The sequence below is a fragment of the Streptomyces sp. AC558_RSS880 genome (assembly GCF_019049255.1).
In the GTDB taxonomy this organism is placed as follows: Bacteria; Actinomycetota; Actinomycetes; order Streptomycetales; family Streptomycetaceae; genus Streptomyces.
Genome location: NZ_JAGMUJ010000072.1, coordinates 55,608 through 168,677 on the forward strand (window position 1 = coordinate 55,608; position 113,070 = coordinate 168,677).

Annotated in this window: 96 protein-coding genes and 1 pseudogene (2 of these 97 running past the window's edge); 48 read left to right on the top strand and 49 right to left on the bottom strand. The window is 73.0% G+C overall.

Going from position 1 to position 113,070, the window contains the following annotated elements; genetic code table 11:
• Positions 1-65: the 5' end (the start) of a DUF397 domain-containing protein gene (locus KUM38_RS22840; RefSeq protein WP_217131286.1), read on the bottom strand. 178 nt of this gene lie to the left of the window's left edge; the window shows 65 of its 243 coding nt (coding positions 1-65); its start codon is at positions 63-65; the stop codon falls past the left edge of the window.
• 228 nt (positions 66-293) lie between these two features.
• Here KUM38_RS22840 and KUM38_RS22845 point away from each other — a divergent pair, with 228 nt between their 5' ends.
• Positions 294-2,087, top strand: coding sequence for a sulfatase (locus KUM38_RS22845; protein WP_217131287.1), 1,794 nt, complete (start codon positions 294-296; stop codon positions 2,085-2,087).
• A 139-nt stretch (positions 2,088-2,226) separates the two neighbouring features.
• Complete coding sequence (paaK, locus tag KUM38_RS22850; protein WP_217131288.1) at positions 2,227-3,528, top strand: phenylacetate--CoA ligase PaaK; 1,302 nt, start codon at positions 2,227-2,229, stop codon at positions 3,526-3,528.
• Between the two features lie 13 nt (positions 3,529-3,541).
• Here paaK and KUM38_RS22855 read toward each other — a convergent pair whose 3' ends face one another.
• On the bottom strand, positions 3,542-4,120 hold the full coding sequence (locus KUM38_RS22855; protein WP_217131415.1) for a TetR/AcrR family transcriptional regulator: 579 nt from the start codon (positions 4,118-4,120) through the stop codon (positions 3,542-3,544).
• Positions 4,121-4,320: 200 nt separating this feature from the next.
• Between KUM38_RS22855 and KUM38_RS22860 the strand changes: the two genes are divergently transcribed.
• A complete protein-coding gene (locus KUM38_RS22860) occupies positions 4,321-6,099 on the top strand; it encodes a serine hydrolase domain-containing protein (RefSeq protein WP_217131289.1) in 1,779 nt (592 codons plus the stop codon).
• A gap of 9 nt (positions 6,100-6,108) precedes the next feature.
• Here the strand turns inward: KUM38_RS22860 and KUM38_RS22865 are convergent, their stop codons facing one another.
• The 3 genes from KUM38_RS22865 to KUM38_RS22875 all read right to left on the bottom strand — a co-directional run bounded on the left by KUM38_RS22865 (position 6,109) and on the right by KUM38_RS22875 (position 10,485).
• Positions 6,109-7,677, bottom strand: a complete 1,569-nt coding sequence (locus KUM38_RS22865) for an NAD(P)/FAD-dependent oxidoreductase (RefSeq protein ID WP_217131290.1) — start codon at positions 7,675-7,677, stop codon at positions 6,109-6,111.
• 50 nt (positions 7,678-7,727) lie between these two features.
• Positions 7,728-9,995, bottom strand: coding sequence for a serine/threonine-protein kinase (locus tag KUM38_RS22870; protein WP_217131291.1), 2,268 nt, complete (start codon positions 9,993-9,995; stop codon positions 7,728-7,730).
• A gap of 118 nt (positions 9,996-10,113) precedes the next feature.
• Positions 10,114-10,485, bottom strand: a complete 372-nt coding sequence (locus KUM38_RS22875) for a ferredoxin (protein ID WP_217131292.1) — start codon at positions 10,483-10,485, stop codon at positions 10,114-10,116.
• 145 nt (positions 10,486-10,630) lie between these two features.
• On the opposite strand from KUM38_RS22875, the gene KUM38_RS22880 reads away from it, so the two are divergent.
• From KUM38_RS22880 to KUM38_RS22910, 7 genes are all read left to right on the top strand, one after another.
• On the top strand, positions 10,631-11,008 hold the full coding sequence (locus tag KUM38_RS22880) for a DUF6479 family protein (protein ID WP_217131416.1): 378 nt from the start codon (positions 10,631-10,633) through the stop codon (positions 11,006-11,008).
• Between the two features lie 65 nt (positions 11,009-11,073).
• Positions 11,074-11,424, top strand: coding sequence for a hypothetical protein (locus KUM38_RS22885; RefSeq protein ID WP_217131293.1), 351 nt, complete (start codon positions 11,074-11,076; stop codon positions 11,422-11,424).
• A gap of 243 nt (positions 11,425-11,667) precedes the next feature.
• Positions 11,668-12,174: a SigE family RNA polymerase sigma factor gene (locus KUM38_RS22890; protein WP_217131294.1), complete on the top strand. Its 507-nt coding sequence runs from the start codon at positions 11,668-11,670 to the stop codon at positions 12,172-12,174.
• An 11-nt stretch (positions 12,175-12,185) separates the two neighbouring features.
• Positions 12,186-12,701, top strand: a complete 516-nt coding sequence (locus KUM38_RS22895; RefSeq protein ID WP_217131295.1) for a cellulase — start codon at positions 12,186-12,188, stop codon at positions 12,699-12,701.
• Positions 12,702-12,831: 130 nt separating this feature from the next.
• Entirely contained in the window at positions 12,832-14,130 is a 1,299-nt protein-coding gene (locus KUM38_RS22900) for a bifunctional glycosyltransferase family 2/GtrA family protein (protein WP_217131296.1), read from the top strand.
• Entirely contained in the window at positions 14,127-15,401 is a 1,275-nt protein-coding gene (locus KUM38_RS22905) for a glycosyltransferase family 39 protein (protein WP_254397606.1), read from the top strand. The genes KUM38_RS22900 and KUM38_RS22905 overlap by 4 nt, the downstream gene beginning before the upstream one ends.
• Positions 15,402-15,416: 15 nt before the next feature.
• Positions 15,417-16,517, top strand: a complete 1,101-nt coding sequence (locus KUM38_RS22910) for a CapA family protein (RefSeq protein ID WP_217131297.1) — start codon at positions 15,417-15,419, stop codon at positions 16,515-16,517.
• 90 nt (positions 16,518-16,607) lie between these two features.
• Here the strand turns inward: KUM38_RS22910 and KUM38_RS22915 are convergent, their stop codons facing one another.
• On the bottom strand, positions 16,608-18,446 hold the full coding sequence (locus KUM38_RS22915) for a thiamine pyrophosphate-requiring protein (protein WP_217131298.1): 1,839 nt from the start codon (positions 18,444-18,446) through the stop codon (positions 16,608-16,610).
• Positions 18,447-18,601: 155 nt separating this feature from the next.
• Here KUM38_RS22915 and KUM38_RS22920 point away from each other — a divergent pair, with 155 nt between their 5' ends.
• Entirely contained in the window at positions 18,602-18,988 is a 387-nt protein-coding gene (locus KUM38_RS22920) for a hypothetical protein (RefSeq protein ID WP_217131299.1), read from the top strand.
• Between the two features lie 18 nt (positions 18,989-19,006).
• Here the strand turns inward: KUM38_RS22920 and KUM38_RS22925 are convergent, their stop codons facing one another.
• The gene (locus KUM38_RS22925) at positions 19,007-20,026 is read right to left on the bottom strand and encodes a hemolysin family protein (RefSeq protein ID WP_217131300.1); all 1,020 of its coding nucleotides are present in this window, start codon (positions 20,024-20,026) and stop codon (positions 19,007-19,009) included.
• The gene (locus KUM38_RS22930) at positions 20,023-21,357 is read right to left on the bottom strand and encodes a hemolysin family protein (RefSeq protein ID WP_217131301.1); all 1,335 of its coding nucleotides are present in this window, start codon (positions 21,355-21,357) and stop codon (positions 20,023-20,025) included. Before KUM38_RS22930 ends, KUM38_RS22925 begins: the two co-directional genes overlap by 4 nt.
• 494 nt (positions 21,358-21,851) lie before the next feature.
• On the opposite strand from KUM38_RS22930, the gene KUM38_RS22935 reads away from it, so the two are divergent.
• Entirely contained in the window at positions 21,852-22,811 is a 960-nt protein-coding gene (locus KUM38_RS22935) for a sporulation protein (protein WP_217131302.1), read from the top strand.
• 151 nt (positions 22,812-22,962) lie between these two features.
• Positions 22,963-23,102: pseudogene (locus tag KUM38_RS42070) on the top strand (TerB family tellurite resistance protein); the annotation flags it as partial.
• A 40-nt stretch (positions 23,103-23,142) separates the two neighbouring features.
• On the opposite strand, the gene KUM38_RS22945 reads toward KUM38_RS42070, so the two are convergent.
• Together KUM38_RS22945 and KUM38_RS22950 are read right to left on the bottom strand one after the other, a co-directional pair.
• Positions 23,143-24,075 (bottom strand): M56 family metallopeptidase, encoded by a 933-nt coding sequence (locus tag KUM38_RS22945; RefSeq protein WP_217131303.1) that lies wholly within the window; start codon positions 24,073-24,075, stop codon positions 23,143-23,145.
• A gap of 7 nt (positions 24,076-24,082) precedes the next feature.
• Positions 24,083-24,517, bottom strand: a complete 435-nt coding sequence (locus KUM38_RS22950; protein ID WP_254397607.1) for a BlaI/MecI/CopY family transcriptional regulator — start codon at positions 24,515-24,517, stop codon at positions 24,083-24,085.
• A gap of 130 nt (positions 24,518-24,647) precedes the next feature.
• Here KUM38_RS22950 and KUM38_RS22955 point away from each other — a divergent pair, with 130 nt between their 5' ends.
• From KUM38_RS22955 to KUM38_RS22965, 3 genes are all read left to right on the top strand, one after another.
• Positions 24,648-24,908, top strand: coding sequence for a twin-arginine translocase TatA/TatE family subunit (locus tag KUM38_RS22955; RefSeq protein WP_217131305.1), 261 nt, complete (start codon positions 24,648-24,650; stop codon positions 24,906-24,908).
• Positions 24,909-25,092: 184 nt separating this feature from the next.
• Positions 25,093-25,548, top strand: a complete 456-nt coding sequence (locus KUM38_RS22960; RefSeq protein ID WP_217131306.1) for a Crp/Fnr family transcriptional regulator — start codon at positions 25,093-25,095, stop codon at positions 25,546-25,548.
• Between the two features lie 5 nt (positions 25,549-25,553).
• Positions 25,554-25,694, top strand: coding sequence for a hypothetical protein (locus tag KUM38_RS22965; RefSeq protein WP_217131307.1), 141 nt, complete (start codon positions 25,554-25,556; stop codon positions 25,692-25,694).
• 81 nt (positions 25,695-25,775) lie between these two features.
• Here the strand turns inward: KUM38_RS22965 and KUM38_RS22970 are convergent, their stop codons facing one another.
• The 3 genes from KUM38_RS22970 to KUM38_RS22980 all read right to left on the bottom strand — a co-directional run bounded on the left by KUM38_RS22970 (position 25,776) and on the right by KUM38_RS22980 (position 28,744).
• Positions 25,776-26,474, bottom strand: a complete 699-nt coding sequence (locus KUM38_RS22970) for a response regulator transcription factor (protein WP_217131308.1) — start codon at positions 26,472-26,474, stop codon at positions 25,776-25,778.
• Positions 26,475-26,969: 495 nt separating this feature from the next.
• Positions 26,970-27,416 carry a pyridoxamine 5'-phosphate oxidase family protein gene (locus KUM38_RS22975; RefSeq protein ID WP_217131418.1) on the bottom strand — a complete coding sequence of 149 codons (447 nt, stop codon included), beginning with the start codon at positions 27,414-27,416 and terminating at the stop codon, positions 26,970-26,972.
• Between the two features lie 422 nt (positions 27,417-27,838).
• Positions 27,839-28,744, bottom strand: coding sequence for an SGNH/GDSL hydrolase family protein (locus KUM38_RS22980; RefSeq protein ID WP_217131309.1), 906 nt, complete (start codon positions 28,742-28,744; stop codon positions 27,839-27,841).
• Between the two features lie 486 nt (positions 28,745-29,230).
• Here KUM38_RS22980 and KUM38_RS22985 point away from each other — a divergent pair, with 486 nt between their 5' ends.
• Both KUM38_RS22985 and KUM38_RS22990 read left to right on the top strand, forming a co-directional pair.
• The gene (locus KUM38_RS22985; protein WP_217131310.1) at positions 29,231-32,404 is read left to right on the top strand and encodes an amidohydrolase family protein; all 3,174 of its coding nucleotides are present in this window, start codon (positions 29,231-29,233) and stop codon (positions 32,402-32,404) included.
• A gap of 367 nt (positions 32,405-32,771) precedes the next feature.
• Positions 32,772-34,046 (top strand): APC family permease, encoded by a 1,275-nt coding sequence (locus KUM38_RS22990; RefSeq protein ID WP_217131311.1) that lies wholly within the window; start codon positions 32,772-32,774, stop codon positions 34,044-34,046.
• Between the two features lie 249 nt (positions 34,047-34,295).
• Here the strand turns inward: KUM38_RS22990 and KUM38_RS22995 are convergent, their stop codons facing one another.
• A complete protein-coding gene (locus tag KUM38_RS22995; RefSeq protein ID WP_217131312.1) occupies positions 34,296-34,601 on the bottom strand; it encodes a PadR family transcriptional regulator in 306 nt (101 codons plus the stop codon).
• 462 nt (positions 34,602-35,063) lie between these two features.
• On the opposite strand from KUM38_RS22995, the gene KUM38_RS23000 reads away from it, so the two are divergent.
• A complete protein-coding gene (locus tag KUM38_RS23000; protein ID WP_217131425.1) occupies positions 35,064-35,267 on the top strand; it encodes a hypothetical protein in 204 nt (67 codons plus the stop codon).
• 166 nt (positions 35,268-35,433) lie between these two features.
• On the opposite strand, the gene KUM38_RS23005 is transcribed toward KUM38_RS23000, so the two are convergent.
• Positions 35,434-35,793: a helix-turn-helix transcriptional regulator gene (locus KUM38_RS23005; RefSeq protein WP_217131313.1), complete on the bottom strand. Its 360-nt coding sequence runs from the start codon at positions 35,791-35,793 to the stop codon at positions 35,434-35,436.
• Positions 35,794-35,956: 163 nt separating this feature from the next.
• Between KUM38_RS23005 and KUM38_RS23010 the strand changes: the two genes are divergently transcribed.
• The 3 genes from KUM38_RS23010 to KUM38_RS23020 all read left to right on the top strand — a co-directional run bounded on the left by KUM38_RS23010 (position 35,957) and on the right by KUM38_RS23020 (position 38,227).
• A complete protein-coding gene (locus KUM38_RS23010) occupies positions 35,957-37,342 on the top strand; it encodes an FAD-dependent oxidoreductase (protein WP_217131314.1) in 1,386 nt (461 codons plus the stop codon).
• A gap of 69 nt (positions 37,343-37,411) precedes the next feature.
• Positions 37,412-37,870 (top strand): ArsI/CadI family heavy metal resistance metalloenzyme, encoded by a 459-nt coding sequence (locus KUM38_RS23015; RefSeq protein ID WP_217131315.1) that lies wholly within the window; start codon positions 37,412-37,414, stop codon positions 37,868-37,870.
• A 6-nt stretch (positions 37,871-37,876) separates the two neighbouring features.
• On the top strand, positions 37,877-38,227 hold the full coding sequence (locus KUM38_RS23020) for a hypothetical protein (RefSeq protein ID WP_374227070.1): 351 nt from the start codon (positions 37,877-37,879) through the stop codon (positions 38,225-38,227).
• A gap of 30 nt (positions 38,228-38,257) precedes the next feature.
• On the opposite strand, the gene KUM38_RS23025 is transcribed toward KUM38_RS23020, so the two are convergent.
• The 3 genes from KUM38_RS23025 to KUM38_RS23035 all read right to left on the bottom strand — a co-directional run bounded on the left by KUM38_RS23025 (position 38,258) and on the right by KUM38_RS23035 (position 40,930).
• Positions 38,258-39,322 carry an ArsO family NAD(P)H-dependent flavin-containing monooxygenase gene (locus KUM38_RS23025; protein ID WP_217131316.1) on the bottom strand — a complete coding sequence of 355 codons (1,065 nt, stop codon included), beginning with the start codon at positions 39,320-39,322 and terminating at the stop codon, positions 38,258-38,260.
• Between the two features lie 196 nt (positions 39,323-39,518).
• Positions 39,519-40,625 carry an ACR3 family arsenite efflux transporter gene (gene arsB / locus KUM38_RS23030; RefSeq protein ID WP_217131317.1) on the bottom strand — a complete coding sequence of 369 codons (1,107 nt, stop codon included), beginning with the start codon at positions 40,623-40,625 and terminating at the stop codon, positions 39,519-39,521.
• Entirely contained in the window at positions 40,622-40,930 is a 309-nt protein-coding gene (locus KUM38_RS23035) for a helix-turn-helix transcriptional regulator (RefSeq protein WP_217131318.1), read from the bottom strand. The genes arsB and KUM38_RS23035 overlap by 4 nt, the downstream gene beginning before the upstream one ends.
• 92 nt (positions 40,931-41,022) lie before the next feature.
• Here KUM38_RS23035 and KUM38_RS23040 point away from each other — a divergent pair, with 92 nt between their 5' ends.
• Entirely contained in the window at positions 41,023-41,436 is a 414-nt protein-coding gene (locus KUM38_RS23040) for an arsenate reductase ArsC (RefSeq protein ID WP_217131319.1), read from the top strand.
• Positions 41,437-42,091: 655 nt separating this feature from the next.
• Here the strand turns inward: KUM38_RS23040 and aztD are convergent.
• From aztD to aztB, 4 genes are all read right to left on the bottom strand, one after another.
• Positions 42,092-43,294, bottom strand: coding sequence for a zinc metallochaperone AztD (aztD, locus tag KUM38_RS23045; protein ID WP_217131320.1), 1,203 nt, complete (start codon positions 43,292-43,294; stop codon positions 42,092-42,094).
• Between the two features lie 98 nt (positions 43,295-43,392).
• On the bottom strand, positions 43,393-44,352 hold the full coding sequence (aztC, locus tag KUM38_RS23050) for a zinc ABC transporter substrate-binding protein AztC (RefSeq protein WP_217131321.1): 960 nt from the start codon (positions 44,350-44,352) through the stop codon (positions 43,393-43,395).
• Complete coding sequence (locus KUM38_RS23055) at positions 44,349-45,599, bottom strand: hypothetical protein (RefSeq protein ID WP_217131322.1); 1,251 nt, start codon at positions 45,597-45,599, stop codon at positions 44,349-44,351. The genes aztC and KUM38_RS23055 overlap by 4 nt, the downstream gene beginning before the upstream one ends.
• Positions 45,600-45,614: 15 nt before the next feature.
• Positions 45,615-46,472 carry a zinc ABC transporter permease AztB gene (gene aztB / locus KUM38_RS23060; RefSeq protein WP_217131323.1) on the bottom strand — a complete coding sequence of 286 codons (858 nt, stop codon included), beginning with the start codon at positions 46,470-46,472 and terminating at the stop codon, positions 45,615-45,617.
• Positions 46,473-46,487: 15 nt separating this feature from the next.
• Here aztB and aztA point away from each other — a divergent pair, with 15 nt between their 5' ends.
• From aztA to KUM38_RS23080, 4 genes are all read left to right on the top strand, one after another.
• Positions 46,488-47,231 carry a zinc ABC transporter ATP-binding protein AztA gene (aztA, locus tag KUM38_RS23065; RefSeq protein WP_217131324.1) on the top strand — a complete coding sequence of 248 codons (744 nt, stop codon included), beginning with the start codon at positions 46,488-46,490 and terminating at the stop codon, positions 47,229-47,231.
• Between the two features lie 383 nt (positions 47,232-47,614).
• On the top strand, positions 47,615-47,785 hold the full coding sequence (gene rpmF, locus KUM38_RS23070; RefSeq protein WP_217131325.1) for a 50S ribosomal protein L32: 171 nt from the start codon (positions 47,615-47,617) through the stop codon (positions 47,783-47,785).
• A 5-nt stretch (positions 47,786-47,790) separates the two neighbouring features.
• The gene (locus tag KUM38_RS23075) at positions 47,791-48,975 is read left to right on the top strand and encodes a GTP-binding protein (protein WP_217131326.1); all 1,185 of its coding nucleotides are present in this window, start codon (positions 47,791-47,793) and stop codon (positions 48,973-48,975) included.
• Between the two features lie 64 nt (positions 48,976-49,039).
• The gene (locus KUM38_RS23080) at positions 49,040-49,471 is read left to right on the top strand and encodes a Fur family transcriptional regulator (protein WP_217131327.1); all 432 of its coding nucleotides are present in this window, start codon (positions 49,040-49,042) and stop codon (positions 49,469-49,471) included.
• A gap of 446 nt (positions 49,472-49,917) precedes the next feature.
• Here the strand turns inward: KUM38_RS23080 and KUM38_RS23085 are convergent, their stop codons facing one another.
• The 5 genes from KUM38_RS23085 to KUM38_RS23105 form a co-directional block, all read right to left on the bottom strand.
• Positions 49,918-51,672, bottom strand: a complete 1,755-nt coding sequence (locus KUM38_RS23085) for an ABC transporter ATP-binding protein (RefSeq protein ID WP_217131328.1) — start codon at positions 51,670-51,672, stop codon at positions 49,918-49,920.
• On the bottom strand, positions 51,669-53,522 hold the full coding sequence (locus KUM38_RS23090) for an ABC transporter ATP-binding protein (RefSeq protein WP_217131329.1): 1,854 nt from the start codon (positions 53,520-53,522) through the stop codon (positions 51,669-51,671). Before KUM38_RS23090 ends, KUM38_RS23085 begins: the two co-directional genes overlap by 4 nt.
• Positions 53,523-54,011: 489 nt before the next feature.
• Complete coding sequence (locus KUM38_RS23095) at positions 54,012-55,385, bottom strand: salicylate synthase (protein ID WP_217131330.1); 1,374 nt, start codon at positions 55,383-55,385, stop codon at positions 54,012-54,014.
• A gap of 504 nt (positions 55,386-55,889) precedes the next feature.
• Positions 55,890-56,621: a trans-aconitate 2-methyltransferase gene (locus KUM38_RS23100; protein ID WP_217131331.1), complete on the bottom strand. Its 732-nt coding sequence runs from the start codon at positions 56,619-56,621 to the stop codon at positions 55,890-55,892.
• A 22-nt stretch (positions 56,622-56,643) separates the two neighbouring features.
• Positions 56,644-57,390, bottom strand: coding sequence for an alpha/beta fold hydrolase (locus KUM38_RS23105; RefSeq protein WP_308409019.1), 747 nt, complete (start codon positions 57,388-57,390; stop codon positions 56,644-56,646).
• A 558-nt stretch (positions 57,391-57,948) separates the two neighbouring features.
• Here KUM38_RS23105 and KUM38_RS23110 point away from each other — a divergent pair.
• Positions 57,949-58,860, top strand: a complete 912-nt coding sequence (locus tag KUM38_RS23110) for a cytochrome P450 (protein WP_254397610.1) — start codon at positions 57,949-57,951, stop codon at positions 58,858-58,860.
• On the opposite strand, the gene KUM38_RS23115 is transcribed toward KUM38_RS23110, so the two are convergent.
• Genes KUM38_RS23115 through KUM38_RS23130 form a run of 4 tightly spaced genes read right to left on the bottom strand, consistent with a single transcriptional unit; the run spans position 58,850 to position 74,065 of the window.
• Entirely contained in the window at positions 58,850-60,817 is a 1,968-nt protein-coding gene (locus KUM38_RS23115; RefSeq protein WP_217131333.1) for a Gfo/Idh/MocA family oxidoreductase, read from the bottom strand. The genes KUM38_RS23110 and KUM38_RS23115 overlap by 11 nt on opposite strands.
• Positions 60,814-61,956, bottom strand: a complete 1,143-nt coding sequence (locus tag KUM38_RS23120; RefSeq protein ID WP_217131334.1) for a saccharopine dehydrogenase NADP-binding domain-containing protein — start codon at positions 61,954-61,956, stop codon at positions 60,814-60,816. The genes KUM38_RS23115 and KUM38_RS23120 overlap by 4 nt, the downstream gene beginning before the upstream one ends.
• Positions 61,953-67,418, bottom strand: a complete 5,466-nt coding sequence (locus KUM38_RS23125) for a non-ribosomal peptide synthetase (RefSeq protein WP_217131335.1) — start codon at positions 67,416-67,418, stop codon at positions 61,953-61,955. The genes KUM38_RS23120 and KUM38_RS23125 overlap by 4 nt, the downstream gene beginning before the upstream one ends.
• Positions 67,415-74,065: a non-ribosomal peptide synthetase gene (locus tag KUM38_RS23130; RefSeq protein WP_308409020.1), complete on the bottom strand. Its 6,651-nt coding sequence runs from the start codon at positions 74,063-74,065 to the stop codon at positions 67,415-67,417. Before KUM38_RS23130 ends, KUM38_RS23125 begins: the two co-directional genes overlap by 4 nt.
• Positions 74,066-74,186: 121 nt before the next feature.
• On the opposite strand from KUM38_RS23130, the gene KUM38_RS23135 reads away from it, so the two are divergent.
• The gene (locus KUM38_RS23135; RefSeq protein WP_217131337.1) at positions 74,187-75,854 is read left to right on the top strand and encodes a (2,3-dihydroxybenzoyl)adenylate synthase; all 1,668 of its coding nucleotides are present in this window, start codon (positions 74,187-74,189) and stop codon (positions 75,852-75,854) included.
• A gap of 87 nt (positions 75,855-75,941) precedes the next feature.
• Positions 75,942-76,139 (top strand): ferredoxin, encoded by a 198-nt coding sequence (locus KUM38_RS23140; RefSeq protein WP_217131338.1) that lies wholly within the window; start codon positions 75,942-75,944, stop codon positions 76,137-76,139.
• A 160-nt stretch (positions 76,140-76,299) separates the two neighbouring features.
• On the opposite strand, the gene KUM38_RS23145 is transcribed toward KUM38_RS23140, so the two are convergent.
• The 4 genes from KUM38_RS23145 to KUM38_RS23160 are packed head-to-tail and all read right to left on the bottom strand — an operon-like array spanning position 76,300 to position 81,056.
• Positions 76,300-77,751: an ABC transporter ATP-binding protein gene (locus tag KUM38_RS23145; RefSeq protein ID WP_217131339.1), complete on the bottom strand. Its 1,452-nt coding sequence runs from the start codon at positions 77,749-77,751 to the stop codon at positions 76,300-76,302.
• Positions 77,748-78,569 (bottom strand): ABC transporter permease, encoded by an 822-nt coding sequence (locus KUM38_RS23150; RefSeq protein ID WP_217131340.1) that lies wholly within the window; start codon positions 78,567-78,569, stop codon positions 77,748-77,750. The genes KUM38_RS23145 and KUM38_RS23150 overlap by 4 nt, the downstream gene beginning before the upstream one ends.
• Complete coding sequence (locus KUM38_RS23155) at positions 78,566-79,540, bottom strand: ABC transporter permease (protein WP_308409021.1); 975 nt, start codon at positions 79,538-79,540, stop codon at positions 78,566-78,568. The genes KUM38_RS23150 and KUM38_RS23155 overlap by 4 nt, the downstream gene beginning before the upstream one ends.
• A 4-nt stretch (positions 79,541-79,544) precedes the next feature.
• Positions 79,545-81,056, bottom strand: coding sequence for an ABC transporter substrate-binding protein (locus KUM38_RS23160; protein WP_217131341.1), 1,512 nt, complete (start codon positions 81,054-81,056; stop codon positions 79,545-79,547).
• Positions 81,057-81,204: 148 nt separating this feature from the next.
• Between KUM38_RS23160 and KUM38_RS23165 the strand changes: the two genes are divergently transcribed.
• Together KUM38_RS23165 and KUM38_RS23170 are read left to right on the top strand one after the other, a co-directional pair.
• Positions 81,205-82,050: a cyclopropane-fatty-acyl-phospholipid synthase family protein gene (locus KUM38_RS23165; protein ID WP_217131342.1), complete on the top strand. Its 846-nt coding sequence runs from the start codon at positions 81,205-81,207 to the stop codon at positions 82,048-82,050.
• 77 nt (positions 82,051-82,127) lie between these two features.
• On the top strand, positions 82,128-82,376 hold the full coding sequence (locus tag KUM38_RS23170; protein WP_217131343.1) for a chorismate mutase: 249 nt from the start codon (positions 82,128-82,130) through the stop codon (positions 82,374-82,376).
• Positions 82,377-82,468: 92 nt separating this feature from the next.
• On the opposite strand, the gene KUM38_RS42975 is transcribed toward KUM38_RS23170, so the two are convergent.
• On the bottom strand, positions 82,469-83,116 hold the full coding sequence (locus KUM38_RS42975; protein ID WP_302181257.1) for a gas vesicle protein: 648 nt from the start codon (positions 83,114-83,116) through the stop codon (positions 82,469-82,471).
• 509 nt (positions 83,117-83,625) lie between these two features.
• On the opposite strand from KUM38_RS42975, the gene dhaK reads away from it, so the two are divergent.
• Genes dhaK through KUM38_RS23190 form a run of 3 tightly spaced genes read left to right on the top strand, consistent with a single transcriptional unit; the run spans position 83,626 to position 85,688 of the window.
• On the top strand, positions 83,626-84,618 hold the full coding sequence (dhaK, locus tag KUM38_RS23180) for a dihydroxyacetone kinase subunit DhaK (protein WP_217131344.1): 993 nt from the start codon (positions 83,626-83,628) through the stop codon (positions 84,616-84,618).
• A gap of 49 nt (positions 84,619-84,667) precedes the next feature.
• Positions 84,668-85,285 carry a dihydroxyacetone kinase subunit DhaL gene (dhaL, locus tag KUM38_RS23185; RefSeq protein ID WP_217131345.1) on the top strand — a complete coding sequence of 206 codons (618 nt, stop codon included), beginning with the start codon at positions 84,668-84,670 and terminating at the stop codon, positions 85,283-85,285.
• The gene (locus KUM38_RS23190) at positions 85,278-85,688 is read left to right on the top strand and encodes a PTS-dependent dihydroxyacetone kinase phosphotransferase subunit DhaM (RefSeq protein ID WP_217131346.1); all 411 of its coding nucleotides are present in this window, start codon (positions 85,278-85,280) and stop codon (positions 85,686-85,688) included. Before dhaL ends, KUM38_RS23190 begins: the two co-directional genes overlap by 8 nt.
• Positions 85,689-85,715: 27 nt before the next feature.
• Here the strand turns inward: KUM38_RS23190 and KUM38_RS23195 are convergent, their stop codons facing one another.
• Positions 85,716-86,543 carry a glycoside hydrolase family 75 protein gene (locus KUM38_RS23195; protein WP_308409025.1) on the bottom strand — a complete coding sequence of 276 codons (828 nt, stop codon included), beginning with the start codon at positions 86,541-86,543 and terminating at the stop codon, positions 85,716-85,718.
• Positions 86,544-86,933: 390 nt separating this feature from the next.
• Between KUM38_RS23195 and KUM38_RS23200 the strand changes: the two genes are divergently transcribed.
• Both KUM38_RS23200 and KUM38_RS23205 read left to right on the top strand, forming a co-directional pair.
• On the top strand, positions 86,934-87,935 hold the full coding sequence (locus KUM38_RS23200; protein ID WP_217131347.1) for a fibronectin type III domain-containing protein: 1,002 nt from the start codon (positions 86,934-86,936) through the stop codon (positions 87,933-87,935).
• A 168-nt stretch (positions 87,936-88,103) separates the two neighbouring features.
• The gene (locus tag KUM38_RS23205; RefSeq protein WP_217131348.1) at positions 88,104-88,631 is read left to right on the top strand and encodes a hypothetical protein; all 528 of its coding nucleotides are present in this window, start codon (positions 88,104-88,106) and stop codon (positions 88,629-88,631) included.
• A gap of 68 nt (positions 88,632-88,699) precedes the next feature.
• Here KUM38_RS23205 and KUM38_RS23210 read toward each other — a convergent pair whose 3' ends face one another.
• From KUM38_RS23210 to KUM38_RS23220, 3 genes are all read right to left on the bottom strand, one after another.
• Complete coding sequence (locus tag KUM38_RS23210) at positions 88,700-89,275, bottom strand: PadR family transcriptional regulator (RefSeq protein WP_217131349.1); 576 nt, start codon at positions 89,273-89,275, stop codon at positions 88,700-88,702.
• A gap of 31 nt (positions 89,276-89,306) precedes the next feature.
• Positions 89,307-91,322: an NADPH-dependent 2,4-dienoyl-CoA reductase gene (locus KUM38_RS23215; protein ID WP_217131350.1), complete on the bottom strand. Its 2,016-nt coding sequence runs from the start codon at positions 91,320-91,322 to the stop codon at positions 89,307-89,309.
• A 102-nt stretch (positions 91,323-91,424) separates the two neighbouring features.
• Positions 91,425-91,796, bottom strand: coding sequence for a hypothetical protein (locus KUM38_RS23220; protein WP_217131351.1), 372 nt, complete (start codon positions 91,794-91,796; stop codon positions 91,425-91,427).
• A 240-nt stretch (positions 91,797-92,036) separates the two neighbouring features.
• On the opposite strand from KUM38_RS23220, the gene KUM38_RS23225 reads away from it, so the two are divergent.
• A complete protein-coding gene (locus tag KUM38_RS23225; protein ID WP_217131352.1) occupies positions 92,037-94,118 on the top strand; it encodes a SpoIIE family protein phosphatase in 2,082 nt (693 codons plus the stop codon).
• A 6-nt stretch (positions 94,119-94,124) separates the two neighbouring features.
• Here the strand turns inward: KUM38_RS23225 and KUM38_RS23230 are convergent, their stop codons facing one another.
• The gene (locus tag KUM38_RS23230) at positions 94,125-94,934 is read right to left on the bottom strand and encodes a putative protein N(5)-glutamine methyltransferase (protein WP_217131353.1); all 810 of its coding nucleotides are present in this window, start codon (positions 94,932-94,934) and stop codon (positions 94,125-94,127) included.
• Positions 94,935-95,438: 504 nt separating this feature from the next.
• Here KUM38_RS23230 and KUM38_RS23235 point away from each other — a divergent pair.
• From KUM38_RS23235 to KUM38_RS23250, 4 genes are all read left to right on the top strand, one after another.
• The gene (locus KUM38_RS23235) at positions 95,439-96,044 is read left to right on the top strand and encodes a sulfite oxidase-like oxidoreductase (protein ID WP_217131354.1); all 606 of its coding nucleotides are present in this window, start codon (positions 95,439-95,441) and stop codon (positions 96,042-96,044) included.
• Between the two features lie 31 nt (positions 96,045-96,075).
• Positions 96,076-96,852 (top strand): ferredoxin reductase, encoded by a 777-nt coding sequence (locus tag KUM38_RS23240; protein ID WP_217131355.1) that lies wholly within the window; start codon positions 96,076-96,078, stop codon positions 96,850-96,852.
• Positions 96,853-97,609: 757 nt separating this feature from the next.
• Positions 97,610-98,578: an acetylxylan esterase gene (locus KUM38_RS23245; protein ID WP_217131356.1), complete on the top strand. Its 969-nt coding sequence runs from the start codon at positions 97,610-97,612 to the stop codon at positions 98,576-98,578.
• A gap of 122 nt (positions 98,579-98,700) precedes the next feature.
• Positions 98,701-99,444 (top strand): GntR family transcriptional regulator, encoded by a 744-nt coding sequence (locus KUM38_RS23250; protein ID WP_217131357.1) that lies wholly within the window; start codon positions 98,701-98,703, stop codon positions 99,442-99,444.
• Here the strand turns inward: KUM38_RS23250 and KUM38_RS23255 are convergent.
• Together KUM38_RS23255 and KUM38_RS23260 are read right to left on the bottom strand one after the other, a co-directional pair.
• Positions 99,422-100,162 carry a response regulator transcription factor gene (locus KUM38_RS23255; protein WP_217131358.1) on the bottom strand — a complete coding sequence of 247 codons (741 nt, stop codon included), beginning with the start codon at positions 100,160-100,162 and terminating at the stop codon, positions 99,422-99,424. The genes KUM38_RS23250 and KUM38_RS23255 overlap by 23 nt on opposite strands.
• Positions 100,159-101,460 carry a histidine kinase gene (locus KUM38_RS23260; protein ID WP_308409023.1) on the bottom strand — a complete coding sequence of 434 codons (1,302 nt, stop codon included), beginning with the start codon at positions 101,458-101,460 and terminating at the stop codon, positions 100,159-100,161. Before KUM38_RS23260 ends, KUM38_RS23255 begins: the two co-directional genes overlap by 4 nt.
• Positions 101,461-101,671: 211 nt before the next feature.
• On the opposite strand from KUM38_RS23260, the gene KUM38_RS23265 reads away from it, so the two are divergent.
• Positions 101,672-102,382, top strand: coding sequence for an ABC transporter ATP-binding protein (locus KUM38_RS23265; protein ID WP_217131360.1), 711 nt, complete (start codon positions 101,672-101,674; stop codon positions 102,380-102,382).
• On the top strand, positions 102,379-104,727 hold the full coding sequence (locus KUM38_RS23270; protein WP_217131361.1) for an ABC transporter permease: 2,349 nt from the start codon (positions 102,379-102,381) through the stop codon (positions 104,725-104,727). Before KUM38_RS23265 ends, KUM38_RS23270 begins: the two co-directional genes overlap by 4 nt.
• Positions 104,728-104,771: 44 nt before the next feature.
• On the opposite strand, the gene KUM38_RS23275 is transcribed toward KUM38_RS23270, so the two are convergent.
• Together KUM38_RS23275 and KUM38_RS23280 are read right to left on the bottom strand one after the other, a co-directional pair.
• Entirely contained in the window at positions 104,772-105,500 is a 729-nt protein-coding gene (locus KUM38_RS23275; protein ID WP_217131362.1) for a class I SAM-dependent methyltransferase, read from the bottom strand.
• A gap of 4 nt (positions 105,501-105,504) precedes the next feature.
• Entirely contained in the window at positions 105,505-106,068 is a 564-nt protein-coding gene (locus tag KUM38_RS23280; RefSeq protein ID WP_217131363.1) for a PadR family transcriptional regulator, read from the bottom strand.
• 69 nt (positions 106,069-106,137) lie between these two features.
• Between KUM38_RS23280 and KUM38_RS23285 the strand changes: the two genes are divergently transcribed.
• The 3 genes from KUM38_RS23285 (at position 106,138) to KUM38_RS23295 (ending at position 109,300) form a co-directional block, all read left to right on the top strand.
• A complete protein-coding gene (locus KUM38_RS23285) occupies positions 106,138-106,542 on the top strand; it encodes a nuclear transport factor 2 family protein (protein WP_217131364.1) in 405 nt (134 codons plus the stop codon).
• Positions 106,543-106,907: 365 nt separating this feature from the next.
• Positions 106,908-108,044 carry a transcription termination factor Rho gene (rho, locus tag KUM38_RS23290; protein WP_217131365.1) on the top strand — a complete coding sequence of 379 codons (1,137 nt, stop codon included), beginning with the start codon at positions 106,908-106,910 and terminating at the stop codon, positions 108,042-108,044.
• 92 nt (positions 108,045-108,136) lie between these two features.
• Positions 108,137-109,300, top strand: a complete 1,164-nt coding sequence (locus KUM38_RS23295) for a D-alanyl-D-alanine carboxypeptidase family protein (RefSeq protein WP_217131366.1) — start codon at positions 108,137-108,139, stop codon at positions 109,298-109,300.
• 121 nt (positions 109,301-109,421) lie between these two features.
• On the opposite strand, the gene KUM38_RS23300 is transcribed toward KUM38_RS23295, so the two are convergent.
• Both KUM38_RS23300 and KUM38_RS23305 read right to left on the bottom strand, forming a co-directional pair.
• Positions 109,422-110,438 carry an asparaginase gene (locus KUM38_RS23300; protein ID WP_217131367.1) on the bottom strand — a complete coding sequence of 339 codons (1,017 nt, stop codon included), beginning with the start codon at positions 110,436-110,438 and terminating at the stop codon, positions 109,422-109,424.
• Complete coding sequence (locus KUM38_RS23305) at positions 110,438-111,112, bottom strand: FadR/GntR family transcriptional regulator (RefSeq protein ID WP_217131422.1); 675 nt, start codon at positions 111,110-111,112, stop codon at positions 110,438-110,440. The genes KUM38_RS23300 and KUM38_RS23305 overlap by 1 nt, the downstream gene beginning before the upstream one ends.
• 244 nt (positions 111,113-111,356) lie before the next feature.
• Between KUM38_RS23305 and KUM38_RS23310 the strand changes: the two genes are divergently transcribed.
• Complete coding sequence (locus KUM38_RS23310) at positions 111,357-112,403, top strand: acyl-CoA desaturase (protein ID WP_217131368.1); 1,047 nt, start codon at positions 111,357-111,359, stop codon at positions 112,401-112,403.
• Here KUM38_RS23310 and crcB read toward each other — a convergent pair.
• Positions 112,400-112,774 (bottom strand): fluoride efflux transporter CrcB, encoded by a 375-nt coding sequence (crcB, locus tag KUM38_RS23315; protein ID WP_217131369.1) that lies wholly within the window; start codon positions 112,772-112,774, stop codon positions 112,400-112,402. The two genes, KUM38_RS23310 and crcB, sit on opposite strands and share 4 nt — an antisense overlap.
• Positions 112,771-113,070, bottom strand: partial view of a DUF190 domain-containing protein gene (locus KUM38_RS23320; protein ID WP_217131370.1) — the 3' portion only. 48 nt of this gene lie beyond the right edge of the window; only the last 300 of its 348 coding nucleotides appear in the window; its start codon lies beyond the right edge, outside the window; its stop codon occupies positions 112,771-112,773. The genes crcB and KUM38_RS23320 overlap by 4 nt, the downstream gene beginning before the upstream one ends.

Here is a 113,070-nt window from a genome sequence, read left to right on the forward strand (position 1 = left end):
CTGAGGTCCAGGTCCGGCTTGTCCCAGCCCATGAGCGGGCGCTGCTGGGTGGTGCTCTCGGCCACGTCCGTGCTCCTCCCGATTACCGTCGTCCGCGGGCCAGCCTAGCGATCGGTCCCTGCCCCCGACAGGCCGCGAGGAGCACCTTTCGCGAGGGCGCCGGGGCAGGCGGATCAAACCGGGCCGGCGCGCTTTGAACCCACGGCGGCGTACCGACGTACTGGTGGGGGCGGGCCCGCTCACCGGGCCCTGTTCGCCATGCCAGCGCAGGACCGCACGGAAGGACCCTCCGGGTGTCGCTCTTCATTCGCCCCCGCCGGCTGCCGGACACCACCGAGGGCGGAGCGGACCGGGACGGCGGCCCGGCCGCGTCCGAGGAGACCGCCGGGGGCACACCGCCGGTGGTCGCGCCACCGGGCTGGTTCGGCTGGCGGCACCGGTGGCCGCGTACGGCGCGCGGCGTCACCGTCGGGACGACCGTGCTCGCCGGGGCGCTGGTGCTCTTCGCGCTTCTCGTGCCGAACCGGGTGGAACGCCTCGAGGTCAGCGCGTTCGTCCGGCTGCCCGCCGAGGGCATCCTGCTCGCCACGCTGCTGCTCGCGCTGCCGTCGAGGTGGCGGCGGATCGCGGCGGTGGTCTCGGGCGTCCTGCTCGGTCTGCTCACCGTCCTGAAGTTCGTGGACATGGGCTTCTACCAGGTGCTGGCCCGGCCCTTCGACCTGGTGCTCGACTGGATCCTGCTGGACGACGCGACGGACTTCGTCCGGGAGTCGTTCGGCCGGGGCGGGCAGGTGCTCGCCGTGGCCGGGGTGATCGCGCTGTTCGTGGCCCTGCTGGTGCTGATGACGCTGGCGACGGTGCGGCTGACCGGTCTGATGGTCCGCCACCGTCCCGTCGCCGTCCGCACGACGCTGGTCCTGGGCGTCGCGTGGATCACCTGTGTCACGCTGGGCGTGCAGGTCACCGGTGTGCCGGTCGCCACCAAGGGCACCGCGGAGATGCTGGGCAACCGGGTGGAGCAGGTGCGGGCGGGGCTGCGCGACGCGCGGGTCTTCGAGAAGGAGGCCGCCGTCGACGCCTTCGCGGACACGCCGCCCGACCAACTGTTCACCGGGCTGCGCGGCAAGGACGTGCTGTTCACCTTCATCGAGAGTTACGGCCGGGTCGCGATCGACGACCCGGCGATGGCGGGACCGGTCGACGCGGCGCTGAAGGACGGCACCCAGAGGCTCGAGGACGCCGGTTTCGCCTCCCGCAGCGGCTGGCTGGAGTCCCCGGTGACCGGCGCCGGCAGCTGGCTCGCGCACTCCACCTTCCTGTCCGGCCTGTGGATCAAGAACCAGCAGCGCTACCGCAGCCTGACCACCAGTGACCGCATGACCCTGACCAAGTACTTCCGCAAGGCCGGTGGCTGGCGGACCGTCGGCATCGTGCCCGGGGTGCGGCGGGCCTGGCCGGAGGGCGAGTTCTTCGGCCTGGACCACATCTACGACTCCGAGCACCTCGGCTACCACGGCCCGTACTTCAGCTGGACCCCCGTGCCCGACCAGTTCAGCCTGGAGGCCTTCGAACGCCTGGAGCACGGCGAGGCGGACCGTGAGCCGATCATGGCGGAGATCATCCTCGCCTCCAGCCACAACCCCTGGTCCCCCATCGCCCGCATGATCGACTGGGACGACCTCGGTGACGGCTCGGTGTTCCACGGGATCAAGAAGGAGGGCACGGACCCGAAGGAGGTCTGGAAGGACCCGGAGAAGGTGCGCACCGAGTACCGGCGGGCCATCGAGTACTCGCTGAGCAGCCTCACCGGGTGGGTCGAGCGGTACGGCGACGAGAACACGGTCCTGGTGTTCCTCGGCGACCACCAGCCGGTGCCCACCGTCACCGCCGGGAGCACCAGCAGGGACGTGCCGGTCACGATCGTCGCCAAGGATCCGGAGGTGCTGGACCGGGTGGCCGACTGGAACTGGACCGACGGCCTCAAGCCCGCGCCCGACGCTCCGCGCTGGGCCATGGACGAGTTCCGCGACCGCTTCATGACGGCGTACGGACCGCGGGGCGGGGGCTCCGCCGCGCCGGCCCCGTGAGGAACGCCGACGCGGGAAAAAGTGCAGGCCGGGCTCTTGCCCTGGGAGGCGTCGCCTGACTTACTGATCCCGATGGATCGACCGAATGATCGGTCGCCCGGATCAGCACGATTGCCCGACAGGTGAGGAGAACGTCCTGATGACGGAGGCGGCGGACCTGCTGGACCCGGCGGAGCGGCTCGACCTCGAGGGCCTGCGGGCGCTCCAGCTGGAGCGGCTGCGGAGCTCGCTGCGGCACGCGTACGATCATGTGCCGTTCTACCGGGAGTCCTTCGACAAGGCGGGCGTCCAGCCGGACGACTGCCGCTCGCTGTCCGATCTGGCCCGTTTCCCGTTCACCACCAAGGCGGACCTGCGGGAGAACTACCCGTACGGCATGTTCGCGGTGGGACGCGACCGGATCCGCCGTCTGCACGCCTCCAGCGGCACCACCGGACGCCCCACGGTCGTCGGCTACACAGAAGGTGACCTTTCCATGTGGGCCGACATGGTGGCCCGGTCCATCCGCGCGGCGGGCGGCCGCCCCGGGGACACGGCACATGTGGCCTACGGCTATGGCCTGTTCACCGGTGGTCTGGGCGCCCACTACGGCGCCGAACGGCTCGGCTGCACGGTGATCCCCGCGTCCGGCGGGATGACGTCCCGCCAGGTGACGCTGATCCAGGACCTGAAGCCCGAGATCATCATGGTGACCCCGTCCTACATGCTCACCCTGCTCGACGAGTTCGAACGGCAGGGCGTCGACCCGCGCTCCACCTCGCTGCGGGTGGGGATCTTCGGCGCGGAGCCGTGGACGGAGCGGATGCGGCAGGAGATCGAGGAGCGGTTCGCGATCGACGCGGTGGACATATACGGGCTGTCGGAGGTGATCGGACCGGGTGTCGCGCAGGAGTGCGTGGAGACCAAGGACGGTCTCCACATCTGGGAAGATCATTTCTACCCGGAAGTCGTCGACCCGATCACCGGCGAGGTCCTTCCGGAGGGCGAGCGGGGTGAGCTGGTCTTCACCTCGCTCACCAAGGAGGCGATGCCGGTCGTCCGGTACCGGACGCGGGACCTGACCCGTCTGCTGCCGGGTACCGCCCGGGTGTTCCGGCGGATGGAGAAGGTCACCGGCCGCAGCGACGACATGGTGATCCTGCGCGGGGTGAACCTCTTCCCCACGCAGATCGAGGAGATCGTGCTGCGCACCCCGGGCGTCGCACCGCACTTCCAGCTCCGCCTCACCACCGAGGGCCGGATGGACTCCCTCACCGTCCGCGCGGAGGCCCGTGCCGACGCGGACGCCACGACGCGGGACGCGGCCGCCCGGTCGATCGTGGCGGCGGTGAAGGACGGCATCGGGGTTTCGGTGGACGTGGAGATCGTCGACCCGGAGACGCTGGAGCGCTCGGTGGGCAAGATCCGGCGGATCGTGGACCTGCGCGAGAAGCGGGACTGACCGCCCGTTCCGGCTACTCGGCGGCCACGATCCGCTCGACCGCGGCCGCCACCAGCCGTTCGCGCTCCTCCGGGGTGAAGACGTCCGGCAGGGTGAGCTGCTCGACGATCAGCCAGTTCAGCGCCAGGTAGAGCAGCTTGACGGCCATGGCGTCGCCGGGGAGGCCGGACCCCTCGTGGTAGCGGACGTTGGCCTCGACGTCGGCACGGACCCGTTCGGTGAGCACCTCGCGGAGTTCCGGGCGGCGGGTGGCCTCCAGCCGGAGTTCGAGCAGCGCGAGGTATCCGGTGCGGAAGGCGGCGATACGGCCGACCAGTTCCCGCATCAGCCCCGCGTAGGTCTCCCGGTCACGCCCGGCGGCCCGCTGCCGGGCGACGAGTTCCTCGTCGGGCTGGAGCCGCTCGTAGACCCGGGCGCCGGCCTGGGTGAGCAGGTCGTCGCGTGAGGCGAAGTAGTTCGACGCGGTGCCGACGGGTACGGCGGCCTCGGCGTCCACCGCCCGGAACGTCAGACCCCGGGCGCCCTCGCGGGCCAGCACCTCGATCGCGGCGTCCACCAGGGCGGCCCGCCGCCGCTCGTTCCGTCTGACCACTGCCACACCACTCCACTCGCGGCACACCCCGCCACACCACTTCAGCCAGAGTACTACACCCGGAGTCATCCACCTCGGGGCGGAGCGACCGCGCACGCCCCATTGACACAGCCCGCACCTGACAGGAAAGTTTCACCCCGCAAGGCGATCCCCGAAAAGTTCTTTCAGCCCGTGCGGGGCCACGACCCGGGAGGAACCTGATGGCGGACGAAGGGGCGAGAAGCATCACCCGACGTCAACTGGGCGGAGGCGCACTGGCCCTGGGCGGCGCACTGACCTTCGCCTCCCTCCCGGCCGATCCGGCGTCGGCGGCCGTACCGGCGCGCGGCGGCCGTCCGACCCTGCGGCACGGTTCGGCCCGGCGCGCCGGACTGCTGGCCGCGCCCCTGCGGCAACTCGTCACCGACGCCGAGGCGTTCCTCGCCCCGTCCCCCGAACATCCCTGGTACGCGGGCGCCGTCCTGCTCGCCGGGCGCGGCGGCACGGTCGCGCTGCACCGGCCCATCGGCATGGCGGTGCGCTATCAGGCGTACGACGAGGAGACCGACACGGGCGTCGAGTTCCCGCCCGACCGGCAGATCCCGATGGCCGAGGACACCGTCTTCGACCTGGCCTCGGTGTCCAAGCTGTTCACGTCGATCCTCGCCGTGCAGCAGATCGAGCGGGGCGGGCTGGAGCTGGAGGCGGCCGTCGCCTCGTACCTGCCGGAGTTCGGGCGCGCGGGCAAGCAGGACGTCACGATCCGTCAGCTGCTCACCCACACCTCGGGTTTCCGCGCCTGGATCCCGCTGTACGACGCGCCCACCTACGAGGAGAAGGTCCGGCTCGTCCACGACGAGAGGCCGGTCAGTCCGCCCGGGACCGCCTACCTGTACTCGGACCTGAACCTGATCTCGCTCCAGCTGGTCCTGGAGAAGGTCACCGGCCGCACCCTCGACGTCCTCCTGCGCGACGAGATCACCGGCCCGCTGGGCATGCGCCGCACCCGCTACAACCCTCCCGCCTCCTGGAAACCGCGGATCGCGGCCACGGAGGACGCCCGCAGGCCGTGGTCCGGGCTCGACCGGGGGCTGGTGTGGGGCGAGGTGCACGACGAGAACGCCCACAGCCTGGGCGGGGTCGCCGGCCACGCGGGCGTGTTCTCCGACGCCTGGGACCTGGCCGTCCTCGGGCGGACCCTGCTCAACGGCGGCGTCTACGGCCGGGAGCGGATCCTGGCCCCGGAGTCGGTGGAGCTGATGTTCACCGACTTCAACACCGCCTTCCCCGGGGACGAGCACGGTCTGGGCTTCGAGCTGTACCAGCACTGGTACATGGGCGCGATGGCCACCCCGCGCACGGCGGGCCACACCGGCTTCACCGGCACCTGCCTGGTGCTCGACCCGACGACCGACTCGTTCCTCGTCGTCCTGGGGAACTCCGTCCACCCGGTGCGCGGTTGGCGCTCCGGCTCCGCGCCCCGGGTGGCCGCCGCGAACCAGCTGGCCCGCGCGGTGCCGGTCCGCCCGGCCCGGGGCCGTACGGCATGGTTCTCCGGGATGGCGGGTTCGGCGACGGCGACCCTCACCCTGCCCGCGCTGGACACCTCGTCCGGCGAGGCGCGGCTGCGCTGTTCGCTGTGGTGGGACACGGAGCCCCGCGCCGACGTCCTCGTCCTGGAGGCCTCCACCGACGACGGCACGGTCTGGCAGCCGGTGCCGTTCACCACGCGGCGCCGGGGCGGGGAACCGAGGCGGCACCCGTCCGGCACGGCCACCGGCTGGTCCGGCCGGGTCTGGCACGACCTCGTCGCCGCCCTGCCCGCCGCGCGGGGCCTCACCCTGCGCTGGCGGTACACGACGGACCGGCTGTACGCGGGGCGCGGCGCCTATGTCGACGGGGTGCGGGTCGAGACGCCGGACGGCCGGCTGTTCGACGACGCGCGCCGGACGGACGCGGCGCGCATCCGGGCGGAGGGCTGGACCCGGTCGGCCGACTGAGCCGGCGCGTCACGCCTCCCCGGCCTCCAGCACCGCCATGGCCGCGTTGTGTCCCGGCACTCCGCTCACCCCGCCGCCGCGCACGGCGCCCGCGCCGCAGAGCAGGACGCCTGCGTGCCGGGTCTCCACGCCCCAGCGGCCGGTGCCGTCCTGGGCGTGGGGCCAGGAGAGTTCGCGGTGGAAGATGTTGCCGCCGGGCAGTCCGAGGTCGCGTTCCAGGTCCAGCGGGGACCGGGCCTCCAGGCACGGGCGTCCGTCGGCGTCGGTGGCCAGGCAGTCCGCGAGGGGTTCGGCCAGATGGGCGTCGAGCTGGGCGAGCGTCGACTTCAGGAGTTCCTCGCGTACGGCGTCGTTGTCCCGCTCGAACAGTCGGGCGGGGGTGTGCAGTCCGAACAGGGTGAGGGTCTGGTAGCCCCGGGCGGCCAGGTCAGGGCCGAGGATCGTGGGGTCGGTGAGCGAGTGGCAGTAGATCTCCGAGGGCGGGACGGCGGGCGGCTCACCGGCGGCGGCCTGGGCGTGGGCGGCGGCCAGTTGTCCGTACCCCTCGGCGATGTGGAAGGTGCCGGCGAACGCCTCACGGGGGTCGACGGAGGTGTCGCGCAGCCGGGGCAGCCGCTTGAGCAGCATGTTCACCTTGAGCTGGGCGCCCTCGGCGGGCGGCGGGGGCGTGTCGCCGGTGAGGGCCGCCAGTTCCCGCGGGGAGGCGTTCACCAGGACGTGCCGCGCGGCGGCGACGCCCTCGCCGTCGGCCGTGCGGTGGACGACCTCGGCGGTGCGGCCGTCGGTGTCGACGCGCACCGCCTCGTGACCGGTGGCGATGACCGCGCCGGCGGCGCGGGCGGCGTCGGCCAGCGCGTCGGTGAGGGCTCCCATGCCGCCGACCGGTACGTCCCAGGCGCCGGTGCCGCCGCCGATGACGTGGTAGAGGAAGCAGCGGTTCTGCTTCAGCGAGGGGTCGTGGGCGTCGGCGAAGGTGCCGATGAGGGCGTCGGTGAGGACGACGCCGCGCACCAGGTCGTCGGCGAAGTGCTCCTCGACGGCGACGCCGAGGGGTTCCTCGAACAGGGTCCGCCAGGCCTCCTCGTCGCCGACCGTGCGGCGCAGCTCCTCGCGGGTGGGCAGCGGCTCGGTGAGGGTCGGGAAGACGCCGCGGGCGACGCGGCCGGTCATGTCGTAGAAGCGCTGCCAGGCCCGGTACTCGCGGTCGGAGCCGGTGAGCCGGGCGAACGCCTCGCGGGTGCGCCGCTCACCGCCGCCGACGAGCAGCCCGGTGGGCCGTCCGTCGCGTTCGACGGGGGTGTACGAGGAGACGGTGCGGGTGCGCAGCCGGAAGTCGAGCCCCAGTTCCCGGACGATCTTCCGGGGCAACAGGCTGACCAGGTACGAGTACCGGGACAGCCGTGCGTCGACGCCGGGGAACGGACGGGTGGACACCGCCGCCCCGCCGGTGTGGTCCAGCCGCTCCAGCACCAGCACGGAGCGTCCGGCCCGGGCGAGGTAGGCGGCGGCGACGAGGCCGTTGTGGCCTCCGCCGACGATGACGGCGTCGTAGGTCCGGGTTCCCTCGGGTGCGGTCATGGTCCTTCGTAGCACGCGCCGGTCCGCACCGGCCAGAGGCGGCCGGGGCCTCACGCCCCGCCGGCCGCCCACCGCTGCCGCACCGCCGCCGCCCGGCGGTACAGCTCGGCCGCCTCCGCGCCGCGGCCCAGCCGTTCCAGGCAGTGGGCCTCGTCGTCGCGGGCGGCGAGGGTGTCGGCGTGGTCCGCCCCGAGGACGCGTTCGCGGGTCCCGGCGACCCGCCGGTACTCGGTCAGCGCGTCCGCCCAGCGGCCGAGCCAGCCCAGCCCGACGGCCACCTCGCGGCGGCTGACCAGGGTGTCCGGGTGGTCGGGGCCGAGGACCCGCTCGCGCAGCGCGCACACCTCACGGGACTCGGCGAGGGCGTCCGCCCAGCGGCCGAGCCGGCCGAGGTTGACGCCGATGCCGTGCCGGGCGCGCAGGGTCTCGGGGTGGGTGGCTCCCTGGACGCGGGTGCGGTCCTCGACGAGGCCGCGGTAGAGGTCGAGTGCCTGGCCGGTGCGGCCGAGCCGGCCCAGGCTGATCCCGGTCTCGTAGCGGGCGGCGAGGGTGTCGGCGTGGTCCGGGCCGAGGGCCCTGGCGCGGGCCTCGGCGACCTCGCGGTAGGTCTCCAGGGCCTCGGCCCAGCGGCCCAGCTGACCGAGGGCGTAGGCGACGTCGTACCGGGTGACGAGGGTGTCGGGGTGCTCGGGTCCGAGCACGCGGGCGCGGGCCGCGGCCACCTCGCACGCCATGCCGTAGGAGTCCTCCAGGCGGCCGAGCCGGCCGAGGTTGAAGGCGAGGTTGTGACGGCAGCGCAGGGTGTCGGGGTGGTCGGGCCCGGTGGTCCGCTCGCGGGCGGCGAGCACCGACAGGTAGACCTGGTGGGCGTCGAAGGGGCGGCCCAGCTGGGCCAGGACGTACGCCATCTCCTGGCGGGCGGCGAGGGTGTCGGGGTGGTCGGCGCCGAGCGCGCGGATACGGGCCTCGGCGACCTGCTTGTAGGCGCGCAGCGCGTCGGCGGCGCGGCCGGTGCGGCTGAGGGTGAACGCGACCTCGTAGCGGCTGGCGAGGGTGTCGGGGTGGTCGGGGCCGAGGAGGTGCTCGCGCTCGGCGGCGACCGCGCGGTGCACCTCCCCCGCCTCCGTCCAGCGGCCGAGGCGTCCCAGGCTCAGGCCCGCGTTGTGCCGTCCGGCGAGGGCGGTCAGCGCCTCCGGGGAGGGAACGGGCGGCTCGTCCGCCGCGGGCTGTGCGCGGGAGCCGGTGGCGGGGCGGGCGATCCACTCGCCGGACAGGCCGGCCGCCGGGTCGGGGGGCGCGGTGCGCAGTCCCGTTCCGGCCGGCTTGTGTCCGGAGGTCATGCCGCGGGTCCAGGACTGCAGCCGGGCCGCGCGCCCCGCCGGCTCGGGCTCCTCGAAGCGGTACGGACGGACCGCGGGCGCGTCGAACGAACCCGCCGGGCCCGCGCCGGCCGCCACCACGACCGGCGCGGCCCGCAACGCGCCGATCCGGCGGGCCAGTTCACGGGCGCTGTCCGGTCGGCCGCCGGGCTCCTTGGCCAGCAGGTCCAGGATGATGCGCTCCAGCCGCTCGGGCAGTTCGGCGCGGTGGCCGCGCGGCGGGCGGGGCGGGGTGTCGCGGTGGCCGACGAGGATCGCCCAGGCGTCGTCGAGGTCGAACGGCGGTACGCCGGTGGCGATCTCGTACAGCACGCAGCCGAAGGAGTACAGGTCGCTGCGCCGGTCCACCTCCGAGCCGCTGATCTGCTCCGGCGACATGTAGTGCGGGGTGCCCATCGCGACGCCGGTGCCGGTCAGCCGGGAGGTGAAGCCGATGTCGTGGCCGAGGCGGGCGATGCCGAAGTCGCAGATCTTCACCGTGCCGTCGTCGAGCCGCACGATGTTGGCGGGCTTGAGGTCCCGGTGCACGACACCCTGGTCGTGGGTGTAGGCGAGGGCCGCGGCGACCTGCTCGGCGACCTCCACCACCTCGTCGACCGGCAGCGGGTGCTGCTTGTTGTCCTCCAGGAGCTGGCTGAGGTTGCGGCCCTGGAGCAGCTCCATCACCAGGTAGAGCACGCCCTCGGACTCCCCGAAGTCGTGGACGACGGTGATCCCCCGGTGCTGCAGGGCCGCGGCCACCCGGGCCTCCCGGCGGAACCGCTCGCGCAGCACCCGGCCGAACGACTGGTCCTGCTGCGGGCCGACGGGTTTGAGGCACTTCACGGCGACCTGCCGCCCCAGTGACTCGTCCCGTGCCCGCCACACCTCCCCCATGCCGCCGCGTCCGATCCGGTCGATCAGCCGGTACCGGCCATGGATCAGCCTGCTGTCCCCCATCTCCTTCGCCCGCCCCCGTCGCAGTCCGCCCCGCCCTCCCCTGGCTCGTCCAGTATGGCGGCAACTCGCCCGAGTTTGTACGGTGCCGCGACGCCCGGCCCCCTCGCTCACCGGCCGGTCAGTTCAGCGTGGCGAGGAACTCCGTGCAGGCCCGTGCGCAGGCGCGGCACGCCTGTGCCGTCTGTTCCGCACCGGAGCAGCCGTCGAACACCTGGGCGCTCTCCAGGCACACCTGGCGGCACCACTCCACCTGGACGCGGATGGTCGCCTCGTCCACCTGGTTCTGCTCGGACAGCACCCGGCAGGTCGCGTCGCAGACCTCCGCGCACATGATGCCCTTGCGCCGTACGAGTTCCTGGTTCTCGGTGCCGTCCGGGTCCACGAGGCTCGCCCGCGTCGCACAGGCCCGCGCGCATTCGGTGCATGCCTGGGCGCACGCGAAACGGTCCTCCAGGAACCGGAACAGCTCTTCCTGGGATGTCGTCGTCACACCACGCGGGTAGCCGCCGCCCCGGCGGTCAAACCCGGTGCCCGCAAGGGTTCCGCGCGATTTCCCGGGTTCCGCGGCGGGCATCCGCGCGGCGCGGTGAGGTGGGCAGGTTGGTGGACGGGACCAGGGGTACCCGCGAGCCATGATGAACACCGCGTGGATGGAGACGGCCGACCTCGCCGCGGGCCGCGGCGCCCTCGGTGCGGGGCTCGTGGTGGCGGGTGTGGTGGTCGTGGCGCTGCTGATCGGCATGTTCGTGTTCGGCAGCCGCCGGGTCAGGAACAGCACGGTGCGCCGGCCCGGCCCGGAGGAGCAGCCCCGGACGCCCGAGGGGGGCCCGGTCCGGGAGACACGGGAGCGGCGGGAGCCGGACGAGGTGCCCAGGAGCGACGAGCGGCTGCTGCCGCACGAGCTGAAGGGCCACGGCAACGCCGGCAGCCGCACGAGCGCGTCGCAGGAGCGGCCCCGCTGGAACGAGGACAGCAGCGGGGCGTTCGGCAGCGGCGGACCGGGCGGCCACTGACCGTCCCGCTCCCCCGGCGGCCCGCCGCCGGGGCCCGCAACGTCGTACACAGGGAAGTGAGAGCCATGGCAGATCCCGCCCGCAACACCCTGCCGCTGCCCGATTACGACCATCTGCCCATCGGCGGTCTGGAGAGCCGGATCCGCTCGCTGTCCGCGGACGAGGTCGAGGAGCTGCTGGCCTACGAGCGGTCGCACGCCGACCGGGTCCCGGCGACCCAGCTGCTGACGGCCCGGCTGGAGCAGCTGAACGCGGGTGCCGAGCCGACGTCGGGCGACCCCGGCGCGCTGCGCCCCGAACAGGGCGCCGGCCGGGCCGGGTCCCCCGTCTCGCCCGCCACCTCGCCGCAGCCGTCCAGCCCGCCGCCGCACGGCACCCCGGACCAGCGGGGCAAGCCGAAGGGTGACCGTACGTAGGCAGGACCGGCCACCGCCCCGGGGGCGGGTCGTACGTCCGTCGATCGCTGTGACGCGGTCATGGGCGTACGGCCCGCCCTTTCGCGTGTCCGGGGGCGAGCGTGTCCGGTGTCCGGGGGTGAGGCGTGTTCGAAGTGAGGCGCGCTCGGGGTGAGGCAGATCACAGCACTTGGGTGCATCGTTTCGCCGGGCCGTAGGTCTTTGTCTCAGGTGTGAAGGGTTGTTCGGACACGGGCGGTGGGGATGGAGCGGTTTCGGGTGGACGGCTTCGACGAGTTCGTGGCCGCCCGCTGGCCGGCGCTGCTCCATGTCGCGCGGCTGCTCACCGGTGGCGACCGGCAGCGGGCCGAGGACCTCGTCCAGGAGGCCCTGGTGAAGCTGTGGTTCGTCTGGCCGAGGGTCGCCGAGCAGGCCCCGGAGGCGTACGTGCGCCAGGTGCTGGTACGGATGGCGGCCCGTTCGGCCCGGCGCCGCTGGTGGGGGGAGCGTCCGGTGGGCGAACTGCCCGACCGGGCCGGGCCGGGCGACGTGTCGTCGGCCGTCGCGGAGCGCTCGCGGCTGGAGGCCGCGCTGGCACTGCTGCCGCCCCGGCAGCGGGCCGCGGTGGTGCTGCGCTACTGCGAGGACCTGCCCGAGGGCCAGGTGGCACAGGTCCTCGGCTGCCCGGTGGGCACCGCGCGCTCCCACGCGTCGCGCGGGGTGGCGCGGTTGCGGCAGATCCTGTCCGACTCCGTCAGGCCCGTGGGGTGAGGGGAGAAGCGATGGACGACTTCGAGCGTGAGCTGACGCGCATGATGCGCGACACCCGGCAGCCGGCTTCCTTCCGGTCCGAGCACCAGGAGCGGCTGTACGAGGGCATCCGGGTCCGCCGCCGGTCCCGGATGCTGTGGCGGGCCGGCGGGTCGGCCCTCGCGGTGGCCGGGCTGAGCGTCGGGCTGGCCCTGCTGCCCGGCGCCGACTCCCGGTCCCTGCCCGCCGACCGCGGGCCGCTGCCGGCGACCGGTCCGACGCCGCCCCCGGTGTCCCCGCCGCCGACGTCCGTCCCGAGCGCGGACCCGAGCTTCTCCCTGCCGCCGACGAGCACGTCCGCGACCACGGCACCCGGGTACGGCGGCACACCGACCTCTCTCCCGCCGACCACCACGCCGGGCTCGACCGGGCGGGCCACGACGGCACCGCCGCCGTCCGCCTCCGCGCCGCCGGCCACCCCGCCGTCCACCACGGCGGCGCGGTCGCCCTCCGCCTCGGCCGACGAGGAGTCGCCCGGCAGCGGTTAGACCGCACCGCCGTCCCGCCCGTGGGCGAAAGCCGTCCCGGGCCGTGTCCCCGATCATCACTCGGGCGTATCCGGCATGCCGCCACCAGGGCCCGTCATGCCGTACGCCGGAAAGAGACCGTGAACCCGTCATGAGAACCGCGAGGCGGCCGGCACCGACCGACCGCCGCTCATCCGCCGCGTCCGCGGCGCAGGTGGCGCTGCCGCGCCGGGCGCCGCTGCCGGCGCACCATCCGGAACCCGTTCTGGACGTGGTCGTGCCCGTGCACAACGAGGAGAACGACCTGGAGCCCTGTGTCCGGCGGCTCCACGCGCACCTCGCGGAGACCTTCCCCTACACCTTCCGGATCACCGTCGCCGACAACGCCAGCACGGACCGCACCCCGGCGATCGCCGAGCGGCTGGCCCGGGAACTGCCGGGGACGGAGTGGATACGGCTGGCCGAGAAGGGCCGCGGCCGGGCCCTGCACACCGCCTGGTCCCGGTCGTCCGCGCCGGTGCTCGCCTATCTGGACGTGGACCTGTCCACCGATCTCGCGGCCCTGCTGCCGCTGGTGGCCCCGCTGATCTCCGGGCACTCGGACATCGCGATCGGCACCCGCCTGGCCCGTGGCTCCCGGGTGGTGCGCGGGCCGAAGCGGGAGATCATCTCCCGCTGCTACAACGGGCTGCTGCGCGGCGCCCTCGCCGTGCGGTTCTCCGACGCCCAGTGCGGTTTCAAGGCGGTGCGGCGGGACGTCGCCGAGCGGCTGCTGCCGCTGGTCGAGGACCGGGAGTGGTTCTTCGACACCGAGCTGCTGGTGATAGCCGAGCGCGCCGGGCTGCGCATCCACGAGGTGCCGGTGGACTGGGTGGACGACCCCGACAGCCGGGTCGACATCCTGTCCACGGCGCTGGCGGACCTGCGCGGCATGGCCCGGCTGGGGCGTGTGCTGGCCGGCGGCCGGCTGCCGCTGGCCGCACTGCGCCGCCCCGAAGAACTCGACGAGGCCGCCGGCCTGCCGCCCGCGCTGGTCCCGCAGCTGATCCGGTTCGCCGCGGTCGGGGTGGCCAGCACCCTGTTCTACCTGCTGCTGTACGGCCTGCTCCGGCCCGCCGCGGGCGCCCAGGCGGCCAACGCGCTGGCCCTGCTGGCCAGCGCCGTCGCCAACACCGCCGCGAACCGGCGGCTCACCTTCGGGGTGCGGGGCCGGACCGGGGTGCTGCGCCACCAGCTCAAGGGGCTGGCGGCGTTCCTGGTCGGCCTCGCCCTCACCAGCGGTTCGCTGGCCGTGCTGCACCGCACGGCGCCCGGGTCCGGACCCCGGGTGGAGCTGCTGACGCTGATCGCCGCCAACCTCGCCGCGACCCTGCTGCGCTTCCTCCTCCTGCGGGCCTGGGTGTTCCCCGGCCGACGCTCCCGCCGTACGACAGGATCCCCGACCTCATGACCATCGCCCCGGCCGACCAGGCCGGCCCGGCCCCGTCCCCCGTGCCCCGTGCCGAGGACGCCCCGCCGACCGCCCCGGACCCGCGCGAGCGGCTGCGCCGCGCCGCCGCGCACTACGGGCCCGTCCTCGCGGTGTACGGCGCGCTGAAGCTCGTCGGCTTCGCCGTCTTCATGTATCTGCTGGACTCGGCCGGCGACTTCCGCGAGAAGCATCCGCGCTTCGGCGGCGGCGCCCACACCTGGGACGTCCTGGGCAGCTGGGACGGCTGGTGGTACCAGCAGATCGCCCTGCACGGCTACGACCCGGCACTGGAGCCGATACCCGGCGCCACCGGGCTGATCACCCTCGAGGGCAACTCGGCGGCGTTCTTCCCGCTGTACCCGGCGCTGATGCGGATCGTGTCCGAGGTCACCGGGCTCGGCCCGTACGGCGCCGGCATGACCGTGTCGGTCGTGTTCTCCTTCGTCGCGGCGCTCGGGATCCACGCCGTCACGGCCCGGCTGGGCGGACGCCGGGCCGGTCTGATCGCCGTGGGGCTGTGGGCCGTGTGGCCCGGTTCCGGCGCGGAGTGGGCGGTGTACTCCGAGTCCGTGTACACGGCGCTGGCCGCCTGGGCCTGCTACGCGGTGATGACCCGTCGCTGGCTCACCGCCGGGGTGCTGACCTTCACCGCGGGGCTCGCCCGGCCCACCGCCGTCACCCTGGTCGCCGCCCTCGCCGTCGCCGGGCTGCTGGCGGTGTGGCGCCGCGAGGAGGGCATCCGCCGCCCGCTGACCGCGGTGGCGATCGCCCCGCTGGGCGCGGTCGGCTACCTGGGCTGGGTCGGCTACCGGATGGGTGACTGGGGCGGCTACAACAAGCTCCAGGACGGCGCCTGGGCCCACAAGTTCGACTGGGGCCGGCACAGTCTCGACGTGCTGACCTCCGTACCCGTCGGGCACTTCGACTACCGGTTCGCGATGCCCGTGGAGGACCTGATCGGGGTCGGGGTGGTGCTGCTGGTGCCGGTGCTGACGGTGCTGCTGGTGCGGCTGCGGCCGCCCGTCGTCCTCGTCGTGTACACGGTGCTGTCGTACCTGATGGTGATGGCGACCCAGCAGTACTTCGGCAACGTCTCCCGCTATCTGCTCCCCCTGTTCCCGTTGTTCGTCCCGCTCGCCCTGGCCATGCGCCGGCTGAGGTGGCCCTCGCTGGCCACGGTGCTGGGCACGGCGGCCCTGGCCTCCGGCTCGTACGCGGGGTACGTCCTGTTCGAACTGGGCGTGCCGTAGTCCTACGGTGGAGGCATGGGCGCCGGGACGGTGACGCTGTTCCTGTGCGGGGACGTGATGCTCGGGCGCGGTGTCGACCAGATCCTCCCGCACCCGGGCGATCCCGCGCTGCGGGAGGAGTGGATCCGGGACGCCCGCGGCTACGTGGAGCTGGCGGAGGCCGTGAACGGCCCGGTTCCCCGCCCGGTCCCGTTCCCGTGGCCGTGGGGCCGGGCGCTGGGGGTGCTGGAGGAGGCCGCCCCAAACGTGCGGATCGTCAATCTGGAGACCTCCGTCACGCGGAGCGACGCGTTCGCGCCCGGGAAGGCCGTCCACTACCGGATGAGCCCGGCCAACGCGCCCGCCGTGGCGGTGGCGCGGCCCGACGTGTGCGTCCTGGCCAACAACCACGTGCTCGACTTCGGCCGCCCGGGGCTCCGGGAGACGCTGGACGTGCTCCACGGCGCGGGCCTGAGGACGGCGGGCGCGGGACGGGACGCCGACGAGGCGTACGCGCCGGCGGTGGTCCCCGTCGACGGCGGCCGGGTGCTGGTGTTCGCCCTGGGGATGATGTCGAGCGGCATCCCGCCGAGTTGGACGGCGACGGCGGAGCAGTCCGGAGTGGCGTACCTCGCGGAGCCTTCGGCCACCGCGGCGGAGGCGGTCGTCCGGCGGGTGCGGCGGGCGAAGCGCCCCGGTGACATCGCGGTGGTGTCCGTGCACTGGGGATCGAACTGGGGCCACCATGTTCCGCGGAGCCATGTGGGCTTCGCCCATGCGCTGGTCGACGGGGGTGTCGACGTCGTCCACGGCCACTCCTCGCACCACCCCCGCCCGGTCGAGGTGTACCGGGGCCGGGTGATCCTGTACGGCTGTGGCGACTTCGTCGACGACTACGAGGGCATCACCGGCTACGAGGAGTACCGCGACGAGCTGCGGCTCGCCTGTCTGCTGTCGGTGTCCCCGGACGGCGGGCGGCCGTCCGGGCTGCGCATGGTGCCGCTGAGGGCGCGGCGGATGCGGCTGGAGCCCGCGGCGGACGAGGAGCGGGCCTGGCTGCGGGAGACGCTCGACCGGATCAGCGACGTGGACGTCGCCCTCGGCGCCGACGGCGCGCTCGTCCTCGGCCCCCGGTGACCGCTCCGGCCGCGCCAGGCCGGGCCGGAGGACGTCGGCGTCCTCGACGCCGCCCGCGGCCCCGGTACCCCGGCGGACGCGTCGGCCGGCTCACTTGCCGGTGCTGTCGCCGGCTCCGGCGCCGGGACGGTCGGAACGGTGCCGGGTGCCCGGGAGTATCTCCTGCACCTTGGCCAGGAAGCCCTGTTTGGCCATGGAGGCACGGTCGCTGTCGCCCTTGAGCACCGCGAAGGCCGCGGCCTCGATCTGGTCCAGCTCCGCGTGCGGGGGGATCGGGGGTACGGCGGGGTCGGTGCGGAAGTCGATGACGAAGGGCCGGTCGGCCGAGAGGGCCCGGTCCCAGGCCTCCTCGACCTGCTCCGGCTTCTCCACGCGGACGCCCTCGAGCCCGATCCGCTGCGCGATCTCGGCGTACGGCAGGTCGGGAATGGCTTGCGACTCCTCGAACTGCGGTGCCCCGGACATCGCGCGCATCTCCCAGGTGACCTGGTTCAGGTCCCGGTTGTTGAGGACGGCCACGATCAGGCGCGGATCGGACCAGCCCTGCCAGTACTTGGCGGCCGTGACCATCTCCATCATGCCGTTCATCTGCATGGCGCCGTCGCCGACGAGGGCGATGGCGGGGCGGTCCGGGTGCGCGAACTTCGCGCCGATGGCGTACGGGACCCCGGGCCCCATGGTCGCGAGGGTGCCCGAGAGGGAGCCGCGCATCCGTCCGCGCAGCCGCAGGTGGCGGGCGTACCAGTTGGCGGCGGAACCGGAGTCGGCGGTGACGATCGCGTCGTCGGGGAGCCTGCCGTCGAGGGCGTGCACCACGTACTCCGGGTTGATCGGGTCGGCGTCCACGGCGGCGCGCCGCTGCATGACCTCCCACCAGCGGGCGACGTCCTTCTCGACCTTCTCGCGCCAGGACCGCTCCTTCTTGCGGTGCAGGCGCGGCAGCAGGCGGCGCAGTGTCTCGGCCGCGTCGCCGACGAGGTTCACCTCGAAGGGGTACCGCAGGCCGATCATGTGCGGGTCGATGTCGATCTGCACGCCCCGCGCCTGGTCCAGCTCCGGCATGAACTGCGTGTACGGGAAGCTGGAGCCGATCATCAGGAGGGTGTCGCAGTCCCGCATCAGCTCGTACGAGGGCCGGGTGCCGAGCAGACCGATGGCTCCGGTGACGTAGGGCAGGTCGTCGGGGAGCACGTCCTTGCCGAGCAGGGCCTTGGCGACGCCCGCGCCGAGGACGTCCGCCAGCTCCTCCACTTCGGCGCGGGCGCCGCGGGCCCCCTGTCCGATCAGGACGGCGACCTTGTCACCGGCGTTGAGGACCTCGGCGGCCCGCTCGATGTCGGCGTCCGCGGGCACGGGCGCGTACTGGCCGATCCCCATGCTCGACGGCACCATCTTGAAGGCGTGCGTGGGCGGGCTGTAGTCCAGTTCCTGCACGTCGGCGGGGATGATGACCGCGGTGACCGTGCGCCGCGCGTAGGCGGTGCGGAAGGCGCGGTCGATGAGGTTCGGCAGCTGCTCGGGCACCATCGCCGTCTCGCAGAAGTCGGAGGCGACGTCCTTGTACAGGTTCTGCAGGTCGACTTCCTGCTGGTACGAGCCGCCCATCGCGCTGCGGGCGGTCTGCCCGACCAGCGCGACGACGGGAACGTGGTCGAGCTTCGCGTCGTAGAGGCCGTTGAGCAGGTGGATCGCGCCGGGCCCCGAAGTCGCCGCGCAGACGCCGGCCTTCCCGGAGAACTTCGCGTAGCCGACGGCCTGGAACGCGGACATCTCCTCGTGCCGGGACTGGACGAACCTCGGGTTGTCGTCGGCTCGTCCCCACGCCGCCAGCAGACCGTTGATGCCGTCGCCCGCGTAGGCGAAGACGTGGTCCACCTCCCACTCGCGCAAGCGCTGAAGGACGTAATCGGAAACCTTCGTGCCGGCCATCGGCCCTCCGTTCCGCCGACGCGCGCCCGCCCGTTCCGGCCGTGCGTCACGCTGCCAGGGAAGGTGCCGGGTTGCCGTGCGGTCCCGGCGCAAACGTCGTGCCGTCCACCGGTGCCCCGCTGTACGCTGGCCGCATCCGGCCACCGGGAGCCCTGATGTGGAAGCGCGGGAAACAGGCACGGCGTTCCGAGAACCTCCCGCTGGAGTTGTGCGACCTCTGTGCGAGGACCTTCCCGGCCGGTGAGGCGGTGCGCGGATACGTTCCGGACTCGTCCTCCGCCCACCCCACCGCCGACTGGTCCGACGGCCTGCGCCGGGTGACCGCCTGCGGCGAGGCGCACCTCGACGCGATCCGCGAGACGTACCGGCGCCGTCCCTTCGTGCAGGAGGAACTCTGGGCGGCCAAGATCACCCGTGTGCTGACGTCCGGCCCGCCGGGGCTCACCATGGAGCGGCTCGCCCGCCGGACCGGACTGCACGAGCCGGACATCCGGCGGGCCATCGCCTGGCACAACGAGCGGCGCCGCCGGACGGACGGGTGACGGCCCGGCCGGGCGCCGTCACACCGTCTGCGGCTGCAGGAAGCGGGCCAGCAGGTCGTCCAGGCTCACCATGCCGGTGAGCCGCCCGGAGCCGTCGCGGACCACGGCGAGCGAGGCCCGGCGGCGGCGCAGCAGGTCGATCGCGTCGGCGACCGTGGCGTCGTCCGTCAGCTCGGGCACCGGGCGGGCCAGGGCGCGGGCGCCGGCCGCCCGTCCCCGGGCGCGGGCCACCAGGGCGTCGCGGGCGTGCACCGCGCCGAGGACCACGCCCTGCTCGCGGACCAGGAGCCGGGTGCGGTCACGGGCCGCGGCGACGCGCAGGATCTCGTCGACGCCGGCGCCGCCGTCCACCGAGACGATCTCGGACGCCGGCACCTGCAGTTCCCGCACCGGGGTCTGCGGTTCGGTCAGCGAGCGCGTCAGCAGCTCCGAGTCCGTCTCACTGATCAGGCCGAGCCGCTCGGACTCCGCCACCAGGTGGGTGAGCTGCTCCCGGTTGTGGACGGAGGCCAGTTCGTCGCGCGGGGTGACCCGGCACAGCCGCACAAGGGCGTTGCTCATCCTGTTCAGCACCGAGATCAGCGGCCGTACGGCCTTCACCACGGCCCGGAAGGGCGGCGACAGCAGCATCGCGGACCGTTCGGGGTGGGCGATGGCCCACGACTTGGGGGCCATCTCGCCGACCACCATGTGCAGGAACACGACCACGATCATGGCGACGGCGAAGGCGACGCCGTAGCTGAGCGCGCTCGGCAGGCCCAGCTTGTGCAGCAGCGGGTCGAGTTCGTGGGAGATCGCGGGCTTGGACACCGAGCCCAGGCCCAGGGTGCACACGGTGATGCCCAGCTGGGCCCCGGCCAGCATCAGGGACAGCTCACGCATGCCGGCGAGGGCGGCCCCGGCGCCTGACCGGCCCTCGGCCGCGGCCTTCTCCATGCGGTGCCGCTTGGCGGCGACCAGCGCGAACTCGGCGGCCACGAAGAATCCGCTGCCGATCAGCAGCAGCACGGTGACGAAGAGCGCCATCGGGAAACTCATGCCTGCTCCTCCGTCTTGTGGTCCTGCTGGATCCGCACGCGGTCGGGCACGTGCCGGTCGAGGGTGCGTACGTCGATCACGGCGGTGCCGCCGCCGGGCAGCCCGACCGTGAGCCGGTCCCCGATGGCGGGGAAGCGGCCGAGCCGGTCGACGATCAGGCCGGCCACGGTGTCGTAGTCCTCCTCCTCGGGCAGTTCGACGCCGGTGGCCTCGGCCACCTCGTCCAGCCGGCGGCCCGCGTCCACCAGCCAGCCGTCACCGTCCGCGACGGCGACCGCGGTGACGGTGTCGGTCTCGTCCGCGATGTCGCCGACGAGTTCCTCCGCGATGTCCTCGTAGGTGACGATGCCGGCCACGCCGCCGTGCTCGTCCAGGACGACCGCGAACTCGTCGCCCCGCTTCCGCATCTGGGTCACCGCGTCGGGCAGCGGAAGGGTGTCCGGCAGCAGCAGCGGGCGCCGGGCGAGGGCGCCGGCCGTGGTGGCGGTCAGCCGGTCCGCGGGCAGGCGCATCAGCTCGGCCACACCGAGGACGCCGTCGACGTCGTCGGGGTGGTCGCCGAGCACCGGGTAGGTGGAGTGGCCGTACTTGGCGATCAGGTCGACCGCTTCCGCCGCGGTGGCGTCCTCGCGGACGAAGACCGCGTCCACACGGGGCACCATCACCTCGTCCAGCGTCCGGTCGGAGAACTCCAGGGCGTGGTCGAGCAGCGCGGCGGTGTCCTCGGGCAGCGCGCCCTGCTCGTGGGACTCGCCGATGAGGTGGCCGAGTTCCTCCAGGGTGGCGCCGTGGTGCAACTCCTCCACCGGCTCGATGCCGACCCGGTGCAGCAGCCTGTTCGCCGCCCCGTCGAAGACCCGCACGAGGGGGCCGACGACCTTCAGATACGCCAGCGTGGAGCCGGCCAGCGCCTTCGCCAGCCGCTCGGGGACGGCGATGGCCAGGTTCTTCGGGGCCAGCTCGCCCAGCACCATCTGGACGACCGTGGCCAGGACGAAGGCCAGCACGACGGAGATGCCGCTCACGGCCGCGCCGGGCAGGCCGGTGCCGGACAGCGCGGGCCTCAGCAGGGCGGAGACCGACGGCTCGGCGATGAAGCCGACGACCAGTCCGGTCACGGTGATGCCGAGCTGTGCGCCCGACAGCATGAAGGACAGCCGCTCCAGCACCTTCAGGGCGCGGGCGGCCTTGCGGTCCCCGGCCCCGGCCTCGCGCGCCAGGGCGAGGCGGTCGGCGGAGACGTAGGCGAATTCCTGGGCGACGAAGTATCCGGTGCCGGCGGTCAGGACGAAGACGGCCAGCAGGCCCAGGAGGGCGTTCGCGGCACTCATCGAACACCATCCCGCCGTGTGCCGTGCTCAGGGAATGCCTGGCGGGATGGTCGGGGACTGTGCCCCGGGGGGTCCGTCGGTCTGGCGGACAAGTACGTGCTCCTTCTGTGGGTGTGTGGATGAGTAACGGTTCCGGCCGGAATCGTGTTCCCGGCGGTGGCCGGGACCGCCGGCCCGACCGGTTCGGCGGAGTCCGCCTCCGGGGTGCCCCCGGCGGCCGAGTGCCGGGGCGGCGCGCCCGGTTCCTCGGCGGTGCGGGCAAAGGCCGGCTCCGGGCCGGAACGCCGTACGAAACGGTTCGCGCCCGGACGCGTGGGGCGGGACGCGCGGAAGCAGGATGTCCTGGCTCCGTACCAACTGTAAAGGGGACGCAAAGCCTCTCCCGGACCGACCCCCTATGCTTCTACTCGCTTGTAGAAGTTATACCGCGTGCCGCCCCGCGGGCGGCACCCCCTCCATGCAACACACGCACGCTTTAAGGAGTGGACGCCACCATGGTGTTCAAACGACTGCTCGGCTCACTCGGCGTGGGCGGCCCCACCGTCGACACGGTGCTCGACCCCGGTCCGGTCCGGCCGGGCTCCACGCTCACCGGCCGGGTCCGCCTCAAGGGCGGCCAGGCCGGTTTCGACATCGAGGGCATCACGCTGGAGCTGGTGGCGCGGGTCGAGACCGAGCACGAGGAGGGCGAGGGGGAGGGCGCCGTCGCCTTCGACCGGTTCACGGTCGGCGGCGGCTTCCGGCTCGCCGAGGGCGAGGAGCGCGACGTGCCGTTCGGCGTGACGCTGCCGTGGGAGACCCCGGTCACCGAGCTGTACGGGCAGCCGCTGGGCATCGTGCTCGGCGTGCGCACCGAGCTGTCGGTGGCGGGGGCGAAGGACAAGGGGGACCTGGACCCGCTGACCGTCGGGCCCCTGCCCGTGCAGGAGGCGGTCCTCGAGGCGTTCGGCACGCTCGGCTTCGGCTTCCGGTCGGCCGACCTGGAGTACGGGCGCATCGGCGGCACGGGGCAGCGACTGCCCTTCTACCAGGAGATCGAGATCGTCCCGCCGCCGCGGTACGCGGACCGGGTGAACGAGGTCGAGGTGACCTTCCTGGCCGGTCCGGACGGCATGGAGGTCGTCCTGGAGGCCGACAAGCGCGGCGGTCTCTTCTCCGGCGGCCACGACGCGCTGACCAGGTTCACCGTCGGTCATCACGACTCCCGCGACTGGACCGCCGAGGTCGACGGCTGGATGCGCGAGCTGGTCGAGCACCGGGCGTCCCACGGCTCCCCCGTTCCCCACGACCTCCATGGCTCCCACGACGACCACCACCGGTCCGGTCCCGGCATGGGCACCGCCGTCGCCGCGGGCGCCGCCGGTCTGGCGGTCGGGGTGGTCGGGGGCATGGTCGCGGCGGAGGTCGTGGACGAGGTCGGGGACTTCTTCGAGGACGAGGGAGAGGAGGAGTGAGAAGAGGAGTGACTTCTCCACTGCCGTAGCAGTCATGGCGCCCGGCGCGCTTCGGTCCGGGCGCCTCCCGGCCCGTACGGAGTGCTCATGGCCCTGCGGGACCGCCTCACGGGGTCCGCGTCGACGACGCGGACCCCGCCCATGGCGAATGAAGAAGCCCGCCGGGGCGCGGCCGGTCATCCGACCGGCATCGTGATCGGCGGCGCCGACGGCGACTTCGACGGGGACGAGCGGGCCGTGGTCCGCGAGGCCCGCCACGCCCTCGACCTGCCGCCGCACGAGTTCGGCCTCCGAGTGACTCCGGCCCCGCGGCGGGCGGCCCGCCGCGGGGTCACAGGGGGGTGGCCGCGTACAGGATGAGGACCATCGTCACGGCGGAGTTCGCGGACGACATCGCGGAGACGGCGGTCCCCGCGGCGGCGCCCCACACCGCCAGGCCGACCAGTGTGAACAGCGACGGCAGGCGGCGCGCCGCCGGAGCGGGCCCGAGCAGGGCCGCCACCCGGCGCGGCACCGGGCCCGCCGCGGCGAGGCCCGCCAGCGTGGCCACCGGGGTGCCGCGCGACACCAGGGCCGCCTTGCCGATCGCCCGGGCCACGGTACGGCGGCTGCCGACCGTCCGCGCCGCGTCCTCGTCCGCCCACCGTTCCGCCGTGTAGGCCACCGCCGTGCGTAGCGGCCGCAGGAAGGGGTTGGCGCGCGCGGCCAGCTGGACGGCGAGCAGGAAGCGGTGGTGGCGGGCGGCGAGGTGGGCCCGTTCGTGGGCGAACAGCGCCCGGCGCTCGGCCGGTTCCAGGCGCTCCAGCAACGCCGTGGTCACCACCACACGGTCCCGTCGGCCGCCCGGCAGCGCGTAGGCGTAGGGCACGTCGTCCGGCAGGACCGCCGCCTCCGTCTCCCGCAGCCCGGCCAGCGCCCGGTGGGCACGGCGGCGCACCCGCCCGTGCCGCCACAGCGTCCGCCCGCACGCCGCCAGCACCGCGCACAGGGCGGGGATCGCCGCCTTGCCGGCCACCTCGTCGTACGGCACCGCCGCGCGCACCTCGGGGTCGGACCAGCCGTCGGGGAGCGGATTCCCGGGCAACTGGGCGGTGCCGACCACCATCAGCAGTCCCAGGCACACCGTGCTGCACACCGCCATCACCGCGGCCACCCCGGTCAGCAGCCGGGTCGCCGTACGCGGGTGCAGATGCTGCTCGGCGAGGCGCGCGATGGGCCACGCCGTCAGGGGCAGCACCAGCGGCAACAGGACGAACACCCCCATGGCGGCCTCAGCCTTCCCCTTCGTCCCCCGACTGGCCCAGCAGCTCCCGCAGGAGGCGTTCGTCGTCCGGTCCGAGGCCGGTGACGAAACTGGCCAGCACCGCCTCCCGGTCGCTCTCGGCGTCCAGTACCCGGCGCATCCGGTGGGCGGCCAGACCCGCCTGGTCGGACGCGGGCGTCCAGGCGAAGGACCGGCCCGTACGCTCCCGGGTGACCACACCCTTGGCCAGCAGCCTGGTCAGGATGGTGATGACGGTCGTGTAGGCGAGACCGCCGCCCAGGCGCTCCTGCACCCAGCCGGCCGTCGCCGGGCCGTCCGCCTCCCGCAGCGCCGCCAGGACCAGCGCCTCCAGCTCGCCCTGCCCCCGACGCCGGGAACCCTCCCGCCGCTCCGCCACGCGCCCCGCCTCCCTTCCGCCGCCGCCTGTTCGCCGGGCAGACATCGTATAGACGCCACCGGCTCCCGCACGCCACCCGCCATCTCTCTACAGTGATGTAGATTCTGCTCCGGGTCCGTGCCGCGGACCTCGGACCTGTGCCCCGCCCGGGCTCGCGAGAAGGAGCATCGCATCCATGTTCGGACTGAGTGAACTGGCCGTCGTCCTCATCGTCGTCATAGCCGTCCTCGCCGCCAGGAAGCTCCCGGAACTCGCCCGCTCGGCAGGCAGGTCGGCCCGCATCCTCAAGGCCGAGGCCCGTTCCGTGAAGGAGCAGGACGACGCCGGGGAGGCGGGCACGGCCCCGCGGGTCGTCCAGGGGGAGGTGCAGCGGCCGTCCGCCCCCGGATCCGGGCGCACCGGCGACACACCGCCCTCGGGCGGACCCGCCCGGTGAGCGGGAGCGGCCGGTGAGCGGGAGCGGCCGGCTCCTCACCGCAGGGCCGTCCCGGTGGGGCCGAAAGGCCCTCGGACAGGGCCGGACGGCCCGTGGTGTCCTCCGTCGGACGGGCCCACCCTGAACATCGGGGGGCCGGAGCCGCCGTTCGGCTGTGGCGGCGGGCACGGAAGGAGACGGAACGATGACATCCACCACCACTCTGACCGCGGGTCTCCCGGTCGCACACCGCGAAGGGCTGCTGCGGCACGCCCGCGAGGTCTCCTTCGCGGCCGGGGTGCGCCTGTTCGAGGAAGGACGGCGCGCCGACCGGTTCTGGATCGTCCGGACCGGAACCGTCGCCCTCGACCTGCAGGTCCCCGGTCACCGCGCGGCCGTGATCGAGTCGCTGGGCCACGGCGAGCTGATCGGCTGGTCCTGGCACTACCCGCCGTGCGTGTGGCACCTGGGCGCCGAGACCACGAGCCCGGTGCGGGCCTGGGAGTTCGACGCGGAGGCCGTACGGGCGCTGTGCGCCGAGGACCCCGAGTTCGGCCGCGTGATCGCCGTGTGGGTCGGCCGGGTGGTCGCCCAGCGCCTGCACGCCACCCGGGTCCGGCTGCTCGACCTGTACGCCCCCTACGGCAGCGGAAGCAGGTGACGGCCGTGAACGGCAGCCCGTACACCGTGAGCGGCGTCATGACGCGCGCCGTCGTGGCCGTCGGCCGCGACACCCCGTTCGACGACACCGTGGCCGCCCTCGAGACGGACGGGGTCCCGCGGAGACCCGCTCCGGCTGGAGCGTGATCGTCACCGGACGCGAGCTCGGGGGAGCGGCGGCCGGGCGGCGGGCCGCGGCGTACGGCCGGCGCGGCTCACCGCGTACCGTCAGCGGCCCTCCTGCCTCAGCCGGTCCTGGACCTGGGTGGCGATGACGGCGGCCTGGACGCGGCGTTCCACGCCGAGCTTGGCGAGCAGCCGGGAGATGTGGTTCTTGACCGTCTTCTCGGCCAGGTACAGCCGCTGGCCGATCTGACGGTTGGTCAGTCCCTCACCGATCAGGGCCAGGATCTCGCGCTCCCGTTCGGTCAGCCCGGGCAGCGCGTCCGGCTGCTCTTCCTCCTCCTTCCGCTGTCCGCCCCGCAGCCGGGCCATCAGCCGTGTGGTGGCGCTCGGATCGAGCAGCGACTGGCCGCGGGCCACCGTGCGCACGGCGGTCACCAGGTCGGAGCCGCGGATCTGCTTCAGCACGTATCCGGACGCGCCGGCCATGATCGAGTCGAGCAGGGCCTCCTCGTCGTCGAACGAGGTCAGCATCAGACAGGCCAGGTCGGGCATGGCCGAGCGCAGCTCGCGGCACACGCTCACCCCGTCCCCGTCCGGCAGCCGTACGTCCAGGACCGCGACCCGGGGGCGCAGGGCGGGGACGCGGACCAGGGCCTGCTCCGCGGTGGCGGCCTCACCGACCACGGTGATGTCCGGTTCGTCGTTCAGCAGGTCGTGCACCCCTCGCCGGACCACCTCGTGGTCGTCCAGCAGGAAGACCCGGATCGGGCTGTCGGGTCCGGGCTGCTCGCCGTCCGCCATCGGTTGCTCCTCGTTCCGCGCTGTGTGACCGTCCAGGCCGTCCGGAATCCCCGGCCCCCACATCTTGCGCATCCCAGGGCCGGGAGACCAGGGCCGATCGGCCCCATCGCCCCGGTCCGGGCCGGCCTCACCCGCGGCCCGGACCGTCGGAGCGGTCAGGGACGCCGGCCGGCGGAGCACAGCCTCGTCCGGTCCCGAGGTAATGCCGGTGGGGGCGAGGAGGACCACGCCGTGGACCGGGCGGTGGTCGGCGCACGGGTCGGCCGGCATGCTCGGCGCACGGGTCGGCCGGCATGCTCGGCGCACGGATCGGCCGGCATGCCCGGCGCACCGTCCGGCAGGAAGACGCGGCCCGTCGGCAGGGAGAGCCCGGCGCACACGTGCGCGTGGGCGTCGGGCGCGAAAGCCGGTCCGGCCCGGTGCGGGACGGGACGGGACCCGCCCTCCCGGACGACGGGGACGGCCGTCCCCCGCTCCGGGCCCCGCCGGCGGCCCTCATCCGTCCGCGACCGCCAGGCTCACCCCGTACAGGGAGCGTCCGCCGACGAGTTCGCGCCCGGTGACCAGCTCGGCCTCGATGCGGACGAAGACCTCCCGCGCCGAGGGCACCCAGGAGACCGGTCCGGTACGGGCCAGGCGCCGGTGTTCGGCGGGATCGGTCACCACCGTGGCCGGGTCCGTGACGACGACGCTCCAGCCGGACTGCCGGGCGGCGTCGACGTCGTCGGCCTCGAAGGCGACCACCGCGCCGTCGACCGCGCGGAGTTCCGAACCGGCGGCGGTGCGCAGCAGGACCGCGCCGCCGGTGTCCAGGCGGAAGTTGACGGGCAGCACGGCGGGCAGGGCCCGGCGCGTGAAGACGATACGGCCGACGGGTGCCCCGGCCATCAGCTGCAGGCACTCCTGCCGCCCGAGTTCACGGAAACCGTCGTGGGGGTACATCGCCAGCCCGTCCTTCGCCTGGTGCAGCGGTCCTGCGTCCTTCCACCCTGAGCCGGGCACGGCCGGGAGATGAGGGCCGACGGTCCCGTTCCCCCCGGAGAACGGCCCGGCCACCCCTGGCGCCGCACTTCGCTCCGTACCGCGTCCGCCGTCCGGGTGCGGAGCGGGCGCGGAACGGGACCCGTCCGGACACCCACGGGCCCGTGACAGCGACCGGGGCCGGACCGTGAAGGGTCCGGCGCGCTCCCGGCGAGCGCTCGTCCGCCGGGCGTCGGCGGGCGGTCCGCGACGGACTGCTCGTCCCCGCCGTCGCCCCGGTCGCCCCGGGTGCCGTCATGGCCCTGACGCCGCGATGACGGCACGCCCGCGGGCTGTTCCGCCTGTTCGGTTTCCGGACGTCCTCGCCGCACGCGCCCCGGGAGTCACGAGGCTTTCGGAAGTGCGGTGCCCGTCCCGGGGGACGGCGCCGACGTCGCGCGGACGGCCGCGGCGAGGGCCTCTCCGATGGCCCGGGCACCCGCGGCGTTGGGATGCAGGGGCGCGGCCTGACGTGCCGAAGTCAGGCCCTCGATGTAGCGGTCGGCGGGGGCGGCGCAGATGTCGTGTCCGATCCCCAGGGTGTAGGTGTCGACGAAGGTCGCGCCGTGCGCTTCGGCCGTTCGCCTCAGTACGGCGCCGAGGTGGTTGACCACGCCCTGGATGTAGTTGGCGTCCTGCTTCCAGAAGGGCTGGGCGGGGTGGCAGCCGTCGGTGCGGAGGTAGTTGCCGTAGCCGACGACGAAGACCTCGGCGTTCGGCGCGCGCCGGGCGATCTCGTCCAGGGCGGTGCCGAAGACCGGTGCCCAGGCGTCGATGCGGGCCCTGACCTCGTCGGTACCGCCCGCGGTGTTCTCTTCCGCGCAGCTGGTGCCGTGGGGCTCGGGCAGGGTGTTGACGCAGTCCAGCGCTTCGCTGAAGACGTCGGTGTCGTTGCCGCCGATGGTGACGCTGACGATGTCGGTGGCGGGCGTGAGCGCGTCGTACTGGGGGGCGGTGCCCGGGAACTGGGACGTGCTCAGGTCGTCGGTGTCGGCGGCGGAGCAGGTGACGTCGGTGAGTCGCGCGCCGAGTTCCTCGGCCGCGACGCGCGGATAGCCGGCCAGGGAACGCAGGCACATCGGGTTGGCCGGATCGGGCGGCGGCACCAGCGGTGCGGCCGCGTAGGAATCGCCGAGCGCGACGTATTGGGGTGGTTCGGCCGCGGTCGGCGCGGCCGTGACCGGTGCCGCGGTCGACAGGGCAGCGGTGGACAGCGCGGTGGCCAGGGCTATGCGCAGGGTCGTCTTCAAGGACGCCTCCGTCCGATAGGTCGGAATGTGCGGGTATGTCCCGCGATGAGCATGCCCGAGAGGGCCTGCCGCCGCACGGCGGGCCGCAGCTCGGTACTCCCGCCGGATGACGGCGTGCGGCACGGCTCCCCGGTGCTTGCCGTAGCCGGTACGACTACTGGCGTGGTCCGGCGTGGCGGGCCGGGACTTCCCTGCCGGTCGGCACGATGGGTGCGCGGGGCTCGGCTCCGTGCGGGGTGGCGTGCGTGGCCGCGCCGTACGCCGGTCCCGGCTTGCGGGGCGCGGGCGGCGGCCCTGTCCGGTGCCGGACCGCGGGGGGACGGTGCGGCGCGGGGCGCGTGGGCGCCGGATCCACGGGCGGCGAAGCACCGGGGGCCGGCGTCGGCGTGACGGGACGTCGAGCGGATCCTGCGTCGCGGGCCCTCGTCCTCGACGTGTCCTCCCGCAGGACTTTCGGCCGGTGAACCGAGCAGGAGGCAGACCGAGATGAGTTCCGGTTCCGTCAACCGACGCGGCTTTCTGGGGGCTTCCGCCGCGGGGCTGACAGTGGCTCTTTCCCCGGCGGCGGCCCGGGCCGGGGCCGCTTCCCCGGTGGCCCGGACCGGAACCGCTTCCGCCGCCGGGGAGGACCGGGTCTTGCGCTACGAAGAGATGACCGGTGGGTCGGTCACCGCCTCCCGCGACGGGAAAGTCCTGATCGCCGAGGTGCAGGGCGTGCTGTGGCGGGTCCCCCGCGAGGGCGGCGCGGCGACGCGGCTGACGGACTGGGAACTGGAGGCGACCGCTCCGGCCCTGTCCCCCGACGGCGGGACGGTGGCGCTGTGCGGCTACCGGGACGGCACCTTCCACCTGTGGACGATGCGGGCCGACGGCGGCGGGCTGCGCCGGCTCACCGACGGCCCCTGGGACGATCGCGGGGCGGCCTGGTCTCCCGACGGCACCCGGCTGGTGTTCTCCTCCGAGCGCGGCGGCGACGCGGTGGCCGGCAGCGCGTTCGGCCTGTGGGTCCTCGACGTGCGCGACGGTCGCGTGCGGCGGCTGACCGGCGGGGACTTCGAAGATCTCGACGCCACCTGGTGTCCGGACGGGCGCTCGGTGGTGTGCGTCCGTGCCGCCCACACGCCGGACGGCGCGAGCGACGGCGGCCCGGCCCTCGTCCGCGTACCGGCCGGGGGCGGCGAGGCGCGGGTGGTGCACAGCGTCGGCTCGGGCCGGCTGCTGTGCCCGTCCGTCTCCCCGGCGGGCCGGATCGCCTACCTGCGTCTGTCCGGAACCGGCGCCTCGCCGTCCCTGCCGGCCGCCGAGGCGGCGCTGATGGTCGACGGCCGGGTCGTCACGGACGACGAGGACCTGGCGGCGGCACCACCGTGCTGGCTGGGCGAGGACCGGCTGCTGTACGTGGCCGACGGGCGCATCCGCATCCGGACGCTGGGCCCGTCCGCGTCGGTGGAGGAGGTCGCCTTCACCGCCCGGATGCCGGTGCCCCGGCCGCGCCGGCGGGTGAAGGCGCGGGACTGGGACCCGGCCCGGTCCGTCCCGGTGCGCGGGATCCATCTGCCCGCCCCGTCCCCCGACGGACGCAGTGTGGCGTTCGTGGCGTTGAACGCGCTGTGGCTGATGGACGTCGGCGGGGCGCCCCGCAAGCTCGTCCAGGCCGCCCCCGTCCACCATCTGCAGATGCCCGTCTGGGCGCCGGACGGGCGCACCCTGCTGTACTGCACCGACCGGGACGGACTGACGGCCGTCCGCCGGCTGCGTCCGGACGACGGGCGCGACGAGCCGGTCACCGGCCCGGGACGCCTGTATCCGGCACTGTCCCCGGACGGCACCCACCTGGCCTGCCAGGACGTCGCCGGAAATCTGTTGCTGCGCACCCTGGCCACCGGCGTCGAGCGGGTGCTGGCCCGGCCCATGGCCACCGACGGGCCGCCCGGCTCCCCCACGTGGTCACCCGACGGCCGGTACGTGGCCTTCTGCGACCGCAACCGGCTCAACCGCCGCTTCCGCGAGGGCTATCACCTCATCCGCGTCGTCGACACCCGCACCGGCGCCGAGCGGCGCCACCTGCCCGCCGACCACCAGTCGCTGGCCGACCGGGCCGCCGCGGGCCCCGTCTGGTCCCCCGACGGCCGCTGGATGGCCCTGATCGCCGAATCGGCCCTGCACCTGCTGCCCGTCACCGCCGACGGCACCCCGGCCGGCCCGATGCGCCGGCTGACCGACGAGCCGGCCGACCACGCCGGCTGGGCCGGCGACTCCGCCACCCTGCTCTACCTCTCCTCGGGCCGTCTGCGCCTGCTCTCCCTCGACGAGGAACGGATCCCGTCCCGCACACGCACGCTCCCCGTCCGGCTGACCGCCGGACGGGGCCCGTCGCAGGAGCCGCTGCGCGTCCACGCGGGCCGGCTGTGGGACGCCACCGGCGCCACCGTGCGCCGGAACGTCGACGTCCTCGTCGAGGGCGGCCGGATCACCGCCGTCGAACCCCACCGGGCGCGCCGCCCGGGCCACCGCACCCTGGACGCCTCGGACCACACCGTCATCCCCGGCCTGTTCGACAGCCACACCCATCCCTACACCGCCACCTACGGCGCCCGGCAGCACCTCGCGGCGCTCGCCTACGGCATCACCACCACCGCTTGCATGGGCGCGTCCCTGTACGAGGCGATCCGGCTGCGCGAATCCCTCGCCTCCGGCCACAGCACGGGTCCGCGCATGCTGGCCTGCGCGGAGCTCATCGACGGTCCCCGCACCGCGTACGCCAAGGGCCGCGCCCACCGCACCCACGCCGGCCTGCGGCGCACCCTGGAGCGCGTCACCGCGCTCGACGTCGACTTCGTCAAGACCTACGTACGCGCCCCGGGCCGCACCATGGCCGAGGCCGCCGAAGCCGCCCACCACCTGGGCGTCCCCTGCGGCAGCCACCTGTGCTCCCCGGGGCGGGCCGCCGGCCAGGACCTGACCACCCATCTGCAGGCCACCCAGCGCCTGGCCCACGGCCACGCCACCACCCCCACCGGCCACCTCCACCAGGATCTCCTCCAGCAGTACGCCGACGGCTCCTTCGCGCTGATCGCCACCCCGTTCACCGCCCAGGTCCTCCTCGGCGCCGACCCCGCCCTGGCCGACGACCCGCGTGTCCTCGCCCTCCTGCCGCCCTGGGACATCGCCCTCGTCCAGGAACGCGCCAGGACCGAGCCCACCGCCGAGCAGCGGCACGCCCTGGCCACCGAGATCGGCAACTACCGGCGGCTCGCCGCCCACGGTGCCACCCTCGCCCTGGGCACCGACTCCCCCCTGGTCCCCGTCGGCCTGTCCCTGCACCTGGCCCTGCGCGCCCTCGTCGCCCACGGCTTCACCCCCGTCCAGGCCCTGCGCACCGCCACCACCACTCCCGCCCGGCTCTTCGGCCTCGACGCCGAACTCGGCACCGTGGAGCCGGGCAAGATCGCCGACCTCACCGTCGTCGACGGCGATCCCTTCAGCGACTTCACCACGCTCGTCGACATCCCCCTGGTCCTGCGCGACGGCGTTCCCCATCACCGAGGCGACCTCACCGCCACGCACCGGCAGGCCCCCCACCCCGCTCCCCGGAACACCACCTGGCTCGAGATCGCCCACGCCCTCCACCAGAACTCCTGCTGCCACCCCGGCGGCTGAGCCGCCCGCGCCCCGGCCCGGCCCTGGCCTCCGCCGCCGTGCGGGTGGGGCCGACGGACGTCTCCGCGAGGGCGCGGCAGGCGTCGCCCGGCTCCGGGACCCCGTGGGCGCCCTACGCGGCGGCCGGCTCGGTGACGCGGACGATCACGGAGGCCGTTGTCGGCACACCGCACCGGGCCGCGACGGAGAACCGGCTCCCGGGCCGGCAAGCCGTCGAGCGGCACCGCGACGTCCGCGTCCTGCCCACCGGTGCGGCCGGAGGACAGGGCGGAGCATCGTTCCCCCCTCCGGGCGGGCTCACGCGCTCATATATCGTCTCCCGATATCGGAGTCCGTAAGACTGGCCCTGCCGCCAAGGAGTGAACCCATGAGCGAGCCATCGACCGCCGCCGGGATGCCGGACGAGCTGCGCCGGCGGCTGGGGGTGCCGGACGCCGTCATGATCGGCCTGGGGTCGATGATCGGCGCCGGGATCTTCGCCGCACTCGCCCCGGCCGCGCAGTCGGCCGGTTCCGGGGTGCTGGTCGCCCTGGCGCTCGCCGCCGTCGTCGCGTACTGCAACGCCACCTCCTCCGCCCGTCTCGCGGCCCGCTACCCCGCCTCCGGCGGCACCTACGTCTACGGCCGCGAACGCCTCGGCGACTTCTGGGGCTATCTCGCCGGGTGGAGTTTCGTGGTGGGCAAGACCGCCTCCTGCGCGGCGATGGCGCTCACGGTCGGCTCGTACGCCTGGCCCGGCCAGGCGCACGCGGTCGCGGTGGCCGCGGTGGTGGCGCTGACCGCGGTGAACTACGCCGGAGTGGAGAAGTCGGCCTGGCTGACCCGCGCGATCGTCGCGGTGGTGCTGGCGGTCCTCGCCGCCGTAGTGGTCGCCGGCCTCACCTCGTCCGCGTCGGACGCGGCCGGTCTGGACATCGGCGACGACGCCACGTTCGGCGGGGTGCTCCAGGCCGCGGGCCTGCTGTTCTTCGCGTTCGCCGGGTACGCGCGCATCGCCACCCTCGGCGAGGAGGTCCGCGATCCCGAGCGCACCATTCCCCGGGCGATCCCGATCGCGCTGGGCATCACCCTGGTCGTCTACGCCGCCGTCGCCGTCGCCGTCCTGACGGTCCTCGGTCCGAAGGGGCTGGCGGAGGCTGCCGCGCCGTTGTCGGACGCGGCCAGGGCGGCAGGCGCCGACCGGCTCGCACCGGTCGTACGTGTCGGCGCCGCCGTCGCCGCGCTCGGCTCGCTGCTCGCGCTGATCCTCGGCGTCTCCCGCACCACGCTGGCCATGGCCCGCGACCGGCACCTGCCACACGTCCTGGCCGCCGTCCACCCGAGGTACAAGGTGCCGCACCGCGCCGAGTTGGTGGTCGGCGCGGTGGTGGCGGTGCTGGCGGCGACCGCGGACGCGCGCGGGGCGATCGGGTTCTCCTCGTTCGGTGTGCTGGTGTACTACGCCGTCGCCAACGCCTCCGCCTGGACCCTGCGGCCGCAGGAGGGCCGTCCCGCGCGGATCATCCCGGTGGTGGGGCTGGCCGGCTGCCTCCTCCTGGCCTTCGCCCTGCCGTTGTCCTCGGTGGTTGCCGGGGCAGCGGTGCTGGCCGCCGGTGCCGCCGCCTACGGGGTCCGGCGCGTGGTGGCCGCACGCGCGTCGTGACCGGGTGGCGGTCAGACGGTCATCCGGTCTCAGACGGTCATCCGGTCGGCGGGCCGGTCGGCGCGGCGGCGCTGTCGCTGGGCACCGGGCCGTCCGGGGCACACCCGTCCGGAGGGCGCGAGCTGCTCGGCTCCGCGCCGCCGGCGGCCGGCGCCCGGCCGGGCGCCGCTCGTGGTCCTCGCCCACGTATCCGGCCTGGTGACCCCGCGCGGCTCCCGACCCCCGCACGCCGTGGACCGGGCCGGTGCGCTACGGCGCCTCGTCGCCCAGAACCTCACGGGCCAGCTCCCTGAGTGCCCGCCGGTCGTCCGCCAGAGCCTGCTTCCCGGCCTCGGTCGCCTTGTAGACGCGCCGGGTGCGGCCGTCGACCACCCGCTGCTCGGAGACCAGCAGTCCGTCCGCCTCCAGCCGGTGCAGCGTCGGGTACAGGGTGCCGGGGCTGATCTGGTAGCCGTGGGAGGCCAGTTCCTCGGTCATCCACGCACCGTGGATCTCCTCCTCGGCCGCGTGGTGCAGGATGTGCAGCCGCACCGCGCCCCGCTGGAACTCCCGCACCCTGACCCACCTCCGACAGTGACGAAACCGATATCGGTACCCGATCCTACGCCGGGACCGAACACCCCGGTCTCTCCCGCCGGAGCCCGGCCACGGACACGCGCGAGGCCGCCCCGCTCCATCGACAAGGTTCTCGGCGCCCCTCCCCCTGGCACGGCGTGTTCGGCCCCCAGCGTGTGGAGGCCCTGAACAGCCGCCGAACAGCGAACCGAAACCGCGGGCCGTCTTCGACGCGCTCGGCGAACAGACCGTCGTCGTCCCGGGCACCGGCACCCTCGACATCGTCATCCCTCCCTGGCCCGCTCGCTCGCAGCCGTCCACGAACATCGGTGCGCCAGGGGACGCGACGGCCGTGGACGCGGGCGGGCTCGAAGCGCCGCATGGCCGGCCGAGCCGAAGGAGGAGGGTCGGGGGACGCCGAGCACGCCGTGGGCGGGCCGTCGGGCGGCCGGCCCTCTGTACTTGATCACCGACGGCAAACCGGAGGGATCCGCCAAGAGGTTCACCGACCACATCCCGCCCTCCAAGGGCCGGAAGCCGATGACCAAGCACGGCTGCTCGACCCTCAAGGAAATCGGGAAGCAGCCGATGACCACCAAGACCCTGATGCGGCCGCCCGTCGCACCCGACGCCGGCAGCCGCCCACGCCCTTCGAAGTGGATCTGAGGCTGGGTGCATGCCGGGGCGTTCGCCGTGGCGGCTCCGCTCCTGTCTGTCGTGACGGCATCCACGGCCGTCACCGTGGGCCGATCACCGCCGTTCGGGAAGGTGGCCGTCACGCCTGCCTTCGATCAGCCGGAGCATCCGCCTGCGGACGGCCGCCGTCGGCCGTTCAGGTGCTCTGCGACAGCAGGCCCGCCATGGCCGACAACACCCCGGGCGCAACCCGGTAGTACACCCAGCTGGCACGGCGCTCGGACTCGAGAAGCCCGGCCTCCCGCAGCTTGCGCAGGTGGTGGCTGACCGTGGGCTGGGAAACGCCGACGTCCTGGATCTCACAGACACAGGCCTCTCCGGCCGGCTGAGCCGCGATCTTCGAGAACAGCCGCAGCCGGACGGGATCGGACAGCGCCTTGAAGATCATGGCGATCTTCTCCGAGTCCGCAGCGGACAGTTCTTCCTTGCCCAGCGGCTGGCAACACCATGACGCGGTGGCGTGCAGATCGGCGGAGCCCGTAGCCAGATTAGACATACCTCTATGTTGACAGGCGTCTAATCATTTGCCAAACAGCGATCGGAACCCCCGCACGCCCGAACGGGCACAGATTCGATGAACTTCTATGTTGACGGACATCGATCTCGGGTGCATGCTGGTCAGTATCGACAAACATCGAAGCCGAGGAGTCGTCGCCACCATGTCCACCGCCTCTGTTCCGCCCGTGGTCGTCATCGGCGCCGGCCCCATCGGCCTGGCCGCCGCGGCCCACCTCTCCGAGCGCGGCCTGAACCCCCTCGTTCTCGAAGCGGGCCACACCGCCGGCACCGCCGTGCACGACTGGGCGCACGTACGCCTGTTCTCCACCTGGGGCGAAATCGTCGACCCGGCCGCCGAGAAGCTCCTCGCCCCGACGGGCTGGAGCAAGCCCGACACCGGCACCTACCCGAGCGGCGGCGACTGGATCGAGCACTACCTGCGGCCGCTCGCCGCCGTTCTCGGTGACCGGGTCCGTTACGGCGCCCGGGTCACCGGCGTCTCGAAGGCCGGCCGTGACCGCATCGTGGACGCCGACCGCGACACCCAGCCCTTCGTCGTGCACGTCCAGCACGCCGACGGTCGCGAGGAACGGATCCTCGCCGCCGGCGTGATCGACGCCTCGGGCACCTGGGCCCGGCCCGCTCCGGCCGGGGGCAGCGGTCTGCCGGCCCTCGGCGAGCGGGCGGCGGCCGACCGCATCACCTACCGCGTCCCCGACCTCACGGACCCGGCCGTTCGTGACCGTTACGCGGGCAAGCGCACCGCCGTCATCGGCTCGGGCGCCTCCGCGTTCACCGCTCTCGCCGCACTGGCCGAGTTGGCGCGGTCCCATGACGGCACGGCGACGAAGACGGTGTGGGTGCTGCGCCGCGGCATCTCCGGATCCACCTTCGGCGGCGGAGACGCGGACCAGCTGCCCGCGCGCGGTGCTCTCGGCCTCGCGGCCAAGGCCGCCGTCGACGACGGCCACGCCGAGGCGGTCACCGGCTTCCGGACCGAAGCCGTCGAACGCGACACGGACGGCCGGCTGGCACTGGTGGCCGAGGACGGCCGGCGTCTGCGGGACGTGGACGAGCTCATCGTCCTGACCGGATTCCGCCCCGACCTGTCCTTCCTCTCCGAGGTACGTCTGCGCCTGGACGAGCGCCTGCAGGCACCGGTGGAACTCGCTCCGCTGATCGACCCCAACCAGCACTCCTGCGGCACCGTCTACCCGCACGGCCACCGGGAACTGTCCCACCCGGACCCCGGTGTCTACCTGGTCGGCATGAAGAGCTACGGACGTGCTCCCACGTTCCTCGCGATGACCGGCTACGAGCAGGTCCGCTCCATTACGGCCGCCCTGGCGGGCGACACCGAAGCGGCCGACCGCGTGGACCTGGTCCTGCCGGAGACCGGTGTGTGCGGCGGCTCCGGACTGTTCGACACCGCCGACGTCCCCGAGGCCGGCACGGGCTGCTGCACCACTCCCGCCCCGCAGCCGGTCCAGCTCATCACCGTCTCCCCCGGCTCGGCCACCACATCCGGCGGCGGCTGCAACGCCTGAACGGCCCCCGAACCGAGGCCGTCCCGGGCGCTGTCCGCGTGCACCATCCAACTGGCAGGAGGAATCCCCATGTCCCGGATACAACTCGCCCTGCGAGTACCTGACCTGCAAGCCGCGATCGCCTTCTACGGCAAGCTGTTCGACACCGCACCGGCCAAGCTCCGTGACGGCTATGCCAACTTCGCGATCACCGAGCCTCCGCTCAAGCTTGTCCTCATTGAAGGAACGGACGGCGAGGACACACACCTGGACCACCTCGGTGTCGAGGTGGCCTCCACCGAGGACGTCCAGGCAGCCACCGCTCGGCTGGCCCAGGCGGGGCTGGCCACCACGGAGGAGAAGGACACCGCCTGCTGCTACGCCCTGCAGGACAAAGTCTGGGTGCGCGGCCCCGGCCAGGAACCGTGGGAGGTGTACGTCGTCAAGGCCGACGCCGATACCCTCGCCAAGCAGCCCGGCAGCACCTGTTGCAGTCCCGCAGTCGCCAACCGGCCCGAACAGCGGTCCGACGCTGCTGGCTGCTGCTGACGGCACATGAGCAACCTTTCCATGGCCCACTCCGCGACCGCGACGCTCGACAAACCGACGCGGCCGCGGAGGGCTCTGCCGGCCCTGTGTCTGACCCAGATCACCAGCTGGGGCATCGTCTCCTACGCGTTCCCCGTCCTCAATCCGCAGATCACCGACGCCACCGGCTGGAGCGCGGCCATGACCACGGCCGCGTTCTCCGCCGCTCTGCTCGTCTCCGCCCTGGCCGGCATCCGCGTCGGCCGCGAACCACGAGGGACTGCAGCGGATTCGGCCCATCCTGGACCCGGCGCCCCGGACTTCATGCGACTGACCGCCGTACATCGAGACCGTCCGTGTCGCTGGCCTGCCCGGTGATCGGCGCACTGGGCCGACGTCCCGCCCGGATCATCCTCCGGCGGCGAGGAGCCCGGCGATCTCACGGGCAGCGTCGCGGGCCGGTCGTCCGACGCCGATGAGCGTGGCGGAGGCGGGGCCCGTCCAGTCGCCGTAGCCGAGGAGGTGCAGCCGAGGTTCCTGCACGGAGCGGGTGCCCCGGGTGGGGATGCGGCCGCGTGGGCCGCGCAGGCCGAGGGGCGACAGGTGCGAGAGGGCCGGCCGGAAGCCGGTGCACCAGATCACCACGTCGGCGAACGCCCTCGTACCATCGGCCCAGACGACACCGTCGCGGTGGAGGCGTACGAACATGGGCGACGCCTTGAGCCGCCCGGCGTCCCTGGCCTCGCGCACCGGCGGTACCGCGACGATGTCCCCCAGTGAGGCGACGCCTCCGGTGTCGGTGCGGCCTTCGTCGAGGGCGCGGCGGCGGGCGGTGGCCGCGTCGAACAAGGCCCGCCCGTCGATGTCGTCGGCGAGGAAGCGGGGCGGACGCCGGGTCACCCAGGTCAGCTCGGTGTCGTGGGCGAGGTCGGCGGCGATCTGCGCGCCCGAGTTGCAGCCTCCGACGACGATCACGCGGCCGCCCGTGAAGTCCTGCGGTTTCCGGTAGGAGACGGTGTGCAGTTGCCGCCCTTCGAAGTCCCCGCGGCCCGGGACGGCGGGGAGGAAGGGGCGCCACCAGGTACCGGTCGCACTGATCACCGCGCGGGCGTGCCACGTGCCGGAGTCGGTCTCCACCCTCAGGAGCCGTCCGTCGTCGTGCACGCCGAGCACCCGGACCGGCCGCAGCACGGGCAGGTCGTACCGCTTCTCGTAGTCGCTCAGGTACGCCACCACATGCCCGGCGTCCGGGTACTCCTCCCCCGGCTGCGTCGGCATAAGGCGGCCGGGGAGGGAGGAGAAGGCTGCCGGGGAGAACAGGCGCAGCGAGTTCCAGGTGTGCTGCCAGGCCCCGCCAGGGACGGCCTGGGCGTCGAGGACGACGAAGTCCAGGCCCTGGCGGCGCAGGTGGTAGCCGGCGGCGAGCCCCGCCTGGCCGCCGCCGATCACCACCACGTCGGTGCGCTCCGTCATGCCGTCCGCCCTGCCGCGTGAGTGCCGCACCGTGCGGTGCGGGCTGCGGCTTCGCCGGGGTGTCCGGGAAGGGGACGCCCAGGCGTGTGGCGGTGCGCGACGCGCGGGTGCTCGTGGCGGACGGCGACCTTGCGGCCACGGCGGAGACCGGCGGCCGTGCTGGTCGTTCCCCTGGTGCGGCAGCCGGGGCGGCGCATCAGCGGCCCCTTCCCCCGGTGGTCATGGCGGATGGGGCGAACCTGTTGCGCCAGGCCAAGGACACGTAGACCAGGCCGATCAGGACGGGGACCTCGATGAGCGGCCCCACGACGCCGGAGAGAGCCTGGCCCGAGGTCACGCCGAAGGTGGCGATGGCGACCGCGATGGCCAGCTCGAAGTTGTTGCCGGCGGCCGTGAAGGCGAGGGTGGCCGTGCGGTCGTAGGCGAGGCCGATCGCCTTGCCCAGGAGGAAGGTGCCGACCCACATCACGGCGAAGTACACCAGCAGCGGCAGCGCGATGCGCGCGACGTCGAGGGGCTGGGAGGTGATGGTCTTCCCCTGCAGGGCGAAGAGGATGACGATCGTGAACAGCAGGCCGTACAGCGCCCACGGGCCGATCTTCGGCAGGAAGTCGGACTCGTACGTCTCACGACCGAGCTTCTTCTCACCGAGACGGCGGGTGAGGAAGCCCGCCAACAGCGGGACGCCGAGGAAGATGACGACGTTCAGGGCGATCTTCCCCATGGAGATGTCCAGGTTCTCGCCGTCGCCCAGGCCCAGCCAGCCGGGCAGCAGGTCGAGGTAGAACCAGCCGAGCAGGCCGAACGCCAGGACCTGGAAGACCGAGTTCAACGCGACGAGTACGGCCGCCGCTTCGCGGTCGCCGCACGCGAGGTCGTTCCAGATGATCACCATCGCGATGCAGCGGGCCAGGCCGACGATGATCAGACCGGTGCGGTACTCGGGCAGGTCCGGCAGGAAGATCCACGCCAGGGCGAACATCACCGCCGGGCCGACGATCCAGTTGATCACCAGTGACGAGGCCATGAGCCTGCGGTCGCCCGTGACCGCGTCGAGCTTGTCGTAGCGGACCTTGGCCAGGACCGGGTACATCATGACCAGCAGGCCGATGGCGATCGGGAGGGAGATGCCGCCGATCTCGACCTTGGCGAGGGCGTCGTTCAGGCCGGGAACGGCTCGTCCCAGGCCGAGCCCGACGGCCATGGCGAGGAGGATCCACACGGCGAGGAACCGGTCGAGCGTGGACAGCTTCGCGACGACCGACGACTCCTGAGGGACCGCGGGGGCTTCGGTGCGGGTCACGGGCAGGCCCTCTTGTTGTCGGCGGCGTTACGGGCGGACTCGGCCAGGTCGGCGAACTGACCGGCGAGGGATGCGATGACGTCCGGGCAGAGCTTGTAATACGTGTAGCGACCGCACGGCTCCGTCTCGACCACGCCGGCTTCGCGCAGCACTCTCAGGTGGTTGGAGAGGTTGGTCTGCCGGGCCCCGGTCTCCTCCACGAGGTGGGTGGTGCACAGGGTCTCTTGGGCGAGCAGGGTCACGATCCGCAGCCTGAGGGGGTCCGCCAGAACCCGGATCAGGTCAGTGTCGACTGACGTCATCATGCGCTGATACTCTCATATCAGTGGTGACTGACACCATCGGGTGCTGAAGTCACTCGCGCCTGATGTCTTCGTGAGACAAGTGAGACCTCCTGATGTCCGACAAGCCCTCCGTGCTGTTCGTCTGTGTGCACAACGCCGGCCGTTCCCAGATGGCCGCCGCGTGGCTGACCCACCTGGCCGGAGACCGCGTCGAGGTCCGTTCCGCAGGGTCCGATCCGGGGGACGGCGTCAACCCCGCCGCCGTCGAGGCCATGCGCGAGGTCGGCATCGACATCGCCGCCGAGGTGCCCAAGATGCTGACCGTGGACGCGGTCAGGGAGTCGGACGTCTGCATCACCATGGGCTGCGGCGACACCTGCCCGGTCTTCCCCGGCAAGCGGTACCTGGACTGGCAGTTGGAGGACCCGGCCGGCCAGGGCGTCGAGGCCGTCCGTCCGATCCGCGACGAGATCAAGGTACTGGTCGAGGGCCTGATCGAGGAGATCGCTCCGGAGCCGCGGGGATAAGCGCCACCTCGGACATCCGCCACGTCGTCATCATCGGCTCGGGCCCCGCGGGCCGCACCGCCGCGCTCGACGCCGAGCGGTATCCCGCGGCCCTGCCCGATGCGTCCGTAGCGGCCGAATCCGTCGCGGCCGAGTCCGTCGCGGCCGCCTGACGGCAACCCGCCGGGAAACCGTCCCGCCTCCGGGCACGCCGGAGCGCCCACGCACGTGCCTTCGCTCCCGCAAGGTCGATCCTTCCGGCAGGAGACCTCCAGTCGGCCCACACCCGACTCACCCAAGCGGCTTGACGTACCGTCACCGCCCGCTGCGGACCGCCAAGACCGAGGACTTCCCCTACCTGCCCTGACCTGTACAAGTGACCAAGCGTCAGGTGTCGGGCCCCATCATGGTGCGCGGCATCCGGTTCTCCTCGAGGTCGGCTCCCTGCCTGCTCGTCGCAGGTGGAGGGCGTCTCCTCGCTGCACAACGACACGCCTCGGGGTCACGGCCGGCCACTGCCGTGGCAGTGAAGCCGGCCGATGGCCGATTCGTCCGACGGTGTGCCGGTGGGCCCGGCGTACATGCCCGTCCAGGAGTGCCGGAGCGGGCCGCGGCGCCCGGCCGCGCCGGGACGTGCCGGCGGACCGGGTGCGCGGCGGCCTTGCCGGGCCGGATGTCAGTGACCGGCGGTGACTCCGGAGAGTTCGTTCGTGCTCTTCGGCAGCGTCACCGACGCGAGCTTCTCGCCTGATTCGATGTCGACGGCGTGCAGCTTGCGCTTGCCCGGTTCGGAGACGTACGCGGTGTGGTCGCGGACGAAGAGGGTGGGCCGGGGCTGCTGCCAGTCCAGCGGCTCCTGCCACTTGTCGACGACGGGGATCTTCTTGTCGACCTTGCCCGTTTCCGGGTCGATGACGTGGAGGGTGCCGTTGGTGCCGAGGACGAGTGCCTCGCCGTGCGGTCCGCGGCCGAGCGAGCGGAAGGAGTAGCTGGTGCCGAGGTCGACCAGGCGCAGCTTCGCGGTTTCGGTGTCGATGAGGGAGATGCGGGTGGGCCGCTCGAGTTCGGCGTCGGGGTCGGTCTTGTAGTCGCCCAGGAGGATCGGGGAGGTGTCGCTGCCGGCCTGGTTGCCGATGCGGCCGTAGTCGTCGGGGGCGTCGACCTTGGTGAACTTGCCGTCCTTGTAGATGAGGATGCCGTCCTCGCAGCCGACGGCGACGGCTTCGTCCTTGGCGGCGGCCTCACCGTGGACGCCGGGGCAGTTCTCGTTGCGCGCGATCTCCTTGTCGTTCTTGTCGAGGACGAGGGCACCGGTGCGCTTCTCCTCGGTGCCGAGGGTGCTGAGCAGTTCGCCGTTGCTCAGTTCGATGGCGACGCCGTGGTGCGCCTCGGCGGAGCTGTAGGTGCGGCCCTCGGGCTTCTTGCCGCCGGCGAGGTCGGCGGGGTCGAAGACGTTGACCTCGCCGGTGCCGTCGGTGAACAGGACCGTCTTGCCGGCGTGCCGGACGACGTGGCCGGGCTTGGCGCCCTCGTAGGTGATGCCGGTGAAGGTCTGCTCGGCGGCGTTCAGGACGCGGAAGCCGGCGTCGGTGGAGACGATGACGTGGTCGTCGTCGCCTGCGGGGTTGACGCGGTTGAAGCCGGGCAGCTCGATCGTCTTGGCCGGCTTCAGGCTCTCGCCGTCCAGGACGTACAGGCCGCCGTCGAAGGTGGCGACGAGGGGGTCCTTGACCGCGGCGGGCTTGGCGCTCGGGGAGTCCTTCGCCGCCTTCGTGTCGGAGGAGGTGCTGTCCCCTCCCCCGCAGGCGGTCAGGACCGTGGAGACGGCGAGGGCGAGGGCGGTCGCGGTGAAGGCTCTGTTGCGCATCGACTTGTTCACTGTGTGTTCCTTTCGGGCCGCGCGGAGGCGGTGTCGGTGTGTCGGGGGGTGACGGCCGGCCGCGCCGGCGCCGGCGCGGTGGCCGTGGAGGCGGGAATTCAGTCGCCGGTCAGGCCGTCGGTCATGGCGGTGGTGTTGGCGCGCATCATCTGCAGGTAGGTGCCGGCGCCCTCGCCCTTGTCGGTCAGCGACTCGGAGTAGAGCTCGACGACCCGTACCTGGTCGCCGAGTTCGGTGCGCAGGACCTCGGCCAGCCGCTTGGGCTGGGAGGAGTCGGCGAACACCGTCCGGACCCCGGCCTCGCGCATGGCTTCGGTGAGCGAGCGCAGATCGGAGGAGCTGGGGGAGGCCAGCGTGGTGCCGCTGGGGATGACCGCGCCGATCACCCGGAAGCCGAAGCGGTCGGCGAGGTAGCCGAAGACGTGGTGGTTGGTCACCAGCGCCCGCTTCTCCTCGGGGATGTGGTCGAAGGACTTCTCCATCCAGGTGGTGAGACCGGCGAGTTGCTCGTCGTAGCGGTCGGCGTTGGCGCGGATCGTCTTCTCGTCCACGCCGTCCACGTGCTCGATCACCTGGTCGGCGATCAGGCCGGCGGCCTTGCGGACGCGGTCGGGGTCGGTCCAGAAGTGCGGGTCGGGCTGCCCCGCCTCCTCCTTGGGACCGCCCTCGTCGTGCACCTGGAAGGTGAGGGGGTCCACCGCCTTGCCGGCCTCGAAGGTGGCCACGCCGGATTCGCGGGCGGCGTCCACGTGCCGCAGTACGTTCTCCTCCAGGCCCAGTCCGTTGAAGACCACCAGGTCGGCGCGCTCCAGTTCGGCGGCCTGCACGGCCGACAGGCCGAAGGAGTGCGGGTCGGCGTTCGGTTTCATCAGCACCGTGACCTCGGCCTCGTCGCCGACTGTCTCCCGGGTGATGTCGCCGAGGATGTTGGTCGTCACCACGACCCTGGGCCGGTCGTCGGTGCTCGCGCAGGCGGTGGCCGCGGCCGCGAGGACGAGGGCGAGCAGGGCCGGCAGCAGGCGGCGCAGCCGGGGAAGGGGTCGCTTCGGTGTCGTCATCGTCCGGTCTCCACCATCAGGGCCGGCTCCATGTCGAGGTCGAAGGTGCGGGCGACGCGCAGGTTGTCGTTGTAGTCGATCTCGTACACGCGGCTGCCCGCGGGGTCGTTGAGGTAGGCCCGGCTGCGGTCGACCTCGATGGCGGGGCCCGCGGTGCCGCCGGTGCGGGCCTCATCGATGTCGGTCAGGAGCCGCTCGGTCCTGGACACCTGCTTGCCCGTGGCGATGTCGTAGCCGTGCAGGGCTCCGTCGTCCTGGAGGACGAGCAGCGGGGAGCCCTCGCCGGCGGTGTTGACGGCGAGGACGGGTCCGGTCCTCACCCGTGTCCAGGTGCGTTCGGTGACGTCCAGCACCCACACCGCACGGTTCCCTGCCCGCGCCGTGAGCGTGTCGCTCCCTGCCCGGTGGTGGAAGGACGATGCGCGTTCCCCCGCGGGGACGTCGGCGCCGTACGGTATCTCCTCAGCCGTGAAGCCGCCGTCGTCCTCGCTGATCAGCAGGGCGCCGTCCGCGCAGCCGAACACGACTCCGCGCCGGGTGACGGCGTCGCCGCGCGGGTCCTCGCACTCCGCCTCCGGCGCGGCGACCCGCTTGCCCTTCCGGTCGCGCACCACGACCTTTGTGGCTCCGTCCGCGTCGGCCGTGAGGGCGAGGAGGTGTTCCGCGTACGGCACGACGGCGCTCGCGTGGGTTCCGGGCAGTGGGCGGGGGTTGCCCACCTCGCCCTTCTCCAGTTCGGTCCGCCGGTAGAGGGCGGCCCGGCCGTCCCGGCCGGTCACTGCGGTCACGGCGGCGTCGCTGCGGACCCGCGCGCCGGTGCCTGCGGGTATGCGGCCGGCGTCGCGTATCGCGGCGCGGTAGTAGTGCACGTGGTCGCCGTGGTCCACCGTCCAGGCACCGCCGTCGAGGACACGGGTGCCACTCGCGGTGTGGAGGTAACCGAACCGGCCGTCCGTGGTGAGCCCCGAGGCACCGGTGCTCCGGGACACCTGGTGCACCTTCCCGGTGATCAGGTCCAGTACCCGGGTGTCGCCGGTGCCCGGATCGTTGAGCAGCAGCCGGGACTGCTGCTCGGCCGCCTCCTGCGCTCCCTCGACGTAACCGTGCGGAGTGGCGGAGGCGGACGGACTCCCCTTCGGGGCGGACGCGTTGCCGTCCTGCCCCGCACAGCTCGTGGCGAGCAGCGCGAGGGACACGAGCGCGATCGGCCCCCATGCAGTGACGTTTCTTCGGACGAACAAGGACATCGCCTCAGGTCTTTCTCAGTCGGTTGTCGCCGGACGGGTGCCGGCCGAACGGGCGCGGCGACGGTGGCGGATGCCGGATGCCAGGTGGGACAGGAAGAACAGGCCCACCGCGAGAGCCGAGACGGTCGCGCCGGCGGCGGTGCTCAGGTGCCAGGACAGCAGCAGGCCGCCGAACGTGGCGGTCACACCGATGAGCGCTGCGAGCACCATCACGCCCCGCACGCTCCGTGCCCATGGCAGCGCGGCCGCCGGCGGAGCGATGAGCAGGCCCAGGACCAGCAGCGTCCCCACGATGTGGAACGAGGCGACGATGGCCAGCGCCAGCAGTCCCAGCAGCACGGCGTGGGCCAGACGGGGCCGCAGGCCGAGCGTCCGGGCCTTGCGCGGGTCGAACGCCAGGGCCAGGAAGGCCCGGTGGCCGAGGACCGACACGGTCAGCGCCAGCAGCAACGCCCCGCCCAGCAGCACCAGGTCCTGTTCACGGACGGCGAGGACGTCACCGAAGAGGAAACCGGTCAGGTCCACCGCGAAGGACTGCGACCGCGACACGATGATGACGCCGAGCGACAGCATTCCCACGAAGAGCAGGCCGATCCCGGTGTCCTCCGACAGCCGCGGCCTGCGGCCGAGGGCGGTGACACCGGCCGTCATGACAGCCGCGCTGAGCAACGCCCCCACCAGCAGGTTCCCTCCCAGAAGCGCGGACAGCGCGACTCCGGGCAGCAGCCCGTGGGACATGGCGTCGCCGAGGAAGGCCATTCCCCTGAGCACCACCCAGGTTCCCGCCAGGGCGCAGATCGCCGACACCAGGACGCCGCCCCACAGCGCCCGTTGCACGAAGGTCACCTCGAAAGGGCCTGTCAACCACTCCATGCGGAGCACACTACAATGAAAATCATGTTCAAGAAACAGGACGCTCCGCCCTCCGCCGCCGAGGACGCGACGTTCCGCATCCGGATCGCCCAGCTGTCCGCGGGCTACGCCGGCCATCCCGTTCTCCACGAACTCGACGCGGACATCAGGGCGTTGGCCACCACCGCGCTCGTCGGCCCCAACGGCAGCGGGAAGTCCACCCTGCTCGGCGTACTGGCCGGCGTGATCCATCCCACAGCCGGCACGCTCCATCACTTCGGCGGTCGGCCACCGGCGTTCGTCCCCCAGCGCGGTGCCGTCGGCGACGCACTGCCGTTGACGGTCCGGCAGACCGTGGAGATGGGACGCTGGGGCGAACGCGGTCCGTGGCGCCGGCTCACCCGTCAGGACCGGGCCGCGGTGGACTCGGCCCTGGACCGCCTCGGCATCGCCGACCTGGCCGCACGGCAACTCGGCGAACTGTCCGGCGGGCAGAGACAGCGCGCTCTGATCGCCCAGGGACTCGCCCAGGAGTCGGACCTGCTCCTGCTGGACGAGCCGACCACGGGGCTCGACCCCGAGGCCAGGGAACGCATAGCGACGCTGCTGACGGATCTGGTCGACGACGGCGTCACCGTCGTCCACGCCACGCACGACCTGGACGCCGCCCGCTCCGCCGACGCCTGTCTCCTGCTGCGCGAGGGCCGCCTGGTGGGTCAGGGGCACCCCGAGCAGCTCCTCACCCCCTCGTCGCTCGCCCGGATCTGGCGATTCGGCTGAGGCGGCACCGACGGCGGTCCTCCCGCACCCCAGCCCGGTTCCAAGGGGCCGGCGACGGCGACACGGCGCACAAGGCGTTCGGGCAGGGCCCAGGAAGCGCCCCCATCCCGAATGCCCGGGAGCGGCACGGCGCCCTCAGCGGAACCGAGGCATACGCGCGGCCGACGTGCGCAGACGTGACGGCACCGCGGCCTGACACCCCGGCTTCAGGCGCTTGCCACCGCCGGCGCGCGGCCACTTGCCCACCTCCTGCCGCGACATGCCGTCCAGCGACAGCTATCGGATATGAAAACCGTTGTCGTATGCTGTCGGTGTCTCCCCGCGCGGTGTCGTGGTTGACGATCTCCGACCCGACTCCCTGTCCTGACCGAGAGGAACCACTCATGGCCGTTCCCAAGCGCAAGATGTCGCGCAGCAACACCCGTCACCGCCGGGCCCAGTGGAAGGCGAGCACGCCGAACCTGGTGCCGGTCACGGTGGACGGTGTGACCTACCGGGTCCCGCAGCACCTCGTGCCCGCCTACCGGCGCGGCCTGCTGCGCCCGGAGGACTGACGCCGATGTCCTCGAAGCGCCTGCCCGTCACCGTGCTGTCGGGCTTCCTCGGCGCCGGCAAGACCACACTTCTCAACCACGTCCTCACCAACCGCGAGGGCCTGCGCGTGGCGGTGATCGTCAACGACATGAGCGAGGTCAACATCGACGCCGCCCTCGTACGCGGGGGCGAGGCGGCGCTCTCCCGGACCGAGGAGCGGCTGGTGGAGATGACCAACGGCTGCATCTGCTGCACACTGCGGGACGACCTGCTGGAGGAGGTCGACCGGCTCGCCCGGGACGGCCGCTTCGACTACCTGCTCATCGAGTCCAGCGGCATCTCCGAACCGATGCCGGTCGCCGCCACCTTCGCCTTCGCCCGCGACGACGGAGCCACCCTGGACGACGTGGCCCGGCTGGACACCATGGTCACCGTCGTCGACGCCGCCAACTTCCTCACCGAACTGGACACCGGGGACGACCTCGCCGAACGGGGCCTGGCCCCCTACGAGGACGACGAACGCACCGTGAGCGACCTGCTCATCGACCAGGTGGAGTTCGCCGACGTGCTCGTGCTCAACAAGCTGGACCTGGTCGGCGACGCCGACGCCGACCGGCTGCGCGCAGTGCTGGCACGGCTGAACCCGCAGGCCCGGCTGGTCACCTCGGTGCACGGCCGCGTCGACGCCCGCGACATCCTGGCGACCGGACGCTTCGACCTGGAACGCGCCCAGCAGGCACCGGGCTGGGTCCAGGAACTCAACGGCGACCACGTCCCGGAGACCGAGGAATACGGCATCTCCTCCCTCGTCTTCCGCTCGGCGGCGCCCTTCCACCCGGAACGGCTCTGGGACTTCGTCACCCGGGACATGGACAGCGGCACGTACGGCCGGGTCCTGCGCTCCAAGGGCTTCTTCACCCTGGCCGGCCGCGACGGCGTGACCGGTCTGTGGTCCCAGGCCGGTTCCGTCGCTCGTTTCGAACCCTCCGGGACCCGCGGTGCCGACGTGCCGCACGCTCAGGAGCTGGTCTTCATCGGTGTCGGCCTGCGGGCGGACCGTCTTCGTGCCGCCCTGGCCGGCTGCCTCATGACCGTGGGAGAGCCGGCGCCCACGACCGATCCCTTCCCCGGCTGGGAAACCGGAGAAGCCGGAGAAGTCTGCGCGCACGAGGACGAACATGGAACCTCGTCCCTGACAGCGGCCGTGTAACCGGACCCGGGACGGTCGAACGCATTCGGCCGTCCCGGCCGCCCCCACCGCTACGGAGGCACACATGCACGGAACGACCCTCGGCGAGTGGCGCCCCACCCCGCAACGGGCCGCCGTTCTGCAGGCGTTGACCGCCTGCGACGGCTTCACCTCCGCCCAGACCCTGCACGCGGCACTCACGGCGGACGGTGTCGTGGTCGGCCTGACCACCGTCTACCGCACGCTCCACCTGCTGGAGGCGTCGGGCCAGGTGGACATGGTGCGCGACAGCGACGGCGAACGCCTCTACCGGCCCCGGCCCGCCGACGGTCACCGGCACTACCTTCTGTGTCGGCGCTGCGGCCTCAGCCTCGCCGTGGACTCCGAGGAGGTCGAGCAGTGGGCGGTCGAGGTGGCGCGCGTCACCGGGTTCCACGACGTGGACCACACCCTCGAACTGACCGGGGTGTGCGACAACTGTCACGCCGGGCGCGACGACGGCCGAACGGACGCCTGACACACGTCTGCCGCGTCCGCTCCTCGATCCGCGCGGGCGAGGACGGCCGTCCGGGGCGGAGCGACGGCCGCCGCCGGCCGACGGCTCGGCGGCGGCGCCCCACGTGGGCGGTCAGGTCCGAGCAGGACCGCGTGTCCGGAGGGAAGTGGTCCCCGTTGACCAGCGCCCCACCGGGGCGGAGCAGGACCGCGAGGGAGCGGCAGGTCTCCGGCAGGACGCGGGCGGGGAGGCAGTGCAGGGCCGTCGCAGAGACGGCGACGTCCAGGCCGCGGGGCAGTTCCCCTGCCGCTTCGGCGACGGACCATCCCACCGTGCTGCGGCCGGGCTACCGCACGCTACGCCGTGACGGTCTTCGACCGCCCGTCCGAGCCGAGGTGGGCACCCGGCCCGGACGGGTGATCGGCGTTCCACATCCCCGTAGCCGCCCCTGACCGCGACCGGGCCGATCACCGGGTCGGCTCCGCCGTGCCGGCCGGCACCAGGCGCCAGCCTCGGCTGCGGCGGCGCCGATCCCAGAAGCGGGCGTAGAGGCCGCCGGCGGCGAGCAGTTGCTCGTGGGTGCCACGCTCGCTGATCCGGCCCTCGTCCAGGACGAGGATCTGGTCGGCGGCCACGACGGTGGACAGCTGGTGGGCGATCACCAGCAATGTGGAGTCCCGCATCAGGGTCCGCAGGGCCTGCTGCACATACTTCTCGTTCTCCGGGTCGAGGGCGGCGGTGGCCTCGTCGAGCAGGACGACGGGGGCGCGCTTGAGGACGGCGCGGGCGACGGAGACACGTTGCCGTTCGCCGCCGGACAGGGAGGCTCCGCCCTCGCCGACGCGCGTCGCCAGGCCGTCCGGCAGCCGCTCGACGATCTCGTCGACGCCGGCGATCCGGGACGCCTCGCGTACCTCCTCGTCGGTGGCGTCGGGCCGGCCCACGCGGATGTTGCCCTCCAGGGTGTCGTCGAAGAGGTACACGTCCTGCTGGACCACGGAGAGCTGGGCCATCAGCTGTTCCACGGGCATCTCGCGCACGTCGGTGCCGCCGACGCGGACCGATCCGGCGTCCACGTCGAAGAAGCGGGCGATGAGCCGGACCAGGGTGGTCTTGCCCGCACCGGACGCGCCGACCACCGCGGTCACGGTGCGCGGCGGGACGCGCAGGGAGACGTCCCGCAGCACCGGGTCCCCGTCGTCGTAGCCGAAGGTGACGTTCTCGAAGACGATCTCGCCGGGGCGGTCGAGGACGGCGCGCTTGTCGGTGTCGGGCAGGGGCGGCTCGTCCAGCAGGGCGGCGAGCCTGCCGAGGTCGTTGCCGGCCATGCGCAGCATGCCGCTCATGCCGGCGGCCTCCGACAGCGGGCCGACGAACCGGGCGGCCAGCGCGAGGAGCGCGACCAGGGCGGCGGGCTCCACGGCGTCGTGCAGGGCCAGGGTCACGCCGGTGGTCACCAGGGCGGCGAAGCACAGCTGGACGGCGAGGCCGCCTGCGAGCAGCCGGGGCATGGTCTCGGCGAGCATCCGGCCGGCCGCCTTGCCGCGTTCCTCCACCGCGGCCTCCAACGGGGCGTAGCCCGCACGGTCGCGGCCGAAGGCCCGCAGGGTCTTCTGTGCCCGCGCGAACTCCACCACCCGGCTGCCGGCGAGGGCGTCGGCGGCATCCCGCCGCCGTTCGCTGCGGCCGATCCAGGAGGCGGACCAGCGGTGGGTGGCGTACAGCAGCGGGGCGCAAGCCACCAGAACCAGCCCGAGGCGCCAGTCCAGGACGAGCAGGGCGAGGGCGACGGTGGCGGGGGTGACGATGCCGCTGACGAGGGGGGTGAGCTGGTGGGCGAAGACGTTGGTGACGGTGAGGGTGCCGGTGGTGGCGCTCCGCGCGACGCGGCCGACCTTCTCGGAGGTGAACCAGCCCAACGGCAGCCGGACCAGATGATCGCCGAGCCGGTCGTGCAGGGTGGTGAGGGTGACGACGGCCAGCCCGAAACCCCGCATGGCCTGCTGGTAGCGGGCGACGCAGGTGACCACGACGAGGACCGCGAGGACCGCCAGGTGCCGCAGGGCTCCGGCGGTGTCGCCGTCGAAGACCGAGCGCAGTACGGGCACCAGGAAGGTCACGGTGACGCCTTCGAGGACCGCGTAGGCGATCAGCCAGGCGAAGTAGCGGCGCAGGGCGCCCCGGTGGTCGGGCCCCAGGACGGTGGCCAGGTGGCGGATCATCGGGCGGTCTCCTCGGTGCCCTCGGCCGGCTCGGCGCCGGGCGCGTCGGCGGGGTTGTGGGCCGCCCACATGCGGGCGTAGCGGCCTCCGGCTGCGAGCAGTTCGGTGTGCGTGCCCTGCTCGACGACCCGGCCCGCGTCCAGGACGACGATGCGGTCGGCGCCGGTGATGGTGGACAGGCGGTGGGCGACCACCAGGACGGTGCGGCCCCGTACCAGGGTGGACAGGGCGTCCTGGATCTCCGCCTCGGACTCCGGGTCGGCGTAGGCGGTGGCCTCGTCGAGGACGAGGACGGGCGCGTCGGCGAGCAAGGCGCGGGCGATGGTGAGGCGCTGTGCCTCGCCGCCGGAGAACCGGGCGTCCTCGCCGACGACCGAGTCGTAACCGCGCGGCAGCCGCGTGACGCGCTCGTGGACGCGGGCGGCGGTCGCGGCGGCGACGAGGTCGTCGTCGGTGGCGTCGGGACGGCCCAGGCGCAGGTTGTCGGCGACCGTGCCGTGCAGCAGCTGCACGTCCTGCAGGACGAACCCGACGTGCCGGTACAGCTCTTCGGGTGCGATGTCGCGGACGTCGGTGCCGCCGATGCGGACCGCGCCGGCGTCCACGTCGTGGAACCTGGGGACGAGGGCCGCGAGGGTGGACTTGCCCGCGCCGGAGCCGCCGACCAGGGCGGTGACGGTGCCGGCCCGGCAGGTCAGGTCGATGCCGTGGAGCACGGGCCGGCCGGGGGCGTAGCCGAAGACGACCCCGTCGAGCACGACGTCGTTGCCGTTCGGCTTCCGCGGCCGGTCGGTGACGGGGAGTTCGGGGAGGTCCAGCAGCGCGGTGATGCGTCCGGCGGCGGCCACGGCCTTGCGCTGTGCGGTCAGGCCCTGGTTGAGGGTGAGCAGGGTGGTGGGCAGGACGGCGGCGACGAGCACCTCGGCGAGGACGTCGGCGGGGGTGACCCAGCCCTCGTGCGTGAACCAGATGCCGCCGGCCAGTCCGACGACGGAGATCACCGGCACGGACAGGGCCATGGAGGTGTACGCGTCCAGTCTCAGCACCGGCCGGACCCAGCCCGCGTACTGGTCGCCGTAGGCGTGCACGGCCTCCCGGTATCCGGCGTGGGCGCGGTGGGTGCCGCCGAACACCTTGACGACGCCGATGCCGTGCACGAACTCCACGACGGCGGCGCCGACCCGGCCGAAGGCGGTGTCCACCGCGGTCATCTTCTCGGCGAAGCCGCGCATCATGAAGGCGTACGCCGTGAAGTAGACCGGCAGGGTGACGAGCGCCAGCAGGGCGAGCCGCCAGTCGACCCACACCAGGTAGCCGAGTCCGGCGAGCGGCAGCGCGATCGCGCCGGACAGTTCGACGTCGTGGTGGGCGGTCAGATGGTGCAGGTCGTCGATGTCCTCCTGGGCGGCCTTGCGGACCTGTCCGGAAGTGGTGGACGAGTACCAGCCCAGCGGTACCCGGCCGAGCTTGGCGACCATACGGCGCCGCAGGCCGGCCTGGAGCCGGCCGTCCGCCAGGTGGGTGATCCACAGGGCGGCGCCGGTGCAGCTCCAGCCGACGACCAGGGCCACGGCGACGACGACGGCCGCGGTGACCACCCGGTCGCGGTCCGGAGGGCCCTCTGCGAGCAGGACCCGGCCGATCTCGGCGATGCCGACGAAGGGCACCAGGGTGGTGACGGCGCCGATCGCGCCCAGCACGATGCCGAGCCGGGTCATCCGGGCGACGGGCCGGCGCAGTTCGCGCAGGGCGTCGGCGGTGCGCCGCCGTTCATCGCGGTCGGCGGTGGCCGACGGGGGTTCGGGCTGCTGCTCGGGGGCGGCCGTGGCTTCGGTGGTGGTCGTGGTCATCGGGGTGTCTTCTCCCTCGGTGTCCCCGGCCCGGCCGCAGCGGGACCGACACCAGGTGCTCGGCGACCATGTGGACGTGCGGCGGTTCGATGACGCCGAAGCGGCCGGTGGGCACATCGGTCATGGTGAACCGGCCCGGGCGGTCGTCGCCGTCGCGAGCCTCCCCCCGGGTGGCCGGCGTGGACCGGGCGGCGCTTCCGCAGGACGTGCGTGCCGCGGTACGGCGTCGTGCGGACGGTGCCGGAGTCGTCGGAACCTCCGGTGGCGCCGGAGCGGACAACCGTACGGACGATGCCGGTGCGGTCGGGCGCCCGCGCGGCCTCGTCGGTGACAGCGGGCACCCCGGCGTGCTCGGCGAACGGCCGCGAGCCGTCTCCGCCCTCGAGGAGGACACCGGGGGGAGCGGACCCTGCCGGGGCACGGCGGCCGGCGCCGACGTGGCCGCGGGCTGTTCCGGCGATCACCGTGCGCCCAGGGTGTCGGCCCGGCTCACGGAGCCGTCACGGGCGTCGGGATGTCGTCGCCCGCCCCCGTCGCCGGGGTGGCGGGCACCAGGTGACCGCTGACCGCCCGGAGCTTCTCCCTGGTCTCCTCCAGCTCCCGCTCCGGGTCGGAGCCCGCCACGATGCCGGCTCCGGCGCGCAGCCAGGTCCGGTCGCCTCGGCGCAGGACGGTGCGCAGCACCAATGCCGCGTCCAGGGTGCCGTCGGCCTCCAGCCGCACGACCGCGCCGCTGTACAGCCCGCGTTCCTGTTCCTCGGCCCGGCGGATCGCCGCGAGCGCGGGCCCCTTGGGTATGCCGGAAGCGGTCACCGCGGGGAACAGCGCGGCGAGCGCGTCCCACCGGTCGTGGCCGGGTGCGAGTCGGCCCCGCAGCCGGGAGGCGAGGTGCTGCACGCTGCCCCGTTCCTCCACGGCCATGAACTCCTCGGTGCGCACCGACTCCGGCAGGCACACCGTGTTCAGCTCCTCCTGCACCAGGCGTACGGAGACGGCGTGCTCGTACACCTCCTTGGCGTCGCGGTGGAGTTCGGCGCGGCGGGCGGCGTCCGCGTCGAAGTCGCCGGTCAGCGCGCGGGTGCCGGCCAGCGGCTGGGCCGTGACGAGGCCGTCGGTGTCGATCCGGGCCACGATTTCGGGGCTGAAGCCGGCGGCCTCCCACCCGCCGTGCCGCAGCAGGAAGGAACGGGCCGGGAGGTGGCTGCGCCGTCCCGCCACATAGGTGGCCGGAAGATCGATCTCCTCCGGCACGGACACGGTGCGGGAGACGATGGCCTTGTCCAGCTCCCCCGCGCGGATGGCGCGTACGACGTCGGCGACGGCGGTGCGGTACCGGTCGGCGCGCTCCTCCAGGTCGACGGCGACGCGCGCGGCGGCGGGCTCGCCGGCCGAGGCCGCGGCGGTGTGCAGCCGTCTCTCCAGAGCGTCGAGGGCGTCGGGCCCGCCGGCCCGCAGTACGGCCGCGGTGGGCGTCAGTTCGATCTCACGCTCCGGGACGACGAATCGGGCGAGGGTCCGATCGCCGGTCGTGCCGCCCCCGTGGTAGGCGTGGGCGAGTTCGAAGGAGATCCACCCGTGCGCCGATCCGACGCCGTCGGTCCGCGTCCGGAGGAGTTCCCCGGCGGTGGCCAGGGGGTGGGCGCCCGCGGGCAGTCGCGTGGTCTCGGCGTTCGTGCCGTGCAGCCTGACGGAGGTCTCGTCCACCTCGATCACGACGGACTCGCCCTCACTCCACGTGACGGAGCCGCCTTGCTCGTAGAGGAGGTGGGGTGCGTCGGTGCCCGCGGACAGAGCGGCGGCGACGGCGACGGGATCGCCGGTGAAGGTGAGTTTGCGCTCGGGGAAGGGTTCCCGACGGGTCACGGGAGGTTCTCGCTTTCCGGTTGGCAGCGGGCGCCGGCGGCTGTAGCGGTGCGGCCGGCACCCCACGAGGGGGTGCGGCGCCGTCTCGCGGCGGTGGTGGGGGAAGTGGGTGCCCGGGAGGGCGTGCGGGGCGGCCGGGTTCCGCGCAGTCCCGTGAGCGACGATGACGTCGCGCACCGGCCTGCCGTGCCGGCGGCGGTCGGCGGACCTTTCGCGGCGGGACGGGACCGGCACGTTCGGCGGGGTGTCGATGCCTCCGTCATGTGCGGTCACTCCCTTCGACGGAACGCACCCGGCGGGGAAGGGCCGGCCCGTCACCGCACTCGCGGGGGTACGGACCCGCAGAAGCGGGTCGAGCGCTCCCCATACAAGCTTTAATGAAAACGATTGTCAATACACTTGACTGGGCGTCGGTGATCCGGGAGCCCACAGGCCGACCTCACACGGGGGCGGCGGCCCGACCGTGGCACAGCAACAGTGGGGAGCACCCTGGTCGCCGCCCCGTCACCGGATCAGCTTGCCGATCTCCGGTGACCCCGGAACACCTGCGGCGCTCACCAGGCTGCTGCTCATTCCGGCCTCCTGCGCGAGCCGCTCGAGGCTGAGGTTCTCCCAGTCGTAGGTGTCGGAGTTGGTGCGCACCAACTTGCCCCGGCGGAAGACCTTCCAGGACGTCCGCCAGCGCATCACCTCACCCTCGAGGGGTTCGGCCTCCGTCCACCACTCGTAGGTCTGCTCGCCGATCGTCTCGCGCAGCATCCTGAACGGCGGCACACGACGGGCGGTGCCGACCCCCATCAGCTCCACGATGATCGGCCCGCCGTCGGGCAGTCTGCCGCGAAGGTTCCGCCACAGGTCGCCGCGTTCGGCCTTGGTCAAGTGGCCGACCACGCCGAAGATCACCACTGCGCTGACGGTGTCGGGCAGGGTGAGCTCCTGAGCGGGCTCCGCCACGACCGTCACCCGCTTCCGCAGGTCCTCGTCCCCGAACACCCGGCTCGTGAGCATCGCCCGCATCGGAACGGATGGCTCCGCAGCGATGATCGGGACGCCCGGCAGGGCCTGGGCGATGACCGCGGTGATCCGCCCCGTGCCCGCGCCGATCTCGACGACGGGGCCGCGAGTGGTGTCGACTCCCGCCAGGGCAGCGGTGAGGGGCCCGGCACTCGTCCGCACGTGGCGCGCGGCCACCATCTCGTAGAACTCCGCGGAGGCGGTGTAGTAGTCCGCGACCATGACAGTGACGTCCTTTCAGGTCTCAGGGGGTGCTGGGCCACGTACGCGCGGGTCGGCGGGCGTCGAGACCCAGGTCCCGACCGATGGCCTCGACCAGCAGGGCGCGTTGGGGGACGAGGAAGAAGTGGCCGCCGTCGAAGGCCGTGACGGTCAGGGGGTGACGTGTGGTGCCCGACCACGTCTCGGCGTCCTGCGCTCCGCACTCGGGATCCCGGGAGCCGAAGAAGACGCTGACCGGACAGTCCAACGGCTCGGCGGAGGACGGCTGGTACGTCTCGATCAGCCGGTAGTCGCCGCGGACGTACCCCAGGATGGCGGCACGCAGCTCCGGGTCCGCGAGTACCTCCTGAGGCGTCCCGCCGTAACGCGCCAGTTCGCCGATCAGCGCGCTGTCGTCCTGGTGGTGGATGTCACCCACCACCGCGTGATGGGGTGACGCCCGGCCGGCGGCCAGCAGCCGGACCGGCGCCTGAAGGCCCCGGCGCCGCAGCTCCAGAGCGACCTCGTAGGCGACCGCGCTGCCCATGCTGTGGCCGAAGAGGGCACAGGGCCGGTCGAGCAGTGGCTCGAGGGCGTCGACGACCTGGCGGACCAGGACGTCCATCGAGTCGACCGGACTGTCGGCGAACCGGTCCTCCCTGCCCGGGTACTGCACGGTCACGTGCTCGATCTCGTCCGGCAGCAGGCGCTGCCAGGGCCGGAACGAGGAGGCCGCGCCGCCCGCGTGCGGGAAGCACACGAGGCGCAGACGCGCTTCGGGCCGAACCACCGGCCTGCGCAGCCAAGGTCCGAGAACCGACTGATTCACTATTTCTCCCACCGCGAGCCGCAGCTCGTACCGCGAGTTACACAAGGCAGTCGTGCTGCCACCGCTCCAGTCAGTCCATCATTAATCTCCGGCCTCGTCCAGCCCCGCCTGAAATTCGCCCGAGTAAACGCGTTGCTTTTCTGTAGCAACCGAAGATGACGATGGCTAGGATACCGATGTCGCCGTACAAAGGATTTGACAGCCATGACTGAAACCGATGCGGCAAGCGCCGCTTCCCACTCCTTTCCGATGGTCCGCGGGTGCCCGTTCGCCCCGCCGGAGGAGTACGCGGAACTCCGCAGGCGGGGCCCGGTGTCCCGGGTGACCCTTCCCACCGGCCGTCAGGCCTGGATCGTGACGGGCTACCAGGAGGTTCGCGCGGTACTGGCCGACCCCCGGGTCAGCGCCGACATCCGCCACCCGAACTTCCCCGCGCTCGTCGACGGCGAGCAGGAGGTGGGCGCCAGGACGAGGCCGTTCATCAGGATGGATCCGCCCGAGCACACACGGTTCCGGCGGATGCTGCTCGCCGAGATGACCGTCCGCAAGGCGCGCCGCATGCGCAGGGACATCCAGCGCATCGTCGACGAGCGCATCGACGAACTGCTCGCCGGCGGCCCCCCGGTCGACCTGGTCACCCACTTCGCCCACACCGTGTCCAGCACGGTCATGTGCGAGCTCATCGGAGTACGGCGCACCGATCCGTGGTTCCGGCGCCTCACGGGGACCCTGGGCTCCCAGGTCTTCGGTGGCGGCGCCAGCACCGCGGAAGGCGCGGCGGAGGGCATCGGCGCCCTGTCCACCGTGGTGGACGGGATCATCGCGGAACGCGAGACGGACCTCGGCGACGACCTGCTCAGCAGGCTGATAGCCGAGCGGCTGCGCACCGGCGAGGTGAGCCGTGAGGAGCTGATCACGACCATCGCGATCCTCGTCGTGGCCGGCTGGGAAACCACGACGAACCAGATCGCCCTGAGCGTGCTGGCTCTGCTGGAGAACCCGGACCTGATCGCGGAGCTGCGCGCGGACCACACCAGGTTCCCGGCCGCCGTGGAAGAACTTCTCCGAGTTCTTTCGGTCGGCGACTCCATCGCCCTGCGTACCGCCACCGAGGACATTCGGTTCGGGGAGCACGTGATTCGCAAGGGCGATGGAGTCATCCCACTCTTGGCTTCAGCAAATCATGATGAGAGTGTCTTCGAAGCGCCCGAGAAAATTGATTTCGAGAGGAAAGGAAAACAGCATGTCGCATTCAGCTACGGCATTCACCAATGCGTCGGACAGAATATTGCCCGCTTGGAACTGGTGACCGCGATCAGCACCCTCCTGGACCGTATTCCCACGCTCCGCGCGGCGGCTCCCCTGCACGCGGTCCGGTTCCGGCACGAAGGCATCGCCTTCGGGCCGGAACAGGTACTCGTCACCTGGTGACCGTCGGCCGTTCCGCACCGCGCAGCACGCCCAGGTGCGGAACGGCCGCTCCATGGGGCGACGGCGGGGGCTCGAGGGTCAGTCCCGCCTCCTCCGCGATCCGGTCCAGGGTCACCGTGTGCCAGTGGTACGCGTCCCGCACCTCCCGCACCATCCGCGTCCCGTCGAAGACGCGCCAGGTCGTCTCCAGCCGCATCAGCTCCTCACCGGCGGGTTCACCGGCCATCCACCACTCGTAGCGCAAGCCGCCGAGGGCGGCCTGGCGCAACCGGGTCGCCGGCATCGACACCGGGGTGTACAGCCCCATGAGCTCGACGACGAGCGGCGCGCCCGGCGCGAGACGGTCGGCCAGGTCCCGCAGCAGCGCACGGCGCCGGTCCGGGTCCAGGTGCCCGAGCATCCCGCAGGCGACCGCGCCGCAGATCCGGTCGGGCAGGACGAGGTCGTTCGCGGCGTCGGGCAGCACCGTCACCCGCTCCCCGATCCCGGGGTCCTCCGCGAGCCGGCTGGTGAGGATGGCGCGCATACCCGGCGAGGGCTCGGCCGCGACGATCCGGCAGTCCGGGTAGGCGGCGGCCATCTGACGGGTCACCAGGCCGCTTCCCGCGCCGATGTCCAGCAGCGGACCGGCTGTCGGGTCGATGCCCGCGAGCGAGGCGACCACCGCGGGGCCGGTCCGGTCCGTGTGCTCCCGGGCCCCGAGGTCGAAGAACTCGGCCGGCTGGGTGTACCCGGCGCCGGGGGTGTCGCCCTCGGCGCCGGACGGCTCCCGCACGGCCGGTTCGGGTGCCGTGCCCCCCTGGACCGGCCCGCGGCCACGACGCTCCCCCGAACCACCGGAGCCGGAAACGGTCAGGTCGGCCACGGCCAGCGGAGTGGGCGCGGGCGGGCGGATCAACTCGGGGGGACCGAGGCGGGCCATCAGGTCCCGCCAGACGTGGAAGACGGCCAGGTCGTGCTGCGCGGTACGCAGGACGTCCGCGCCCTCCCCGATCGCGTCGCGCAACGCGCTGAGCGCATCGGTCACCGCCGACGGCCACAGGTCGGAGAAGATCCCGTCGAAGCTGTGCGGATCCTGCGCCGGGTCACCGACGACGGAATGCGTCGGCAGCCTCAGCCACTCCGCGCCGGGGCCGGACCGGAAGACGAGCCGGTGCCCGTCGTCGCGCGGCGAGTGCATCCGGGGGTGCCAGAGCACCGGTCCGTGGGTGTCCGCGAGCGTCAGCACCCCGCCCTCGGTGGCGATGGCCACGCGATGCCAGAAGAGCGCGTGGTTGTCCCGGTCCCCCGGATGGATCTGGTTCTGCACGCGCAGTGTCAAAGGCGCTCCGGCCAGGGCGCCGTGCAGCGTCCGCACCGGCACCCGTCCGTCGGACGCGGCGAACACCTCGTCCCCGACGGCCGCGACGTCCCCGAGGTGCCACGGGCGCAGGCCGCCGAGCGCCCTGCCCAGAATGTCGATCAAGGGGGCCAGTACGTGCACCGGGGACGCCGCGTCGACGTACAACACCTTCTGCCGGTCGCGGAGTCGGCGTGCCGCTTCGAGGAAGACACGCACGGGCTCCACGTGGACGTAATGGGTGTTGACGCGGTACTGCAGCTTCCGTTTCCTGGCGACGCGCAGGGTGTCCGACAGCTCGTCCGGATGCAGGGGGTGCTCCTGGAGCACATGCACCCCCCGGTGCAGGAGCGCCTGGCTCAGTTCGGTCCCGGGCCCTCCCATCACGGCTGACGGGACGACGACGCAGGCCACGTCGATGTCGTCCGGCAGCTCGTCGATGCCGGTCCAGCAGGGCACGCCGAGCCGCTCGGCGGTCTTCCGGGACTGGCCGCTCCCCTTGGCGAGGATGCCCGCCAGCGCGAAGTCCGGGTGCTCCCGTACGGCATCGATGTAGAACCGGCCGAAGTTGGTGCCGGCCACCACCGTCCGCAGCGGCCGGCCGGGAGAGGTGTTCACAGCTCACCGTCCTCGAAGTCGTCGCCCGCCTGCTCGCCGGTGTGGCCCTCGCCTTCGTAGACCGAGAAGTCCGCCGCCCCCGTGCGGGTCAGCTCGTCGATCGCCTCGGCGGGCTCCAGGACGTCCCCCGCGAAGTGCAGACCGGGCGGGACACGGCCGTTCCCGAGGGCGCGGACGGTGTGTGCGGCGACGGCCGCCGTCAGCCGGTAGCTGTCGTCCGTGCGCACCACGGCGGTGCGCCGCCGGTCCGGCCCCGACAGGGTGAGCACCAGGCGGTAGTAGGGCTCGGCACCCGCCAGGTCGATCTCGCCCGCCCGGATGATGCGCCGGACCAGTTCCTCCCGCTGCTCGGGCGTGTCGACGGGCAGGGTCGGGAGCGCGGTGAACAGGGCGCGCACCTGGCTGCCCGGGAAGACGTTGTACCACTCGGCCTCGGCCAGGCCGGTGGCGCGCGCGCCGCGTTCCATCTCCGCGGTCAGCAGCGGCTGCAGGGCGACGCGTTGCGGGTAGTGCGGCACCTCGGCGTTCTCGTTCACGCGCAACGCGCGCGGGACACGCCGGCCGTTGCGCCAGGCCGCCAGCGGATGCCCGTAGGGCTCGCCGCCCGCGCCGCCGACGTCCAGCGAGAGCAGGATGTCGGCGGCCACGGTCGCGGTGGCGCGTTCCAGTCCGCCGGCGTAGGCGACCAGGCGCGTCGCACGCGTCGCGTCCCGCTCGGCCAGTTCCGTCAGCCGCCGGTGGACCAGGAGGGAGAGGCCGGGCACGGTGCCGGCCGACAGCACGGCGGTACGGCCGGCCGGCACCGCCCCGGTGGCGGTGAGCGCCTCGTGCACCGGGTCGTCACCGAGGACGTCGACGTAGTCGGCACCCGCCGCGAGGGCGGCCCGGGCCACCGTGTCCTTCAGCGCGTAGCTGGGCCCGGCGCAGTTCACGACCACGCGGCAGCCCGCGCAGAACTCGGCGAGCGAGGCGGCGTCCAGCGCGTCCACCGCGCGGGTCTCCACGTCGGCCCGGTCCGTCTCCACGCGGATCGCCTCGGGCCTGCGGGCGCCCAGACGCAGCGGCCCGTCGCCCGCTCGCGCCAGGGCGGCGGCGGCGTGGTGCCCCACCGCCCCGGACGCTCCCAGAATGCCGATCACGCTTCCATCCCTTCGATGATCTCGCGCAGATGCCCGAAGACGGTCGGCACGTTGTCGCCGGTCATGCAGGTGAAGTGCTCGCCCGGGATCTCGCGGCTCTCCAGGTCGCCGAGGCAGATCTTCGCCCAGTGGTCGGTGATGGTGTCCGCGCTGCCGGGGAAGGGGTACGCGCCGTTGTGCCGCAGGAAGGTGATGTCGCCCGCGTACGGTTCGGCCCGGTGCCGGCTCAGCGCGTACGTGCTCTGCTGGTAGGTGCGCAGCGCGCGCAGCAGGCCCTCGGGCTGGTAGGTGCCCTCCAGGGCGGGAGGCAGCGCCTCGCACATCCTGGTGACGCGGGCCATGCGCGGCAGCGACTCGAGGTCCGTGAACGCCTCGGCGATGTCCGCGTACTCCCCGTCGAGGTCGGCGAGTGCCCCGTCGACGATCGCGTCGGGCGAGCGCTCGAGTACGGCGCCGACCGCGGCGCCCACCCGGTCGGAGTCGGCCGGGAACCCGATGTGGGCGTGGTCCATGCCCATCATCAGGGAGAACGAGTACTCGGAGAGCAGTTCGTCGTCGATCCGGAAGGTCGGGCTGTGACTGCTGATGACGGTGAGGCTGCGTACCTCCGCACCGGCCTCCGTCAGCCCGCGCGCCACCTCGGTGGCGATGACGCCGCCCACGCAGTAGCCGACGACGTCGAAGGACGTGTGTCCGGCGTCGAGCAGGGCACGCACGTAGCGCGCGGCGAGCCGGTCGATCAGTCCGTTCGGGTCGGCGTTGAGGAACGTGTCCAGCTCCGGGATCTCCAGGCCGACCAGTCCGTTGCGGCCGGCCGTCCGGTTGCGGATCTCGGTGATGAGCGGCCGGTAGGGCAGGAGCGTGCCGGTGCCGGCGTGCACCAGGACGGTCACCGGCCGTGACGGGGGCGTCTCGACCAGCGTGACGATCGGGGACACCTCGTTCCCCTCGCTCCGCTGGTCCGCCGAGACGTCACGCAGGTAATCGGCCAGTCCGGCGACCGTGGGCCGGCGCAGCAGGTGCCGGAGGACGACCTCCCACTCCAGGTCCCACTCGCCGTCCAGGCCGTCGAGTCCGTCCCTGAGCCTGCCGACGATGCGTGCCACGAGCAGGGAGTCCCCGCCGAGGTCGAACAGGTCGTCGTCACGGCCGACCTCGTCCAGCTCCAGCAGTTCGGCCCACAGGGCCGCGATGGCCTGTTCCAGCTCGTCCCGGGGCCGGCTCGATGCGGGCGCGTCGGCCTGCCGGTCGGTCTGCGCGGCCCAGGTCTCGAGCTTGGCGCGGTCCAGCTTGCCGTTCGCGGTCTTCGGCAACCGATCGAGTATCTGCCACCGGGTCGGCACCGAGTACTCGGGCAGCAGTTCCGCGCAGCCGCTGCTCAGCTCCGTCACCGCGACCGGTGCCCGTGTCGGCTTGGGCTGCACGAAGTACAGCCGCCGGCCGTAGGTGGCGGCCTCCTCCGGTCCGGCGGGGAACTCGGCGGCGATACGGCTGTCTTGCGCACCGAGCAGCGCGGCCCACTGTCCGGCGGTCAGGAAGGACTGCTCGTTCGCCGCGCGGACGTCGGCGAACGGTCCCGCGTGCTCGGGGAGGAACTCGGTGGAGATCCGCAGGGCGTGGTCGTCGTCGCCGGCGTTCTGCAGCAGGACGAGCCAGCCGCCCGCCGCGACCAGTGAGTTCAGCCGGGCGAGGGCCGCCTCGGCGTCCGGGACGTTGTCGAGCACCCCGACGCAGATCAGCACGTCCACGGAGTGGGGCAGGAAGCCCTGCTCGCGGGGGTCCTCCGCCGGGTCGAAGGAGGCGCACCGGACCCGCGGGTCGTCCGCGAAGCGCTGTTCGACCCGGGAGCGGTGCCGGGAGGACGGATCGGTGGCCAGGTAGTCGAAGGTGGTGTCTCCCAGGGCGGGCACGAGCTCGGTCACGGCGCCGCCGCCGCGCAGGCCGACCTCCATCACGCGCAGGGGGGTGCCCTCCGGGTGGTTGCGGGCCATCTCCGTGACGCCGGCCACGAGCACCCGGTGCAGGGCGTGGGCCGCGGGGTTGCTCCTGTAGGCGGCGTCGAGCGCGTCGGCCGAGGCGCCGGAGAACGGCAGGTCCACCGGGTCGGCCCGGCCGGTGAGCAGGGACGGCAGGACGCGCGCGCAGTTGCGGACCATGGCGAACAGCTCGGGGCTCCACTCCGCCTCCCGTTCGCGTGCGGCCGCGTCCTCCCACGCCTGCTCGGTGGCGCCGGGGGCGGGGACGGACAGGTCCCGGTAACCGCCGGCGTCCTCCTTGAGCCTGCCCGCCGCCACCAGACCGCGCAGCCAGCGGCGGACCAGGCGGTGGTGCGCCGGGGCGACCTCCAGTGCCTCGCAGATCCGGTCGGCCGTCAGGGGCTCTTCCGGTCCGGCGAACGCGGGGGCGAGCGTCTCGCACATGGCGGACAGCGCGGCGGCGTTCAGTGCCGTGCGGAAGGCCGTGAGCGCGGGCAGGTCGACACCCTCGGCCGCGTCCCGCACGGCCCGCTCGAAGGCGTCCCGGAGCGAGGCCGGCACCGGCAGCGGTTCGCTGAGGTGGGCGGGCTCGACGAAGGCGGCGAGCGTACGGGGGGTCGTCTGGCCGGCGTCGCCGCGACCGCCCGCCACGACGACGGCCGCCGCGCCGACGGAGGGGAGGGATTCGACAGCCGCCTGGATCTCACCGAGCTCGATCCGGTAGCCGCGGATCTTCACCTGGGTGTCCGCCCGGCCCTGGAACTCGATGACGCCGTCCGGGTGGTAGCGCCCGAGGTCGCCGGTGCGGTACAGCCGCTCGCCGGTGACCGGGTGCTGGACGAACGCCGCCGCGGTGCGCTCCGCGTCGCCGAAGTATCCCTGGGCCAGGCCGATCCCACCGATGTACAGGTCGCCGGTGACCAGGTCCGGGCGGGGCCGCAGGGCGGAGTCGAGGACGTGGAAGGTCTGGTTGGCCAGTGGCTTGCCGTACGGAATGCTGCGCCGGGAGCGGTCGGTGACGGAGACCGGGTGGTGGATGGACCAGATGGATGCCTCGGTGGCGCCGCCCAGGCTGTGCACCTCGGCGGCGGGGGCCCAGCGCCGGACCGCCTCCGGGAGGCTGACGGGAATCCAGTCCCCGGAGAGCATCATGAGCCGTATGGAGGGCAGCGGCGGGTCGTCGGAGCGCAGGTAGTCGTGGAGCATCTGGAGCTGCCCGGGCACCGAGTTCCAGACGGTGACGTCCTCCCGCCTGATCGTCTCGGCCCAGCTGGAGGGGTCGCCCCGGCGCTCGGGGTGGGGCATCACCACGGTCGCGCCCACGGACAGCGGGCCGAACAGGTCATAGACGGACAGGTCGAAGCCGAGCTGGGCCAGGGCGAAGACACGGTCGTCCGCCGTGACCGCGAACCGGCGGTTGATGTCGACGACGGTGTTCAGCGCGGCGGCGTGGCTGATCATCACGCCCTTCGGCGCGCCCGTCGAGCCCGAGGTGTAGATGACGTAGGCCAGGGAGTCGGGGTCGGCCCGTGTCTCGGGTGCGGCGGCCTCGCTGCCGGGGAGGGCGTCCACCGCGATGACCGGGACGCCGTCCGGCCGGTCGCCGTCGGCCAGCCAGGACTGGGTGAGGACGGCCCTCGCCTCGGCGTCGGCCAGGATCGCGTCGCGGCGCCGGGGCGGCTGTGTGGTGTCCAGCGGCAGGTAGGCGGCACCGGCCATGAGCACACCGAGGACGCCGGCCGCCTGCTCCCAGCCCTTGTCCATCGTGATCGCCACGATCTGCCCGGGGGTGACGCCTCTCGTCGTCAGGGCCCGGGCGACGCCGGTGGCCCGCGCGACCAGCTCGCGGTAGGTGACCTGGCGGTCCTGGTCCAGGACCGCCACGCGGTCCGGGGTACGGCGTGCGGTGTCGAGCACGGCCTCGTGCAGCAGGGCCCGGGGAACCGGAGCACCGGTGTCGTTCACGCGTGCGCGCACGGCACGGGTGTGCTCGGGAAGGTCGATCTCCGCGGGTGCGGACCAGCTGCCGGGGTCCTGGGCCAGGCGGTGCATGAGGGCGGTGAAGGCGTCGAACAGGTCGTCGGCGGTGCCCTCCGCGAGGACGCCTTCCCGTACGTCCCAGCTCAGCGCGAGGCCGTCGCCGCGCTCCATCACCTGGCAGTCGATCCAGACCTGGGGCGTCTGCGTCTGGGCGTGCCGGACCACGGCCTCCGGCTGCCGCATGGTGGCGGAGCCGAGGGTGCTGGTGAACACGACCGGCATGAGGAGGGTCTGGGCCTCGCGGAGCCGGGCCATCTCGGTCAGCACCTGGCTGCCCGTGAACAGCGAGTGGGCCAGGTCCTCCAGCAGGTTCGAGCTCACGGTGCGGACGCGGTCGGCGAAGGCCTGCCGCTCCCGCAGGTCCACGGCGAGCAGTTCGACGGCGGTGAAGTCGCCCACCAGCCGGTCGACGTCCTCGTGCAGCGGAAGCCGGGTGAAGGTGGGGAGGTTGAGCATGAACTCCGGGTTGCGGCTCCACCGGCCGATCACTTCGGCGAAGGCGGTCAGGGCCGCGGCGGACGTGGGGATCCCCAGCGCCGCGGCGTTGGCCTCGAACGCCTTGCGCTGCTCGGCGCTCATCACGGTCTCGTACCGGCGGAAGGGGCCGAGGGTCCCGGTGCCGTCCGCGAGCGGCAGCTCCGGAGGGCCCGGCAGATCGGGAAGGCGCCGCAGCCAGTAGTCGCGGTGCCGGTTGTACTCACTGGTGAGCGTCTGCCGGCGGCGCGCCAGCACGTAGTCGCGGAACCGGGCGTTCAGCGGCGCCAGTCGCCGGCCGTGGTACACGTCCTCCAGCTCCGCGAGGACGATCAGGAGGCTGGCGTAGTCCACGACGAGCTGGTCGATGGACAGGTGCAGCAGCAGTGCGTCGTCACAGCGGGTCATCCGGAGCTCGAAGAGCGGCGGCCGGTCGGTGGGCGGCACCCGTGCGGCCAGTTCGTCCCGGACGTCCGCCACTCGGCGCTCCACGTCCGCCGCCGGGGCTCCCCTCATGTCCTCGACGGGGATCGGCGTCTCGGGGATGCCGGGCAGCACCTCCTGGGAACCGTCCGGGTGTACGACGGCCCGCAGCATGTCGTGCCGTTCCACGATCGCCCACCAGGCCTCATTGAGCCGGTCCGGATCGGTGTCGGCGGGGTAGGCGAGTTCGGTGTAGACGTGGCAGGCGACGCCGCCGTAGCCGTAGGCACTGCCGCGGCCGACCAGGTACGCGCCCTGGATGTCGGTCAGCGGGAACGGCTGGTGTGCGGCGTCGGGGTCGGGAACGAGGCGGGTGGCCTGCGCCCGTTCGGACAGGTGGGCCAGCACGTCCTCACGACGCGAACGCAGCAGCGCGCGCCGCTCCTCGGTGAGTGCGCCCTGGGGGGCGCGGAAGCGCAGCTTGCCGTCCTCCTCCCAGAGCCGGATGCCGTGCCGCTCCAGGTCCGCGACGATGTCCTGCGCTTTCATATCTCTCCACTTTCTTCGAACTCATCGGTGACCTGCATGCTCTCGATGCGCGCTGCCAGGTCTGCCAGGGTCGACGCTGCCAGGAAGGCACGCACGGGTACGTCCGTGCCGAAGAACTCGTTGACGGCTCCGACGAGGCGCAGCGCCGTGAGGCTGTCGCCGCCCTCGCTGAAGAAGTTCGCGTTGCGGTCGTGTACTCCGGTGCCGAGGAGGTCGGACCAGATGGCCGCGATACGGCGCTCGACCTCGCCCTTCGGTGGCCCCCCGGCCTCGGTCTCCGAGGCGACGGAGGCCGCGAGCGCGGTCCGGTCGATGTCTCCGTCGTGGGCGACGGGCAACTGGTCGAGCGTGTCGACGAACGTGAAGCGGCCGGGTGTGGCGTGCGCCGGGAGGAGTCTCTCCAGGTGCTCGGGGACACCCGTCGGCCGCTCGCCCACCGGGACGATCACCGCGTGCAGCCTGCGGTCGTCCTCCGCTCCGGTGACGAGGACCACCGCGCGGGCGATTCCCGGGTGCGTCTCGAGGGCTGTCTCGACCTCGTCCGGTTCGACGCGCCGGCCACCGATCCGGGTCGGCCGCCCGGAGCGTCCGGTCAGGTCGAGCGTTCCGTCCGGCCGGTGGCGCGCCCGGCTCCCGGTGCGGTACCAGCGTGTCCCGTCCTGTTCGACGATCCGGCTGATGTGTGCGTTCCCGGCCTGCTCCGTGATCCCCTCGTCGCTGATCCACAGTTCGCCGCCGACCCAGTCCGGACGGTCCCGCCCGGCGGTGTCGACCACGCGGTGCCGCCGGCCGGCGAGCGGCAGGCCGGACGGCATGGGCGTCGCATCGGCGGGAGCCGCCGCGGGCGGCTCGTGCACGCCGGCCCACAGGGCCGTGCCGGGCACGGTGCTGAGCGAGACGAACCGGCATCCCTGGCCTACCAGGTCGCGCAGCCTGCGCGGCAGGTCGTGGCCCACTCGGCCGCCCGAGACCATCGCCAGGCGAAGCCGGGCGGGAATGCGGACTCCGGCCGCCGGCGAACCCGCCTCGGTGAGGAGCCGGTCCAGCAGGAACGGAGTGCTGTTCCACACCGTGACGTCGTGTCGGACCGCGAGCCGCGCCAGCGCGGCGATGTCGGCGCGATCGGCGGTGCCGGGCAGTACGAGTGTCGCGCCGGCGCCGAGCAGACCGAAGACGTCGAACACGGAGCGCACGGTGTCCGGTTCGGACAGCGCGATCCCTCGGTCCCCCTCGCCCACCGAGTACCGCGCCCGGATGTCCGTCAGTGTGCCCCGCACCGCCGCGTGGCTGAAGGTCAGCGGGCCGTGTTCGGTGAGGCGGACGTGAGCGGGAGTGCCGGGGTCACCGCGGAACGGTTCGGCCGGAGTGGCTGACGCCATGACGTCGGAGACGGTGACCGTTCGTACCCCCCCGATGTCGGCGCCGGGCGTCCCGGTGACCACGAGGGCGGCCCCCGCCGCCTTGCAGTGCTCCGCTGCGACGTCGGCGTCCGGTGCGGGCCGCAGCGGCAGATACGCGGCGCCCGCGGTCAGGGTTCCGAGGGCCGCGACGATCTGGTCGGCTCCGCCGGGCAGCAGGAGCGCCACCGTGTCGCCGGGGCGGACACCCTGGTGGGCCAGTCCTCCCGCCATCAGGGTGGCGCGCTCCGCGAGTCGGCCGTACGTGAGGGCGTCGCCGTCCGGCAGGAGGAGTGCCGTACGGTCCGGGTCGGCCTCGGCCCAGTGGAACACGTCCTCGTGCAGGAGGCCGGGGGGAACGGGACCGGGCGCGAGGGCGATCCGTTCCCGCGCTTCCTTCTGCTCGGGCGGCAGCGCGGCGGGGAGCGGACCGTGCCGCCAGTCCTCGTCGGCCAGCCGGTCGAGCATGCGGCAGTAGGAGTCGAACATGGCGTCCAGTACGCCCGGGCGGAACAGTTCCTCGATGGCGTCCCAGCTCACCAGGATGCCGCCGGAGGACTCCGTCACCTGGTTGTCGAGCATGACCTGCGGCGTCTGCGAGATGCCGAAGACCTTGGCCGGGAAGGCCCCGCTCAGGTCCTTGGTCGCCCGGTCGCCCACGCCCACCGTGCTGCTGAAGACCACGGGCATGGCGGCCTCCACCGTGCCCGTGCGCCGGGCGAGCTCCTGCATGAGCCAGATCGCGGACGCCTCCCTGTGGTCCAGGTCCTCGCCCATGACCTGCTGGAGGCGGTGCGCGGCGTCGAGCCAGCTCTCGCCGGGCCGGGGCTTGTGGCCGATCAGCGACACCGACGTGAAGTCGCCGACCAGGCGGTTGATGTGGGGGTGCACCGGCAGCCTGTTGAACAGGGTCAGGTTCACGGTGACCCCGTCCTGGTCGCTCCAGGCCGCCAGGACCTCCACGTAAGCGATCAGCAGGACCACCGAGGGGGTCAGCCCGTGCTGCCGGGCCCGCTCCCTCAGCGTCTCCCACCGGTCGGCCGCCAGCGGCCGGCTGCGGCGGGTGAACCAGGGGCGGGCCACCGCGGCCGGGTCGCCGGCGAGCGGCAGCTCGGGGGCGGGCGGCAGCTCGTCCAGCCTGCGCAGCCAGTACGCACGGGCCCGCTCGACGTCGTCCTTCTCCGGGACGACGTCGAGGACGTAGTCCCGGAAGGAGATGTCGATGGCGGGCAGTTCGGTGTCCGGGTCGGCGTGGAGTGCGTCCAGTTCGGCGTAGAGGGCCATGATGGAGGCACCGTCGAGGACGATGTAGTCGAGTCCGACGGCCAGCCGGGTCCGCGTGCGGCCGTCGCTCGGGTAGCGCACGGCCCGGATGTCGAAGAGGGGCCACCGGGTGGGGTCCAGGCGCCGGTGGGACGACTCGGCGCGCAGTCTGTCCAGCACGGCGGGCGCCTCGTCCTCCGTGCCGACCTCGGTGACCGGGATGGTGAAGCGGGGCACGTCGCGCAGGATCCGTTGCCGGCCTTCGTGGTCGAAGACCGCGCGGAGCATCTCGTGGCGCTGGATCAGCGTCTGCCAGGCACGTTCGATGCGGGCCAGGTCGACGTCGACGCCGTCGAACTCGCTGTAGTGGTAGGTGCCCACGCCGCCGAGCGGCAACCGGTCGTCGCGGCCGATCCAGAAGGCGCGCTGCACGTCGGTGGGCGGGAACGGCTCGTGCCGGTGGGCGACGTCGCCGGTGCCCAGGGTCGTGGCACGGTGCTTCTGCCGGGTGAGGGTCGCGGCGAAGTCGGCCAGCCTGGGGCGGGTGAACAGCTGCGCGACGCGCGCCCCGCCGACGTCACGGGTGCGCAGAGCGGCGATCACCCGGGTGGCCAGCAGGGAGTCCCCGCCGAGTGCGAAGAAGTCGTCGTCGCGCCCGATGTCGGAAGCGCCGAGGAGCTCGGACCAGACCTGGGCGAGGGTGGTCTCCGCCCAGCCCATGGGCGGCTCGCCACGTCCGTGTCCGGAGGCCGCCGCTCCCGCCTCCACCAGCGCCGCGGCCTTCTTGCGGTCGGGCTTGCCGTTGGCCGTCAGCGGGAGGGCGTCGACGATCTCGATGCGGGAGGGGACCATGTAGGCGGGAAGCCGCTGCGTGAGGCTGTCCCGCAGGTCGGTCTCGGTGGGCTTCTCCGTCGGGGTGCCGGCGGCGACGAGGGCCAGCTGGGCCGGCTGACCGGTCACCAGGGCCACGCAGCCGGAGACGTCGGACCGGCCGGCGGCCGCGGCTTCCACCTCACCGAGTTCGATGCGGTGTCCGCGCAGCTTGACCTGGTGGTCCACACGGCCGAGGAACTCCAGCACGCCGTCGGAGCGGTACCGGGCGCGGTCCCCGGTCCGGTACCAGCGCCTGCCGCCGTGCAGGACGAACTTCTCGGCGGTGCGGTCGGGGTCGCCGCGATAGCCCTCGGCCAGCCCGGCGCCGCTCATCCACAGCTCTCCCGCGACCCAGTCCGGACAGTCCCTGCCCCGTGCGTCGACCACACGGGCCCGCATGTTGGGCAGGGGGACGCCCCAGGGGATGGAAGCCCAGCCCGGGTCGACCTCGTCGACCTCGAAGACCGTCGAGTGCACCGCGGCCTCGGTCATGCCGCCCAGCGCGACGAACCGCGCCTCGGGTACCAGGGCGTGCAGGCGTCCCGGGAGGTCCATGCCCACCCAGTCACCGCCGAGCAGGACCAGCCGCAGCGTGTCGCCCAGTCCCTCGGGATCGGCCTCGGCCGCGGTGAGGGTCATGTCGAGCAGGGCGGGGACGCAGTTGACCAGAGTGATCCGGTGCTCACGCATCAGTCGGATCCAGTGCTGCGGGTCGCGCCCGGCCGCCTCGTCGATCAGGACGACCGAGCCACCCGCCGACAGCGGTCCGAACAGGTCGTAGACCGCCATGTCGAAGTCCAGCTCGGCCAGGGCCAGTCCGCGGTCGGACGGCTGCACACCGAAGCGCGCGTTGATCGCGGCGAGGGTGTTCATCGCGGCGCCGTGGGAGACGTCCACTCCCTTCGGGGTGCCCGTGGACCCGGAGGTGAAGATCGTGTAGGCGACCGACGAGACAGGCTGGTCCAGCACCGGGGGCGCGGGCCGCAGGGCGTCGGCCGCGTCGAGGGTGAGGACGCGGGGCGAGCTGCCGTCGGCCCGGGCGGGCAGCTCCACCGCGTCGGGCACGTCGGTCAGCACCGCCGTCGCCGCGGCGGCCTCCAGGACGCGCGCCGCGCGCTCGGCGGGCTGGTGTACACCGACGGGAACGTAGGTCGCGCCGGCCCCCAGCACGCCGAGCACCGCCGCGACCTGACCGGCCCCCCTGGTGAGACGCACCGCGACCGAGTCACCCCGCCGGACACCGGCGTCGGTGAGCAGCGCGGTGACGCGCCCGGCCCAGGTCCGCAGCTCCTGGTACGTGAGGGGGCGGCCCGTCCCGTCGATGAGCGCCACCCGGTCGGGCTGTGCGGACGCGGCCCGGTGGAACCCCTCGTGCAGCCGCTCGGTCACGTCGGGCGCGTCGGTGTCGTTGACGCGCCCGCGGACACGGGCCTGTTCGGTCGGCAGCTGGGTCCCTACGGGGCGGGCCCACGCGTCCTCGTCGTCGAGCAGGGTCTCGAGCAGGTTCCGGTAGGCGTCGAAGGCCGCGGCGGGCACGCCGGGCGCGAACAGTTCCTCCCTGACGTCCCAGTTGAGCAGGAGACCGCCGTCCAGCTCGGTCACCTGTGCGTCCAGCCACACCTGGGGGCCCTGGGAGATGATCCAGGAAGGCTCGCCGAAGGTCTCCCGCACGGCACGGTCGTAGACCTCTCCGAGGCCGAGGGCGCTGGTGTACACGACGGGCGCGAGGACGGGCGTTCCCCCCGCGGCGCGGGAGAGGTCCCGCAGGACCTCGACGCCCGAGTACGAGCCGCGCGCGATGGTTCTGCGCAGCTCCGCCTGGATGCTCCGTGCCGAGTCGGCGAACGGACGCTCGGTGGCGAGGTCGACGTCCAGCAGGACGGAACTGCTGAAGTCGCCGATCAGCAGTTCGGTGCCGGGCCGGCTCAGGTCCCGGTCGAACAGCGGGAGGTTGAGCAGGAACCTCGGCTCGGCGCTCCAGGCGGCGAGCACCTCGGCGAACGCCGCGGCCAGCACCGCCGTCGGAGTCACTCGGTGCTGCCTGGCCCGCTCGAGCAGGACGCGCTTGCGCCGGGCCGTCAGGTGATGGTGCAGGCGAACGGTCCGGTGGTACCGCGGCGCGGCGGATTCCGAGCCGAGCGGGTCGATGACCGTGGGCAGTTGAGGCGGAGCGCTCAGTCCGTCCAGCCGCTCGCGCCACCAGTCGCGCGCCGCGGCCACTTCGGCCTTCCTGCGCGCCCGGCTCTCCCGCAGATAGTCCCGGTAGCTGTGGCCGATGTCCGGCAGCGGGGTGTCCGGATCGTCGTAGAGGTGCTGGAGGTCCGCCAGGAGGACGCGCATGCTGGCGGCGTCGGCGCCGACCATGTCGAGATCGATGTGGAGGCGGGTCCGGTTGCCGGGCAGCAGACTGAGCGCGACGTCGAACACCTCGCCCTGCTCGACGTCCATGCGCCGGTGGGTGTAGCGGTCCCGCAACCGGTCGAGCGCCTCGGCGCAGCCGTCGGCCGGCTCCTGGGTGAAGTCGTGCACCGTGACGGCTGGTTGTACGGGTTCGGCGAGAATCCGCTGCCGACCGTCGTCGAGCACCTTGACCCGCAGCATCTCGTGACGTCGGCGCAGTTCGGTCACGGCGGCGGCGAGACGCTCGGGGTCGAGGCCGGTTCCGTCGAGTTCGGCGTAGAAGTGCGCTCCGACGCCGCCGAGGGGCTGGTCGTCCTGGCGTCCGATCCAGTAGGCGTGCTGCATGACGGCCAGCGGGAACGCACCGTCCGAGGGCGTCTCGTCCCGCCTCTGCGCGTCCGCTTCGGGCGGGTCGGTCCGTGTCGGCTCCGGGGTGTCCGGCTCGTCCGACGGCGCCGTGGCCGGGGCGGTGCTCAGAATGGCCAGCCATTCCCGCAGCGTCGCCGCCTCGGCGAGCTGCTCGTAACCGACCCCGATGCCCTGACGGCGCCAGTCGGCCGTGAGCCGGATGAGCCCCAGGGAGTCGAGCCCGAGCTCGAACGGGTCGGCGTCGAGTGTCACTTCCGTGCGGGGGACGTCCACGGCGGCGGCCACCGCCGCGAGCACCTCCGAGTCCCCCAGTTCCGCTCGTCCCGGTGCAGGCGCTTCGCTCACGAGTTCCGGTTCCTCCCTCATCACACCGCCGCATTCTCAAATGACAATCATATTCACTTAGCCTAGCCTAGACGCTTGTTGACGTTTGCACCAGCCGCAACTTCCGTACCTTGGAGGACATATGGGCACGACTTCGGTCCACGGAGCACTGGCCGGCACACCGGACTGGCCCGGCTGGCCACCCGAGGCCGCGCAGCGCTACCGTGACGCCGGCCATTGGCGGGACGAGGTCTTCGGCGACCTCCCGGCCCGGCAGGCGTCGGCGTGCCCGCAGGCCGTGGCCCTGGTCGACGGCGACCGCCGCTGGACCTACTCGGCGCTCGAGGCCGACGTCGAGGTCCTGCACCGGTCCCTGCACCGTCTCGGACTGCGCCGGGGCGACCGGGTCATCGTGCAGCTGCCCAACCGCGCGGAGTTCGTGCTGCTGTGGTTCGCCCTGCAGCGGCTCGGCGCCGTGCCGGTCCATGCCCTGCCCGGACACCGTCGCCACGAGATCGCCCACCTCGCCCGGATCACCGAGGCGGTCGCCTACGTGATCCCCGACCGGCATGCCCGCTTCGACCACCGTTCGTTGGCCGCGGACCTGGGCGCCGACCATCCGTCGCTGCGGCACACGATCGTCGTCGGTGACACGGGAGGCCACACCGGCTTCGTCCCCTACGAGACGTTGCTCGATCCGCAGGCGCCCGCCGTCACACCCCCGGAGCCGCCCGTCGCTCCCGGGGACCTGGCGCTGCTCCTGCTGTCCGGAGGCACCACCGGCACGCCCAAGCTCATCCCGCGGACGCATCAGGACTACGCCTACAACGCGCGGGCCGCGGCCGAGGTGTGTCGGCTCGACGCGGACTCGGTCTACCTCGCCGTCCTGCCGATCGCCTTCAACTTCACGATGAGCTGCCCCGGTGTCCTGGGCACACTGCAGGCCGGCGGGACCGTGGTGCTCTCCCCCAGTCCCAGCCCCGGCACCGCTCTCGAGCTGATCGAGCGCGAGAGGGTCACCATCACCGCCGTCAACCCGCCGCTGGTGCCTTACTGGCTGCGCGAGTTCGAGGACGGCCGTCGCGACCTCTCCAGCCTCGCCGTCCTGCAGGTCGGTGCCGCGCGACTGGCCGACGACCTCGCGCGCCGCATCGGGCCGACGCTCGGATGCCGGCTGCAGCAGGTGTTCGGAATGGCGGAGGGCCTGCTCAACCTGACCGCCCTCGACGACCCGGACGACATCGTCTGCTCCACCCAGGGCCGCCCGGTCTCACCGGCGGACGAGATCCTCGTCGTCGATCAGGACGGCGCGGCCGTACCCGACGGCCACGTCGGCGAACTGCTGACGCGAGGCCCGTACACACTGCGCGGGTACTACCGCTCCCCCGAACTGGCGCGGACACACTTCACCGAGGACGGCTTCTACCGCACCGGCGATCTCGTCCGGCGGCTCCCCACCGGACACCTCAGCGTGGTCGGCCGCGTCAAGGAGCAGATCAACCGAGGTGGCGAGAAGATCGACGCCACCGAGGTCGAGGAGCACCTGCTCGCCCACCCCGGCATCGACTCCGCGGCACTCGTGGCCGCGCCGGATCCCGAACTCGGCGAACGCTCCGTGGCGTTCGTCGTGTGCGCGGGCCCGGCGCCCGGCACCCGAGAACTGGCTTCCTTCCTCCGTGAACGCGGTCTGGCCGCCTACAAGGCACCGGACCGGGTGAAGGTGATCGAGCGGATGCCCCTGACCCCTGTGGGGAAGACGGACAAGAACGCGCTGCGGGGGATGGCACGACGTGAGGACGGGCAGGCCTGATGGCGCCCGCCGAGCTGCCCGGTCCGACGGTGCTCGGTCCGACGATGTCCCGTCCGGCGGTGTCCGGACGGGCGGAGAGGAGGCCCGGTGCGCATATCCGTCGACCGTGATCTCTGCGTAGGTGCCGGACAGTGCGTGCTGTCCGCCGAGGACGTGTTCGACCAGGATCGGCACGACGGGCTCGTCGTGCTCCGGACACCCTCTCCCTCGCCTGCGGAGTCGGACGCCGTCCGCGACGCGGTGGACCGGTGTCCCGCAGGGGCCATCACGCTGCACGAGGGGTGACCTGCTCCGGGGCGAGCGGCGCGGTGGAGCGGAGGTGACAGCCGACGCCACGCCGCGCGCCTTCTCCCCGTACGCCCGGCTCTCGGTCCGGTCCGGACCGAGAGCCGCTTCCCACGTCCGCCGGCGCCCCGGTACGGCTCAGCCCCCGGAGACACCCTGATCACCTCGGTGGACGCAGGTGCCTGGCCGGAGGCGTGAGGGTGCCGTCCACCAACGCGAGGCATCGGTCCGCCGTGGCGGCGACGGCCCCGCTGTGCGTGATGAGGAGCACGGCGAGCCCCCGTTCCTCTCGCAGTGTCGCCAGCATGCCGAGTACTTCCCGCTCGGTGGCGCCGTCGAGGGATGCGGTCACTTCGTCGCACAGCAGCACGCGCGGCCCGGCAGCGACGGCCCGCGCGAGGTTCGCCCGCTGACGTTCCCCTCCGCTCAGCTCGCCCGGGCGGCGGCCCGCCGCGCTCCGGGGAAGGGAGACCGCCCTGAGGAGCTCCGCGACCGGGGGCGGGACGAGACCACCGCGGACGGCTGCGCGACGGGCTCTCTCCAGGGCCTTGCCCACGGTCTCGCGTGGGTTGAGCGCGGCACGGCTGTCCTGGTCCACATGGGCCACCGAGAGCCGGTCGGCTGCCGATCTGCGGGCGACAGGCCACGGTTGGGGCGTGCCGTTCAACCAGAGGCGGCCGCCGCTCGGTTCCAGCGTGCCCGCCAACGCCCGGGCCAGCGTGGTCTTGCCCGCTCCGGAGGCGCCCATGACGGCCACGCACTCGCCGGCGTCCAGTGTCAGGTTCACATCCCTCAAGACGTGTTCCGCGCCCGGCCCTCCTCGGACGCCCTCTGCCCTCAGCACGCATGCCCTCTCCTCCACGGCACGCGCGTCGGGTGTCTCCTCGACCGGTCGCCGAGGGACGCTCGGGCCCACGGCGGCACCGCGGTGGGGGACGTCGGCATCGGTGAGTCTGCCGTGGGTCATGGCGACCCGACGGTGGGTGAGACGGTCGACCACGTCCATGTCATGACTCACCACCAGCATGGCGGCATGGCCGACGGTTGTGCGCAGGAGGTGGATCAGGTCCTCCGTCGTGCTCGGGTCGAGGCCGCTCGTCGGCTCGTCCAGGACGATCAGCTCCGCGCCGGCGGCCAGAGCCGAGGCCAGGGCCACTCGTTGGGCCTGGCCTCCGGAGATCTGGTGGGGGAAGGCTCGCGCCAAGTCCGCGGGCAGTCCCATCTGTTCGAGTGCGTCCCCGCGGAAGGACGCGAGCTCCGCACGTGCCACTCCGGACCGGCGGGCCGCACGGTCCAGGACCCATCCGACCCGGTGCTCGGCGGGCAGCGCGCTGGCGCAGTCCTGCGGCAGGTATGCGGCCAGTCGCCCACGCACCCGCCGTGCGCCGGCGGGCGAGAACGGGTCGTGGCCCGCGACCCGGACCGTCCCGCCGACGCGTGCCAGCCCCTGCCTCGTGTAGCCCAGCAGGGCGTGTGCCAGTGCCGTCTTGCCCGACCCCGACCGGCCGACCAGGCCGACCCGCTCGCCGGGCCGTATCGTCAGCGAGCAGTCGGAGAGCACCCTCCGCCCGGCGGACGACAGGCTCAGGCTCGCAACCTCCACCAGGTTCATGGCGCGGCGTTCCGTTCGTTTCGTGGTCGCCTGACGGGAGACGTGAGGCGGTCCGCGGCCAGGGTCGTCCCGAGCGCGAGAACGACCAGCAGCAGAGCCGGAGCCAGCACCGGCCACGGCTGGGCTCCCGCGCCCATCGCGTTCTCCCGGACCAACCGGCCCCAGTTGGCGGCCGGCGCCGGTGCGCCGAGGCCCAGGAAGCCGGCTGTCGCACAGAGCTGCGTGGCGGCGATGAAACGGAGGCCGGCCTCGGCCCACGCTTCGGAGGCGATGTTCGGCAGGATGTCGTGGCGGATGACCGCGAACCTGCTGTCCCCCCGTGCCAGCGCGGTGCGTACGTAAGACAGATCCGCCAGCCGGGCGGTGGCCGCGCCGATGACACGCACGGAGAACGGCAGGCTCACCAGGGTGGCGGCCACGAGTACGGCGAAGTCGCTGCCCGGCCTGCCCGCCGCGATCAGCAGCGTGATCAGGAGCGGAGGCACGGCCGCCAGTCCGTCCACGACGCGCAGCACGCCTTTGAGGGGGCCGCCCCGGGCCAGGCCCGCACAGGTACCGACGGCCAGCCCGACGATGCTGCCCAGCGCGGTCGCCGCCAACGCCTGGAGGACGAGAGTCCGCCCGCCGTGCGCCGTCCTGGCCAGCGCGTCGCGCCCCAGCACGTCGGTACCGAAGGGCCTCGACCAGCTCGCCGGTTCGAAAGGAACACCCACCCGTTCGGTCGGTGAGGGCAGCGGCAGCCACGGCCCGGCCAGGGCGACCACCGTCGTCAGGAGCAGAGCCGCCGTCAACAGCCGTCTGAGGAGCGTGCGTGTCATGGCGCACCCCGTTCGGCCCGACGCCACGACACGGGGCGGGACCGGACGTTCAGCAGTCCGGCCAGCAGATCACCCACGAACAGGATCAGCAGCGCGGCCCCCGCCAGGGCCAGCCCGAGCCCCTGCACCATCGCGACGTCCCGATAGGTGACGGCACGGGTCAGCTCGCTGCCCACACCCGGGTAGTTGAACAGCGTCTCGACGACGAGACTGCCGCCGAGCAGCCCCGCCGCCATCACGGCCAGCCCTTGGACACCGGGAGCGGCGGCCGCCGGCAGCACATAGGACCATGCCAACCGCACCCCCGACTCCCCGTCCAGCCGGGCCTGCTCGATCGCGGGGCTCTCGGCAACGCTGACCACAGCGGCGCGGACCAGGCGAGTCGCCACCCCGAGGCCCCCCAGGACCAGGCCGGCCACGGGCAGCACCAGCATGTCCGGATGCTGCCAGGGGGAATCCCCCGGCGGGAACATCGACACCGCCGGAAACAGCCCGCCCTGGTGGGCCAGCACCACGACCAGCCCGGTGGCCAGGAGGAACTCCGGCAGCGCGATCAGCGTCACCGTCATCGACGACAGCAGCCGGTCCCCGAGACGGCCGGCCCGGAGCCCGGCGACCAGCCCGAACGTCGTGGCGAGCACGGCGATGCCGGCCACCGCGAGGCCGACCAGCACCACCGAATTGCCGAACCGCGAGGCGAGCACCTCGGCCACCGGCCTGCCGGCGGCCGAGGAGCGGCCGAGGTCACCGGTCAGCGCGTCGCCCAGCCACGTCACGTAGCGCGTCACGGCCGGCTCGTCCAGACCCAGGCGTGCCCGGATCTCCGCCCGTTCGCTCTCGGTGGCGTCCGCGCCGGCGACGACCCCTGCCGCGTCCCCGGGCAACGCCTCGGTCGAGAAGAAGAGCACCGCCGACAGCAGCAGCATCATCGCGACGGCCGTCACGCCGCGGGCCAGCCCGAACCGGATCACGCGATCACGCCGAAGCGAGTTCGGCTGCCGAGAGGTCCGGGAACTGAAGCGATCGCACACCGCTCACCTTGTCGGTGTGGGCGTTCACGGTGGGGACGAAAACCGGAATGATCTCGTTGCCCTTCTCCCACAACAGGCCCTGCGCCTTGTGCGAGGCCGCCTCCCGGTCGCCCTCGGCCGGCGCGCTGCGAGCGGTGGCCACCAGTTTGTCGATGTCGGGGAAGGTTCCGGGGGTGTGATTGGCCTCGAAGGGCGCCGGCGGGTTGTACCCGGCGGCGAACGGGAGGCGCTGGTAGGCCTCGTAGTCGGCGAAGAGCTGCCCGGCCGGCAGTTCGTCCAGGCTCGCCTTCACCCCGACGGCCCGGAGGTTCTCCACGATCAGCGTGGCCGTCTCGACCATGCCGGGCAGTTCGGGACCGGCGGTCAGTTTGATCGACATCCCGTCGTGACCGGCCTCGCGCAGCAGCGCCTTCGCCTCATCGGGGTCGTAGGACCGCTGTTCCAGGCCCGTGTCATAGCTGGGGAAGCCGAGCGCCGGGACGTCGTTGCCGATCTCGGCGCGGCCGAAGTACACCGTGTCCACGATGGCCTGGCGGTCGACCGCGAGGCGGAACGCCCTGCGCACGCGCTCGTCCTTGAACGGCGCGTGCGACAGGTTCATCTCGAACCGCAGGTTCGACACGTACGGCGGCTCACCGGTGCTCACGGTGAGACCGCGGGTCTTCGCCAGGTCTCGCGCGCTGAAGGGCGAGACTCCGCTGACGAAGTCGGCCTGTCCCTCCCGAAGCGCGTTCACTCTCGCCTCGGCGTCGCCTATGGACAGCAGGTGGATCTCTTCCAGGTGCACATCGTCGCCGAAGTAGTCGGGGTTGCGGCGCAGCACCGTCTGCTGCCCGGGCTCGAACGCCTCGATCACGAACGGTCCGCAGGACGGCGTCTTCGGGGTGAACTCGGTGGTGCCGTCCTTGATGACCAGCATGCTCTGGCACAGCAGGAGGCGTCCGTCCGCGATCGGCTGCGCGGTGGGCAGGCGAAGGGTGCGCCGGTCGAGCTTGCGGGCGGAGGCGAGGTCGAAGTTGCGCCCGACGAGGCGGGTGAACGGCAGGCCCTCCAACTCGTCGGGCGCGCGCAGCGAGTGGAGCAGGTCGGAGGCGGTCACCGGAGATCCGTCGGTGAAGGTGACGGAGTCACGCAGCCGCAGAGTGTACGACGTGAGATCGTCACTGATCTCGATCGACTCCAGGATCCCGTAGCTGACGCCGTCCGGCTGCTCCGCGTCGATGGCCCCGAGAGGGGCGTGGACGAGCCGTGCCCGGACGAAGTCGAGGGCGGTCGGGCCGACGAAGTAGTTCAACGTCTCGCTCGACCCGCCTCCGGTGAAGGCCGCGCGCAACGTCGCACCCACGTCGTCGCCACCACCGTCCGAGGATGAGGAGCAGGCGGTCAGCAACCCGGAGATGCCTGCGGCGGTCAGGGCACCGAACCCGAGGAAGGCGCGACGGGGAATGTTACTCACAGTACGTCCTTGCTTGCGGAGAGAGGAGGCAGGGTGCCGGGCACGGGCTCGGCACGTAACCGTGGCGCCCCACGCCACATCATATGGAAACAATAATCGTTCTCAATAAGGTTGTACATGAAAACGATTCCCAACTAGGCTGCCGGTCATGGCGAATGTCGACGAGGCAGGACTGATCACGTACCTGAGGACCAACCGGGCGTTCATGGCGCCGGTCGTCGAGCAGGCCGTCGGCCTGCTCGACCTGAAAGGCCGTCACCGCATCCTCGATGTGGGCACGGGCGCGGGCGGCGGCCTGGTCGCCCTCGCACGTGCCGCCGGTGCACAGGCACGGGTCCTGGGCGTGGACCGCAACGAGAGCGCGCTCGCGCTGGCCCTCCGGCACGCGGAAGAGGAAGGCGTCCTCGGTCAGGTGCACACCGAGACCGCGGACCTGCTCCAGGTCGCCGCAAGGATCTCCGGGGAGGACCGTTTCGACGCGATCTGGGCGAGCGACGTCATCTGGCCGGGGAATGTCGAGGATCCCGCAACGGCGGTCGCGCGGCTGGCCGGAGCCTTGTCACCGGACGGCGTACTCGCGCTCTTCACGAGCAACTACTACAGCTCGACGTTCCTCCCCGGCCACGCCCGCCTGGAGCGGCAGCTCCTCACCGCCTCGGAGCTGGACTGGGGAATCCCCGCCGACGGCCCGGAGCACTACGCGCGGCACGTGCACTGGATGACCGCGGCCGGCCTGCACGACGTGCGGCTCCACGTCCTGCCCCGGATCGGTTTCCCCGCGGACGCGGACCCGACGGTCCGTCCCTACCTGGAGAAGGTCGTGTGGCCTCAACTGCTGGCGGGCGCCCGGACGCGGGGAAAGGACGCGGGGATGACGAAGGAGGACATCGCACGGGCCGAGGTCCTGCTGACCCCCGGACGTCCTGAGTACGTGGTCGACGAGCCGGGCTACTACCTGATTCATCCCACGCTGCTGGTGACCGGACGTCGCTGATCCCCTCGGCGCGCCATCCGCCGCCGGCATGGCGGAGCAGCCACTCTCATCGACCTCGCACGGGAAGGCACTTCCGCATGCCCAGGGCCACGGACGGCCTCGCCGAAGGCCTGCACACGCATATCGCGGAGCTGGACGCGGCCATCATCGAACTGGTCCGTCGGCGTACCGACATCTGTACACAGCTGACCACTCGACGCCGGGCCGCCGGAAGGCCGACGATCGAACTCGCCCGTGAGAACGACGTCCTGCAGCGATACAGCGAGGCGCTCGGGCGCCCCGGCATCTCACTGGCGATGCTCCTGACAGAACTGGGACGACGGTGACTTCCCGCCCGCGGGCCGGACTTCCAGACCCTCGAGACCTCCGCCGATGCGCCCTTGGCCGACCAGGGGCGCCGATGCCGGGAGGCGGATCATCACTCCTCACCAGCGTCGCAGATGGCGGCCGGGGCGAGCCGGCTGCGGACGGTCCGCAGAGCCTGGAGCGGCGAGTCGGACTCCTCCGCGACCGACAGCGGACGGCGCCGGATCCGGGCGTGCGGCATGGCGGCGAGTTCCCCGGCCGCGTCACGGGCCTGCTGCTCGCGCTGTCCGGCCGGCGACCTGAGGATTCCTGGTGAGCGGCCGTCGGAGTTCGCCTCGCGGGTTCCCTGTGCCGGGGCACCGGCCGTGGCGGCCGGGCGTTCCACGGTGATCTCCACGCGCGGTTCGCACCGGCCGACCAGTTCTTCGAGTCGGCCGGTGAGGTGGGGTTCCTGGTCGGTGATCCAGTCCGTCAGCCGCTGTTCGGCACCACGTCCGGCGCCGGGACGGTCCTCGAGCGGTGGTTCGCCCTCCTCGCGGGTCCGGCGCCACGCGGCGGTCTCCGTGTCCGTGCCGGAGGGAAACCCCGGTCCGTGACGGGCGGCGGGCTCGAACGAGGCCGGCGCCGCACACAGCCGGATGCCCAGCGGTTCCACCCCGGCCACCGGGACCATGATGTCGGCATTGAGCACGAGCCCCTCGTCCAGCAGGGCCTCGACCACGTGCGCCGGACGGCCCTCACCGTCCCGCCGGGGCTGCATCGGAGCGACGCCCTCCCGGCAGCCCACCGGCGGACGAGTGCCGGGAAACCCGGGACGGGCGCCCGCCGCCGCTCGACGTCAGCCTCTCGGGACAACTGCTCATCACACGCGTCCCACCGCACTCCCGCCCCTCACACCCCGCGGAACGCCAGGCACCCTCCGTGAACAGGCCGACCGGCAACACGGAGACGAGGGAACCGGTCAGGAGCGGGCGCCGAGAACCGCTCCTTGATGTGTGCAGGGACCAGGGCGCGCCCGGGACGTTCTCGCGCGTGACCTTCGCCGCCGCAAGGCCGATACTGCCGACAGCGGCACTCCCTCCACATCCCACCCGACCATCCGACCGAGCTGACGGACCGTCACCAAAGTCGGCGCCACGTCAGCGTCAGTACCGCTGGAACCCGCTTCGGGCCGCCGCGGACCGCCAGGATCGAAAACTATCCATACTTGTTCTGAGCAGCGAAAACACAGGTCGAATCCCTACCTGCCAACCTTCCCAGGAGGTACCCATGAGGATGCTCATCAACGTCCCGGAGAGCGTGGTCGCGGACGCGTTGCGGGGGATGGCCGCGGCCCATCCCGAGCTGGCGGTGGACGTGGAGAACCGGGTGATCGTGCGTAAGGACGCGCCCGTGGCCGGGAAGGTGGGCCTGGTGTCCGGCGGGGGGTCGGGGCACGAACCGCTGCACGGTGGGTTCGTGGGGCCGGGGATGCTGTCGGCGGCCTGTCCCGGTGAGGTGTTCACCTCACCGGTGCCCGATCAGATGGTGCGCGCCGCGGCGGCCGTGGACAGCGGGGCCGGGGTGCTGTTCATCGTGAAGAACTACACCGGTGACGTGCTCAACTTCGACATGGCCGCCGAACTGGCCGAGGACGAGGGCATCCAGGTCGCGAAGGTGCTGGTCGACGATGATGTGGCGGTGACCGACAGCCTGTACACGGCCGGCCGGCGGGGCACGGGCGCGACCCTGTTCGTGGAGAAGATCGCGGGCGCGGCGGCGGACGAGGGCCAACCGCTGGAGCGGGTGGAGGCCGTCGCCCGGCAGGTGAACGAGAACTCCCGCAGCTTCGGTGTGGCGCTGAGCGCCTGCACCACGCCGGCCAAGGGCACTCCCACCTTCGATCTGCCCTCCGGTGAACTGGAGTTGGGCATCGGCATCCACGGCGAGCCCGGCCGGGAACGGCGGCCGATGATGACGTCCGGCGAGATCGCCGAGGTCGCCCTCGACGCGATCCTGCAGGACCTCACGCCGCGCAACCCCGTCCTGGTCCTGGTCAACGGCATGGGCGCCACCCCGCTGCTGGAGCTGTACGGGTTCAACGCCGAGGTGCAGCGGGTGCTCGGCGAACGCGGGGTCCCCGTGGCCCGGGTCCTGGTCGGCAACTACGTCACCTCCCTCGACATGGCGGGCGCCTCGGTCACCCTGTGCCAGATCGACGAGGAGCTGCTGCGGCTGTGGGACGCGCCGGTGCGGACTCCGGGACTGCGCTGGGGCATGTGAGGGACACCGGTTCTTTGGTTCAGGAATACCTACCACGCAAGGAGTTCCCGTGCTCGACGCCGACTTCTTCCGCCGTTGGATGACGGCCGCCGCCGCGTCCGTGGACCGCGAGGCGGCGCGGCTCACCGCGCTCGACTCGCCGATCGGGGACGCCGATCACGGCAGCAACCTCCAGCGCGGGTTCCGGGCGGTGAGGGACGCGCTGGACAAGGAGCCGCCCGCCACTCCCGGGGCGGTGCTGGTCCAGGCCGGGCGGCTGCTCATCTCGACCGTGGGCGGCGCGTCCGGTCCGCTGTACGGAACGCTGCTGCGCCGCACCGGCAAGGCGCTCGGCGACGCCGCCGAGGTGGACGGGCGGCAGCTGGCCGAGGCGCTGCGCGCCGGGGTGGACGCGGTGCGGCAGCTCGGTGGTGCCGCACCGGGCGACAAGACGATGATCGACGCGCTGGTGCCCGCGGTGGACGCCCTCGGTGACTCCTTCGCCGCCGCGCGCGACGCCGCCGAGGCGGGTGCCGTGGCGACGACGCCGCTGCGGGCGCGCAAGGGCAGGGCCAGTTATCTGGGTGAGCGCAGCATCGGGCACCAGGATCCGGGGGCCACGTCGGCGGCGCTGCTGATCGCCGGGCTCGTGACGGCCGAGGCGGACGCGGAGGCCGACGGTGAGTGACGAGAAGCTGGTGGGGATCGTGCTGGTGTCGCACAGCGCGGCGGTGGCCGCGTCGGTGGCGGAGCTGGCGAAGGGTCTGGCGGGCGCCGGCGGGGCGGTTCCCGTCGCACCGGCGGGCGGCACCGAGGGCGGTGGGATCGGCACGAGCGCCGAACTGATCGCCGCGGCGGCCGCGTCCGTCGACCGCGGGGCGGGGGTGGCCGTGCTGACCGATCTGGGCAGCGCGGTGCTCACCGTGAAGGCGCTGCTCGCCGAGGGCGACGAACTCCCCGAGCGGACCAGGCTGGTGGACGCGCCGTTCGTGGAGGGCGCGGTGGCCGCGGTGGTCACGGCCTCCACGGGGGCGGACCTGGCGGCGGTGGAGGCGGCGGCCGTCGAGGCGTACACGTACCGGAAGGTGTGAGGAGGGCGGTGGTGTCGCCCGGCCGGTTCAGTCGTCGGCGTCGACGAACCGCCGGGCCAGCCGCTCCCCTGCCGTCACCGCGGCCGTGTGGTCCTCGATGGGGGTCACCCGGCTGTCCCGGAACACGATGTAGGTGACGCCGGAGGGTGTGCCGCCGGCGCGCGGGTCGGGGTCGATGCCGAGCGACTCGGCCGTGGCGTAGGACGCCTCGCCGATGATGTCGGCGGGGCCGGTGTCGCCGACGACCGCGTACCGCACGCGGTCGCGGTACACCACCGCCACGACCGATCCGCCGCGCACGCCGTGGGACCGGTGGTTCCACACGGCGCTGGGCGCGGGCACCACCACGTAGGGGGTCTCCTCGGAGCTCAGCGGACGGCCGTCGGACTGGGCGAAGGCCGTGGACGCCAAGAAGTACGGGTCGGTGCGGGCGTTGCAGCGGGGGCCGGGGCGGCCGTCGCAGTCGATGTCCATGTCGGCCTTCCAGAACACGGCGTCGCGGGTGCCGCACACCGGGACGGTGGCCTTGGCGCCGTGGTCCTCGCGGTAGCGGCCGTGGGAGACGGGGGCGCAGGTGCGCACCTTGGCCAGCAGGTCGGCGGCGGAGACGGGGGCCGTGCGCCGTACGGGCGGTTCGGTAGGCGCCTCGGCCGGCACATCGGTGGCGGAGACGGAGGGCGTACGCCGTACGGCCGGTTCGGTACGCGCCTCGGCCGGCACTCCGGCGGCGGGCGCCGGGGCCGTGCGCCGTACGGCCGGTTCGGTACGGGGCTGGGGCACGGTGGTGGGGGGAGCCGAGGGGGCCAGCAGGGCGACACCGGCCATGGCCAGGGTGAGCGACTGGACACGGGACACGATCAAGGGGGCCTCTCGTCGGGGTCACGGGCGCGCACTCACGGGCACTTTGCACCATTTCGCCCCGATATGGTGACGCGGCGGCCCCGACAGGGCCGGACGGTGCACGATCGCACCAGTGACCACGACAAGGGGCCGGGGCCCGAGTCCGGTCGACCCGGGCCGTCCGGCCACCCGCGCCGGCGCGGGATCTGCGACGACAGCGGTCCGCGCCACGGACCCGAACTCCCTTCCACCGAAGGGTGGTTCGACCCGTTCGGACATCAGCATACGTAACGCGCGCGCACACTTCCCCACCCCTCGTCCTCTTGATGTGACCGCGTCAGCCTGGTCATATTGGTACGGACCATTGTCCGAGCGTTCCCCTGTGCCGCTCCGGGAGGCAGAGTCGTGCGTGGCGTTCCCCCAGCCGTGTCCCCGCGTCGCCTTCTCGCGCTCGGCGGGATCCTCCTGCTGCTCGCCTCCTGCCGATGGGGAGGAGCGCACGACGACGGCGGTGGTGGACGGCCACCCGGAGCACCGACCGGTGTCACGGCCGAGGCGGGCAGTGCCACCAGCGTGCATGTCATGTGGAACGCGGTCGCCGCCGCCGACGCCGAGGTGAGCCACTACGAGGTGTACCGGGGCACCACAAAGGTGAAAGAAGTGCCCGGTGCCGAGCACATGGTGGACATCACCAGGCTCCGGCCCGCGACCACCTATGTGTTCACGGTGCGGGCCCGGGACGCGGACGGGCGGCTCGGGCCGCGCAGCCGGGAGGTCCGGGCGACGACACCCGGGGCGGCCACGGCCGACGACACCGCTCCCACCCGTCCGGCGGAGCTTCGCGGCCGGACCGCCGGCAGCCGGGCGGCCCAGTTGTCGTGGTCCGCCTCGGAGGACGACCGAGGTGTGGTGTCGTACAACGTCTATCAGGGCGGAACGAAGATCCACAGTGTGGGCGGGAACCAGACGGCCACCGTGGTGACGGGGCTGCGGCCGGGCACCCGCTACTCCTTCACGGTCCGGGCCCGGGACGCGGCCGACAACCTCTCCCCGGCCGGCGCCACCGTCCGCCTCACCACCGCGGGCAGCGCGGACGGCCCGGCCGGCGCCCCCACCGGTTTCCGGGCCACGAGCGAGCGGTCCGACGGCGCCTACCACATCGTCCTGCACTGGGTGCCGCCGCGCGTCGACGGGGTGATCACCGAGTACGAGGTGCGCCTGGACGGCCGTGTCGCCACCTCGCTCGTCTACGGCGGTGACGCACCGCGCGACCGGGCGACGTACCGCTTCTACGCCGGCCGGGAGGCCGGGGTCGCCCACCGGGTGCGGATCCGGGCGATGCTGCCGGACGGGACCTGGGGCGGCTTCTCGGCCGAGCGCACGGTGACGACGGGCACCGGGCGCTGACCCGGCCCCCGGGTCGGCCGCCCGGAGGAAGCCGTCACCTGCCCGGATGCCGCCGGAGTGCGCGCCGGTCCGGCGGCCCGTTGGCTTGCCTCGTGGCAGCACGGGCGCTCCCCGACCTCGGCGGCGCAAGGGATGTACCGCCGGCCGTGCCGCCGGAAAGCAGCCGACATGCGCAACTCGAAGCCACTGCTCCGCTCCGGCCCGGTCGCGGCTGCCGCCGCACTCGCGCTGGGCCTGGCCGGGCCGGCCGCCGCGGCCGGGATCTCCGTCAGCACCACCGGCTCGACGGTCTCGGTGAGCACCAGTGCGTGCACCCAGGTCAACGGCCACTGGGGCACCGCCTCGCTGCTCAGCAGCGGCCAGACGAGCTTCTCGCAGGGCCGTCAGGTGGCGCTGTCGGGGAGCGGTTCGGGACAGTCCGCCGCCTGGTCCAACGTCGGTCCGGGCACGTACACGGTGATCGTGGTGTGCTCGAACGGCACCACCGCGGGCACGCAGTCCGTCGTCGTCTCCACGGCTCCCAGCCCGTCGGCGTCGCCCACGGCCTCGCCGTCCCGCGGGGTGATGGGCGGTATCGGCGGCGGCTCGACGGACTACGGCACGGTCACGCTGGTGGCGGGCAGCACACTGGTCGGCATGGGGATCGCCGCCACGGCCTGGTACCTGCGCCGCCGCAGCACCCCGCGCCACTTCTAGACCCGGCGCCGGCCGCCGTCACGTCCGACGCGCTCCGGGCGGGCGGCCGGCGTCGACCCGGCACGGTGTCACGCCTCCCGCGCGCCCGGGCCCTCGGGTGCGCCGGCGTCCGGCAGCCGGGCGAACTCCGCCAGCGCGTGGTCGAGCCACTGGGTCCAGAAGGTCTCCAGGTCGATGCCGGCCCGCAGCACCAGATGCCGCAGCCGGTCCTCCGGCCCGTCCTTGCCGGGCGGGAAGTCGCGCTGCTCGATCTCCCGGTACTCCGCCAACTGCCGCTCGTGCAGCTCCCGGTGGCGCCGCAGGTCGGCCGCCAGGCCCGCGGTGCCCACCACGGCCGCCGCCCTCAGCCGCAGCAGCATCACGTCGCGGTGCGGCTTGGGGTCCTGGGACGCGGAGGTCCAGCGGGCCAGTTCCGCGCGCCCCGCCGGCAGGACCTCGTACGCCTTCTTCTGCCCCCGGGCCGGCTGCTCGGCGGGAAGGGCCCTGATCAGGCCCTCGGCCTCCAGTTTTCCCAGCTCGCGATAGATCTGCTGGTGCGTCGCGGACCAGAAGTAGCCGATCGACCGGTCGAACCGGCGGGTCAGCTCCAGCCCCGACGACGGCTTCTCGAGCAGGGCGGTGAGGATCGCGTGCGGGAGTGACATGGGCTCATCCTAGGGACGGGCCGCGCCCGGCCTACAGCGCCGCCGCCAGCTCGGTGCCCTGCTTGATGGCGCGCTTGGCGTCCAGTTCGGCGGCCACGTCGGCGCCGCCGATCAGGTGGACGGCGCGGCCGGCGGCGACCAGTTCCTCGTAGAGGTCGCGGCGCGGTTCCTGACCGGTGCACAGGACGACGGTGTCGACCTCCAGGACGGTGCTCTCGCCGTCGATGGTGACGTGCAGTCCGGCGTCGTCGATCCGGTCGTAGCGCACGCCCGGGACCATGGTGACGCCGCGGTGCTTGAGTTCGGTGCGGTGGATCCAGCCGGTGGTCTTGCCGAGGCCGGCGCCGACCTTGGACGTCTTGCGCTGCAGCAGGTGGACGGTGCGCGGCGGGGCGGTGCGCTCGGGTGCGGCGAGGCCGCCGGGGGCGCGGTAGTCGAGGTCGACGCCCCACTGGCGGAAGTACGTCTCGGGGTTCTCGTGCGCCTTGTCGCCGCCGTCGGTGAGGAACTCGGCGACGTCGAAGCCGATGCCGCCCGCGCCGAGGACCGCGACCCGGTCGCCGACGGGAGCGCCGTCGCGGAGGACGTCGAGGTAGCCGAGGACGCTCGGGTGGTCGATGCCGGGGATGTCGGGGACGCGCGGGGTGACGCCGGTGGCGACGACGACCTCGTCGTGGCCGGCCACGGCGTCGGCGGTGACGCGCGTGTCCAGGCGTACGTCGACGGCCAGTTCGGCGAGGCGGGTGCGGAAGTAGCGCAGGGTCTCGTCGAACTCCTGCTTGCCGGGAACCTTGCGGGCCACGTTGAGCTGGCCGCCGATCTCGCTCGCGGCGTCGAACAGGGTGACGTCGTGGCCGCGTTCGGCGGCGCTCACCGCGCAGGCGAGGCCGGCCGGTCCTGCGCCGACGACGGCGACGCGCTTGCGGCGGCGGGTCGGGGAGAGCACCAGCTCGGTCTCGTGGCAGGCGCGCGGGTTGACCAGGCAGGAGGTGATCTGCCCGCTGAAGGTGTGGTCGAGGCAGGCCTGGTTGCAGCCGATGCAGGTGTTGATCGCCTCGGGCCGGCCGTCCGCGGCCTTGGCGACGAAGTCGGGGTCGGCGAGCATCGGGCGGGCCATGGACACCATGTCCGCGCAGCCCTCGGCGAGCAACTGCTCGGCGAGCTCGGGGGTGTTGATGCGGTTGGTGGTGACCAGCGGCACCGACACCTCGCCCATGAGGCGCTTGGTGACCCAGGTGTAGGCGCCGCGCGGCACGGAGGTGGCGATGGTGGGGATGCGGGCCTCGTGCCAGCCGATGCCGGTGTTGATGATCGTGGCGCCGGCCTCCTCGACGGCCCTGGCCAGGGTGATCACCTCGTCCAGGGTGGAGCCGCCGGGCACCAGGTCGAGCATGGAGAGCCGGTAGATGAGAATGAAGTCCTCGCCGACCGCCTCGCGCACCCGGCGGACGATCTCGACGGGGAAGCGCATGCGGTTCTCGTACGAGCCGCCCCAGCGGTCGGTGCGGTAGTTGGTCTGTGTCGCGGTGAACTCGTTGATCAGGTAGCCCTCGGAGCCCATGATCTCGACGCCGTCGTAGCCGGCCCGCCGGGCGAGGCGCGCGGCGCGGGCGTAGTCGTCGACGGTGCGCTCGACCTCGGCGTCGGTGAGCTCGCGGGGCGGGAAGGGGCTGATCGGCGCCTGCACGGGGCTGGGGGCGACCAGGTCCCGGTGGTAGGCGTACCGGCCGAAGTGCAGGATCTGCATCGCGATGCGTCCGCCCTCGCGGTGCACCGCGTCGGTGACGGTCCGGTGCTGCTGCGCCTCGGCCTCGGTGGTGAGCTTCGCGCCGCCCTCGTAGGGCCGCCCCTCGTCGTTGGGGGCGATGCCGCCGGTGACGATGAGGCCGACCCCGCCGCGGGCGCGGGCGGCGTAGAACTCGGCCATGCGGGAGAAGCCGCTCTCGGCCTCCTCCAGGCCCACGTGCATGGAGCCCATGAGGACCCGGTTGGGCAGGGTGGTGAAGCCCAGGTCGAGTGGGGTCAACAGGTGGGGGTAACGGCTCATCGGGCCCTCCGTGCGCGGTGTCGTGCCTGTAGTTGTAAGGCACGCGCACCGCCTTATGCAACTAGTTGCATAAGAGACGGAGGGCACACGGGACCAGGAGCGTCACCGGCTTTCGAGGCGTACGTGCAGCTCCTCCTCCTGGTCGCCGGGGACCGTGCTCAGGTCGTGCACCGTGAACAGGGAGCCCAGGGTGGTACGGAACCGGTCGATCGCCCAGTAGCCGCCGTGCGCGTCGGCGTCGACCGACGCGGCCAGCCGGGCCCCGGGCCGGGCGCCCTCGTGCGCGTCGGCGACGTCGAAGGTGCCGAGCCAGACCGTCGGGCGGGTCTCGGAGAACTCCTCCGGCACGTCGTCGGAGCACCGGTCGGACGTGAAGCACGCGCACAGCGTGTCGAACACGATCCGGGCGTCGTCCTTGCTGCATCCGCTGATCTCGACCGAGACGGATTCCGGGTGCGGTCGCTCACTGCCCATCGTGATCGCTCCTCTCGTGGCCACGCCGTCCCCGCCCCTCACTCAGCAAAGCACCACCCGCCGAAGAGCACTACCCGCGCGCCGCCGCGGTGCCGACTTCGCGGGGCGCCCGCCCCGATGGTGGGGGAAGCTGGAACCGGACGGCAGGAGCGGCGGAGAATCAGCCCCGCGCGCGGTAGAACAAGGGGTGTCGGCACGGTGAAGACGTGCCGTGGGAATCAGGCGAAGGCGGGGCGTGCGATGAGTACAGCGGGGTCACCCCCGGCCGACGGTGACGGGCCGGTGCACGGGCCGGTACGTCCCAGCGGGCTGCTCGACGTGCTGCGGGTGGCCTCGGTGGTCCTGGACACCGAGGGGCGGATCGTGCTGTGGAGCCCTCAGGCCGAGGAGCTGTTCGGGTACGACGCCCGGGAGGCTCTGGGCCAGTACGCCGCCCGGATCATGGTGCACGAGCAGCATCTGGACCTCGTGGTGAAGCTCTTCGCCGACGTCATGCGCACCGGACGGAGCTGGGCCGGGGCCTTCCCGATCCGGCGCAAGGACGGCGACACCCGGTTGGTGGAGTTCCGCAACATGCGGCTGCTGGACGACCGGGGGAACGTGTACGCCCTCGGTCTGGCGGTGGACCGGTCGACCGTGCGCCGGCTGGAGCGGGACGTGGCCCTGTCCACCCGGATCGTCGCCCAGTCCCCCCTCGGGCTGGCCGTGCTGGACACCGATCTGCGCTACGTCTCGGTGAACCCGGCGCTGGAACAGATCAACGGCGTGCCGGCCGAGGAGCACCTGGGCCGCACGGTCCGGGAAGTGCTGCCGCTGGTGGACACCGAGGTGTTCGAGACCTCCGCGCGCCAGGTCCTGGAGACCGGCCGGCCCGTCATCGACCGGGCCACGACCGGCCGGACCCCGGCCGATCCGGACGAGGACCACACCTGGACGGTCTCGCTGTACCGCCTGGAGAACGCGCTCGGCACGGTGCTGGGCGTGGCCGTGTCGGTGGTGGACGTCACCGAGCGGTACCGGGCGAACGCCGAGGCCGAGACCGCGCGGCGGCGGCTCGCCGTGATCGCCGACGCCACCGCCCGGATCGGCACCACCCTGGAGCTGGACCGCACGGCCGGTGAGCTCGCCGACGTGGCCGTGCCGGAGCTGGCCGACGCGGCGGCGGTGGACCTGCTGGACGCGGTGGTACGGGGCCGCCGCAGCACCCTCGGCCCCACCGAGCCCGCGGTGATCCGGGCGCTGGCGGTGCGCGCGGTGGACGCGGCCGAGATCCTGGCGGCGGCCGACCCGCCCGGCCGCGTGACCCGGTACGCGCCGGACCGGCTGATCACCGAGTGCGTGCGCACCGGGCTGCCGGTGATGGTGCCGCAGGTGAAGGACGAGGACCTGGCGCGGATCGCCCGTTCCCCGGAGGCGGCCGCGCAACTGGCGCAGGCGGGTGTCCACTCGTACCTGGCCGTGCCGCTGATCGCGCGCGGGGAGGTGCTGGGCGCCCTCGACCTCATCCGTACGCGCAGCCCCCGTCCGTTCGACGAGGACGACCTGCTGCTCGCGCGGGAGCTGGCCTCCCGCGCGGCCGTGCAGATCGACAACGCCCGCTGGTACCAGAACACCCGCGACACCGCCCTCACCCTGCAGCGCAGTCTGCTGCCGAGCCATCCGCCCGTGACGGGGGGCCTCGAGGTCGCCTCCCGTTACCAGCCGGCGGGCGCCACCAGCGAGGTCGGCGGCGACTGGTTCGACGTGATCCCGCTGGAGGACGGCAAGACGGCCCTCGTCGTGGGGGACGTGATGGGCAGCGGCATCCCCGCGGCGGCCACCATGGGCCGACTGCGCACGGCGACCCACACCCTCGCCTCCCTCGACCTCGATCCGGCCGTCCTCCTGGAGCACCTGGACCGGATCACCGGCGGTCTGGACCAGGCGATCGCGACCTGTGTCTACGCCGTCCACGATCCCCGCGAGCGGCGGTGCACGATCGCCAACGCCGGGCATCTGCCGCCGGCCCGGGTGCGGGCGGGCCACGCCCCCGAACTGCTCGACCTGCCCACCGGGGTACCGCTGGGAGTGGGCGGGGTCGCCTTCTCCACGACCACCGTCGAGCTGGAACCGGGCGACCGGCTGGTGCTCTACACCGACGGTCTCGTCGAGACGCGCCGGCATCCGCTGGACGAACGCCTGGACCGGCTGCTGGCCCTGCTGGACCACCCTGGCGACTCCCTGGAGGAGGTCTGCGACCTGCTCCTGCGCACGCTGCACGAACCCGACAACGCCGACGACGTGGCCCTGCTCATCGCCCGCGCGACGACCCCGGCCCCCTGACCGGTCCTACGGCCTCACCCCGATCACGACATGGGCGTACCGCTCGTCGCAGGCGGCCAGGCGGGTCCGCAGGCCGGCGGCGGTGAAGGCGCCGACGGCGGCGGGGGCCTGCCGGCTGCTGGTCTCCACCAGGAGGCAGCCGCCCGGCGCGAGCCACCCGGGCGCCCCGGCGGCGACCCTGCGCAGCACGTCGAGGCCGTCCGCGCCGCCGTCGAGCGCGGCCGGCGGCTCGTGGTCGCGGGCCTCCGGGGGCAGCAGACCGATCTCGTCGCTGGGCACGTACGGCACATTGGCCGCGAGGATGCCGACGCGGCCCCGCAGGTCGCCGGGGAGCGCCGCGAACAGGTCGCCGGTGTGGACCTGTCCGCCGAACCCGGCGACATTGCGGCGGGCGCAGCGCACGGCGGCCGGGTCGATGTCGGCGGCGTGCAGCTCGACCGCGCCGAGTCCGGCGGCCAGGGCCGCGCCGACGGCGCCGGAGCCGCAGCACAGGTCCACGACGACGGACGCGTCCGGAGCCTGGGCGAGTGCCTGTTCGACGAGGAACTCGGTGCGGCGGCGGGGCACGAAGACACCGGGTTCCACGGTGATGCGCCGGCCGTGGAACTCGGCCCAGCCGACGACGAGTTCGAGGGGCGTTCCGGCCGCCCGGCGCTCGACCATCGGGGCGATGTCCTGGGGGGTGGGCGCGGCAGAGAGGATCAACTCGGCCTCGTCCTCGGCGAAGACGCAACCGGCGGCGCGGAGCGCGGCCACGACGGCGTCACGGGACGGGGACGGCGGGACGGCGGAGGGAGAGGGTGACGGGGACGGCATGTGCGGCAAGAGCCTGAGCCTTTCGGGAGCCGAAGGGCGCTCTCGCGGTCACCTACTGCCGGTGGCCCGCGTCGCTTCGAGGTGAGAGCACCCGACCTGACACAGCGGTAATGGGTCTCACCTCCTCGGCGATCTCGGGCTGGGGCGGTCCGCAGCCGGACGGCCACAGTACCCGACGATCACTGCCGCTGTACGGTGCTTCGGGAACCCGGGAACGCGGAGGGGGTGTGCGCGGGTGGAGGCGGCCGGACGTACACGTCCCGGGCGGCGCCGGTGGCGTACACGCTGCTCGGGCAGCCGGATGTCGTACACGCTGCCCACCGGAGACGAGCGGCGGCCGACGGTGAACCGCCGGGTGACCGGAGCGCCGCACCGCGTGGTCCGGCTCCCGGGCGGACCGGCCTGCGGGGCCGTGACCGGCCTGGCACCGCATCGGTCGCGGACACCGCGTACGGTTGAACACGGAAACACTTGAGCACCAGTCGCAACGGAATCGCCGATCACGTGAACATCACCCGAGGCTTCACCGGCCGCCCTCGCGTGCACAACCCCGGACTGCCGCCGGGTCAGTACGACGCGGGCGACGAATGGCCCGTCCTGTCCGCCGAGGTCACACCCGACCTCGCGCCCGCCGACTGGACCTTCCGGATCGACGGGCTGGTGGCGGAGCCCCGCACCTGGGACTGGGAGCAGGCGCACGCGCTGCCGGCCTCGGCGTACGAGGGGGCCATCCACTGTGTGACGAGCTGGTCGAAGTTCGGGGTGCGGTTCGGCGGCGTCTCGCTGGACGCGTTTCTCCATATGGTCCGGCCCCATGAGTCGGCCACACATGTGGTCGCGTATGCGCACACCGGTTACACCACCAGCCTGCCGCTCGCGGATGTGACCGGCGGCCGGGCCTGGATCGCCTGGGAGTACGACGGCCGGCCGCTGCCTCCCGAGCACGGCGGCCCGGCACGGCTGATCGTGCCGCACCTGTACTTCTGGAAGAGCGCCAAGTGGATCGCGGGACTGCGGCTCCTCGACCACGACGAGCCGGGCTTCTGGGAGGGCAACGGTTACCACGCGCGCGGCAATCCCTGGGAGGAGCAGCGGTACTCCGGTGACTGAGCGGACGACACCGATGACACAGACGGCACCGATGGCACAGACGGCACCGGCCGCGCCGGAGCGCTTCGCTCCGCCGACGCGGTTCGCGGTGCCCGGGCGGATCGGCGTGAGCGAGCAGACCGCGTCCGTGTGGCGGACGGCGACCCTGACCGGGATCCGCCACGAGACCCCGCGGGCGACGACCTTCCGGTTCGCCGTGCCCGGCTGGCCGGGGCACGTGCCCGGTCAGCATCTGCTGCTGCGGCTGACCGCCGAGGACGGCTATGTGGCCCAGCGCCACTACTCGATCGCGTCGGCACCGGACGACTCCGGGCACATCGAGCTGACCCTGGACCATGTCGAGGGCGGCGAGGTCTCGGGCTGGTTCCACACGGTGGCCCGCCCCGGTGACCGGGTCGAGGTGCGCGGCCCGCTCAGCGGCTTCTTCGCCTGGCCGGGCGACCGGCCCGCGCTGCTGGTGGGCGCCGGCTCCGGAGTGGTCCCGCTGATGTCGATGGTGCGGCACCACCGGGCCCGGGACATGAGGCTGCCGCTGCGCCTGCTGGTGTCGGCCCGCAGCCCCGAGGAGCTGATCTACGCACGGGAGTTCGGCGCGGAGACGACTCGGGTGTTCACGCGCAGCGCCCCGGAAGGTGTGTCCGTTGGACGTATGACGGCCGCACATGTGGCGCCGCTCCTGGCCAAGCAGCCTCCCAGTGGGTGGGAGGCCTATGTGTGCGGCTCCAACTCCTTTGCCGAGCACGCCTCCAGGCTGCTCGTGGCGGCCGGCCAACCCGTGGAGCGGATCCGGATCGAGCGCTTCGGCTGACCGGGACGTCCCCGCGGGGCACCCGCCGTTTCGCACAGCCCCGGCCGGGCTCCCGGCCGGGGCTGTTCCGTGGGTGCCGCGTGCCGCGTGCCGCGGAGGGACGCCGGGGGCCGGGGGCCGCCGTCGCGTACGGCCCCGTCCATGCCCCCGGCCGTGGTGACGGCAGGGAGGTCCGGGATGCGGACGCGGGTGCTGTACCGGCGCCGGCGCAGTCCGCTGTGCCGCCGCTCGGACGTCGTCGAGGAGTGGACGGCGCCGGCCGCCACCGTGTGCGCGCCGAGGTCGTGGAGTGGTCCACGCAGGTGCGGCCCGTAGCCCGGGCCGGCGGTCGGCATGTGTTCCGCGCGGACGTGCGCTGGACGGAGCCGGGCGAGGGGCCGCGCACCGCCGTCGCCCGCGTACCGGCGAACGCGCGCCCCGGCGAACGCGCGCCCCGGCGACGTGGTGCACGTGTGGTTCGACTCCCGTGGACGCGATGTACCGCCCCGGCCGACGACGCCTCGGTGTGGCAGCACCGGCATCGGCACGGGGGCCGGCGGAGTGGGAACGGGCCTGGGCCGGTACCGGCCCGGAGTGGACGCGCCGCGGCGTCCGAGCCGACGCCCGCCGCACGTCGGCCGTCTCCTGCAGACGCCCCGACAGCAATCGCTTTCCATGCCCACCACCTGGGACTTTTCCCGAAGCCTCTGGCGATGGCGCCAATGATCCACGTACGGTGTCATCGCTTCGCACTGTCTCTTCACGAAGGCGGTCCCTGATGGCCCTGTTCGACCTTCCCCTCGACGAACTGCGCGAGTACCGCAGCGCGTCCACCGCGCCCGAGGATTTCGACGCGTTCTGGTCCAAGACACTCGAGGAGGCACGCGCGTACGACCTGGACGCCCGTTTCGAGCCGGTCGACACGGGACTGTCCACGGTGCGGGTCTTCGACGTGACGTTCGCCGGGTTCGGCGGCCACCCCGTCAAGGGCTGGCTGACGCTGCCCGCCGACGCCGACGCCCCGCTGCCGCTGGTGGTGGAGTTCATCGGCTACGGCGGTGGCCGCGGGCTGCCGCACGAGCACCTGCTGTGGGCGTCCACGGGCCGGGCCCACTTCGTGATGGACACCCGGGGCCAGGGCAGCGCCTGGGGCGCCGGCGGCGGTACGGCGGACCCGGTGGGCGGCGCTCCGGCGTACCCCGGTTTCATGACGCGCGGCATCGACGCGCCCGAGAACTACTACTACCGCCGGGTGTTCACGGACGCCGTACGGGCGGTGGAGGCGGCGCGGTCGCACCCGCTGACCGACGCGAGCCGCACGGTCGCCGTCGGCGCCAGCCAGGGCGGGGGCATCACCATCGCGGTCGGCGGCCTGGTCCCGGACCTGGCCGGCATCGCGCCGGACGTGCCCTTCCTGTGCGACTTCCCGCGCGCGACGACGCTCACCGACCGGCAGCCGTACCGGGAGATCGGGTCCTACCTCAAGACGCACCGCGGCCGCTTCGAGGACGCGCTGCGCACGCTGTCCTACTTCGACGGCGTGCACTTCGCCGCCCGCGGCAGCGCGCCCGCCCTGTTCTCGGCGGCCCTGGAGGACCAGACCTGCCCGCCTTCGACGGTGTTCGGGGCCTTCAACGCCTGGGCGCACGACGACAAGGCGATCGAGGTGTACGACTTCAACGACCACGAGGGCGGGGGCCCCTTCCAGGAGGCGGCCAAGCTGCGCTGGATGCGCTCCTACATCTGAGGGGACCGTACGGTTCCGGCCGAACTGCCGGACCGCTCTTCCCTGCTGGTGTAGACCAATGGTAGATGTGGTGGCGCAACGAGCCCGTACGGCTACGGAACGTCATCACCAGGAGGCGCGGCATGGCCCGCACCACCCCGCACGACCCCTCACCCACCGAAGGGGAGCCCCTCTACCGGAGGATCGCGACGGAGTTGCTCGGCGAACTGCGGGACGGAACGATTCCGCCCGGCGAACGCCTCCCCGGCGAACGGCGGTTGGCCGAGCACTTCGAGGTCAGCAGGGAGACCGTACGGCAGGCGCTGGAGGTGCTGCGCCGTGACGGACTGGTCGCCACCGACCGGCGGGGCAGCCATGCCACGCTGCCCGGCCTGCCGGTGGAGACGCCGGCCTCGTCCGGGTTCCCGCTCGGCGCGCGGTGCGCCGGCCGGGACGCGGTGGCCAGGGCCACCGTCGCCTGGGAGGCTCCGCCGCCCGGCCACGCCGAGGTGCTCGGAGTGGCCCCGGCCCGGCCCACGCTGGTGCACCGCTACTGGTCCGCGTCGGCCGACGGACGGGACCTGCGGACGGCGGTGACATCGTTTTCCGCCGTGGCGCTCGCGGAGGTCGAGGAGCTGGGCCGCTACCGCGACCGGGCCGACGGCACCGGCGCGGCGGAGCTGTGGCGGGCCTACGACTGGATGCGCCGGGCGGGGCTGACCCTGCACCACCGCGACACCATCACGCCGGTCGCGGGGACGCCGTCGGTGCGGGTCACCCGGCGGGTACGGGACCAGTACGCCCGCCCGCTGGAGATCACCGAACTCGTCATGGACGCCCAGGAGGACGTTTTGGTCTACGAGTTCACGGTGCCGTCCGCCCTCTGACCGGCACCGGGGCCGACTGGGCGGCCTCGTGTGCGCCGGCGCTGACCAGCCCTGTCTCGTAGGCGACGATGACGGCCTGGACACGGTCACGGAGCCCGAGCTTGGCGAGGATGCGGGCGACGTGCGTCTTGACGGTCGCCTCGGCCAGATGGAGGCGGCCGGCGAGTTCGGCGTTGCTCAGTCCCCGGGCCAGCAGGCCGAGGACCTCGAGTTCGCGCGGGGTGAGCGAGGCGAGGTCGCGGTGGAGGGCGGCGGTGTCGCCGCCGTGCTGGGCACTGTATCCATGTCCGCCTCCGGCAAAACGCTGCACGAGGCGGCGGGTGATGGCGGGCGCGAGGAGGGCGTCGCCGGTACGGACCGTGCGGACGGCCGCGGTCAGGTGCTCGGGCGTGACGTCCTTGAGGAGGAAGCCGCTGGCCCCGGCGGACAGTGCCGCGTAGACGTACCGGTCGAGGTCGAAGGTGGTCAGGATGATGACGCGGGGTGTGTCGGGGGCGCCGGTGAGGATGCGGCGGGTGGCCTCCAGGCCGTCCATCTCGGGCATCCGGACGTCCATCAGGACCACGTCGGGACGTGTGCGGCGGACCGCTTCGACGGCTTCGATTCCGTTGGTCGCCTCGGCGACGACGTCGATGCCGTCGGCGCCGAGGATCAACCGGAATCCGGTGCGGACCAGGGTCTGGTCGTCGGCGAGGAGCACACGCAGTGGCTCGGTCACGGTGTCTCCAAGGGGATCAGGGCCTCCACACGGTAGCCGCCGGTCAGGCGGCGACCGGTGGTCAGGGTGCCGTCGTACACGGCGAGGCGCTCGCGCAGGCCGATCAGGCCCCGGCCGCTTCCGGCCGGCGCGCCCGGGTGTCCACCGGTGTCGGTGACTTCCACCCGGAGTTGTTCCGGACCGTATGCGACGGTCACGGCGGCGGTGGCACCGGACGCGTGCTTCACGGTGTTGGTCAGGGCTTCCTGGACCACGCGGTAGGCGGCGAGTTCGAGGCCGGGCGGGAGGGGACGGGGCGGGCCGGTCACGGTCAGGTCGACAGGCAGTCCGGCGTCCCGGACCCGTCCGACCAGCGTCTCCAGCTGGTCCAGGCCGGGTTGCGGGACCGGCACCGCCGCCGTGCCGGCCGGGTCCGCGTCTGTCCCCTCGCCCTCGTTGGCCATGGTGAGCAGTCCCATGACGTGGCGCAGTTCGGTCATGGCCGCCCGTCCGCCCGCCTCGACGGCGAGCAGCGCCTCTCCCGCCTGCTCGGGGGAGGTTTCCATGATCTTGCGCGCCGCGCCCGCCTGAATGATCATCACGCTGACGTTGTGCGTGACGACGTCGTGCAGTTCGCGGGCGATTCTGGCCCGTTCGTGCTCGACGGCCCGGCGCAGCGCCTCGGCCTGTTCGCGTTCCAGGGCGGAGAGCCGGGCGCGGCCCTCGTCCGTGCGGAGTTTCCAGGTCCGCAGTCCGACGGCGGCCACGGCCATCGGGACCAGGATCAGCAGGACGATGTACTCGTTGGGGACGATCGGTGTCACCGAGTTCCCCGAGGTGCCGACCAGGGCGACCGACACCGGCAGCCCCGCCAGGGTCGCCAACCGGTACGGGCTGTGGACCGCGGCGCTGTAGACGGCGATGACGAACGCGTAGAAGGTCAGCCGCAGGACGTTCTGCGGTGTCGCCAGGGTCGCGGCCGTCACGACGCACAGCACGGCGAGCGGGTAGCGGCGGCGCAGCGCGAGGGCACCCGAGGCGACGGCCGCGAGGGACACCATGAGGGCCAGGCCGCCGGGGCCGGACGGGCGCGGCTCGACGCGCTCCACGCCGGGTGCGATCTCCCGCACCACGACGTTGCCGACGTTGTCGACGCCGTAGTAGACGGTGACGATACCGAGTGCCAGTGCCACCAGCGCGTCGAACTGCCGGGCGCGGCGGGTGGGCCGCAACGGCGGCCCGCTCGGCAGCCCGGCGTCGCGGACCGTCCGGCGAACGGCTTCCCGCAGCCGCTCCGGCGTCGTAGATACGTCCCTCACCGGATCATTGTCGCCGCCGCGCGGAGCCACGGAGTCCGTCCCGATGGTCATTCCCATCGCGCCGGATACCTCGTACGCCTACATCGCAAGGATGACGTCCGGAGGGCTCGTCCCGGCGCGGTACCGCGAGGGGTCCGGGCGGGCGACGCGCGCGGGCCGGGTGCGCTCCTAGCGTTCACGCAGTCAAGTGCCCGTACAAGAGGAGCTGTTCATGACCCTGCCGGTGATCGAAGTATGCGAGGTGAGCCGCCGGTACGACGACGGCCCGCCCGCTCTGCGCGAGGCGTCGCTGACCGTGCGGCCCGGCGAGGCCGTCGCGGTCCTCGGCCCTTCCGGCAGCGGCAAGTCCACGCTGCTGAATCTGATCGCGGGCCTGGACCGGCCCGATGCGGGGACCGTCACCGTGGACGGAGTGCGGGTGGACCGGCTCGGTGAAACCGGAGCGGCACTCTTCCGGCGGTCGAGGATCGGCGTGGTCTTCCAGTTCTTCAACCTGCTCGACGATCTGACCGTCTCCGACAATGTCGTCCTGCCCGCGCGCCTGGCGGGTACGGGACGTCGCGAGGCGGACCGCCGGGCGGCGGAACTGCTGGAACTGCTGGGCATCGACCGGCATGCCCGCGCCTACCCTGGACGGCTGTCGGGCGGCGAGCGGCAACGCGTCGCGGTGGCACGGGCGTTGGTGAACCGTCCGGCGCTGCTCCTGGCCGACGAGCCGACCGGGGCCTTGGACACGGCCGCCGGAGAGGACGTCAGCAGGCTGCTCACCACTCTCAACGCCGAAGGCCAGACCGTCGTCGTGGTCACCCACGACCTGGCTCTGGCCCGGTCCTGCACCGACCGTACGGTGCGGATCGCCGACGGCCGCGTCATCGAGGACGTCCGGTCGTCGCGGGCCGTCGCCCCGGAGGCCGTCCGATGAGCGTGCTCGGCAGGGTGGTGCGCTCGGGGGTGGGACGGCGCCGGGTGCACACGCTGGTGATCGGGCTCGCCACGATGATGGCGGTGGCCGCGTCCGTCCTCGGCGGGTCGCTGCTCGTGGTGTCCGGCGCGCCCTTCGACGACGCCTTCTCCAGGCAGCGCGGCGCGCATCTGTCCGTGCGGTTCGACGCGGGCGAGGTGAGTGCCGGGCAGCTGGCCGAGTCCGGGGACACCGAAGGGGTGAGCGCCGCGGCCGGGCCGTTCCGTACGGCGACGGTCACCCCGCGGTCGGACGGGGCGGGCCCCGAGTGGCCGATGACCGTGGTCGGCCGGGACGATCCCGGCCGGGACGTGGACGAGGTGGCGCTGCTCGACGGACGGTGGCCCGCGCGCCCCGGCGAGATCGTGCTGTCCGCCGACTCCTCGCTCGTCCCGGCCATGGGCATGGAGATCGCCTTCCCCGGTCCGCCCGGCGGTCCGACGCTGACGGTGGTCGGTGTGGCCCGCTCGGTCACGCGGACCGCCGACGCCTGGGTGGTTCCGTCCCAGATGCCGGCACTCACCGCGCCCGGCAGCGGCGGCTACCAGATGCTCTACCGCTTCACCGACGCGGGCACCGCCGCGCGGATCGCGGCGGGCGGCAGGGCCGTGACGGGATCCCTGCCGCCGGGAGCGGCCGTCGGCGAACAGTCGTGGCTCACCGTGAGGAAGTCCGCCGAGCGCGAGACCGCCCTCTACGTCCCGTTCCTCATGGCGTTCGGTGCCCTGGGCCTGGTCATGTCGGTGCTCATCGTGGGCAACGTCGTCGCGTCGGCCGTCGGCACGGGAACGCGCCGCATCGGCATCCTCAAGGCCGTCGGCTTCACCCCGGCACAGGTCGTGCGGGCCTACGTGGGCCAGGCGCTGGTCCCGGCCACCGTCGGCACGGCCCTCGGTGTCCTCGTCGGCCATCTGCTCGCCGTCCCGGTACTGGCCGAGACCGGGGAGGTCTACGTCACCTCGTCCCTGGCCGTGGAGCCCTGGGTCGACCTGGCGGTGATCGCCGGGGTGCTCGGCCTGGTGGCGGTGACCGCGTGGGCGAGTGCCTGGCGGGCCGGCCGGTTGCGCACGGTCGACGCGCTCGCTGTCGGACGTACCGCTTCGACGGGGCGCGGCCGGTGGGCGGCCCGGCTGGCCGGCCGGCTGCCGTTGCCGAGGCCGGTTTCCCTGGGCCTGGCCCGGCCCTTCGAGCGGCCCGCCCGCACACTGGCCATGGGCACGGCGGTCCTGTTCGGCACCGTCGCCGTCACGTTCACCGTGGGGATGGGCGCCTCGCTCGGCCAGGTGATGGAGGCCAGGGCCCACGACGTCGCCGACGTCACCGTGCCCGCGCGCCTGCCGGACTTCGGACCCCGGGTTCCCGGCCGGGAGAAGCAGCCCGAGGCCGATCCCGCCGCGGTCGCCGCGGCCGTCGGGGCCGCCACCGGAACCGGGAAGCACTACAGTGCCGCGACGGTACGGGCGACCGTGTCCGGCTCAACCGGCACCGTCGACGTGGTCGCCTTCACCGGCGACGCCTCCTGGGGCGGCTACACGATGGTCTCGGGCCGCTGGATCGACGGGCCCGACGAGGCCGTGGTCCCCACTCCCTTCCTGGCCGCCACCGGCACCCGCGTCGGCGACACCGTCACCCTGGACGGCCTGGCCGAGCCGGTCACGCTCCGGATCGTCGGTGAGGTCCTCGATCCCCGCAAGGACGGCATGCAGGTCTTCACCGACGCCTCGGCCCTCACGGCCGCACGTCCCGACCTGACGGAGACGAGCCATCACATCGCGGTCACGTCGGGCACCGACGTCTCCGCCTACGTGGACGCGCTGAACGAGGACCTGGCACCGCTGGGGGTCGCCGCCCGGGCCGGTGGGCTCGACGCGGGCGGCGACATGGTCGTCACGCTCAACGCGCTGTCCGTGATCCTCACATCGATGCTCGTCGCCGTCGCGGCGCTCGGCGTGCTCAACGGCGTGCTCCTCGACACCCGCGAGCGCGTCCGGGAGCTCGGTGTCCACAAGGCGCTCGGCATGACACCGCGTCAGACCGTCGCGATGGTCCTCACCTCGGTCGTCGTGACCGGACTGGTCGCGGGTGCCGCGGGCGTGCCGCTCGGCGTGGCCCTGCACGGCAGGGTCCTCCCCGCGATGGGCGAGAGCGTGGGGCTCCGCCTCCCGGATTCCGTCATCGCCGTCTACCACGGGGCCGAACTGCTGCCGCTCGCCCTCGGCGGCCTCCTCATCGCCGCGCTGGGCGCGCTCCTGCCGGCCGCCTGGGCCGCCGGGGCCCGTACCGCCACGGCCCTGCGCACCGAGTAGGCCACGGGTCGGGGGCAGCCACCGGCCGGCCGTCCACCGGCCCGTTACGCATCCACCCGCGCGGCGACGACCAGCCGGACCTTCGGGCTGCCGTCCCGGCGCCGTCCGAACTCGGGCAGTGCCTGGAACTCCACCCGGAATCCCGCGCGGATCAGTTCGCGCCGCATGTCGCCGAAGCGGAAGGTGCGGTAGTACATGACGAACGGCGGGCGCCAGACGGCGTTGCGCACCCGCATCACGGCGTCGAACCCCAGCAGCATCCCGTAGGTGAGGGAGCCCGGCCGGGGCGGCGCGACCACGGGGAAGACGAAGCGTCCGCCCGGCCGCAGCACCGAGTGGACCTGGGCGAACAACCCCGGCAGTTCACGGGGCAGGAAGTGCCCGAACGCGCCGAAGCTGACCACGAGGTCGAACACCGGCCCGAACGGCAGTGCCCGCACGTCCGCCCGCACCCAGCCGACCGGCGGCCCCGGCGGCCGGACGCGCCGCCGCGCGACGGACAGCATGCCGGCGCTGAAGTCCACGCCCGTGACGCTCTTCCGGCACACCTGGCTCAGCACCTCCACGCCCGCGCCGGTGCCGCAGCACAGGTCGAGACCGGCGTCGAAGGGTCCCGTCCGCCGCAGTGCCGAGGCGGTGGCGTCGAGCACCGAGTCGGACGTACGGAAGGGGGTGTGGTCGAACTTCGGCGCGAGGAGGTCGTAGCCGCGCTCGACGGACGACAGCGCCTGAACGACGAGTTCACGCAGGCGGGGGCCTTCGGGGCTGAACATCCGGTCAGCGTAGTCGAGCGCGGTGGCGCACCACGGTCAGCGTCCGCTCGCACCAGCGCAGGTTCTCCTCCTCGAAGGCGATTCCGCCCAGGAGGGTGAGGTACGGTCCGACCCGGTCGGCCCCGCTCAGGTACTCCTCCTCGGAGCGGCCGTCCAGCAGGCGCTCGCGCACGCGGGCGTAGCGGGCGAGTTTGCCGCGCGCCCACGCCATCCGTTCCTCGAGCAGCGCGGCCGTCGCCGCGGGGTCCGTACCGTCCATGGCCTGAATCTTGATCAGGAATTCGTCGCGGATGGCGGTGGGCCGTCGGGGCGGCTCGGCGGCGAAGGCCCGCAGGGCGCCGCGGCCGGCTTCGGTGAGGGTGAACATCCGCTTGTCCGGGCGCCGTTCCTGCCGTACCACCCGGGCCTCGACGAGCCCGTCCCCCGCCAGCCGCTCGAGCTCCCGGTAGAGCTGCTGGGGGGTGCAGGCCCAGAAGTTGGCGAACGAGACGTCGAAGATCTTGGACAGCTCGTAACCCGAGGCCTCGCCCTCCAGGAGGGCGGCCAGGACGGCGTACTTCAGGGACATGTGGACACGTTAGCAGCGAGTGATTATTCTCATCCGCATCTATTCAACAAGTTGAATACAGGAGTGGTGATGCGAGCATTCCGGGAGGCGGTGGAGGCCCACGACCTCGACGCCGCCGTGGCACTGCTGGCCGAGGACGTCGTCTTCACCAGCCCGGTCGTGTTCAAGCCGTACACCGGCAAGGCGATCACCGGGGCGATCCTGCGCGCGGTCGCGGAGGTCTTCGAGGATTTCCGGTACGTGCGCGAGATCGACGACGCGGCCGGCCGTGACCACGCGCTCGTGTTCACCGCGCGGGTGGGCGACCGCCGGATCGAGGGATGCGACTTCATCCACGTCGACGACGACGGGCGCATCGACGAACTGACCGTGATGGTCCGCCCGTTGTCGGGCGCGCAGGCGCTCGCGGCGGCGATGGGGGCGCAGTTCGAGCGGATCGCGAGCGAGGCGCGGGCTCAGGAGAACCCCGCCTGAACCCGCCTGGGAGCAGGACTCCGGCACACGGGCCCGTCGGTCGTCACCGGCGGGCCCCTCGTCCGTACGGGACCGCGCTCCCGTAGCCGCCACCGGCACCGAGTGGTATGCTGCTGGCAGCACCCGTGAAACGCCCCTCTGCGGCGTCGGTGCCATTTCTTCCACGCATTCTCTTCGGTTCGCCGCAACCGCCCGTCGTGACCGATCGGCGCACGGCTTTCCCGCACCACCTCGTCGGCAGGGTCTCTTCCCGCCGTGACCGGGTGCTGCTCTCCGCCGTCCGGAGGCGCGTGTCCGCCCTCCCGCGCGGTCTCCTCCTTCCCACCGCACGTTCCTGTCCGTCGTCCGCGAAAGGACCGACCCCCATGACCACCACACTCGACCACCCTCCCGTACGGCAGCAGCCCCAGCTCGTCACCGGTGTCCTCGACATCGACGCGGCCGGGAAGGGGCAGCTGCGCGCCGAGAACTGCCTGCCCTCCCCCTCCGACCCGCCCGTCTCCCCCGCGTTGCTGCGCCGCCACGGCCTGCGCAGGGGCGACCTCGTCGAGGGTGTGCGCGGCGACCGGCGCGCCCTGACCGAGGTCACCCGTGTCGACGGCCGTACACCCGACGCGCCGCACACCCGGCGGCACTTCCGCGACCTGACGCCGCTTCACCCGCACCGGCGGCTGCGCCTGGAGCATCCGGCGTCCGGACCGGCCGGGCGGGTCGTCGATCTGCTCACACCGGTCGGCAAGGGGCAGCGCGGGCTGCTCGTGGCGCCGCCCAAGACCGGCAAGACCGTCCTCCTCCAGCAGCTCGCGGCGGCCGTCGCCGGCAACCACCCCGAGTGCCGGCTGATGGTGGTGCTGCTCGACGAACGCCCCGAGGAGGTCACCGACATGCGGCGCTCGGTGCGCGGCGAGGTGTACGCCTCGACCTTCGACCGGCCCGCCAAGGAGCACATCGCGCTCGCCGAGCTGGTCGTCGAGCGGGCCAAGCGGCTCGTCGAGGCGGGCGAGGACGTCGTCATACTGCTGGACTCGCTGACCCGGCTGTGCCGGGCGTACAACAACGCGGCCGCGTCCGGTGGCCGCACCCTCAGCGGCGGCGTCGACGCCGCCGCGCTGCTCGGGCCCAAGCGGTTCTTCGGCGCCGCCCGTCAGGCCGAGGAGGGCGGCTCGCTCACGATTCTCGCCTCCGCCCTGGTGGAGACCGGCTCCCGGGCCGACGAGTTCTACTTCGAGGAGCTCAAGAGCACCGGCAACATGGAGCTCCGGCTGAGCCGTGAGGCCGCCGCGCGCCGCCTGTTCCCCGCCGTGGACATCACGGGATCGGGCACCCGCCGCGAGGAACTGCTGCTCACTCCGGCCGAGTTGACCGCCGCACGGGGTCTGCGGCGCGTGCTGCGGTCGCGGGACGGGCTGGCCGATCTGGAGACGCTGCTGGGCCGGATGCGTGAGACCCCCGACAACGCGACGTTCCTGCGGCGTGTCCAGCCGACCCTGCCGAGCGGCTGACACGTCGTCGGCGTGTGGCATCCGGGTGCTCGCGGGCGGTCCCCGGCCGGGGCAGCGCGGTGTTCCGGGGAGTCCATTCCTACGTTTGCGGTATGACTATCGGATTTACTTCGCGGGGTGCCGTGTCGATCTGTGTGCTCTGTACGGCGAGCCTGCCGGCGACGGGGCCCGCCGCGGCGATCGCCGGCGTGGATCCCGGGCCGCGGGCGACGGCCGCGGCCGCGTCACTGCTGTACCGGCCCGGCACACACGTCCGCCCGCGCCCGGGTGCACCCGAGGTCCCGGATCCGTCCGCCCTGTCGTGGCTGGTGGCCGACGCCCGCACCGGCGACGTCCTGGCGGCGCACGACGCGCACCGCCGGCTGCCGCCGGCCAGCACGCTCAAGACGCTGTTCGCGCTCACCGTGCTGCCGACCCTGCCGGCCGGTATCCGGCACCGGGTCAGCGCGAAGGAGCTGGCGGGCATCGGCCCCGGCAGCAGCCTCGTCGGGGTGGCCGAGGACCGTACGTACCGGGTGTCCGACCTGTGGAACGGGGTCTTCCTCAGCTCCGGCAACGACGCCGTGCGGGTCCTGGCCGCGCTCAACGGCGGCTGGCGGGCCACGGCCGAGCGGATGCAGGCCAAGGCCCGCGCCCTGGGCGCCCGTGACACCCGGGTCACGTCGCCCGACGGCTACGACGCGCCCGGCCAGGTGTCGTCGGCGTACGACCTGGCGGTGTTCGGCCGCGCCGGGCTGCGCAACGACGAGTTCGCACGGTACTGCGCCAGGCACGAGGCGCTGTTCCCGGCCCGCGACGGCGGCTCGTACGACATCGTGAACACCAACCGGTTGCTCACCGGCGCGGACGGTGTCGAACCCTACGAAGGTCTGATCGGCATCAAGAACGGCTACACCAGCAACGCCGGCAACACCCTCGTGGCGGCCGCGCGCCGGTACGGTCACACCCTCGTGGTGACGGTCATGAACCCCCGGTCGGGCGGCGGCCACGCGGTGTACGAGGAGGCCCGCACGCTGCTGGACTGGGGCTTCGAGGCAGCCGGGCGGGTGAACCCGGTGGGCTCCCTGGACGCCCTGCGGCCCGCCCCGCTGCGCGGCCCGGAGCCGGAGTCCGCCCCCGTCCCGACAGCGCGGAGGGACGACGCCCCCGCCCACCCCGTCCTCTGGACCATCGCCGGCGCCGCCCTCCTGGGCGCCGCAGCGGTGTCCCTGTACCTACGCCTCCGATGGGGTCCGGTACCGACGGACCAACGGTGACGAGAGCGCCCCCGAAGGGGCGCGGGGCTGTCACATGTGCGGCTCCGCCGCGTGGGCGCGACCAGCCCTCACAGCCCTCGGTGGAAAACGAGACCACAAGGGGCGCGGGGAACCGCGCGAGTCACGTCATGGCCGGTGCCATCACCGGATCCAGCGCGGGAACCGGCCGCACCTCCCCCACCGGCCGCCCGCCCCCGAGCAGCGCCTCTCCCCCGAACTCCGCGAGCGACGACGGATCCACACCCGCGCGAGCGAGCCCCGCCGCGGCCACGGGAACCCGCGCCCGCCCCGCCCCGTCGGCGATCTTCACGGCGACGGCGCGCCCGTCCGGCAGCGCGGCGACCTGCACGCCCTCGAATCCGTCCTTGACGAGCAGCCCGGGAACCGCCCGCATCAGCGCGGCCACGTCCCGGCCGGACCCGGAGGCCATCTCCGCGTGTTCCCGCATCGCGTCGGCGACGCGCGCCTCCGGGGTGCCGGACGCGGCGGTGGTGATCCGCGCGGCGGCGCGGGCGAGGCCGTGCAGGGAGACCGCGAACAACGGCGCACCGCAGCCGTCGACGGTGACCGTGGCGACGCGCTGGCCGGTGAGGTCCTCGACGATCTCGGCGATCGCCTGCTGGAGGGGGTGGGCGGGGTCGAGGTAGTCGTCGAGGGACCAGCCGTTCAGCCTGGCCGTGTACAGCATGGCGGCGTGCTTGCCGGAACAGTTCTGGGCGAGCCGGGACGGCGGGCGGCCCTCGCGCACCCAGGTGTCCCGGACGACCGGGTCGAACGGCAGGTCGGGGACGTTGCGGAGGTCGTCCTCCGTCAGCCCGGCGAGCTCGAGGACGCGCCGGGTGCCGGCGAGGTGGCGTTCCTCGCCGGAGTGGCTGGCCGCGGCGAGCGACAGCAGTTCGTCTTCGAGCGGGAGCCCCGCGCGGACCATCGCCACCGCCTGGACGGGCTTGAGCGCGGAGCGCGGATAGCAGGCGGCCTCGATGTCGCCGAGCTGGAAGTCGACCTCGCCGTCGGGGCCGAGGACGACGACGGAGCCGTAGTGGACGCCTTCGACGACCCCGCCGCGGATCAGGTGGGCGACGGGGACGTGGAGGGGCTCGCGGATCAGGGGTGCGTCCGCGGGGAGACTGCTGTACATCACACTGCCTGGGGGGAGTCGTGGGCCGGCGTGCGCGCGGAGCGCACGATGGCGGTGAGGGTCGTCTCGACGCGGTCGAGGTGGTGGGTCATGGCGTCGACCGCGTCGCGCTCGGAGCCGTCGGTGAGTGCCTCGACGATCGCCCGGTGCTCACGGTCGGACTGTTCGCGGCGGCCGCCGAGCTCGTTGAGGAAGGTGGACTGGCGGGCCAGCGCGTCCCGGATCTCCTCGATGACCCGGCGGAACACCGGGTTCTGGGCGGCCTCGGCCACGGTGAGGTGGAAGAGGGTGTCCATGGCGACCCACGCCATGGTGTCGGTCTCCCGTTCCATCCGGTCCAGCAGATGGGTCAGCCGGTCCAGGTTCTCCGGGGTGCGGCGCCGGGCGGCGTATCCGGCGACCGGGATCTCGATGTGCCGGCGCACCTCGAGGAGGTCACTGGCCGCGTAGTCGCCGAAGGTGGGGTCCTCCACGGCGTCGGCGACGACGAAGGTGCCCCTGCCGGTCCTGGACACGGTCAGGCCCATGGTCTGCAGGGCCCGCAGCGCCTCGCGCAGCACGGGCCGGGAGACCTCGAGGGCGCGGCACAGCTCCGCCTCGGAGGGCAGCTTGTCGCCGATCGCGTACTCGCCGCGCTCGATGGCGCCACGGAGGTGGGAGAGCACCGCTTCCATCGCGCTGACGCGCCGCGGACCCACGCCACCTGTCTGGCTGTCTGACAGGTTCACGGAGCCGATGGTGCGGGGGCGGTGCGGGCACTGTCAAGCGGAGGACGCCACGACGGGCCGTACGAGGGCCGGGGCCGAGGACGGGGCCCGGGGTGGGGCCAGCCACACCCCGGCCAAGGGGGTCGCCGTCACCCCCTGACGGGGGCCACCGCCATTCCGCGCCGGGGAAATCGTTCACATACTCGAGCACATGGCCCATCCCACGATACTCAGTGATGTCCCGCGCACGCGTGAACGCGAAAAGGGAAGCGACTTCTCCGAATTGTCACGGCGCATGACCGAGGCGGGGCTTCTGCGGCGCCGCCCGCTGTATTACACGGTGCGCTTCGGGGTCGTGGCACTCGCGCTCGCGGGCGGTGTCACCGCGTTCCTCGTCCTGGGTGACAGCTGGAGCCAGCTGATCGTCGCCGCCGCTCTGGCCGTGGTGTTCGGGCAGCTCGGACTGGCCGCGCACGACCTGGCCCACCGCCAGGTGTTCTCCCGCCGGCGCCCCAGCGAGATCGGCGGGCTGCTGGTGGCCGACGTGCTGCTGGGCATGAGCTACGGCTGGTGGATGAACAAGCACACGCGCCATCACGCGAACCCCAATCATGAGAAGAAGGACCCGGATGTCGCCCCCGACATCATCGTGTGGTCACGGCGTCAGGCGAAACAGGCCAAGGGGCCGGCGCGATTCATCGGAAAGCACCAGGCGGCCCTTTTCTTCCCGCTGCTGACCCTCGAGGGCCTCAATCTGAGTTTCAGCAGTTTCAAGGCGCTGCGCAGTCCGTCGATGAAGCGGCCGGTGCTGGAGGGCACCCTGCTCGTCGCCCATTTCGCCGTGTACTTCGGCGGGCTGTTCCTGGTCCTCTCCCCCGGCAAGGCGCTCGCGTTCATCGCCGTGCACCAGGGGCTGTTCGGGCTCTACCTCGGATCCGTGTTCGCCCCCAACCACAAGGGCATGCCGATGATCGAGGAGGGCACCGAGCTGGACTTCCTGCGCCGCCAGGTCCTCACCTCCCGCAACGTCGACGGCGGGGTGCTCGTCGACGCGTTCATGGGCGGGCTGAACTACCAGATCGAGCACCACCTCTTCCCCAGCATGCCGACACCGGCCCTCGGCCGGGCCCAGGTCATCACCGAGCGGTACTGCGCCGAGCTGGGCATCCCGTACTGCCGGACGGGACTGCTCGCCTCGCACCGTGAGGCATTGCGCCACCTCAGGCAGGTCGGGGAGCCGCTGCGCGGGAAGCGCTAGCCCCACACGGCGTGGGCGAGGGCCGCGCCGGCGAAGGCCGCGCCCAGGCCGGCGGCCACGCTCGCCGCCACGTTCACGGCGGCGTAGCCGCGGGCGCCGGCCTGGGCCAGCCGGAGGGTCTCGTAGGAGAAGGTGGAGTAGGTGGTCAGGGCGCCGCACAGGCCCGTTCCGAGGAGCAGCTGAAGGCGGGAGTCCGCCGCGCCCGCGGCCGCCGCGCCGGTGAGCAGGCCGAGGACCAGACTGCCGGCGACGTTGACCGTGAAGGTCCCCCAGGGGAACACGGAGTCGTGCCGGGACTGCACCGCGCGGTCGGTGAGGTAGCGCAGCGGAGCGCCGACCATGGCGCCCAGCACCACGTACAGCCAGTTCACCGCGGCCCCTCGCCGCGCACGTGCCCGACGGCCTCGCAGCGGTCGAGGAGGACCAGTCCGTCGGTGACGAGCGTGTCGAGTTCCGGCAGGAAGGCCCGTACGCGCTCCTCGGTGTCGACCACGACGACCGCCACCGGCAGGTCCTCGCTCAGGGACAGCAGCCGGGAGGTGTGGACGCGGGAGGAGGCGCCGAAGCCCTCGACGCCGCGGAAGACGCTCGCCCCCGCGAGCCCGGCCGCATGGGCCCGGTGGACGATCTCCGAGTAGAGGGGCCGGTGGTGCCAGGTGTCGTTCTC

What these genes read in the sequence shown, in the direction of transcription:
- paaK (WP_217131288.1), top strand. Translation starts at nt 2,227, where the DNA reads ATGACGGAGGCGGCGGACCTGCTGGACCCGGCGGAGCGGCTCGACCTC.
- KUM38_RS22860 (WP_217131289.1), top strand. Translation starts at nt 4,321, where the DNA reads ATGGCGGACGAAGGGGCGAGAAGCATCACCCGACGTCAACTGGGCGGA.
- KUM38_RS22865 (WP_217131290.1), bottom strand. Translation starts at nt 7,677, where the DNA reads ATGACCGCACCCGAGGGAACCCGGACCTACGACGCCGTCATCGTCGGC.
- KUM38_RS22870 (WP_217131291.1), bottom strand. Translation starts at nt 9,995, where the DNA reads ATGGGGGACAGCAGGCTGATCCATGGCCGGTACCGGCTGATCGACCGG.
- KUM38_RS22880 (WP_217131416.1), top strand. Translation starts at nt 10,631, where the DNA reads ATGAACACCGCGTGGATGGAGACGGCCGACCTCGCCGCGGGCCGCGGC.
- KUM38_RS22885 (WP_217131293.1), top strand. Translation starts at nt 11,074, where the DNA reads ATGGCAGATCCCGCCCGCAACACCCTGCCGCTGCCCGATTACGACCAT.
- KUM38_RS22890 (WP_217131294.1), top strand. Translation starts at nt 11,668, where the DNA reads ATGGAGCGGTTTCGGGTGGACGGCTTCGACGAGTTCGTGGCCGCCCGC.
- KUM38_RS22895 (WP_217131295.1), top strand. Translation starts at nt 12,186, where the DNA reads ATGGACGACTTCGAGCGTGAGCTGACGCGCATGATGCGCGACACCCGG.
- KUM38_RS22900 (WP_217131296.1), top strand. Translation starts at nt 12,832, where the DNA reads ATGAGAACCGCGAGGCGGCCGGCACCGACCGACCGCCGCTCATCCGCC.
- KUM38_RS22905 (WP_254397606.1), top strand. Translation starts at nt 14,127, where the DNA reads ATGACCATCGCCCCGGCCGACCAGGCCGGCCCGGCCCCGTCCCCCGTG.
- KUM38_RS22910 (WP_217131297.1), top strand. Translation starts at nt 15,417, where the DNA reads ATGGGCGCCGGGACGGTGACGCTGTTCCTGTGCGGGGACGTGATGCTC.
- KUM38_RS22915 (WP_217131298.1), bottom strand. Translation starts at nt 18,446, where the DNA reads ATGGCCGGCACGAAGGTTTCCGATTACGTCCTTCAGCGCTTGCGCGAG.
- KUM38_RS22920 (WP_217131299.1), top strand. Translation starts at nt 18,602, where the DNA reads ATGTGGAAGCGCGGGAAACAGGCACGGCGTTCCGAGAACCTCCCGCTG.
- KUM38_RS22925 (WP_217131300.1), bottom strand. Translation starts at nt 20,026, where the DNA reads ATGAGTTTCCCGATGGCGCTCTTCGTCACCGTGCTGCTGCTGATCGGC.
- KUM38_RS22930 (WP_217131301.1), bottom strand. Translation starts at nt 21,357, where the DNA reads ATGAGTGCCGCGAACGCCCTCCTGGGCCTGCTGGCCGTCTTCGTCCTG.
- KUM38_RS22935 (WP_217131302.1), top strand. Translation starts at nt 21,852, where the DNA reads ATGGTGTTCAAACGACTGCTCGGCTCACTCGGCGTGGGCGGCCCCACC.
- KUM38_RS22945 (WP_217131303.1), bottom strand. Translation starts at nt 24,075, where the DNA reads ATGGGGGTGTTCGTCCTGTTGCCGCTGGTGCTGCCCCTGACGGCGTGG.
- KUM38_RS22950 (WP_254397607.1), bottom strand. Translation starts at nt 24,517, where the DNA reads ATGTCTGCCCGGCGAACAGGCGGCGGCGGAAGGGAGGCGGGGCGCGTG.
- KUM38_RS22955 (WP_217131305.1), top strand. Translation starts at nt 24,648, where the DNA reads ATGTTCGGACTGAGTGAACTGGCCGTCGTCCTCATCGTCGTCATAGCC.
- KUM38_RS22960 (WP_217131306.1), top strand. Translation starts at nt 25,093, where the DNA reads ATGACATCCACCACCACTCTGACCGCGGGTCTCCCGGTCGCACACCGC.
- KUM38_RS22970 (WP_217131308.1), bottom strand. Translation starts at nt 26,474, where the DNA reads ATGGCGGACGGCGAGCAGCCCGGACCCGACAGCCCGATCCGGGTCTTC.
- KUM38_RS22975 (WP_217131418.1), bottom strand. Translation starts at nt 27,416, where the DNA reads ATGTACCCCCACGACGGTTTCCGTGAACTCGGGCGGCAGGAGTGCCTG.
- KUM38_RS22985 (WP_217131310.1), top strand. Translation starts at nt 29,231, where the DNA reads ATGAGTTCCGGTTCCGTCAACCGACGCGGCTTTCTGGGGGCTTCCGCC.
- KUM38_RS22990 (WP_217131311.1), top strand. Translation starts at nt 32,772, where the DNA reads ATGAGCGAGCCATCGACCGCCGCCGGGATGCCGGACGAGCTGCGCCGG.
- KUM38_RS23005 (WP_217131313.1), bottom strand. Translation starts at nt 35,793, where the DNA reads ATGTCTAATCTGGCTACGGGCTCCGCCGATCTGCACGCCACCGCGTCA.
- KUM38_RS23010 (WP_217131314.1), top strand. Translation starts at nt 35,957, where the DNA reads ATGTCCACCGCCTCTGTTCCGCCCGTGGTCGTCATCGGCGCCGGCCCC.
- KUM38_RS23015 (WP_217131315.1), top strand. Translation starts at nt 37,412, where the DNA reads ATGTCCCGGATACAACTCGCCCTGCGAGTACCTGACCTGCAAGCCGCG.
- KUM38_RS23020 (WP_374227070.1), top strand. Translation starts at nt 37,877, where the DNA reads ATGAGCAACCTTTCCATGGCCCACTCCGCGACCGCGACGCTCGACAAA.
- KUM38_RS23025 (WP_217131316.1), bottom strand. Translation starts at nt 39,322, where the DNA reads ATGACGGAGCGCACCGACGTGGTGGTGATCGGCGGCGGCCAGGCGGGG.
- KUM38_RS23035 (WP_217131318.1), bottom strand. Translation starts at nt 40,930, where the DNA reads ATGATGACGTCAGTCGACACTGACCTGATCCGGGTTCTGGCGGACCCC.
- KUM38_RS23040 (WP_217131319.1), top strand. Translation starts at nt 41,023, where the DNA reads ATGTCCGACAAGCCCTCCGTGCTGTTCGTCTGTGTGCACAACGCCGGC.
- aztC (WP_217131321.1), bottom strand. Translation starts at nt 44,352, where the DNA reads ATGACGACACCGAAGCGACCCCTTCCCCGGCTGCGCCGCCTGCTGCCG.
- KUM38_RS23055 (WP_217131322.1), bottom strand. Translation starts at nt 45,599, where the DNA reads ATGTCCTTGTTCGTCCGAAGAAACGTCACTGCATGGGGGCCGATCGCG.
- aztB (WP_217131323.1), bottom strand. Translation starts at nt 46,472, where the DNA reads ATGGAGTGGTTGACAGGCCCTTTCGAGGTGACCTTCGTGCAACGGGCG.
- aztA (WP_217131324.1), top strand. Translation starts at nt 46,488, where the DNA reads ATGAAAATCATGTTCAAGAAACAGGACGCTCCGCCCTCCGCCGCCGAG.
- rpmF (WP_217131325.1), top strand. Translation starts at nt 47,615, where the DNA reads ATGGCCGTTCCCAAGCGCAAGATGTCGCGCAGCAACACCCGTCACCGC.
- KUM38_RS23075 (WP_217131326.1), top strand. Translation starts at nt 47,791, where the DNA reads ATGTCCTCGAAGCGCCTGCCCGTCACCGTGCTGTCGGGCTTCCTCGGC.
- KUM38_RS23080 (WP_217131327.1), top strand. Translation starts at nt 49,040, where the DNA reads ATGCACGGAACGACCCTCGGCGAGTGGCGCCCCACCCCGCAACGGGCC.
- KUM38_RS23085 (WP_217131328.1), bottom strand. Translation starts at nt 51,672, where the DNA reads ATGATCCGCCACCTGGCCACCGTCCTGGGGCCCGACCACCGGGGCGCC.
- KUM38_RS23090 (WP_217131329.1), bottom strand. Translation starts at nt 53,522, where the DNA reads ATGACCACGACCACCACCGAAGCCACGGCCGCCCCCGAGCAGCAGCCC.
- KUM38_RS23100 (WP_217131331.1), bottom strand. Translation starts at nt 56,621, where the DNA reads ATGGTCGCGGACTACTACACCGCCTCCGCGGAGTTCTACGAGATGGTG.
- KUM38_RS23110 (WP_254397610.1), top strand. Translation starts at nt 57,949, where the DNA reads ATGCTGCTCGCCGAGATGACCGTCCGCAAGGCGCGCCGCATGCGCAGG.
- KUM38_RS23125 (WP_217131335.1), bottom strand. Translation starts at nt 67,418, where the DNA reads ATGAAAGCGCAGGACATCGTCGCGGACCTGGAGCGGCACGGCATCCGG.
- KUM38_RS23135 (WP_217131337.1), top strand. Translation starts at nt 74,187, where the DNA reads ATGGGCACGACTTCGGTCCACGGAGCACTGGCCGGCACACCGGACTGG.
- KUM38_RS23145 (WP_217131339.1), bottom strand. Translation starts at nt 77,751, where the DNA reads ATGAACCTGGTGGAGGTTGCGAGCCTGAGCCTGTCGTCCGCCGGGCGG.
- KUM38_RS23150 (WP_217131340.1), bottom strand. Translation starts at nt 78,569, where the DNA reads ATGACACGCACGCTCCTCAGACGGCTGTTGACGGCGGCTCTGCTCCTG.
- KUM38_RS23165 (WP_217131342.1), top strand. Translation starts at nt 81,205, where the DNA reads ATGGCGAATGTCGACGAGGCAGGACTGATCACGTACCTGAGGACCAAC.
- KUM38_RS23170 (WP_217131343.1), top strand. Translation starts at nt 82,128, where the DNA reads ATGCCCAGGGCCACGGACGGCCTCGCCGAAGGCCTGCACACGCATATC.
- KUM38_RS42975 (WP_302181257.1), bottom strand. Translation starts at nt 83,116, where the DNA reads ATGCAGCCCCGGCGGGACGGTGAGGGCCGTCCGGCGCACGTGGTCGAG.
- dhaK (WP_217131344.1), top strand. Translation starts at nt 83,626, where the DNA reads ATGAGGATGCTCATCAACGTCCCGGAGAGCGTGGTCGCGGACGCGTTG.
- KUM38_RS23205 (WP_217131348.1), top strand. Translation starts at nt 88,104, where the DNA reads ATGCGCAACTCGAAGCCACTGCTCCGCTCCGGCCCGGTCGCGGCTGCC.
- KUM38_RS23210 (WP_217131349.1), bottom strand. Translation starts at nt 89,275, where the DNA reads ATGTCACTCCCGCACGCGATCCTCACCGCCCTGCTCGAGAAGCCGTCG.
- KUM38_RS23215 (WP_217131350.1), bottom strand. Translation starts at nt 91,322, where the DNA reads ATGAGCCGTTACCCCCACCTGTTGACCCCACTCGACCTGGGCTTCACC.
- KUM38_RS23220 (WP_217131351.1), bottom strand. Translation starts at nt 91,796, where the DNA reads ATGGGCAGTGAGCGACCGCACCCGGAATCCGTCTCGGTCGAGATCAGC.
- KUM38_RS23225 (WP_217131352.1), top strand. Translation starts at nt 92,037, where the DNA reads ATGAGTACAGCGGGGTCACCCCCGGCCGACGGTGACGGGCCGGTGCAC.
- KUM38_RS23230 (WP_217131353.1), bottom strand. Translation starts at nt 94,934, where the DNA reads ATGCCGTCCCCGTCACCCTCTCCCTCCGCCGTCCCGCCGTCCCCGTCC.
- KUM38_RS23240 (WP_217131355.1), top strand. Translation starts at nt 96,076, where the DNA reads ATGGCACAGACGGCACCGGCCGCGCCGGAGCGCTTCGCTCCGCCGACG.
- KUM38_RS23245 (WP_217131356.1), top strand. Translation starts at nt 97,610, where the DNA reads ATGGCCCTGTTCGACCTTCCCCTCGACGAACTGCGCGAGTACCGCAGC.
- KUM38_RS23250 (WP_217131357.1), top strand. Translation starts at nt 98,701, where the DNA reads ATGGCCCGCACCACCCCGCACGACCCCTCACCCACCGAAGGGGAGCCC.
- KUM38_RS23265 (WP_217131360.1), top strand. Translation starts at nt 101,672, where the DNA reads ATGACCCTGCCGGTGATCGAAGTATGCGAGGTGAGCCGCCGGTACGAC.
- KUM38_RS23270 (WP_217131361.1), top strand. Translation starts at nt 102,379, where the DNA reads ATGAGCGTGCTCGGCAGGGTGGTGCGCTCGGGGGTGGGACGGCGCCGG.
- KUM38_RS23275 (WP_217131362.1), bottom strand. Translation starts at nt 105,500, where the DNA reads ATGTTCAGCCCCGAAGGCCCCCGCCTGCGTGAACTCGTCGTTCAGGCG.
- KUM38_RS23280 (WP_217131363.1), bottom strand. Translation starts at nt 106,068, where the DNA reads ATGTCCCTGAAGTACGCCGTCCTGGCCGCCCTCCTGGAGGGCGAGGCC.
- KUM38_RS23285 (WP_217131364.1), top strand. Translation starts at nt 106,138, where the DNA reads ATGCGAGCATTCCGGGAGGCGGTGGAGGCCCACGACCTCGACGCCGCC.
- rho (WP_217131365.1), top strand. Translation starts at nt 106,908, where the DNA reads ATGACCACCACACTCGACCACCCTCCCGTACGGCAGCAGCCCCAGCTC.
- KUM38_RS23295 (WP_217131366.1), top strand. Translation starts at nt 108,137, where the DNA reads ATGACTATCGGATTTACTTCGCGGGGTGCCGTGTCGATCTGTGTGCTC.
- KUM38_RS23300 (WP_217131367.1), bottom strand. Translation starts at nt 110,438, where the DNA reads ATGTACAGCAGTCTCCCCGCGGACGCACCCCTGATCCGCGAGCCCCTC.
- KUM38_RS23305 (WP_217131422.1), bottom strand. Translation starts at nt 111,112, where the DNA reads ATGGAAGCGGTGCTCTCCCACCTCCGTGGCGCCATCGAGCGCGGCGAG.
- KUM38_RS23310 (WP_217131368.1), top strand. Translation starts at nt 111,357, where the DNA reads ATGGCCCATCCCACGATACTCAGTGATGTCCCGCGCACGCGTGAACGC.